The sequence below is a fragment of the Mycobacterium sp. NGS41 genome, from assembly GCF_059812725.1.
In genome coordinates this window covers 113,729-226,045 of the sequence record NZ_JCALDF010000002.1, presented here as the reverse complement: position 1 = coordinate 226,045, position 112,317 = coordinate 113,729, and the positions used below count along the sequence as shown (strand labels likewise).

The window sequence follows — 112,317 nt, the reverse complement described above, 5'->3', positions numbered from 1 at the left end:
ATCCCGCGACCCAAGTTCGACAAGCTATTGCTGGCCGCCCATCAGCGCGTCCAGCACGCTGACAGCCGTGCGCTCCAAAGTCCGTGACAGTTGTTGCAGACCAGTAGATTAGGCGTACGGCCGGGGTCAGGGTTTGCTCAGCGGTTCTCGTTGCCGGGCGGGGCGGGCGGCGACCCCATGGCATGTCCTGACGGCCTCGTCGAAACGTTGCAGGGCTTCGGAAACCGACTCGGCGACCGGTAAGCCGGGGTCTCGGAAGATGCGCATCAGCCGGCGCAGCGCAGCGCCGGTGACCACGCAGAAGTTCAGATGAGCTTGCCGCTGCTCGTGGTCCAGCGACAGCAGCGTTCGGAAGCCTGCGATGCCGAGGAAATCGACGTGACTGAGATCGACGATTAACGGCGCCTTCAGTTGCGCGAAGCGGCGGATCGCTTGACCGACAAGAGTGGCGTTCGCCGCGTCGATTTCACCGTCAACGCATAGCACGATGCCCGAACCGTGCTCACCGGCGAACAGTTGCGCTCCGGCGCAGTCGACCACGTAGCGGCTGCCCGAATGGTCGCAGCGCCGCGGCGGGTCTGGTTCGGGAAGAGCAGTCATGGCTTTGTCCTGGGAAAAGCGTAGCGCCAAGCGTGCCGGCGAGCTCGCTGGAAAACAGCGCGTCATGGCCTACGAAATGGCGGAAAATACTTGGCAGGAGGCTACTTTCGTTCGCAATGATGCGGAAAAGATAGCCACCAGGTCTTCGTTTCCTGGCTCGGCGGCGGGTGCTCGTTTCGCTTATCGGCCTGCGCAAAGACTAGACGCGGCCGTCACGGCCCGATCCGGACCCACTAGGTCATTGTTTGAGCGTGGTGTGCGGGCTCTGACCGTAGGTCTGGCGGTAAAGCACCGCGAACCTGCCGGTGTGGGAAAAGCCCCAGCGCTGTGCGATCTCGGTGACGGTGATCGCATAACGGTTCCCGGCAACCAGATCCTGGTGCGCGCGGTGTAACCGGACGCGACGCAGGTACTCCGTCGGGGTGGTGTCGAGTTGCTGCCGAAAGAGGTACTGCACCGCTCTCGGCGTGAGATGCACCGCAGCCGCAATGTCGGTGACGCCGACGTCACCGGCGGCATGGCCGTGGATGAACGCCACGGCGTCTTTCAAGGTTTCCGGCACAGCCGGGTCGCCGAGCAGATCCTGCTCCGCCGTCACATTCGACGGGTAGCACTCCAGCAAGGCGGTGGCCAGCAACGGGGCCGCTGCGGCCGCCAGCAGCGGTTGCTGGACCGCGTCCGGTGACGCGAAAGTGGCCGTCACGTAATCCAGCGTCCGATGCCACGCGCCCATCGCGGCCGGCGAGCGGGGATGCGCGTCGCCGAACCGGATCTGCTGCGGAAACGGCGTCCGGCTGTCCACCGCAACCTTATGCAGGACATCGGCCGCGATGCTGACGACGTCGAAGCGCGCGCTGTTGACGTGCAGCACGCAGGGCACGCCGGGTGCGATGAGCACCGGAGAGTCCGGTGTCGCCGATCGTTGCGCGCCGAAGGTCAACGATCCCGCACGAGGCTGGATCACGACAACCGACTCACCGGCTGAAATTTCGCAGCTCATCCGTGCCTGCACCAGCACTTCGTCGAGGATCATCGATGCCGTTTCACAGCGCTGGTGCGTGAGGGCCAAGCCTTTGGCAGGTCCCTCGATCCGCCAGCCAGGGGTGTAGGCGCCGGCGAAGAAGCGCCGCACGGCGCCCGGGTCGTTGGTCCGGAATTGCGCGTACTGAACCGCGGCCTCGATGTGCCCATCATCCGGATACCGAGCATCCGCGTACCGAGTAGAAGGACGGTGGGCGGAGCTGATCTCAGCGTCCACCGTGTCGGGCAGTCGGCCGACTGCGCCGACAAGCACGTCGGATGCTGCATTCACGGTTGTGGCCGCCAGGGTTGGTTACAGTCGCATTGCATGACCTACCAAAAGACTACACAGCAGTCAGCGCACTCCGATTGTTGCCGGATCGCACATATGGCGACGTGAGCTGGCGATATATGGTCAGCGATTCCAGCGCCATCCGGTCCCAGGTAAACCGTGACGAGACCCGACAGCGGCCCGCCGCGCCCATGCTACGGCGCTGAAACCCTTGTGCCGAAATGCTTCTCAGCGCTGCCACCAATTCGGCCGGCCGATGCGGCGACAGCACCAGTCCCGTTACGCCGTGTACGACGATGTCGCTGAGCACACCAACGGGCAGCGTGACCACGGCGACTCCACTCGCCATGGCCTGCAATACCGTCGTCGCACGAGGCGGCCGGCGCGGTGTGCACGCAAACACATCGGCGGAGCGCAGCAGCTTCGGTAGCTGGTCCGCGGTGACCGTACCCATGAAGCGGACCCGGTCGGCCACACCCAGATTTGCGGCGAGCTGTTGCAGCTCGGTTCGCGCCTCGTCGTGAATGTGATCGATAGCAGCGGTCTCCGCGACAACGAGCTCAGTGCCCGCCACTCGGGACAAGGCCCGGATCGCGATATCGAAACCATTGCCCGACAGCGGGTTTGGCGCCACACAAACAACTCGATGCAAGTCGCTACGGGCAAGCGCCGGGCCGACCGGGGTGTAGCGGTCGACGTCGACACCACCCGCCAGCACGGACATGCCTGCCCGACTGTGGCGTAATTTGGCCAGCGCGGCGACGTCCGCGTTGCTCTCAGCGGTCACCCATGCTGCGTTACGCGCCAATAGCGGCTCGATGCGCTCGCGTTCGGTGTCGTTGTCCGGGCACTCGTCGGAGTGTGCACCCGACGTCGCGGCCAGACCCCGGAAAGTCTGGACGACTGGAAGCCGTCGCCGCCGTGCGGCCAGTTGAGCGGCCAGTCCGCCCAGCCAACCGTAGGCATGCACGACATCGGGCTGATCTGCCGACCACAGCCGATCGAGGGCGGCCGCCCAGTCGCCGACGAAAGGTAACAGGTCGCGGCCTGGCCGCGCCCCGTCGGGCCCGATGGACAATGGGATGATTCGATATTCGTGGTTGGCACTTCTTCGGGTACGACGCCGGCCTGGCTGCGGGATGTAGGCGGTAACGTCCTGCGCTTGCGCCGCGAGCGCGGCGACGAGTTGCCCGACGCCGTCCTCGCCGACGAGGTCGTCGGCGCTGACGATCGCAATTTTCATCACAAACTCCCTTCGCGCGCTGCTGCAACTTCTCCAGCGCGCGCAACGACGCGAGGGTGCCCGGCCATCGCCTACCCGAACTGGATTTTGGCGAAACCTGGGGTCACCGCGTATTCGTCTGGCGTCCTCGGCGCTTCGTATGGCGGATAGCACCGAGCAGTGACCTGAGGCCCTCAGGCCGGCCCCACAACCTCCATCAGCAGCAGCGCTCCACTGACCGTCCCATCGTTGCCGCGAAACGATGTGCACGTCACCCGTACCCGGGCCGGACGGCCTCGTCGGTTGATCGCGTCCACGACGGTTTCACCGAAGCTCTCCGGATCCACGAAGGCGTTACCGATCAATGGACGCACGCTCTCCAATGGCAATCCGATGTCGAGCGAGGCAAAACTCGCTCCCGCGGTTTCGTCGGCCCGCAGACCCCAGAGTTCTTCGCTGCCCCGGTTCCACAGCGCCACCGTCATCTCCCGATCCACCACCACCATTCCCAGTTGGACCGAGTTGACCAGCGAGTCCAGGAAGGTCCTGGCGTGGTCCAATTCCAGGCTGCGCTCGCGCAATGTCTCGTTGATGGTGTGCAATTCGTCGTTGGTGGACTGCAGCTCCTCGTTCATCGTCTCGAGTTCTTCGTTGGTCGACTGCAGCTCCTCGTTGGTGGTCTCGAGCTCTTCGACCGTGGACTGCAACTCCTCGTTGGTGGTCTCGAGTTCCTCATTGGTGGACTGCAGCTCTTCGTACGCCGCTTCGAGTTGGCGGTTCGTCTGGACGACCTTGTCGAGCAGGGCGCGTGTCGCGGTGACGTCGAAGAACACGATCGAAACCCCAAGCAGACCGTTCTCGGCGTCGGTGATGGGGTTGATGTGGATTTCGAACCAGACCGTCTCAGCGCTTGGCCGCTGCCATTTCACGTCCGGGATCCGCGCCGATCGCCGCTCCGCTTTGGCCTGGGCCAGGTAGCCGCGCAGCTCGATCGGACGGTAGGAAACCTCGAGATCACGCAGCAGCCGGCCGATATCGCGGGCCGACAGACCGAATGTGATCTCTGCTTGCTGGTTGATCATCGCGACAGTGTCTTCGCCGGTGATGACGATCTGGGCCACGGGTCCTGCGGCAAAGGCCAAATCACGCAATGTGGTCGCGCCGGGCAACTCGACATGGCGATCGTAGAATGCGGTGGCCGGGTAATAGCGCTCGACGCCGACGCGGGATCCGACGGCCTTGCGAAATATTCGATTATTCAGGTTGAGCGGAGTGAACCGGTCACTATGGCTCAACAGCATCTCGGCGTGCCCGAGAAACAGCGTGCCCTGCGGTCCGAGCGCAAAATGTAAGCGGCCCAGCACGTTTCGCTGTGTTTCGGCGTTGAGGTACATCAAGGTGTTACGACACACCAGTAGGTCGACGCGGGAGATCGGTGCGTCCTTGACCAAGTCGTTGCGGCCGAAAATAACCCCGCGACGCAAATCCTTATTGAATACGTAGCGGCCGTTGACGTGCTCGAAATAACGCGCCAACAAGTCCGGCGGTACCGACTCGACCGCCCGGGCGTCGTAGGAAGCCATGCGCGCGTCGTTCAGGGCATCCTGGTCGATATCGGTGGCATAGATCTTGATCCGTTGCCGAAACGCGTCAGGCCCCAGCGCCTCGGCCAACAGCATGGCCAGGGTGTAGGCCTCCTGCCCAGCGGCGCAACCCGCGCTCCACACCCGGATCGGATCGCCGGGAGCCCGCTCGGCCAGCAGTCGTGGAATGACCTCGTCCCTGATGAACTCCCAGGCCTCGGGATCCCGAAAAAACGCGGTGACGTTGATGAGAATGGTGTTGAACAGCGACGCGAACTCGTCCGAGCTGGCCTGCAGAACGTCGAGATACCCCTCGAACGATGTGTAGCCGGCCTGCTCCATCCGGTGACGGACACGGCGCATCAGCGACGTGCGCTTATAGCCAGTGAAGTCGAACCCGCGGGAATCCCGCATATAGCGAAGTAAAGCCTCGAAGGACTCGTCGGTAGTGCCGTCCATTGGAGGTCCTCGTCCTCGTCGAATAGCGTTTGCCGAAGGAGTTGAACACTACTCGTGACCCTAGAACCTGTTCTCGCGGCCGACCAGCCCCCACACCGTCTTGCCCGACGGCGTCGGGCTGCTACCCCACGAACGACAAAGTGCCGCAACGATGGCCAGACCGGATACCGTTGTGCTGCCGTAATCGGCATCTTCGTGCAGGCTCGCCGGCAGTGGGCTGCAATCCTCCACCGCGACCGTGACGGTGTCGCGATAGCTCTCGACTATCAATACCGGTGCGCTCTGCGTATGAGCAAGCACATTTTCGACGAAGACCGTCGCACCGTGGCCGCGGCCGGAATCAGCTCGTTCTGCGCCCATGCGGAGAGCCAGTCGCTGACCGACGTGCGAGCCAGGCCGACGCTGACGGGGCTGGCCGGAAGCTGGGTTCGTGCCCGCCGCCGGACGTGCATCGACCGGTCGGCGATGGCGCCGGCCGCGGAATTGTGGGTCGCATGCACCGGCACGTACCGGGCCACCCCACACCGGGAGATCGCCCGGCGACGCGCGGCATCCTCGCACACCAGCAGGATCTGCACGTCCGGCCAGGTGCTGACGTGCCAGCGCGCGCTGGTGAACACCGACCACGCCGATACGGCCGGCACTGACAAGTCGTTGACGTCGACGAGCACCGCGCGCGGTTCGTCCAGCGCGGCCTTGATGATCGCGTCGCGGAGCAGACGATAGGTGGTGCTGTCCAACACCCCGGTGGCCCGCAGGAAGGACACCCCATGTTGGCACTGCGCGTCGACCCAGAGCCTCGGGACGAGGTCAGCCACCGTCATCCCCCGGTCGGACACCGCTGGGCGACAGCCGTTCGCTGAGCACGGCAAGCGCTCGCTCGGCTTCCTCCGCCAACGAGATGTAGCGACGAAACAGCATGCCGTAGCCGACATTTTCGGCCAGTTGCCTGGCCAATTTCGCCTTCTCCTGCAGGCTGCGCAGTGCGATCCACAGCGCGTTTTCGACTTCACCATCCCGGGCGGCCAACAGCGCGTCGCGAGACCAGGCGTGCCCGACGTGGCAGCGAAAACTACCGGCGTCGAGCGAAATCAATGAGCCGTTGCAGTCAGGACAGGTGTATCCCGACGGCGGACCCAATTCCCTGGTGTCGAAGTCTGTGGCGAAACGGGACGTCATGGCGATGCGATTCTCCATCGCCATCGCAGCATCCGGTTCGATGTGCGTCTCCTCAATTTCATTGCGAGACAGCTTCTCGAGCACTCCGCCGATGTCGGCTGCCGCGGCCTGGATGTCGAGCAGGCCCGCGTCCTGCGCGTTGGTCGGCATTGCGGGGAACAACGCGTCATCGGGTAGCTGACCGATTGTGGTACCGCCGCGCGAACGGATCGCGGCCAGCCCCAAGATGCCGTCGTCGAGCACTCCAGACAGCAGCACCCCAACCGCCCGGCAACCGAAAGACACTGCCACCGAACGGAATAAGGCGTTGATTGCGGGCCGATGACCGTTCTCGGTCGGACCCTGTGACAGCACGATGCGATGATCCTCAACCAACAGGTGGCGGTCCGGGGTCGCGACGTAGATGTGTGCCGGTTCCAGACTCGCACCGCTTTCGGCAGTGACGGCCGGCAGCGGCCCACTACGGTTGACGATGCGCGCCAAGATGCTCGGTGCACCGGGCGGCATATGCAGCGCCATCAAGTAGGCGTAGGGAAGGCCGGGTTTGAGCCCCGAAGCAAGACTCGTCAGTGCTTCGACGCCGCCGGCCGAGGCGCCGACCGCTACCACGCCGCGCAGTTCGCTGGATCCGTTGCTCGCGGGAATCACCACACCTTCGGCTACCCCCTAAAAGCCTAGGTAACCGGCGCCGCCATGGATAGGTGCGCAACCGTTGCAGTTGGGTGCCGTTTTGGGCTGGAAGAACGGTGGTACTCCAAGTGACCGGACCGCCGTCACCGTAATCCAGGAGGAGAAGCATGGCCGCCGACCGCACGTCCGATCCGAAGCAACGGGACTTAGACCCCTCCCGGTTTCGCCGCGACACCGGATACCTCACCACCCAGCAGGGGGTGCGGGTCGATCACACCGATGATTCGCTGACGGTGGGCGAACGGGGGCCCACGCTCCTGGAGGACTTTCATGCCCGCGAAAAGATCACCCACTTCGACCACGAGCGCATCCCGGAGCGCGTCGTGCACGCGCGTGGGGCCGGCGCCTACGGCTTCTTCGAACCGTACGACGATTGGCTGGCCGAATACACGGCGGCGAAATTCTTGACCACACCGGGCACGCAAACTCCGGTGTTCGTGCGGTTCTCCACCGTCGCCGGTTCACGCGGTTCGGCCGACACGGTTCGTGACGTCCGCGGCTTCGCCACCAAGTTCTACACCGAGCAAGGCAATTACGACCTGGTGGGCAACAACTTTCCGGTCTTCTTCATCCAGGACGGCATCAAGTTCCCCGACTTCGTGCACGCGGTCAAACCCGAGCCGCACAACGAGATTCCACAGGCGCAATCGGCACACGACACCCTGTGGGACTTCGTCTCGCTGCAGCCCGAGACGTTGCACACCATCATGTGGCTGATGTCGGACCGGGCGTTGCCGCGCAGCTACCGGATGATGCAGGGCTTCGGCGTGCACACGTTCCGGTTGGTCAACGACAGTGGTGAAGGCACCTTCGTGAAGTTCCACTGGAAGCCCCGCCTCGGTGTGCATTCGCTCATCTGGGACGAATGCCAGAAAATTGCCGGCAAGGACCCCGACTACAACCGGCGCGACCTGTGGGAGGCCATCGAGGCGGGCCAGTACCCGGAATGGGAGCTCGGAGTGCAGCTGGTAGCCGAAGCCGACGAGTTCAAGTTTGATTTCGATCTGCTGGACGCGACGAAAATCATTCCCGAAGAACAGGTTCCGGTGCGGCCCGTAGGCAAAATGGTGTTGAACCGCAACCCGGACAACTTCTTCGCCGAGACCGAGCAGGTGGCCTTCCACACGGCCAACGTGGTACCGGGGATCGACTTCACCAATGACCCGCTGCTGCAGTTCCGCAACTTCTCCTACCTCGATACCCAGCTGATCCGACTGGGTGGGCCCAACTTTGCGCAACTGCCGGTCAACCGGCCGCTGGCCGAGGTCCGCCACAACCAGCAGGACGGCTACGGGCAGCACAGAATCCCGCAGGGCCGCTCCAGCTATTTCAAGAACACCCTCGGTAGTGGATGTCCGGCGTTGGCCGACGAGGGCGTGTTCCGCCACTACACGCAGCAGATCGACGGTGCCGCCATGCGAAAGCGCGCCAAATCCTTCGAGAATCACTACAGCCAGGCCCGCATGTTCTGGAAGAGCATGACCGCTGTCGAGGCCGAGCATATCGTCGCCGCCTTCGCTTTCGAACTCGGCAAGGTCGAGGTGCCCGACATCCGTTCGGCGGTGGTGGCACAGCTCGTTCGCGTCGACCATGACCTGGCGAGCCAGGTGGCCGCAAAGCTCGGGCTACCCGAGCCGCCCGAGGAGACGGTCGATGACACGATGGCCGCGTCTCCGGCGTTGTCGCAAATCAGTGTCAGCGACACCATCGAGTCGCGCAAGATCGCCGTGCTGGCTGCCGATGGCGTGGATGTCGTTGGGGTGCAGCGATTTACCGAGCTGATGGAGCAGCGGGGCGCGCTGGTCGAGGTGCTGGCTCCGGTCGCCGGCGGCAACTTGAGCGGTGGTTCGGGCGGTGAGCTGCCGGTGGACCGGGCTTTTACGACGATGGCCTCGGTACTGTACGACGCTGTTGTGGTGGCATGCGGGCCGCAGTCGGTGTCCACCCTGACCGGCGACGGCTATGCAATGCATTTCGTGGTCGAGGCGTACAAGCACTTGAAGCCGATCGGCGCCTTCGGTGTGGGGATCGACCTGCTGCGCGAGGCACACATCGACGCCGAACTCGCCGACGGTTCCGATGTTGTCAGCGACAAGTCCGTCGTCACCACCACCGCGGCGGCCGACACCCTGCCAGACGGGTTCGTCGACGAATTCGCTGCCGCTTTGGCCCAACACCGATGCTGGGAGCGACGCACGGACCCGGTTCCGGCGTAGCGGTGATCGCAAGCGCGGCGGAGCCGGGCGCAGCGGGTCGCCGCCATCCGGCGTAGCGGTGATCGCAAGCGCGGCGGAGCCGGGCGCAGCGGGTCGCCGCCATCCGGCGTAGCGGTGATCGCAAGCGCGGCGGAGCCGGGCGCAGCGGGTCGCCGCCATCCGGCGTAGCGAATCGACGCCCCGCGCGTTTGACCGCACTCGACGGTGGGCACCCTCGCAGCGGTGTCCATCAGACACAGGAGGGTGACGATGCCGAACTCGTCAATCAAGAACGAAAAGATGTATCAGGATCTGCGCAAGCAGGGCGATTCGAAGGAAAAGGCGGCGCGGATCTCCAATGCGGCCGCGTCTCGCGGTAAATCCTCGGTGGGCCGCAAGGGCGGCAAGTCGGGGTCCTACGCCGACTGGACCGTTCCGCAATTGAAGAAGCGAGCCAAAGAGCTTGGCATGTCCGGCTATTCATCGCTGACAAAGGACAAGTTGATCACCAAGCTGCGCAACCATTGAGTCGCGGCGGCGCCGTCAACCGGTCAGGCCCAGGCGCCGCGCCAGCACCAGGAACGCGACGGCGTAGTCGTTGTCGGCGGTATGGGCGCTGACTAGGTCCCAGTCCAGGTGTTCGCGGATCGCGCGCACGGCCGGCAGCAGCGTGCCGAAGTCGCAGTGATGCTCGCCCAGCGAGCGGAGCTTCTGGATCAGCACCGTAGTGGGCGGCAGCACCGGCATCCCGATCGCCAGCACGTCATGCTGTTCAGCGCTGTCCAAGGTGGCCTGGTCGACCGGCACCCCGTTGACCCGGTGCAGCACGTCGACGCACTTGTCGGCGGTGCGGGCCTTGAAAAGCCAGTCTTCTGGCGGATGCTCGATGACGAACCCAGCATTTCTGAGGGTGGTTTCGGCGTTCGCCACATCGGACTCCGCTACTACCAGGTCGACGTCGTGGCTGGGTTCTGGTGCGCCGTAAGCCCACAAAGCGTAGCTGCCGGCCAACGCGAAGCGCGGCCCATTCTCCTTCAATGCCGACGCGGCACCACGCAGCGCCTCGCGCAACGGGGCGCAACAGGAAGGCGAATCCGTGGGCGTCTCAATGGGTGTCATCGTGGATAGGTCATACCCCGGCGCAGGGGTGAGCAACCTACCGCTGTTTAAGTGGTTGTGAAATGGGCAATCCGCAGCTATGTCGGCCCCAGCGTTCAGAATCTACGACCAGGTTGCCGTTGTGATTCCCGCGTGCAACGAACGGTCGAACCTGCCGGGATGCCTGCGCGCGACGCTGACGGCGGCGCTTTGTGTGCCGATCCCGGTCACCATCGTGGTGGTCCTGGACGCCAGCGACGACGGCAGCACCGAGCTGGCCGGCCAGTACGGGCCCGATGTGCACTTTGTAAGCGTCGACGTCCGCAACGTCGGCGCCGCGCGGGCGGTCGGATTCGGTTACGCCCGCTCGCTGTACGGACACGGCACCGAGTGCTGGTACGCCACGACCGATGCCGACAGCCGGGTGGATCCCGGCTGGCTGGTACACCAATTGGAGCTCGGCTCGGACATGGTCTTGGGCGTGGTGCGCGTCACCGACTGGCGCCACCATTCCCCCGAGGTCGCCGACCGCTATGAGCGGGCCTACGAAGCGGAGGAAGAACACATTCACGGCGCCAACATGGGTTTCAGCGCTCGCGCTTACTGGCGGGTGGGCGGGTTTCGGGCCTTGTCCTCGGGCGAGGACGTCGATTTGGTCGCACGTTTCGAAGCCGCCGGCTACAGCATTCACCGGAACACCGACTTGTCGGTGATCACCTCGGCGCGCGCGCAGGCCCGGGCCCCGCGTGGATTTGCCCATCGCCTCAGCCAGCTGGGCCAAGCACCGACGGGAGGTAGCGCGTGACCGCTGGCCTGGTAAAGCACTGGCTGGAGTCGGGACGACTGGAGTTGCCGCTGCCTGCATCGGGACGCACCGCCGAGCGCTGGCAGCGTCTGGCGCTACTGGCCGAGGAGGACATCGTGGCGGCCCGCATCGCCGAGGCCCACGTGGACGCCGTCGCGATCCTCGACGAGTTGGGCGGCAAACCACCGGAGTCGGGGCAGTTGTGGGGGGTGTGGGCGGCCGAGTCCCCCGACGCGATCCTGAACGCTACTGAGATCGGCGGCGGCACGTTCGCGCTCAACGGCACGAAGGTGTGGTGCTCGGGCGCCGGCTTCTGCACCCATGCTCTGGTGACCGCCCGGATCGACCAGGGGCAACGCGGCCTGTTCGCGGTAACGATCACCGATCCTGCCGTCAAACCGTTGCCGAGTACTTGGTGGAATGCCGGAATGGCCGGCAGCGACACTCGACCGGTCCAGTTCAGCAACGCACATGCAGTCGCCGTAGGCGATCCGGGCGACTACCTGAGTCGGCCCGGCTTCTGGCACGGTGCAATTGGCGTCGCCGCGTGCTGGCTGGGCGGTGCGCGCCGAGTCGCTAACCCGTTGTACCGTTGCGCCAGTAGCGAATCGGCCGACGCATACTCGCTCGCTCACCTGGGCGCCGTGGACGCCGCCCTCGCCGCCGGCGAGGCGATCCTGGGCTCGGCCGCAGCCCAGATCGATGCCGACCCGTTCGACCGGGAGGGCGTCGCCCAACTGGTGGCCCGACGGGCCCGCACGGTCGTGGAACACGCGGTCGACGAAGCCATCACCCGCACCGGACGCGCGCTCGGTCCGGGCCCGCTATGTCAGGATGGCCGGCACGCTCAGCGAGTGGCCGACCTGACCATCTATATACGGCAAAGCCACGCCGAGCGAGATTTGGCCGAGCTCGGGCGGCTAGCGGGGCGGCCGTGCTGAGGACGTCTTGAGCACGGTTCCGGCCGGCAACAGCGCCCGGCTTGCGGCCACGCCGCTGTCCGCTGAGGGAACCCCGATGCAGCGGTGGCTCGATGCCCGTCACGAAAGCCCCTTGCCGGAACTGGATCTGGCCGGCTGCCCGGGCCTGGTCGTCGTCGCGCCACATCCCGACGACGAGACGCTCGGCTTAGGCGCGATGGCAGCCCAGCTCGCGGCGTCGGGGGTCGACGTCCACGTGGTGTCGGTCAGTGACGGCGGCGCCGCGCGGCCCGGCGTGACGCCGTTGCGGCGGATTCGGCTGGAGTACACCAGACGGGACGAACTGGCCAGCGCGGCGGAGATTTTGGGAACTCGTTCGGTGGTATCCCTCGGTCTCCCAGACGGCGCATTGGCCGACCATGAAGAGGAGCTCACCGATTCGCTGACCAGGATCCTCGCCGATGTGACACCCGGGACGTGGTGTGCGGCCACCTGGCGGGGCGACGGCCATCCCGATCACGAGGCCGTCGGCCGCGCGGCCGCCGAAGCTTGCGCTCGCACCGGTGTCGATTTGGTGGAGTATCCGATTTGGATGTGGCACTGGGCCAGTCCGGACGATCCCGGGGTGCCCTGGGACCGGGCATTCTCGGTGCCGGTGACCGAGGGGGCGCTCGAGTGCAAACGCCTTGCCGCACAATGCTTTCGCAGCCAGTTCGAGCCGGACACCAAAGGGCTGGCCGCAGTGCTGCCGGCGTTCGTGCTACAGCGACTGCTCGCGGTGGGAGAGGTGGTGTTCCGATGAGTAGCCGGTTGCCCGATGCTTACTTCGAACGGATGTATGCCAGCGACGACGATCCATGGCAGTTGAGGTCGCGCTGGTACGAAAAGCGCAAGTACTCCATCACTTTGGCCATGCTGCCCGATCGCCGGTACCGGCACGCGTTCGAGCCGGGCTGCTCGATCGGCACACTGACCGCACTGCTGACAGTGCGCTGCGACCACGTGACCGCGGTGGATGTGGCTGACAGCGCGATTCGCACAGCCGATGCCCGGCTGCGTGCGGGCAGGTTGCGCGGCCAAGTGACCCTCGCGCGGGCATCGCTGGACGACGAGTGGCCCCCCGGGCCGTTCGATCTGGTAGTGCTCAGCGAAGTCGCCTACTACCTGGACGCCGACGCGCTGGTCGCGGTGTTGCGACGGGAGTGCCCCCGGCTGCTGCCCGGCGCCACCGTCATTGCTGCGCACTGGCGCCACGACGTGGCCGACTATCCGCTCACCGGTGACGAGGCCCACGCCATCATCGCGGCCACGCCCGGGCTGACGTCGCTGGGCTGCTACCGCGACCGCGACGTCGTCATCGAGGTCTTCCAGACCGGTGCCGGGCTATCGGTGGCGGCCCGCGAAGGGGTACCGGGGTCCCTCGGTTAGCCATGCGAGTGGCGACCTTCAACATCCTGCACGGCCGCACTGTCGGCGACGGGGTCGACCTGGCGCGGCTTCGCGACTGTGTGCGCCGCCTTGATCCCGACGTGCTCGCCCTGCAAGAGGTGGACTGTGAGCAACCGCGCTCCGATCACGCCGACCTAACCGCGGTTGCCGCCGAAGCCATGGGCGCCGTCGCGCACCGGTTTGTGGCCGCGATCGCCGGGACCCCCGGGGCCACCTGGATGGCCGCCACCGGCGACGAACAGCCCGGAACGGCGGCCTATGGGATTTCGCTGCTGTCCCGGTTTCCGGTGGACAGTTGGCAGGTGGTGCGATTGCCCCGGATTCCGTTGCGGTTTCCCATGTATCTGCCCGGCCCGAACCGGGTGATGATGGTCGACGAGGAACCGCGGGCGGCGGTCATCGCGCAGCTGCGCACTCCGCTGGGCGCGCTGACGGTGGCCAATACCCACTTGTCTTTCGTACCCGGCTGGAATCGGCGCCAGCTGCGACGACTGATCCACGACCTGCGCGGCTTCCCGGGCCCGCGCCTGCTGACCGGAGATCTCAACCTCGCACTCCCGGCGGTGCGGCGCTGGTCGGGCATGCGGCCGTTGGCGGTAAGCGCGACATTTCCCGCGGCCGATCCCGACCGCCAGCTCGACCACATCCTGACCGACGACCCCAGCCTGCGTGGCGGTCCCGCCGAGGCCGAGCCGATGCCGATCTCCGACCATCGACCGCTGGTGGTGGATATCCAGCGAGTGTGAGCAGGGTCGGTTTCGCGATTCAGCGGCCGGGCGCCAGCTCCGCGATGCGAGTGAACTCCAGGTTGTCCAGGAGATCCTGCGGGTCGGCGAAAATCGGTGACGCGCCGGCGGTTTGCAATTCCGCACCGGAAATCCCGCCGCTCAGCAAGCCGACGCACTCCAGCCCGGCGGCCAGTGCGGCTCGCGCATCCCACACGGCGTCGCCGACGAATACGGCACGGTCGGCAGTCACGCCGGCCCGGTCCAGCGCGACTTCGACTATGCCGGGTTCGGGTTTGGCGGTGTCGACATCGTGGGACGACGTCGTGGCCGAGACCACGTCTTCGCAATTGAGCACCTTGCGCAGCACCGCCAATTCGTCCTCGGGTGCAGAGGTGGCCAGCACCACCTGCAGACCGAGATCGGCTACCGCGCGCAGCAACTCGCGTGCGCCCGGAAGGGGCGCCAAAAGCGGGCTCAGATCACGGTAATAGCGGCTGTGCGCGTCGCTGAGCCGATCCTGCACGTCATCAGGCGCGTCGTGGGACAGGCTGCGAACCAACTTCGAGCCGTCCATGCCGATGCTGCGGTGTATACGCCAGGCCGAAACCGGTATGCCTTCGTCGTCGAAGGCGCGTTGCCACGCATGGACATGCAGGTAGTTGGAATCCACCAACGTTCCGTCCACGTCGAACAGTACGGCGGGAGTGCCGTGGCGGGGATTGTCTGGCGGCGCAGAGTCCGCGGCCGGGTTATTCATCGGATTGTTCGTTTTCTGCCGGGGCATGTCATGGGTGGGAGATACCCACATTGGCGCGGCCGACACCGATAGGTCCGGCCCTTGACCGAGGCAAGGACCGGACCCATCGGTGAATCGAGCTACTGGTTCTTCTTCTGACGCTCCTCGGCGGCTTCCGCGCCACCGCGCGCAGATTCCGCTTCCGCCTCTTTCTTGGCCACATCGCGCTGCGCGTCGGCCTTGTCCTGCTGCGCCTGGCCTTCTCGCTTGAGGTCGTCCCTACCGGTCACGGCTCCGCCGACTTCCTTGACCTTGCCCTTGACGCCCTCGACGACTCCCTCGACGCCTTCGGCCGGTCCGCTCTTTTCACCCATGGCTTTGTCCTTTCGTGGTACTGAGCTTGTGCTCTTCGGCCGCGGACGCGAACAGCTACCGCCGGCAGTAGCCGGCGTCGACGCGTTGGGTGGCGTCCGGCGCTGATTAACTCGTCCGCAGCTACCGACTTCCCGCCGGCGAGTTCGCCAAACAATTTCCCGGCAACTCGGCGATCCTGCCTGGTCAGCGGGCTGCGTCGGGGGTAATGCGAGCTAACTTCGGGTCCGCGGTTTGGACGGCGTTTTCCCGGGTATGCGGCCGTGTCGGCGGCGTCAATAAGCGGTGTGAAAGGGGGGTTCGACACGATCACCATCGCTGTTATCGGGGCTACCGGCACGGCCGGAACTCGCGTCGTTGCCAGGCTGAAGGGCCGCGACGTCGTCGTGGTCGAAGCCTCCCGCGCTTACGGTGTCGACCTGGTCAGCGGCCACGGCTTGATGGAGGCGCTGGAGGGAGTCGACGTCGTGATCGACGTCGCGAACCCGATGCCGGCCGACGATCATTCCAACGTCACCGACGCCATCACCACCGCATCTCGCAACCTGGTCGGGGCATGCGCCGCGCAAGGAGTTCAGCGACTGGTCGTGTTGACGCTCGCCTGCATCGACGATCACGCATTTGACGCGATTCCCTACTACCTGGCCAAACGCGAGGCGAAGGAGATAGCACTGACCAGCCCGGTGCCGGCGACGGTGGTGTCGTCCACCCAGTGGTACGAATTCGCCACCAACCCCACCGCGGTGACCTTCAACGACCGCGCGGTGATGGTCGAGGACTGGCTGATTCAGCCCATTGCCGCCGACACCGTCGCCGATGTATTAGTCGAGACGGCTCTGGGCCAGCGGCACACGCCGCTGACCATCACCGGCCCACGCGACATCCGGTTACCGGAACTGACGGCGAAGCTGCTCACCCACTACGGCGATAGCCGGAAGGTACGCGTCGTGGAACCCGCGCTGCCTGCGCTCGGCTCAGGAGCGCTGCGAGCTCCCGACCACGCGATAGTGCTGGGTCCCACGGTCGACGGCTGGCTGGGCGAGCTGCCACCGGACGGCACCCGCGCTGCGGTCGACGATCGGGCGACAACCGAAATCACCTAATAACGTGATCTCACAACGGCGCTCGTAGAAAATGACCGGTGCGACGTATAACGACGAAAAATTCGGGTATCAGGACCTATGTGAGTGAAGCCTCGCGTGCGGGTCAGACTGTGGTCGTCACGGGTGCCAGCGGCGGAATCGGCCGCGCCACTGCTCGGGCCTTCGGCGCGCGGGGCGCGCAGGTCGGCCTGATCGCCCGGGGCGAGCAGGGACTGGCCGCCGCGGCCCAAGAGATCGAAGCCGCCGGCGGTAAGGCGTGCGTGATACCGGCCGATGTGTCCGACCCCGAACAGTGCGAGGCGGCCGCCGAGGAAGCCGAACGCACTTTCGGACCTGTCGACGTGTGGGTGAATGTCGCTTTCACGTCGGTGTTTTCCCCGTTCAGTGAGATCACGCCGACGGAATTCCGGCGCGTGACCGAGGTGAGCTACCTCGGCTATGTCTACGCCACCATGGCGGCGTTGCGCAGGATGAAGCCCCGAAACGCCGGCACCATCGTGCAGGTTGGCTCCGCGCTTGCCTACCGCGGAATTCCGCTGCAAAGCGCGTATTGCGGTGCCAAGCATGCGATTCAGGGTTTCAACGAGTCGCTGCGATGTGAGTTGCTGCATGAGCGCAGCAAAGTACGCGTCACGATGGTTCAGATGCCGGCGGTCAACACCCCGCAGTTCTCCTGGGTGCTGTCGCGGCTGCCCAACCAGGCTCAGCCGGTTCCTCCGATATACCAGCCCGAGATCGCCGCACGCGCAGTGCTGTACGCCGCGGATCATCCCCGGCGGCGCGAGTACTGGGTGGGCGGCAGCACCGTGGGAACGTTGGCCGCCAATGCAATTGCGCCCGGTCTGCTCGATCGATACCTTGCGCGAACCGGCTTCGATTCACAGCAGACCGACGATCCTCGCCCGCCCGATCAGCCGGCCAACCTGTGGGAACCCGCCGACGGCGCACGCGGTCACGATTACGGCGCGCACGGTATCTTCGACGACCAATCCACCAGCCGCAGCGTTCAGCTATGGGCCTCTCAACACCACGGCCTACTCGGCGGTACCGCGACGGCGGCCCTTGCCGCCGCAGCCGGGATGGCCGCGCGGCAGTTGCGGCGATGGCGCCGATAACTGCGCACACCCCCCGACCCACCATGTCAATTGCTCTGCCTAGGAGGGAAATCAATGTCCAAACAAGAAGTCAGCGACTACCTGCTGGAGCGGTTGCGGGCATGGGATGTTCAGCACGTCTTCGCCTATCCGGGAGACGGAATCAACGGCATACTCGCCGCCTGGGGCCGGGCGGACAACCAGCCGATGTTCGTCCAGTCGCGCCATGAGGAAATGAGCGCGTTCGAAGCGGTCGGCTACGCGAAGTTCACCAACCGTGTCGGGGTATGTATGGCCACGTCGGGGCCCGGCGCGGTGCATCTGCTCAACGGTTTATACGACGCCAAACTCGACCATGTGCCGGTAGTGGCCATCGTCGGACAGACGAACCGCAGCGCCATGGGCGGGTCCTACCAACAAGAGATCGACCTGATGAGCCTGTACAAGGACGTCGCGAGCGATTACGTCCAAATGGTCACGGTCCCAGAGCAATTGCCCAACGTACTGGATCGCGCCATCCGGGTGGCGATGACCCAGCGCGCCCCGACCGCACTGATCATCCCGGCCGATGTCCAGGAACTGCCGTATTCCGCTCCGACGCATGCCTTCAAGATGGTGCCGTCCAGTTTGGGCGTCGAGTGGCCGGCCATCTCCCCCGACGATGCCGCCATTGCCCGCGCGGCACAGGTTCTCAACGAAGGCAAGAAAGTTGCCATGCTGGTGGGCACCGGTGCGCGCGACGCTGCCGCGGAACTCACCCAAGTTGCCGAGCTGCTGGGCGCCGGTGCGGCCAAGGCGCTATTGGGCAAGGACGTGCTGTCCGACGAATTGCCTTGGGTCACTGGGTCGATCGGCCTGCTGGGCACCCGGCCCAGCTATGAGATGATGCGCGACTGCGACACCTTGCTGACGGTGGGATCCAGCTTCCCCTATACCCAGTTCCTGCCCGAGTTCGGGCAGTGCAAAGCGGTGCAGATCGACGTCGACGCGCGGATGATCGGAATGCGCTACCCATACGCGATCAACGTGGTCTCCGACGCGAAGACCGCGCTGCAGGCGCTGATTCCGCATCTGCATCGCAAGGAAGATCGGTCGTGGCGCGAGGGCATCGAGGCGGATGTGGCGCGCTGGTGGGAAACCATGCAAATGGAGGCGATGGTCAACGCCCATCCGGTCAACCCACTGCGGCTGTTCTCCGAGCTGTCGCCGCAGCTGCCCGACAACGCGATCATCACCGCCGATTCCGGATCCGCAGCCAACTGGTACGCGCGAGTCCTACGATTCCGCGGCAACATTCGGGGCTCGCTGTCGGGCAACCTGGCCACCATGGGCCCCGGCGTCCCGTATGCGATCGGCGCGAAATTCGCTCACCCGCAACGGCCGGTCATCGCGTTCGCCGGGGATGGCGCCATGCAGATGAACGGCATGGCCGAACTGATCACGATCAAACGGTACTGGCAGGAATGGGACGACCCGCGCCTCATCGTGGCGATCTTGCACAACAACGACCTCAACCAGGTCACCTGGGAAATGCGCGCCATGGCCGGCGCACCGAAATTCGCAGAATCCCAAGTGCTTCCCGACGTCGACTTCGCGGGATTTGCGGCCGGTCTGGGCCTCAACGCCTTGTCCGTCAAGGATCCCGAAGAACTCGGCAACGCCTGGCGAGAGGCGCTGTCGGCCGACCGGCCCACAGTGCTGGATGTCTACACCGATCCCGATATGCCTCCGATCCCGCCGCACGCCACCTGGGAGCAGTTCAAGGCGGCCACCGCCGCGGTGTTGGCCGGCGACGAGGACCGGATGGGCTTCGTCAAGGTAGGCCTCAAAACCAAAGCGCAGGAGTTCCTGCCCCACAAGAAGAAGTAACCTCAGCGGCGCAGGGTGAGCGCGCTGCGCAGGTCGTCGACGAATGCTTTGTAGGCCTCGTCGTGGCGTTCGCTGCGGTCGCGCAGCACCGCCGACGGGTGAACGGTCGCTACCACGATTGGCTCATCCGGTAGCTGCACATCGATCGCGGTGGGCAGCGGGGTGGCCTCGCCGCGGTGAGCGGACACCCGAAATGCCGTTCCCAGCAGTGATTGCGCGGCGGTGGCTCCCAGGCAGACGATCACCTTCGGTGCCACCGCCTCGATTTCGGCGATGAGCCAGGGCTGGCACGCGACGACTTCGGTACGGCCAGGCTTCTGGTGTATCCGCCGTTTGCCGCCCTTGCGGGTGAACTTGAAGTGCTTGACGGCGTTGGTCTGATACGTCGATGCCGGATCGATTCCGGCGTCATCGAGGGCGCGAGCGAGCAGTCGACCAGCAGGCCCGACGAACGGCGTGCCGGCGCGGTCCTCCTGGTCGCCCGGTTGTTCGCCCACCAACATGATGGCCGCCCCCGACTTCCCGTTACCGAAGACCGTTTGGGTGGCGTTCTCGAACAGCGGACAGCCCCGGCACGACTCGGCCGCGGCCTCCAGCGACTCGAGCGAGCGGTCCTCGGGAAGATAGCGGTCGGCGCCGGTTGCCATGCCGTGGGCATACCCCTGCCGGTGAGCCCGAAAACCGCAGCGGACCAGCCCCGGAAAAGGGTGTAGCGGCCCCCGGACCGGGGTACTGCATCCCAATAGCGGCATCGCGAAAGGACGGTGAGAGCGTGAGCCGTTGGCCGCGGCTGCTGTGCCTGGGCACGTGTGGCGCCGTCATGGTGGCGACCGGTTGTGCTGCGCCGGGGTCGTCGCTGGAGAGCGCGCCCGCCGTCGCCAAGTGGTCTGTCGGCACGGCGCTGCACAATCCCGTGTGGTCGTATCGCGTTGGGGCCCTTGTTGCGCTCACCGATGATCACCAGCTGGCTGAGATCAGTCCGGGCGGCCGGCCGGACCAATCCACGATGCGGCTATCGGGCCCGATGGCGGTGGGACGCAACCTGCAGATCAGCCAGAAGGACGACCGGATCATCTTCGTACCGCAGCCGGAGCGCGGCAAGGTCGCCAGTGTGGACCTCGAAAGCCTGCGCCAGATCGATGATTTCGATGCCGGCCCGGCCCCGGCGTATCTCGCCGAAGATGCCGGAATGCGCGTGTTGCTCGCCCTGTCCGCCGATGGAAAGTCGGTGACACCGGTGGATCAGTACGGCTACCGCAAACTACCGACCGCGAAGGTCGTGGGCGATCCCGCGGACAGCATCGACGGAGCCAACCGGGGCCGCGATATCGACTACCACCTCTTCGGATCATCGGGAATTCGCCACTACAAAGGCCCCTCATCCCCCCCGGAGGAACGGGGTTCGCTGGACGTCGATGTCGCCGTCACCGCGGGTGACGGCACCGCAGCGGGCCGCAGCTACGTCGCCGGACATAACGACAACGTGCTCTATGCCGTCGACGCGCGCCGCGGCGGAGAGGGGATGACGGTGCTGGCCAGTGCCCGGCTACCGGCACCGATTCGCGCGCTGGGAACCGACGACACCCGGATCTATGCCGCCACCGACCGCGAGGTGGTGGTGCTCGAGACCGCGAGCTTCACCGGTTTTCCGCAGCAGACCATTCCCGTCATCCGCGTCATCGACTACCGGGCGGGCCTGCCCGGTGGCGCGGTCAAATCGGCACGGCCCTCCGGTATGGCGATCGGGCCGCACCGGGTGTATCTCACGTTGGCCGAGACCGGCGATGTCGTCAGCGTCGCCAAACCGCACTTATGACAAGACGTAAGACGAGGCGCGAGGAGGACCGATGAGCGTGACACAGGAAAGCAGTGCAGCGACGGTCGATATAGACGCCGACGTCGAATTGCTCACCGAACAGATCACGGCACTCAAGGAGTTGGGCAGCAAGGGCCAGGTCAGCGAAGGGCAGCGCTACGACTTCAGCATCAGATGGGGAACGATACAGGCGGGACGGCTACGACGGCTGGTGCACTACAGCGGGTTGGGCATGCTCAGCGATGCAGACGAAGACAGATTTCAGGCGTTGTCCGACGAGTTGCGCTCACTGTCCGGTTTGATCGATCGATTCCGGCTTGCACAGCCGGTCTTCACTGAAGGCACGCCCGCCAAGGCTAAGCGCTACCGGGCGCCCCGGCAGTCCAGCTCTTGGCGCGGGAACTCCCGTCATCCAGAAAGTCCTTCTCGGACAGTCTGATTGCGGTTCGCGGCTTGGCGCAATCCGGGTTGCGGCAGGAAAGCGCGACCATGTAGGCGTCGAGATCCTCGTCGACGAACAGAAATCCCAGGTATAGCGCGGCTCCGACGTCGAAATCCTTTCCACCACAGCATTCGCAGTGTCCGCCCTTCGCCGCGACCTGGCCGAGCACGCGGTCGCGGGCAGTCTGGTCGAGGGCAACCAGTTCGGGACGGATCATGACATCGTCGGTGGGGTGGGCGTAGGGGCTCATCTCAGATCGCCACGTCCTTGTCGTAGTGGACGTTGTCCTCTCGCCAGCCGCCCAGCCCGTAACCGATGCCGCGGTGGTCGTCGATGAATTCGATCTGGTTGATCCATTTGACCATCTTGAACCCCACCTGAGTCTCCACCCGTAACCGCAGCGGCGCACCGTGCTTGATAGGCAACGGCGTTCCGTTCATCTCGTACGCCAGAATGGTTTGCGGCTTGTAGGCCAGTTCGAGATCCATTACCTCGTAGAACTGCCCCTCGCCCTCTGCGCTGGGTTCGTCACGGCCGCTGTCCTGCATGCTCAAACAACACACATAGCGCGCCTGCGGTAGCGGTCCCACCAGGTCGGCGAGCACGGCCAGGGGAAGCCCCGTCCACTCGCCGATACTCGACCAGCCCTGAACGCAGTTGTGCAGCACCCGTTGGCTTTCCGGTTGGGTCAGCGCGCGCAGCGCGGCCAGATCCAGGGTCACCGGCCGTTCGACCAGGCCGCCGACCCGCAGCCGCCAGTCGACGAAGTTGTGTACCGCCATCACCTTGTATTCGTTCGAACACGGCGGTTTGCCGTTGACCCGATGTTCCTGCGACAGCTGCTCTTTCGGATAGTCCTGTCGCGAATTAAGCGGGCGCAGCAGGATGAGCCGCGCGCGCGTTATCACTGCGCCCAGAATCCGGCGCACCTGGACGGGACGGCGAAGGCTCCACACCGTCGCTGCGACATGGATGGCGACGATCATGCCGATGATCACGAACGACCATGCCGTTGCCCAATTGATGTTGCGGACCGCGCCGAAGATCATGCTGGCGGTGAGTTGACCCCAGCCCCAGAAGAAGACCATCGACAGGTGGATGGCGATGAAGAGCAGGAACGCCACCAGTCCGATGAAGTGCAGACTGCGCGCGGCTTGCCGGCCACCGAATGCCCGTACGAACCAAGGGAATCGGGCCTCGACCGCCGGTGACTGCGCCGCGCCGGTAAGGATCTGGAACGGCGCGAGCACGAAGACGACGCCGGCGTAGGTGAGCTTCTGGATCGCATCCAGCGGTTCGCCGGGCAGCAGCGGCGGCAGATTGAACGACATGTAGGTGACGATGTCGTTGTAAGCCTCGTGGAAGATCGACCACGAGTAGGGCCAGTACCGATGCCACTGGCCGGTGGCGAACAGCAGGATGTAGTAGGACAGCCCCACCAGAATCCAGCCGATCACCGCGATGAAGTGCCAGTGGCGACCCATGCCGAGCTTCTTGTGGCCGGGCAGCGACAGTAGCGGGCTGTAGTCCTCTTCTTCGTCGAGCGTGTCGAAGAGCTTGTCGGCCGGCATTTGTTTGGTGGTGAAGCGTGCCCACTCGGTGCCGGGCTTGCTGTCGTTGCGCCAATACAACTTGGGATGGGTGGACAGAATCTCAATACCGCTGCGCAGCAACAACGTCAGGAACAGCACGTTGAGCCAATGGTCGACGCGCAACCACACCGGGTAGTCGAGCACTGTCATAGTCTGGACAATCCACGACGCAACTTTTGTGGCCACCACTCGGCAAGACGGCCCATTCGTGTTGCTTACCCGGCGCCGTTTAGTTCAAACCGCCGGAGAGTCCCTGGGCAGCTGCCGACTGGCTGCCATTTGCCCCGGATTGGCACCCTTGACACCGGGTACCCATTCCGTCATGGATCAGTCCCAAGCACCCCTGGTCGACGCGCTGGCTGACTACCACCGCAGCAACCGATACGGTTTCACCCCGCCGGGGCACCGCCAAGGCGCCGGCGTCGACGACCGCGTCCTGGCCGTGCTCGGCAAGGAGCCATTTTGCAACGACGTGCTCGCCACCGGCGGACTCGACGATCGACTGTCTCGCGGGAAGTTTCTCGCCCGCGCCGAAGAACTCATGGCAGACGCCGTCGGCGCGGACACGGCGTTCTTCTCCACCTGCGGCAGCTCTCTGTCGGTGAAGGCCGCGATGATGGCCGTGGCGGGCGGCAAAGAAGGCGGCCTGCTCGTCGCCCGCGACAGCCACAAGTCGGTGGTGGCCGGCCTGATCTTCTCCGGGGTGCGGCCCCAATGGATTACTCCCCGGTGGGACAGCGAGCGGCACTTCTCCCATCCGCCCTCGCCGGAGCAAGTGGAGGCAGCGTGGGAGGAGAATCCTGACGCGGCCGGGGCTCTCATCGTCAGCCCCAGCCCGTACGGCACATGCGCGGATATCGAGGGTATCGCCGAGGTCTGCCACGACCGCAACAAACCATTGATCGTCGACGAGGCCTGGGGAGCACATCTTCCGTTCCATGAGGACCTGCCGACCTGGGCCATGGACGCGGGCGCCGACGTCTGCGTCGTAAGCGTCCACAAGATGGGTGCGGGTTTCGAGCAGGGCTCTGTATTTCACCTGCAAGGCGAGCTCGTCGACCCGGTCAGGTTGTCGGCTTGCGCCGATCTGCTGATGACAACCAGCCCCAATGTCATGGTGTACACGGCACTCGACGGTTGGCGACGCCAGATGGTCGAACACGGCCGCGAGCTGCTGAGCGCCGAACTCGAGCTGGCCACCGAGCTGCGGACCCGTCTTGCGGAGATACCCGACCTGCGCGTGCTCGAGGACGAGCTGCTGGGACGGGAGGCGTCCTGCGATCTGGACATAACCCAGGTCCTGATGGATGTCTCTGCGACCGGAACATCCGGATACCAAGCCGCGGACTGGCTACGCGAAAACCGCCAGCTCGATCTCGGCATGAGCGATCACCGCCGCATCCTGGCGACGATGTCGTTCGCCGACGACAAACGCACGGCAGACCGGCTCGTGGCGGCAATGACCGAATGGCGAAGGGCCGCAGACGATTTCGACAAACCGCCGTCGATAGAACTGGTCTCCCCCGAGGAGTTGCGGCTCGAAACCGCGGTTCTCCCGCGCGACGCGTTCTTCGGGCCGACCGAGATGGTGCCCGCGGTGAAAGCCGCCGGCCGTATCGCGGCCGAACAGATCACGCCGTATCCGCCCGGCATCCCGGCGGTGGTGCCCGGCGAGCGGCTGAACGCCGCAGTGATCGAATATCTACGCTCGGGTGTCGAGGCCGGCATGGCCTTGCCCGACCCGGCCGATCAGAGCGCGAAGCACTTCCGCGTGGTCGCCTGACCTGAATCGCCCCGGATCATCCGTGGCCCCCACGCCCGATCAGTCAGTTTCCCCAAGGACCCGAACGCACCCGATTGACGGCCGCTTTGACGCTGTGCGGCACGATACCTAACGACAGGCTAAGGGATTTCGACATCACCGAGGACGTGACCACCTTATGGCCTTCGCGCTTATGGTCCTCGCGCATCAAGGCGTCGAATCCGCGCCGTGCGACGTCTGCGAAATCTTCTTTGGGCGTCCTGCCCTGCGGTATGTCGACTAGCTTCGCGCGCTGAACGTAGTTGGCGTCGGTGGCACCCGGCATGATGGCGGCGACGGTGATAGAGGTGTCACGAAGTTCGTCGCGCATTGCTTCGGCGAAGGATCGTACAAACGACTTGGACGCGTGGTAGACGGGCTGGTACGGGTCCGGCGTCAGGGCTGCGGTCGGCCAGGTGAATAGCAGCTTGCCCTCCCCGAACTTCGTCATTTCGCGCAGTACCAGCTTGGCCAAATGCACTGTGGCGCGGACGTTTAGGTCGACGACACCGAGGTCGTGGGACAACTCCGACTCCAACGACATGTCCCCCTGGCACGCCCCAGTGTTGAGCACCGCCGCCGAAAGCCGGCGCTCCCCGACTGTCGCGCTGCGGTACAGGTGCTCGACACCATAAGGCGTGCGCAGGTCTACCTGCACCGGCTGCACCGCAGCTCCGAGATCTGCCAAGCGTTTCGCGACGTCATGGATGCCGTCGTCCTCGGCCGCAACGACCAGATCGTAGCCGTGCTGTGCGAACTTTCGGGCCAGTTCGAAGCCGATGCCGCTAGCGGCACCGGTGATCAATGCAAGTTGTTCTCCCCCCATGGCCAGAGGCTACCCGCTCCGCGTGGCAAACACACCAAATACGCATAGCTGCCACTAATTCACAGCTGAGCTGGGTATATTCCGACGCTGGCGTCAATTACAGCAAAAGGTATTGGGCACGTGTCCGATATCGTTGAGGACACCCGCACCACGTGTCACGCCGAAGAATTTCAGGAGCCGTAGCCGAGTCCGAGCACCAGACAGACCAGGATCATCCCGACGGCCAAGAAAGCCGCGTAGTCGTTGATGTTGCCGGTGTGAATTCGCCGCAGCCAGCCCACCAGCGTCGCGACCCCAGTGCCTCGCAGCGCCAAGACCAAGACGGACAGGCCGACGATCAGCTCACCGGCAAAGAGGCCCAACGTTTGGGCGTCGACGTAAGCGAAACTCACTCCGGCGTCGGGCAGGTGAACCGGCGTCCCGAGCGCTCCGGCTGCATAGCGAGCCGGGTCGCGCAGACCCGCCGCGGCCGGCCCGGCGACGCGTGCGACGAATGGGCCGGCCAGCGCGCCGAAGGCCACACACCCGGTGCTCAACACGGCCAGGCTGACCTTCATGCCCGCCCGGATGGGCTCGAAACGCTCGTACGCATCGGTGCGGCGCCGATAGAAGCCCAAGTAGGCGGCGCGCCCTAGGGCGGCGACGGTAAGAACCTGTGCGACAAGTGCACAGCCCAGTATCGCGGGCTGACCGGACAATCCCTTGTGGATCAGTCCGAGCGAGGCATAGCCGTTGAACGGCGGCAGGCCCGCGATAGACAGCACACCCACCGTGAAGGCCGCCGTGAGCAGCGGGCGCCGGCGCGCCAGCCCGCCCATGTCGGCGAGTTGGGTCACGCCGGTGGAGTGCACGATCGCGCCGGCGCACAAGAACATCAGCGCCTTGAACAGGCCGTGGTTGACCAGGTGGTACACGCTGCCGGCGACACCGTCGGCGGTGCGAGCAGCGAATCCGATTACCAGGACGCCGGTTTGGGAGACGGTGTCCCAGGCCAGCAGTCGCTTCAGGTCGTCTTGCACCAGCGCCATCGCCGATCCGACTAGCGCCGATGCCACGCCGAGACCGGTCAACAACGCCGGCAGCGACGGCAGCGACGGGAAAACCTGCAACCCGATGCGACCCAGCGCGATCACGCCAAGGTCGACCATCAGGGCGGAGAACAGCGCGGAAACCGCACCCGGCACCGGGGTGTGGGTGTCGGGAAGCCAGGCGTGAAACGGCACCAGTCCGGCTTTGATGGCGAAGCCTGCCACCAGGAAGGCAACTCCCAGCAGCATCGCCCTCGAGACGCCCGAGGCGACCGCGTGATGGAGTTGCCCGAAGTTCAGCGCGCCGGTCGTCGCGTAGAGCATCGCGCTGCCCACGAACATCGCGAACCCGGCGATGCTGGTGAGCACCAGGTTTTTAAATGCCGCTTCCAGCGCGATCGGGCGTTCCAGGAAGAACCCGGTCAATCCGTAGCTGGCCAGTGCGGCCACCTCGAACCACACGAAGAGGTTCACCGTATCCGCGGTGAGAGCGGCCCCGACCAGCGCCGCCAACAGCAGCTGCACCAGACAAGCCAGCCCGCCCAGCTCTTTGGGCCCCAGATGGCCCAGCTCGGACAGCACGCTGACCACCAGAACGATCCCGACCCCGGTGGCCAGCACGGCGAACGTGACCCCGAAGGGATCGGCCACCAACGCGATGCCCAGGGCCGCATGCCCCACCGGATGCTCGTTGGACAAGAAATGAGTCAACAGGTGGCCGCCGCCGGCGAACACCCGCGCGCTCACCACCAGCAGCACCGCCAGCGAACCGGTCAGCACGATCACCGCCACGACGAGCGGCGCGCGGGCAGCCCGCCGAGCGGCCAGCGGCGCCAGCACTCCGCCGACCAGCGGCAGCACCACCGCCAGCGGAAGCAGCTGCGCGGCCGTCATAGCCGGCTCATTGCCGGTTCATGGCCGGTTCAACCCCGCAGCTCGGTCAGATCAGCCGAATCGATGCTGCGGTAGTGCTGGGCGACGCGCACCACCACCGTCAGGAACACCGCGGTCACCGCCACGCCGATGACCACGGCGGTGATGCAGAAGTTCTGCAGCACAGGATCCGCCACGTTCCCTGCGACCAACTCGTCTTGCCGGCGGCCCCCGGGCAGGCCCGCCAGCACCGGCGCAGTCGATCCGTTGCGGTAGGCCAGCGATACCAGCAGCAGATACGTCGACGATTCCATCAGCGATAGACCGAGGACGATTTTGACCAGGTTGCGCTGGGAGAGCACGGCGAACAGTGCCAGGCAGAACAACAGGCCGGCCGCCAGGTAGTTCGCGACGATCATGATTCGTCCTCGTCGGGGGTCCAGTCGTGCCCCATCCCCAGCAGCGCGAACACCGCGATGGTGATGCCGGTGGCCACTTCCACCAGCTCGGCACCCGACACCGCCTGCAAGGTGCCCCCGCCGCGGATCGTCTGCTGCGGTGCCAGCGGCAGCCAATTGTCCAGGAACGAGCCGGTCAGCCACAGCCCGAGCAGTCCGATCGCGATTATGGCTGCGGCACCGAGCATTTCGGCGACTTCCAGAACCTGCGGGCGCACCACCGGACGCATCGCGCGGTGCCCGAGCGCGGTGTAGAGCAGGATCACCACCCCGGCCAGCACCACACCGGCGGGAAAGCCGCCGCCGGGTGTGTATCCCCAGGCGGCCAGATAGATTCCGCCGACGGCCAAGATGACCGCCGCGATTCGCGCGCCGATTTGCACCACCACCGTCATCGCGACGGCGCGCTCGGGCGCGGGGGCACCCAGCGCGTCGTCGTCGGCGTGCACCGGCGCCAGGGCCTGCTCGCTCTCCTGGGCCTCGGCCTGACGCGCCTCGGACTCCTGCGCGTCGGCGCCTTCGCCGGGGTCGGTTTCCGCTTGCTCGACGCGCCCGGCACTCGCCTCGCCTACATACTCGGAACGAGGTTCGCGGCCGCGTGACAGCACGAGCACCGCCACCACGGCGGCCAGCAACAGAAACGTCTCACCGAAGGTGTCGAAAGCCCGGCTGCCGTACACCACCTCGTTGACCACCTCGGTGGTCCCCCAGCGCGGCAGGGCGATCGCCATCGCGTGTCTTGCGATGTCGGGCAACGGATTTGCGCCATCCGGCAGGCCGGTGACGGCGGTCAGGACGATCGCTGCGAGCGCCGCTATCAGCGTGGCGGCCAGCCAGGGGCGATGCCAGCGAGCGGCGCGGGCGGGCCGCGGGTCAGCCATTGGGTCCACCCGCTCCGCCGGGAGTGTTGTCGAGGCTCTCGCCAAGATCACCGACGTCGACTACGTCGGTGCGCAGTTTGCCGATCGCGATCAGATAGAGCACCGGCTGCGCGATCGCGCCGACCACCACTGTGGCCAGCGCGACATCGGGCGCGGCCAGCACGACGAACAAGCTACCCAGCACGGTGCCCATCGCCGACAGCGCCATCACCGCGCCGGTGAGGCTGCGCAAGAACACCACCAGTGCCGCACTGGCCAGCACCAGGCCCAGGCACAGGTAGTCCAGCGCCCAGAACGGGGTCATCGGCGATCTCCCGACGGGCGCTCGAGCCGCCCGGGTTGGTCGGTCACGGCGCCGCGCCACATCGGCACGCCCGTCTTGTAGGCCGCCCGCACCAGGGCATGTGAGGCGATCGGGTTGACCAACAGGAGTAGGACAGCGACGAACAGCGCCCTCGAGCCGAACGCGGTGAAGGGCCCTTTGGCCAACACCAGGCCGGCAAGGAGTGGCAACGCGCCGGCGGTGATCGTCTTCGACGAGCACTGGATGCGGGTGTACACGTCGGGCATCCGCACGATGCCGATCGCACCGCTGAGAGAGAAGAAAACGCCCAGCCCGCACAGCACGGCAACCGCGGCGGTCACAGCAGGCCCCTTTCCAGGTAGCGGGCCCATACCAGGGCCCCGAGGTAGCTGAACGAGGCCAACCACAGGGCAGCGTCGAGGTAGATTGTCCGGTCGACGACGGCCGCGTAGAACAGCACCACCAGCGCGCACTGCGTCGAGATGGTGTTCAGGGCGACCACCCGATCCGACACCGAGGGCCCACGAGCCAGGCGGACCAGCACTATGGCCGCCACCAGCAGCGGCGCGATACACGCGCCGATCAGCACGGCGTTCATGTTCGTTTCCTCCCGCCCGACCGAGACACCATGAGGACGCGCCGTTCCAGCGGCGCGTTGACCGATTCACCTGCGGGACCGGAGGGAACTGCCATCGCGTGATACTGCAGGCGGTGGCGGACGCGGTCCAGATCGACGAGCTGATTGTCAACGACCAGCGAGGTGAGCACGCCGGTCGCGGCCAGCTCACCGTCGGAGCGCGCCTCGGTCGCGACGATGACCATCCCGGAGCGAAGCGGCCGCGACGGTGACAAGATGCGGCGAGTCAGCGACAGATTGGCTGCGACGATGCGTGCCGCGCACTCAACGGCCAGCCTTGCCAGCGCACCGATGCGCCGAGGCCGCAACGCGGTCCACGGCCCGACCACCGCCCCGAGCGGGGCGAATGCGACTCCACACGCCAGTGCGACCGCCGCGCCGACCAGCAGATCCTCGAGAGTCGCGGTCCAGGTGAGCAGGATCCAGACGCCGTATGCCCAGGCGGTCAGCGCCGCCACACGCTGTAGACGCACCGCTATGCCCACTTGATGCCCACGTGTCATCCACTCCCACGTAGTCGCGAGATGCCGCGGCCGAAGCGCCTCGGTGTGCCGTCGGAACTAGCGGAATACCCCGCGGGCGCGAAATCAACCCGGTGGCGTCAAGTGGCCGGTTTCTTCACGCCACGCCTGGTGAGGCGCTCAGCGATGACTTTGACCGGAGTGTTGGATTCTTGAGAAAGCCGTCTCAGCAGTTCGAAGGCCCGTATCGCATCGACGTCGAAACGCTCCATGATGATGCCCTTGGCCTGTCCGATGAGATCACGGCTGGCCAGAGCCGACTCGAATTGGTTCTGACGATCGGCGGCGATGACCGCTAACGCGGCGTGGGTGGCGAGCATGGCGCCCACGGCCTCGAATTCAGCGCTGAACGGTCCGGGCTCGAACCCGAACAGATTCAGCGCGCCGCTGTCCGGCCCGTGCGTGTAGAGCCGAAACGACATCACGCGCAGCACACCGACGTCTCGCGCGGAACGCGCGAATTGCGGCCACCGGCTTTCGTCGCGCAGGTCGCTACAGCTGACGATGACATCGCGCTCGGCAGCATCGATACACGGACCTTCTCCCGTGCGCTCTTGCGCCCGGTCCACCACGGCGGCGATTTCCGACGTCGATCCGACACTGCGGAATTCGCCGCTCTCGATCAACAGCACGTTGGCGCAGTCCACGCCGTCAATCAGTTGTACGGCGGTGGCCGTCAGCTCTTTCAGAGTCGTGCCGATCGGCGTGTACTCATGGTTACTCGCCGCCAGCTCCGTGATTGCGCCCGCGATCACGTCGTCGAAACGATCACTCACGATTTGGCTACCCCGTCCACCACTTCCGCGCAGACTTTGCTCAGTGTGCGGGAGTCGTAAGTCAACACTAGACGCTTAGTTTCGGCCTGAAAGCCGAACGCGGTGAAGGCGCGATCAGTCCTTCCAGTGCTGCCGCTGCGGATAGGCAACATTAATGCCCACCAGCACCGTTCCGTGCACTGCGACGAAGGCCGCCGCGAAGGCGAGGGCAAACGTGACGGGGACGACGTCCCACCGTCCTGTCACCGTCGTCAGACCGGGCAGACTCGCGACCCGGGTAGCCACGGCGACGCCGAGGAAGACGACAGCGAGCAGGTCGCCGAAATACCAACCCGCCTGTGCCACACGGGGATTCCGGCCGAATCCGATGCTCCCGGCGACGGCCAGGCAACCGGCGATCAAGACGATGGCATACACAACGAAGTACGCGGGCAGCGCCTGTTGGCTGGCCAAGATGTACACGTGCGTCAGCGCGATGCCCAGCAGCAGCGCCATGCCCAACCCGGTTACCACCCTCGGCAGGTCGAAAGCCACGTACCCGCCAAGGCTGAGCATCCGAAAGAGGCGACTGCGGTGCCAGGTTTCTGGCCACGTCTCGACGAGAAGCCCCATCGTCGGTAGGTACCCGGCGATGAACGGCTCAAACCGGCCAGCACCCGGTCACAGCCCGACCGTGCCGGGCTACTCCAGCTGGTCGCGTAGGTGTTGCAAAGTGCCGGCCAGGATGCGCGAAATCTGCATCTGCGAGCAGCCGATTCGCTGGGCGATCTGGCTTTGCGTCATGGACTCGAAGAACCGCATCCGCAAGACCTCACGTTCGCGCTGCGGCAATGCGGCAATAAAGGCACGCACCGCCTCCCGATTGGTGATGTGGTCGATCTGCGGGTCGAGATCCCCGACCGACTCGGCGACCATCCGGTCTTTGCCGGAACTGGAGGCCCCGACAGGTGCGTCCAGGGACTCGAGCCGGTAGGCATCCCCGGCGACGAGGCATTCGACAACTTCCTCGCGCGGGACTCCCAGCACCTCTGATAGTTCGCTGGCCGTCGGCGCCCGTCCCAGCTTCTGGATTAAATCCGGGGTGGCCTTGCCGATCTGGACGTGGAGTTCACGCAATCGCCGCGGCACGCGCATGCTCCACGTGTAGTCGCGGAAATGACGCCTGACCTCGCCCATCATGGTCGGGATCGCGAACCCGATGAAGCTGGGACCTTTGGCGGGGTCGAACCGGTTGATGGCGTTCATCAGACCCAGTCGCGCTACCTGGATCAGGTCGTCCAGATTTTCGCCGCGACGGGCGAAGCGACGGGCCACGTGGTCGGCCAACGGCAGGCATCGCACGACGATGCGTTCGCGCTGCCGCGCGTATTCGCGCGACTCCGGCGGCGCAGTGCGGAGCACCAGGAACATGTCGACGACGTCGTCGTAGGAGTCCCCGGATGATGGTGAACCGACCGGCCGAGCCGGCCGGGAGGGGGCGAGTACTTCGCTCATGGGCATGAGCACCAGGTTTGTGTCACCGGCACATCCTGTGAGTCATGCGCAGCAGCCATTGCAATCGTGTGCATGGTCCTCCCACTGCACCCGGATCCGTCGAAACAAATCCGCTTGACGCGACGCACGAACCACCGAGCGCGGGTGACTGGGAACTTGCTGCCGCAGCCACGCAGCCCGGCAACCGTACGGCTACCGACCGCTTTGGACTAAACGGCGAAAAGTCCAGAATGGACCTATTCAGCGATTGTACGCCATGTCACATCGAGCCGGGGCCGAAAACCGCGCAGCTTCAGGCAGGTGAGGAGGACCGCTCCGTGAGCAACCCTCAGGATCCCTTCGGGCACAATCCGTTTGACTACGACCCGTTGGGCGGATTTTCATACGGCGGACCGCCGGCGGAACCGCTGGACTACCCAGACACGCCCGAACCACCATCCGGCCCGCCCGTCAACGCGTTCGCGACCTTGTCGGTGGTGTTCGCATTCGTGTTCGCCCCCGCGGGCGCGGTCCTGGGTCATCTGGGACTCGCACAAACCCGCCGCACCGGCGAACGGGGCCGGGAACGCGCGCTGATCGGAGTGGCGCTGTCGTATGCGTTCATCACCCTGGCCGTGATCGCGCTGATCGGGTGGGCCACGCTCGCCGTCGTCAGCTCAAACCGGACCGCGGCACCGACCGCCCCCACCGCCGCACCGCCGCCGCCCACCGTGGCGCCCGCCGATTTGGCCCAGCTGTTACCCGGCCTGGCGGACGTCAGAAAAATCACCGGCAACCAGAACCTGACGACCGGAAAAACCTGGGACCACATCGCCGGCAACAGCAGAGAGGGAAGCATCGACCGTTCCGAGTGCTGGGATAGCATCGGCCCGGGCAGCCCGGACGCCTACCAGGTCGAAGCCGTATTCGGTTACCGCGCATCGGAATTCACCGACACCAGCAACCCGCGCAGCTCGCTGCAGGTCGTTGCGGGGGTTGCAGCGTTCCGGGAGCCGGCCGCAGCCCAGAAACAGCTGACCCAGCTGCTCTCCGGATGGCGTCAATGCGGCGGCTCCGAAGTGAAGGTGACCCTCCCCTCCGGGCAGACGCTGACTTTCTCGCTGACCCATCCCACCGATGCCGGCAACGGCATCACGACCATCGAAGTGGAGAGCAAGGGACTGCGGCGCTCCGTCCGCGCGATCGCGGCAAAATCGAACGTCGTCGTCGATGTGAGCCTGTCCAACGCCGCCTCCGGCGACGCCGGCACGGATCGCGCCAAGCCGGCGGTGGGCATCGCCAACTACATTCTGGGCAAGATCCCGGGCTGAAAACCGAGCCGACCGCTCACCGAGCAGCGGAATCTTCGCCGGCCTGCAGCACCACCGCGGTGTGGGCGTCGACGGTGAACACCGCCGCCGCGCTGAATTCGTCGGCGTCGGCCGACGCCACCGTATCGTTGCCGCTGTGCACGACGGTCCGCCAATCGGTGCCGAACTCTTTTGGCGGAAGGGTGAACTCGATCGGCTCGTGGTGGGCATTGAAGCAGAGCAGGAACGAGTCGTCGAGCACCCGCTGCCCCCTCGGATCACGGTCGGGGATGCCGTGACCATTGAGGAACACCGCAACCGATTTCGCAAAGCCCGTCCCCCAATCCTCTTCGGTCATCTCCGTCCCGTCGGGGGCAAACCAGGCGATGTCGGGAAGACCGCCCTGGCCGCGGCGGCCCACCGGTTTGCCGCTGAAGAAGCGGCGGCGGCGGAATACGGGATGGCCTGCGCGCAGAGCTGATACCGCGGCGGTGAACTCCAGCAGTCCGGTGTCCGCATTGGCCCAGTCGATCCAGGTCAGTTCGTTGTCTTGGCAGTAGCCGTTGTTGTTGCCGTTCTGGGTGCGGCCGAGCTCGTCGCCGTGACAGATCATGGGCACACCCTGCGACAGCAACAGGGTGGTGATGAGGTTGCGCTGTTGACGTGCGCGCAGCTTGTTGATCTCGCCGTCGTCCGTGGGTCCCTCCGCGCCGCAGTTCCACGAACGGTTGTGGCTTTCGCCGTCGTTGTTGTCCTCGCCGTTGGCATCATTGTGTTTTTCGTTGTACGACACCAGGTCTCGCAGCGTGAATCCGTCGTGGGCGGTGACGAAGTTGATCGAGGCCACCGGCCGGCGCCCGGTGTGCTCATAAAGGTCGGCCGACCCGGACAACCGATAGGCAAACTCGTCGAGCATGGCCGGCTCGCCGCGCCAGAAGTCCCGCACGGCGTCGCGGTACTTTCCGTTCCACTCCGTCCACTGCGGCGGGAAATTGCCCACCTGGTAGCCGCCCGGTCCGACGTCCCACGGCTCGGCGATCAGCTTGACCTGGCTGACCGTCGGATCCTGCTGTATCAGTTCGAAGAACGTCGCCAGCCGGTCGACGTCGTAGAACTCACGGGCCAGCGTGGAGGCCAAGTCGAACCGGAAGCCGTCGACGTGCATCTCGGTCACCCAATAGCGCAGCGAGTCCATGATCAGCTGCAGCGAGTGTGGATGGCCGACGTTGAAGCTGTTGCCGGTGCCGGTGTAATCCATGTAGTAACGCTTGTCGTCGTCGACCAGGCGGTAGTACGCGGCGTTGTCGATACCGCGCATGGACAGTGTGGGGCCCATGTGGTTGCCCTCGGCGGTGTGGTTGTAGACCACGTCCAGGATCACTTCGATGCCCGCCTCGTGGAGGGCGCGCACCATCGCCTTGAACTCCTGCACCTGGCCACCCGGCGAGGTGGCGCTGGAATATTTCGGGTCAGGCGCGAAGAACGAAATCGTGTTGTAACCCCAGTAATTCGACAGTTTCTTTTCGATCAACGTGGAGTCATTGGCGAAGTGGTGCACCGGCATCAGCTCGATCGCGTTGATGCCAATTTTCTTGAGGTGCTCGATAATCACCGGGTGCGCCACGGCGGCGTAGGTGCCGCGTATCTGTTCGGGGATGTCGGGGTGGGTTTCGGTCAGACCCTTGACATGCGCCTCGTAGACCACCGTGTCGGCGTACTCGTGGTTGGGCGGACGGTCGTTGGCCCAGTCGAAGTAGGGGTTCACCACCACCGACTTGGGCATGCTGGCCGCCGAGTCGTCGTCGTTGCGGCTGTCGGGATCGCCGAAGGTGTAGCTGAACAGCGACTGATTCCAGTCGAACGTTCCGTCGATAGCCTTCGAGTACGGGTCGAGCAGCAGCTTGTTCGGATTGCACCTCAGCCCCGCCTCGGGCTCGTATGGACCGTGGACGCGATAGCCGAAACGCTGGCCGGGTTCGATAGCCGGCACAAAGCCGTGCCAGACGAAGCTGTCGACCTCGGGCAGCGCGAGGCGAGTCTCGGTGCCGTCGGCGTCGAACAGGCACAGCTCGACTTGCTCGGCCACTTCGCTGAACAACGCGAAGTTGGTCCCCGCTCCGTCGTACGTCGCGCCCAGTGGATATGCCTTACCCGGCCACACTTCGGTGGTGGGCGTGGGAGCGGGAACTGCTGTGCTGGTCATGGCGCGGTTCATACCCTACCAAGGGGGTTGTCAAACCGCGCGGCAATGTTTGCCTCGGACTGCTTATGCGTGAAATGCCGTGCCGGACATTACTTCTGCCGTGTCGGCGGCGTGACAGATCTCACGGCTTGAGCATGACCTTCACCGCGCCGTCCTGCTTCTTCTGGAAGATCTCGTAGGCGCGGGGAGCTTCGTCGAGCGGCAGCACGTGACTGGCGAACGAGTCAACGCCGAGCGGATCGTCGTCGATGAGCAGCGGCATGATGTCGTCGACCCATCGCTTGACGTTGGCCTGCCCCATCCGCAGCGTGATTTGTTTGTCGAACAGGGTGAGCATCGGGAGCGGGTCGGCCATGCCGCCGTAGACGCCGATCAGCGAGATCGTGCCACCGCGGCGCACGATGTCGATGGCGGAATACAGCGCACTGAGCCGGTCCACGCCGGCGGTTTGCATCAATCGTTTGGCCAGCGCATCCGGCAGCACCCCGGTGGCCTGCTGCGCCAGCCGAGCCGCGGGGGAACCATGCGCCTCCATCCCGACCGCGTCGATCACCGAGTCCGTGCCCCGCCCGTCGGTCAGGTCCCGGATCGCGTCGCCCAGAGAAACGTCGAGCCGGCTGAGATCGATGGTGTGTATGCCACGCGCTGCGGGGCGGGCCAATCGTTCGGGCACCAGGTCGACGGCGAAGACCCGGTAGCCGAGATGATCGGCGATGCGGGCGGCCATGTCACCGATCGGACCCAGACCGAGCACCGCCACCGTGCCACCATCCGGAATGTCGGCATAGGCTACTGCCTGCCAAGCCGTCGGCAGCACGTCGGACAGATAAACAAACCGCGAATCAGGCTGTCCCACAGGAACTTTGATGTGGGTGAACTGAGCCTGCGGCACACGGAGCAATTGGGCTTGCCCACCGGGGACTTCGCCGTAGAGTTCCGAATAACCGAACAGCGCCGCTCCCATGCCCTGGTCGCGGACCTGGGTGGTTTCACATTGGGTGTAGAGCTGCTTTCCGCACATGTGGCAGCTGCCGCACGAGATCTGGAAGGGGATGACGACCCGGTCTCCGACACGGAGGTCACCCACGTCTTTGCCCACTTCGCGGACAACTCCCATGGCCTCGTGACCGAGGATGTCCCCCGGGTTCATGAAGGCACCCAGGATTTCATACAGATGCAAGTCGGACCCACAGATATTCGTCGACGTGACTTCGACCACGGCATCGTTGGGCTGCTCGATCTTCGGGTCGGGTACCGTCTCCACGCGCACGTCACGCTTGCCGTGCCAGGTAACAGCTTTCATGGAAATTCCTGCGACTCCTGGTTGGACGGTCCTTGACTCTTCGGCGCATACCCGTCTGGCGCCCGTCGAAACGCCTGAGAACGTCCGCTGACACGGGTAATGCAGGGGTTGATCCCGTCGATCGCGGGTACCACACGGTTGTGACCGAGCCCGGAGTGATCATCGTGGGCAGCGGGCCGGCCGGAGTCGCCGCGGCAGAGTCGTTCCGCGACCACAACCCGAACAGCCCGGTGCGGATACTGAGCGCGGACATCGATTTGCCGTACGCCCGGCCGCCGCTGAGCAAGGAGTACCTGCGCGGCCAGACCGACGATGTCGCCCTGCATCCAGCGCAGTGGTTCGACGATCGGGCGATCGAGCTCATCCTCGATGCGGCGGTCGACCGGCTGGACCTCGACGCGCACGCCGTGTACGCCGGCGGTCAGCGCCACTTGTTCGACACGCTGATTCTGGCGTGCGGCGCTGCGCCGTCCGCCCCGCCCGTCCCCGGTGGGCAACGAGCGCTGCTGTTGCGCTCACTGGCCGACGCCTCAGCGCTGCGCGACGCCGCGGAAAGCGCAAAGTCCGCTGTCGTCATCGGCTCTGGCTTCATCGGCTGCGAGGCGGCCGCATCGCTGGCCCTGCGCGGTGTGGCAGTGACTCTGGTTGCCCCCGAAGCACTTCCCCAAGAGAAGCGGTTGGGCAGCGAGGCCGCCGGACGGCTGCTCGACCTGGTGACCGAAACAGGCGTACGCCACGTCGGCGGGGCCGAAGTCGAGGAAATCACCGACACCAGTGTGCGACTGGACAACGGCGCGGCCATCGACTGCGATCTGGTTCTCGCCGCGACCGGAGTCACGCCGCAGAGCCGCGTCGCCGACGAAGCCGGGTTGCAAATCCGTGACTCCCGTGTGGTCGTCGGCTCCGACATGCGCACGTCGGTGCCCGCCGTGTATGCCGTGGGTGATGTGGCGCTGGCGCGGCACGAGGTCGCCGGACGCCATTTGGCCATCGAACACTGGCAGGACGCGACCGACCAGGGCAGAATCGCCGGGACCTGTGCGGCCGGTGGCGCTGCGAAATGGGCTGAGGTACCCGGCTTTTGGACTTCAATCGGCGACGCGACGGTGAAGTACCATGCCTGGGGCGACGGCTTCGAACGTAGCCGCATGCTCGACCATTCCGATGGCTTCACCGTCTGGTACGAGTCCGGGGACGCAGTGGTCGGCGTCCTTACCTATAACGCCGACGACGATTACGACCTCGGCGAGCAGTTGATCGCCGAGCACCGGCCCTCACCAGCCTGAAACGACGAGTTCGCCCGCCGCCTGTTTAGTGTGGCGCCATGCCGGGCAATCGGGCGTCGTGGAAACGGACAACAGCGATAACACCGATAACACCGACATGCTGGAGCAGTCAGAGGGGCTGGACTCCGACGAGGTGCGCAACGACGACGGCGACGAGGTGGTCGATCCGCCCGATGAGTGGATCGAAGCCGAGGTCAGCGATTCGCTCGACGACAAGTTGGCGGCGGAGACGCCGGACGACACGCCGGTCGGCGCGCCGTCACGAGATGCCCACGACTCGGATGCAGGCGGCGCGCTCAACATAGCCGGCGATGACGACCTGGACCATATCGATCCGGCTCAGCACGGCCGCGACAGCGGGCAGATCGACGGAACGCCGGAGGATGGCGAATCCTTTTTCAACGTCGAGAGATAGCATCGTTGCCACTCGAATCCCGCTCCATCGCAATCCCACTCAAACGTCGTCCTCAAACTCGTCAAGCCCACGTCAACCGCTATTTTTGGGGCGGAGCCGGAAGTTGCGCCAGCCCTGACGTTTACGGCCTAATCGGCCGGGTATGCAACGCTACAACGTCAGAAGGTTGACCAAATGCATAGTGATCTCGCAGACCCGGTTTCGCGGCGAATTCATCGCCGCCGCAGCGTACAATCCGTTGCGCTGGCCGCCTCCTGCCGTGCATTTGTGAAAAACGCCATCCGGATCTGGGCGCTACGCCCCGACCTCTATTGGCCATTCGCCGCAATAGATTTCCTGGCCGGGCTGGTGCCTTGGCGCGGGCAGGCGACGATACAACCGGTGACACTTCCGCACTGCAAAGCTGAGTTGGTCTCTGCGGATGGTGTCTCCGCGTCGCGCGCGGTGCTATACCTGCATGGCGGAGCGTTTTTGGCCTGTGGACTGAACACACACCGCTCAATGGTGTCGCGCTTGTCTCGGGCTGCTGACGCTGTCGTCCTCAATGTCGGGTATCGAATGCTGCCCAGGCACGCGGTCACCGATGCCCTCGCCGATTGTGTCGACGCGTTGCAATGGCTACGGCGCCAAGGCTATCCGCCCAGCAGCGTGGTGATTGCGGGCGACTCCGCCGGAGGCATGTTGGCTTTCCTGCTCACGCTCAACATGATCGAGAGCGGCGATGCCCGGCCCGCGGGTGTCGCGACCGTCTCGCCGCTGACCGACCTGGGTTCTACGCGTCGGCTGGCCCATCCCAACGCTCGCCGATGCGCGATGTTCGGCAACCGGGTACTGCCGGCTTTCGCCAAATACGTTGAACGGTGCCACAAGCGACTCACCGCGGGCGGCACACCCTGCGTGGTGGCGCCACCCGTTGATGCCGACTTGTCTGCGATGCCCCCGGTGGCGATTCACGTCGGCGGCGACGAATTGTTGTTGCACGATGCGGAGTTGATGGCAGAGCGCCTGTCGGAAGCCGGAGCGCGGTGCGACTTGCACGTATGGCAGGGACAGATCCATGACTTCCCATTGGCCGCAGACGTTTTGCCGGAAGGCCGCCGGGCGATAACCTACCTCGGCGACTTCATCGACGAAGTGACCGTTCCCCGCAGGACCCGCGACACCGCCACCAGCCCTCCGGCGGCTTGAGCGGTCACTCGCACTCAGTCATGCGCTCTTCGCTAGCGCCGACAGGCCAGACATGCTGCCGCCCTTGGCGATTCGACAAATCATCATGCGGGTGGCCTTTTCCAAGATCTCCTGTGCGGCGTCGGGCCGACGGTTGCGCGCCGCGCGTTGTGTCGCCGCGGCGATGGTAACGCCCTGCTCGTAGCCCGTGACGACCCGCGGATCTACGTACGAGCCGCGCACCACCGCCGGGGTGTTACCCAGCTCCTCGGAGACTTCCTTCATCACCGCGGCCTCGACCCGCTTGGCCACCCGCCGGGAAACGGCCGGGTCGGCGTCGGCGAACGCCGCTGCGGCCAGCACGGTTCCGTGCCAGGTCCGAAGATCTTTCACGCTGTATTCGTCGCCGACGAGTTCCTTGAACCGCGCATTGAGGTCTTCGGCCCGCACTTCCGTCCAGCCGGATGCCGCTCGGCACACCAGGAGTCGTCGGGAGCGCTCGCCGCTGCGCTGTAGCGACCGCACCGCGCGGACCACCTGAACGTCCTCGATCTCGAGTGTGCGCCGCACCCCGCTTTTCGCGGGATAGTCGAATTTCACAGTGTCACCGCTTATGACGACGTGCTGACATTGCAGCGTGGCGATGCCGTAAGACTCGTTTTCCTCTGCGTATCGGTCACCGCCCGCGCGGAAGTAGCCTCTGTCGAGCAGGTACAGTGCCAACGCCAGCACCCGGTCACGCGTCAGGCCGCGGCCTGCCAGGTCGCGCGAAATCTGTTGTCGCCACGCGGGCAACTCCTTGGACAGCTCCAGCACGCGGTCGAATTTCTCTTCGGAACGCTCCTGCTGCCAAGCCTCGTGGTAAAGGTATTGGCGGCGCCCGGCCGCATCGGTGCCAACGGCCTGGATGTGTCCGTTTGGGTATGGGCTGATCCACACTTTCTTCCACGCCGGCGGGATAACCAGATCCTTGATCCGCTGCAGAGTGTCGGCATCGGAGATCCGCTCCCCCTCCGAGTCGAAGTAGGCGAAACCCTTCCCGCGGCGCTTCCGGGCGATCCCCGGCTTGCTCACCGCGCTACGACGCAGGCGCATGACCGTACTCCACTTCCGTTGGCTTACCACAAGTTACCCGCACAAGCGACGGTTCATACCTGCGCGCCGCATCGACGCGCAGGCATGAACCATTGTCCGGTCAGCGAATCAGCCGGCCATGAACTCGTGGTAGGCCGACTCCAGATTCGGTGACAGCGCCGTCACGTTGCACTGACGTTCGGTGTCGCCGATCGGAGCCAGGATGCCACGGAGGTCGTTGTACTCCTGCGGGTGCGCGGTGAAGTAGCTGCGCAAACCCGCCGCCGCCTGAGGACGCGGCTGACCGTAGGCGGCCATCACCGCCTGGTTGGCCCCTGGGTGGGTGTCCAGGTACTGCTGCGCGGCGCCGGTCACCGACGAAACGGTGCCGTTGACGCCCTCCGGGCTGCAGTCGGGTGCCGCGGCCGCCGATGGGGCCCCGACGATACCGATGGCCAGTCCCCCGAGCAGACACCCAGCGCTGATGCCGGCCACTCGCCGGCGTGCGGGCAAACTGCTGAATTTCATGATCACTTGTCCTTCGAGATGTTGCGAATCGATCGTTGGGGCTCCCGATTCCCCGGAATTCAAAGTAGCCGAAGCGAAACCGTGCCGATCCGGCGTTCGCCCTCGACGAACGCGCCACAACCGGTGTTAGCTGGCGACTGGATGACACCGGCCACAAAAACGGGGCGTTTTCGCTAAGGAGACGACCAGATCGGCGCTCCAAAGTTGAGAATTCTCAGAAACATGGCCTTGTTCTTAAGCAATCGTGACGTCGTATTGTGACCGAACCGTTATTCGCAAGGTGGCCCTGAGCTGCCCTCAGCCTCCGTGAGCCACGCCACATGTTTCAGATCCCGGCCATCCGGAAACACTGCCCCAAGCGGGAAATCCTGAGACGGTTGACGTGGTTGGATCGCGCTCTGCTCAGGGGCCCGCTGGATGTGCGTAGTCCAAGGTTGGGCACGCGCAACCGCCGAAAAAAGCGATGACAGGGAGGAATTCATGGGCGAGAAGAGTGGGCCCCAGGAAGCCGTCGAAGGCGTTGTCGAAGGCGTCAAGGGTAAAGCCAAGGAAGTCATCGGCGCCGTGACGGGCCGCGACGACGTCAAGCGAGAGGGCGAAGCGCAGCAGGACAAGGGCGAAGCCCAGCGCAACGCAGCCAAGAAGGAAGCCGAGGCGGAATCCGCCCGCGGGGCGGCCAGCGCCGCAGAAGAGCGGGAGCGGGCCAACCAGTAGCTTGCAGCGAGAATGGCCCCAGTCCTAGATCGGACTGGGGCCATTTGCTGTGCGACGCGAATGCTATGTCCTGACCGCTATGTCCTGAACAGGGTAACCATGACGGCGATATCGCAAAGCAGAAGAGCCAACGCGCAGCCGGGAACGACGATGCCCCATCGACGTTTCGCGGTGAAAAACGAGATTGCAAGTGTCAATACGGCCACGGCGGGGGCGCCGTAAAGCAGCACACCGTAGAGCAGACCACTAGGTCCGAGGTTGGGGCATTGCGACCCACTGCACGCCGCCACGCTCATCGCCGCGCCGATGCCGAAAATCATCACCGCCGCCGCTAAGGGAACGGTGAGCAAGGCCAGCGCCCAGTTCACCCAGGCGCGACGGCGCCGACTGCGATCGTCATTGTCGGGCGGGCCGGCGGGCGTATCCGACGGCAACTGACCGGCGTTGCTCTCCTGCAGGCTCATTAGCGTCGGCTACCCACGCCGAGTGGAGTGAAAACCTGAGGTGGAGCCCCCCTCAACCTTCGGCCGACTGTTGCGCCATCGCGTAGCCGAGCTGAAGGAAGTCCGCCCCGGCCAACGCGGTGAAACTGCCGGCGACCAGGCGAGTGAATCTGGGCGCAAAGACCAAGCCGATGACGAATCCGGTCGCAACCCACATGTCGAGACAGAACGGACAGGTCAACAGCTCACCCAAGCTGTGCCGTAACTGACCCGCCTGCCTGGCTTCTTCATTCACCTCTGCCGGGCCGCCGGTGCCCGCATATTGCGTGAACGGCGCTCGCAATGGACTCGTCACCGCGTCCTTGGTCAACGTTCGCGAAAGCTTGTGGGTGCCCAGGGTCACCATGACCAGGTCCTGCATACGCCAGCGGTCGGGCAGCCTGCGCCCGGTTAGCGCCGCAATCAGCGTTGCGCCGATTACCAAGAGGCCATAGACCCCCATCACCACGAGATACCCACCCAGTGGGCGGGGATTGTCGCCGCGGTACACCTGTGCTTCGTGCCGCGCACCGTCGACCGCCTCGGCGCCGGCGTTTGTCACTTCTCCCATCGCAACTCCTTCATGGACGGTGTCTACAATCGGCGAGATCTCCGCTGTCCGCCGGAATCGGTTCGGGCACAGTGGGTTACGTGTCGTATGGGGGGTATCGTCGTTGCTTCAGGGTCCGCGCCAGATGCGCGGCGTTGCGGGCAGCCGCGGCGGTGGCGGACGCGATCTGCTCCGGCACTTCGTCGAGATCGTTGTAGTCGGTGGTCTCCATCGCCGCACCGTTCCAATACGTGCAGCCCTGCGCCGGAATGCTGTATCCGATGTCGTTGAGGGCTTGGAACAGGTCGGCGACCACCTTGTGCGCCCCATCCTCGTTGCCCACCACACTGACAATCGCGACCTTGCCAACCATCGCCGGTGTTCCATCGTCGTCGGTGTTGGACAGTTCGGCGTCGAGGCGCTCCAGCACGCGTTGGGTGACGCTCGACGGATGGCCCAGCCATACCGGTGTGCTGATCAGCAGGATGTCGGCACTCAACACCTTGCGCCGGATCTCCGGCCACGCATCGCCGGGCCCCATGTCGTTTTCGACGCCTGGTGCGATCGCGTGGTCGACGCAGCGAATCAGCTCACATTCGGCGCCTGCGGCCTTGAATTCCCCGGCCACATGCTCGGCTATCAACGCGCTGCTGGAAGGCGCGGGACTGGGTTTCAGACTGCATACCAGTCCCAGCGCGCGCAAGGGCAGCTTCGTCTCATCGGCCATCCCGCTCTCATACCCGCCGATCGCGCGACGAAAACCACAGCTCAGGCCCGATTTCGAGACAGCCCCAGACCCGTTGACCGCCAGGATGATTCGTGGCAGGCGCAGAGGCTAGCGGGTACGACGCGCCTTGGTCGGTCGTCGAACCGAACTCGGTTGGTCGGTGGATAGGATGCGCCGCACGGCAGTGTCAAGTTGCTCGGCGACCTCGCGGTATGACAGCGTGCCACTGGCCGCGCGGACCATCACGCCGATATAGATCAGCTCGAGTAGCACCACGGATTCCGGATCCGCGTCCCCGCCCGCGGCCGCGGTGAGCAGATCGTGGACGAAGCCGCCCATCTGCATTCGAAGCAGTTCGACATCCGGGTCGCCGCTGTTCATCGTGACGGCGACCGCGTGAGCCAATGCCGGCTCATCGCCGACGATGAAAGCCAGATCGCGCAGCACACCAGCCACCCGCTCGACGACGTCGGATTCGTCGCCGGCCGGCTCGATGCTCGACATCCGCCGCCAGAACACCTCGGCGATCAGATGTTCTTTGGAGGAGAAATACGTGTAGGCGGTCGCGCGGGCCAGTCCGGCCCGGGCGGCCACCGCCTGCAGCGTGAGCTCTTGGTAGCCGACGTCGCGCAATACCTCGAGCGTGGCACGACCGAGTTTCAAGACGGTGTCGGCGCGTTTACCGGTGAACCGGCGACGCGCCGACTCGACCGACATCCCGTTGGACATGTGTCTAGACGCTACTACATCCACGCCCGTCACCTCCTCCCGGAGGACGTCATTTTTACGGTGTCAGCCCAGTACCGGGAATCGCCGGGCGGCGGCGAGTTCGTCGATTCCGGCCTGCATCACCGCGCGCACGTGGGCGTCGACTTCGGCGATGTCGGGGTTCTTGCCGAACTTCTTGCGGATGTTGATCGGCTCGAGCACCCGGGTCACGATCTTTGCCGGCAGTGGGAGGTTCGGGGGCAATACGAACAGGCTGATGCCGAACGGGAAGCCAAACGTGATCGGCGCGATTTTGGTCCGCGCCAAGCGAGCGAGCGGACCAAGGCGCTGCGCCAAAGAGGTGCCGCGGGTGAGGAACAACTGGGTCTCCTGCCCGCCGATGGACACCATCGGGACGATGGGTACTCCGGCTTCGATCGCCGCCCGCACATATCCGGTGCGGCCGTCGAAGTCGATGACGTTCTGTGCCGATGTGGGCCGGTAGGCGTCGTAATCGCCCCCGGGAAACACCACCACAATCCCGTCGCTGCGCAACGCGCTGGCGGCGTTGTCGTGATTGGCCGGGATGAAGCCGATCCGTCTCAAGAAGTCTCCGGTGGGGCCAACCATGATCATGTCGTGGCTCAGGGTGTAGATCGGACGGTCATAGCCGTGCTCTGCGTACCAGTCGATGGCGAAGATCGGCACATCGAATGCCAGCTGACCCCCGGAGTGGTTGGAGACCACCAGCGCGCCGCCGGCCGGCACGTTCTCGAGGCCGTGCACCTCGGATCGGAAGTATCGCTTGAGCACGGGCCGGATGATGCCGATGACGCGCTCGGTGAGACTCGGGTCCCATTTCGCGATCTCGGGTGCGGAGATTTCGGTGCTGGTCATGATGTCCTTTCGGTGGCTTAGGCCACGACGGCCTGGTAGTCGTACTGGCCGGCTTCACTCGAGCTCATGAACCCTCCTGCCGCAGAACGGATCTCACCGAATTCTCGGATCATCGCCGCGGTGACCTGGTGGGCATCGGTGAGGGTCGCGGCGTCGGCCAGCACGGAGACGTTCAGCTGATCCGCATAGCTCCACACGGTGATGTTCAGGCCGCTGCCTGCCACAAGTGGGCCCACGGAGTAGAACTCGGCGACCGTGGTTCCCGCGACTGTCACGAATTCGCGCGGGCCGGGCACGTTGGAAACGACCAGATTCTGCATTTTGTTGTGGCTGTCCGTGCGTGCCATCCAGCCGCTGAGCATCCGCGCCAACCCGGGTGGCATGTAGGCGAACCACCGTGTCCAAAGCTCCGGCCCTTGGAGCGTATGCAATTGCTTGGCCGCAATGGCTGCATCGTGGCTGTGTTTGACCCGGTCTATCGGGTCGGCAACGTCGGCCGGAAGCGCGACCGCTATCTGGGTGAAGTTGTTGCCGGACGACCTTCCCGGCGACGAGTCGAGGCATACCGGCACCATCGCCACCAGCCGCGTGTCCGAGCTGCCGTCGTAACGCAGTCGCAGTTCCCGGACGGCGCCGGCACTCATGGCCAGAATCAAATCATTGATCGTGCAACCCAATTGACGGGCGACCCGTTTGGCGTCGGCGAACGGCATACTGGTCGTTGCGAATCGGCGTTCGGTGGTGAGCCGATGATTCATGAAGGACTTCGGGGCTTTGGGGCGTTCGACGCGGTCTGACTGGTTGCGTCTGGTCCGTCGGACGCGGCGGACGCCGGACGCGGTATAGCGCAAAAGGCTTGGGAACTCGGCTATTTGCCGCAGGTGAGCGCGAGTGGCGGCCCATAGGAGTCCAGTCCTGGTCGGCAACGGGTCGAACTCGGCGGTATCAACGGTTTCCGGTCTGTCCAGCGCACCGGCGAGCAGATTTGCCGACGCGACACCGTCGGCGAGTGCGTGATGAATCTTGGTGATAACGGCGACCCGCCCGTCCGCCAGGCCGTCGACGACATAGATCTCCCACAACGGCCGGGTGCGGTCCAACGGCTCCTCGATCAATTTGGCGATCGCGTCGTCGAGTTCGCGCCGTCGGCCTGGGGCCGGTAGATGCAGTGGTCGCACATGATATGCGAGGTCGACGGGACAGTTCTGCCGCCACATCGGACGGTGAAACGCGTAGGGAGTGTCGACGAGTACGCGCCGCATCGGTTCGAATCGATGCAGACGCCGCTGCAGAACCTTGCGAACTGTTTCCACCGAGAAGCTGCCGGTGTTCGGCGAGTCGACGATCGCGATTTTGACCGTGTGCATCGGCACGTTGGCGGCCTCGCTGTAGAGCATCATCGCGTCCGAACCGCTAAGTCGTTTCACTGCTTGACCCTTCGCACAAGAATTTTCGATTTCCGCAATTGCTGCTGCACATCCGTCGATGCCGACGCACCAGTACGTCTTGAGTCACCGCGCTGCACAGCTGATTTTTTGGATTGCCCGACACGCTCAGTCGGTGAGAGGAACGTTACCGGGGAAAATAGACTACTGTCTAGACGTAGCAACAGACAGACGTGTGGAATATGTCACAGCCCAACAGTCCGCCCCGACCGATGTGCCTTTGTGTCAGCTGACCGAATTACTAAGTCCGGCAACTAGATTGATCGTTACGGCGAGGATCACCGCCCCGAAGAGGTAGGACAGTAGCGCCTGGCACAGTACGACGGCACGGAACTGCCCGGTCTCCAGACTGGTGTCGGACACCTGGTAGGTCATGCCGACGGTGAACGCGAGATAGAAGAAGTCCACGAAGCGTGGGTTCTCTTTGCCGTTGAAGTTGATCCCACTGCCCTCGTTCGAGTAGTAGACGTCGGCATATCGGACGCTGAAGACGGTGTGGACCACGCACCAGGCGGCGACGATGCTGATCACTCCGACCGCCGCGGCGATCTGCTTCTCGACCCCGCTCTTCGATCCGGCGGCAAGCAGATGCGCCACACCCGCCAGACTGGCCACGCTGGCGGCCAGGATGATGCCGTCGGTGACCCACCCTCGCGGCGGGTCCTCGGGACGTACGTGGGCACGTGTCTGTTCGGCGTCCATCGGCAAGACGACGATCCAGGTCCATGCGAGGTAGACGCCGGCTGCGGCGATCCACCCGACGGCGGGCGCATACCTCCATCCCGTGGTGAATCCGAGTACCAGCGCAACGACCAGGCCGACCAGCAGTGCCACGATCAGCCGGATTACCACACGCTTCTGCAAGTGCGCCCGAGCTTGGAACTCCATAGTTCAAGCTAAACACCGTTCTGGGCAGTCCTGGCTCCGACGCGGCCTAGTCACCCATCAGAGTGCTCGCAGGCCACGCAGGGTCCTGCTTATCAGTTCGCGTCGTTCGTCGATTGTCATCGAGTCACCGACGGGTGCGGACACTCGCAAATAACCTTGTGCCACCAGGTCTTCGACCAGGAACCGCGTCGCACCGAGCGGCAAGGACAGACGAGCGGCGATCTCGGCGATCGAGGGGCTGTGCACGCAACACGTCAGGACCTGGCTCCGCACATCATTTCTCGGCCAGCGCGGCGGCTTCGCTGTGGTGTTGAGCACTTCGACCGGAGCCTCGGGTGCCAGGTTGACCGTCAGCGTGTACGGCCGGACCAGGCTCGGCTCGTCAGCGGTTTCCGGTTCTGTGAACAAGTCGTCGATCGGTTCGGTCCTGGCCTCCGGGTACTGATGCGCGTCGGCGTGCTTGTGGCGGACATGTGGCGAACCATCGAACAGATGGTTTTCCAAGTACCACAACGCCTGGTCGGCATGCACAGATGCGCGAAGCTCGCTGGAGACGACCTTGAGTATGGTGCGGTCGGGGCCGATGACGAATGTGGTCCGTCTGACCGGAAGCAGTCGGGCCAGCAGGCCACGGCGCCGACTGTGCCGGGTACGCCGGGCCGCCTCACGCGTCACGACGGATCTACGCAGCTTGGCGAGCCTGCCTCGCCGCACCCCGAACAGCTCGGACACCACGCCGTCCGCGTCAGAGAGCAGCGGATAGTCGAACGAGCGCTGTTGGGCGAAGTGGGCCTGCTTGTCGACGGTGTCGGTGCTGATGCCCACCCGCTGGGCGCCCACCGTGGCGAATTCATAGCTCAGGTCCCGAAAATGACAGGCCTGAGCTGTACAGATCGGTGAGGATGCTAATGGGAAGAAGAACAGCACAACGGGTCCTTCGGCCAGGAACGCCGAAAGTGTCCGAGGCCGACCGGCGTGATCGTACAGAGTGAAGTCAGGCGCCTTCTCGCCCGCGATCATCGGCAAAGACTAACGCGGGAAGCTGAGCGCGACACGGCACTCTAATTAATTAGGTATTGAAAGCCACGCTGGAAATTGTGGACACTTTTGCTGCCCTGCGGCCGCGCGACCTCTACCTCGAGTTCTGTGATACGGCGTTCGAGTGCTGCCCAATGCATTTAGGGACAGCCGGAGCCGGTTTGGGGTGCGATTGTGTATGCGTTGTCGCACAACATTATTCGCAACCTCGGTACCAGTCGGGCCGGGGCCCCTAGTGGCCGAGACCGCACGCGCGGCGATGCGTGTCAGTCGACCAGAGATAACCGCAATCCGAACATTGCAAGTGCACCAACGTCCCCTTATTGCTCAGCAAGTACTGCCAGTGGGTAGCGCAGTTTCGGCTGCCCCGACAATCAGCACATTTCGCGACGCGATTGCAGCACGGGCAGGGCAGCCATGCGCGGCGGCTGCGGTCGGCGGTCGGATCAATCGGGAACATGATCGGTCGTCCGCTCGGGCAGGACGCCGGCGCGGACCAACTCCTCGTAGACCCTCTGCTGCTCTTCGTCCAGGTCCGAGTACAGCATGTCGTAGGCCTTCTGTTCCTCGGCGAGCACGACAACCGGATCCCAGTCGCCATCTATCGCTTCGAGCACTGCGCTGCGTCGACGCGCCTCGTCGAGGGTCAGATCAAAGAACAAGTCAAGGTTGGCCATCGCGCTCCCAGCCATTAGATAGATACGCAAACAAAGGATCAGGATGACCCAATCGAGGCTGGGGAGGTTATGAACTGCGTCACTGTTCGCGGTTGAAGTCCGTCACACTCGTTGCACGCCGGGCCGGAGTACCACTGCCGACGATTCTGGATCACAACAGGAGAAATCTGCTCCCACTGACCCTGAAAAGCAATGTTCCGAAGAAGTGTTCCCAAACGGCATGAAAACGGCCCCCAGGCTTGCGCCTGAGGGCCATTTTCACTGGTAGCGGGGACAGGATTCGAACCTGCGACCTCTGGGTTATGAGCCCAGCGAGCTACCGAGCTGCTCCACCCCGCGTCGGTAAACGCAAGGTTACCCAACGCGCGGGAACCTCACCAAATCGCGGGTTCAGCGACCGCGGCAGCCTCGATGCCAGCGCGGTCAGTGTGTGGGCGGTTTCAGCCCGTATCGCTTTCTGATGTCGTCCATCCAGTCGGGGTCACCATACGTCAGGCCGTACTTGTCGGCCAGTTCGCCGAATTCGGGCAGCTCATGCAGCGCCTGACCGGCCGGATCGCCGGCGTGCGCGACCAGCAACTCACCCAGCTCCCGGAAGTAATTCTCGAAGCCGCCCGGAGTGATGATCTCGATGATGCGGCCGGGCTCGTTGCCGGCGTTCCACATCGCGTGCATTTGCCCGCGAGGTTTGGTGATGTAGCCACCGGGCCCCAGGACCACCTCGCTGTCGTCGGAGCGGAAACCAATCTCACCCGCCAGCACAATCGAGTATTCGTCTTCGCGGGTGTGCCGGTGCGCGGCGGTGAGCGCGCCAACCGCGAAGGGATGCTCGACGATCGACACCTCGCCGTTGTTGTTGCGGCTGGACAACTTGAACACCGCCCCGAAACCGGGCAACGCCACGCTGTCCCCCTCTCCGGGCTGCACCACCGTGACCCCGATCGGACTTACCTCGGCCATGTGACCAAACCTCCTCGTGCCTACCAGTTTTGTTGAACTGTGCTGTTTTTCAGCTATTCGGGCCAGCCGCTGTTGAGGATTACGTCGACGAAGTCGTCGCGCTTGAATGTGGGGTCGAAGCGCTGCAATACGTCGGCGTTCATGGTGCCGTAGGTGCTTTGCGGGCGATGCCTCATACCTTGGTCGAAGGCCGCGAGGATGCGATTCTTGAAGTCCGGACGCGGATGGGCGGCGGTGACCGCGGCAAGATCGTCGGGCGAAAGCTCGTCGCGGCCGATGCCTACCACGTCGGTCTGGACACCGGCTGAAAGCAACGCGATTTCGGGTTCGAGGTAAGCCGGTACCTCGGGTGTCGTGTGTAGGGCGATGCCCAGCCACACCTTGTCGGCGTCGGCTTTGTCGAAGCCGCGTTCCAGCAGGAAGTTCCGGGCCGCGTCGGCGCCGTCGACCTCGAAGCGCCGCGTGGACGTGCGGTAGCGGGGCGTGAGACCGATGTCGTGAAACATCGCTGCCACGTAAAGCAGCTCCGGATCTGTGTGCAACCCGAGGCGGCGGCCCTGCAGGGCGCCGAACAGAAACACCCGCCGGGAGTGGTGGAAGAGCAATTCGTCTTCGGCTTCGCGAATGAAGTCGGTGACCCCACGAACGAGCGGGGTGTCGGGTATGACGATGCCGGCGATGGTTTCGATGGTCTCACTCGTTTCAATCGGCGCAGTGGTCATGATCATCTCCTTTGCGGGTACGACTTAAAGTCTGCGGGCCTACCGGCCCGGCGCCGCTGTCCGTTTGAGCCGTCATTCCCACAAATTGCGACACGGTCCGCACAATGAGCATGTGCCGGACGCTCGGGTGGTGGTGATCATCGTCTTCGACGACGTGACGATGCTGGATGTCGCAGGAGCGGGTGAGGTCTTCGCCGAAGCCAACCGCTTCGGCGCCGACTACCGGCTCAAGATCGCATCAGTGGACGGGCGCGACGTCACAACCTCACTCGGCACCCGGTTGGGTGTCACGGACTCGATTTCGTCAATCGAGCGCGCCGACACCGTCATGGTCGCCGGAAGCGACAACCTGCCCCGACGAGCGATTGATCCTGATCTCGTCGAGGCGATCAAGTCAGTCGCGGGGCGGACCCGGCGGCTGGCCTCGATATGCACGGGGTCGTTCATCCTGGCGCAGGCCGGCCTGCTCAACGGCCGGCGTGCCACCACGCACTGGCATGATCCCCGGAGGTTCGCCCGGGCTTTTCCCGACATCGCTGTCGAGCCGGACGCGATTTTCGTCCGCGACGGCGATATTTTCACCTCGGCCGGGATTTCGTCAGGCATCGACCTGGCGCTGGCATTGGTCGAAATGGACTACGGCACCGACCTGGTTCGCAATGTGGCCCGGTGGTTGGTGGTCTATCTCAAACGCGCGGGTGGTCAATCGCAATTCTCGGTGCTGGTCGAGGCCGACCCGCCGCCGCAGTCTGCCCTGCGAAAAGCCACGGACGCAATCTCGGCCGACCCGGCGGCTAACCACAGCGTCAAAAGCCTTGCCGCGCGGGCATCGTTGAGCACGCGCCAGCTGACCCGGCTATTCCAGTCCGAACTCGGGACGACACCGGCCCGCTATGTCGAAATGGTGCGCATCGATGCCGCCCGCGCTGCGCTCGACGCGGGCCGCACCGTCGCCGAGACCGCGCGCGTGGCCGGGTTCGGCAGTCCCGAAAGTCTGCGACGGGTATTCGTCGACCACCTCGGCGTCTCGCCGAAGGCCTACCGGGAAAGATTCCGCACCGCATCTCGCGGCTGATGCACGCACTGCGCCGGCACGTGGACTCCAAGCGTACTGTTGCGCCGTGCACATCGACGTGATGGCGGTTCCACAGCCGCTGAGCAAGATTGGCGATCTGGCCCGTCAAACCCAGGACGCAGGTTTTGCCGGCCTGCTGTTCACCGAAACCGGCCGCACGGCCTATCTGAACGCCGCCGTGGCCTCGCAGGCCGCACCGGGCCTCGAGCTCTCCACCGGGGTCGCGGTGGCATTTCCGCGCAGCCCCTTCGTCACCGCGGCTGCGGCGTGGGAGCTGCAGGAAGCAAGCGGCGGGAAATTCCGGCTCGGCCTCGGCACGCAGGTGCGCACCCACGTGGTGCGGAGATACGGCGTGGCATTCGAGCGCCCGGGTCCGAGGCTGCGCGACTATGTCCGTGCCGTAAAGGCGTGTTTCGCCGCTTTCCGAACCGGCAAGCTTGATCACCACGGCGAGTTCTACAACCTCGACTTCATTACCCCGCAATGGAGCGCGGGGCCCATCGACGCGCCCGACCCCAAAGTCGATATCGCAGCGGTGAATCCGTGGATGTTGCGGATGGCGGGCGAAGTGGCCGACGGCGTGCATGTCCACCCGCTCGGCGAGCCCGGCTATCTCACCCGTCACGTCGGGCCGAACATTGCCGAGGGTGCGGCGAAAACAGGACGCTCCGCGTCGGACATCGCCGTGATCGTTCCGGTGATGACGATCGTCGGTGACAGCGACGAAGAGCGTGCCAAGGAACGAGAGTTGGTGCGGGCCAGCCTGAGCTTCTACGGCAGCACACCCAACTATGCGTTCATCTTCGATGACGCCGGTTTCGAGGGGACCACCGCGCGGCTTCGGGAGAAGCAGAAGGCCGGGGACTTCGCGGGCATGGCGGCGCAGATCACCGACGAACACATCTCCGTGTTCGTCACCGAGTCGACCTGGGACGGCTTGGCCGACGCGCTGACCGACAAGTACGCCGGCGTCGCAACGCGTCTCGTGCTCTACAACGCCCTGGGCGATCACGAGCGCTTTGAAAGGTACGGCGAGGTCGCCCGTCAACTGCAGGCTTAGCACGCAACGAGCGTGCGCAGATTGTCACGACTTACGGCGTGTCGGCGTGCAACCACGCACGCTCGCGACACGACTACTTCGTCTCGTTGAACTTGGTGATCGCCTCGTCGAGCCGCTGCAGTGCCGCCCCGTAAGCACCGAAGTCGCCCTTCTTCTGCGCGTCCCGCGCCGCACCGATGGCAGCCTGAATCTCTTGCAGCGCAGCGGCTTTGGCCGCAGACAAGGTAGTCGTCCCGTCGGGAGCCGGCGGCACCGCCGACGGCGCGGCGGGCGGTCCCGGTCCAGCAGCCGGCACTGGGGCATTCGCCGGCGGCTTTGGCGGCGCGCCCTCGGTAGGTTCGATTCCAGTCGCCGCGGCGCCTGCTCCTGACCCGAACAATCTGTCGAGGGCCTCCCCGACGGTGGGCCCGTACCCGATCTTGTCGTTGTACATCATCGCGACCCGGATCAGGCGCGGATACGACGAGGCGACGTCGCTGCTGCCCGGGGAGGCATACACGGGTTCGACGTACAACAACCCGCCCTGGGCCACCGGCAGTGTGAGCAGGTTGCCCCACTTGATTCGATTCTGGTTGTCGCGCCCGATCACACCGAGGTCCTGCGACACCGCGGTGTCGGTGGTGATGGCGTTGTTGGCCAGCTTCGGACCGTTGACATTGCCCGGGATCGTCAGCACCGTGAGCTTCCCGTATGTCGCCGGATCGCAGCTGGCGCTGATGTAGGCGGCCAGGAAGTCTTGCTTGAACCTGTTCATCGCACTGGTCAGCTGATAAGACGGCGAATTGTCGTTCTTCAGAATGTTTTTCGCGACGATGTAATAGGGAGGCTGATAGCTGCTGGCGGTCGGATTCGGATCCAACGGCACGTCCCAGAAATCCGACGAGTTGAAGAACGTCCCCGGGCGGTCGGGTGGTACGTGATACTTGCCCAGCAGCATCCGCTGCACCTTGAACATATCTTCGGGATAGCGCAAATGCGCGGCGAGCTCAGGCGTGATGTCGCTCTTCGGTTTGACCGTTCCGGGGAAGACGCTCATCCAGGCTTTGAGCACCGGGTCTTGTTCGTCTTGCTGGTAGAGCGTGACCGTCCCGTCGTAGGCGTCGACCGTGGCCTTCACCGAGTTGCGGATGTAGGAGACCTGCTTGTCGGGGGCCAGCCGGTTGAACTGCACCTCGGTGGAATCCGCGGTCGCCGACGACAGCGAGGTGAGTTCGGAGTAGGGATAGTTGTCCAGCGTGGTGTACCCGTCGATGATCCAGACAAGTCGCTTGTTGACGATCGCCGGGTAGACGGCACTGTCAGCGGTCAGCCACGGCGCCACCGCCTCCACCCGCTGCGCGGGGTCGCGGTTGAACAAGATCCTGCTGTTAGAGCCAATTACGCTGGAGAACAAGAAGTTTCGCTCCGCGAACTTCGCGGCGAAAACGCTGCGGGATATCCAACTGCCGATCGGGACGCCACCGGCCCCGCCGTAGGTGTACCTCTTGGTGTCGGTGTTGGTTTCGTAGTCGTATTCGCGGTCATCGCCGTTCTTGCCGACGATCGCGTAGTCGGCGGCGGTATTGGAGATCACCGGACCGAAGTAGATGCGCGGCTGGTCCAGCGGCGCCGGTCCGTCGGACACCACACCGCCGTTGGCCCCGACGACGTTGACGAGGAACTGGGGGTAACCGCCATTCTGATTCGGGTCGTTAGCGATACCGCGCACCGTGTTGGCCGGTGACGCCACGAATCCGTTGCCGTGCGTGTACACGGTGTGCCGGTTGATCCAGTCCCGCTGGTTGTCGATCAACCGGTCCGGGTTGAGTTCCCGGGCCGCCACGACATAGTCGCGCAATGCCCCTTTCGGATCGAGGTAGCGGTCGATGGACAGCTGCTCGGGGAAGTAATAGAAGTTCTTGCCCCGCTGGAATTGGGTGAACGCCTGACTGACGATCGTCGGGTCGAGCAGCCGGATGTTCGAGGTGGTGGCGCGGTCGGCGGCGACCTGCTGAGGCGTTGCCGGTGCGTCGCCGCTGTAATTGCGGTAGCTCACCACGTCGTCGGTCAGGCCGTAGGCCTGTCGCGTCGCGGTGATGCTTCTGCTGATGTATTCGCTTTCCTTGCGCACAGCATCGGGCTTGGCGATGAGCTGCTCGACCACCAATGGCCAGCCGGCACCCACGATCAGCGACGAGAGCAGCAACAGCACCAGGCCGATCGCGGGAATCCGCAAGTCCCGCAGAGTAATCGCAGAGAATACCGCCGCAGCGCAAATCAGCGCGATTGCCATCAGGATCAGCTTGGCCGGCAGTACGGCATTGATGTCGGTGTACCCAGCACCGGTGAAGGGCTTGCCGCCACGGGTGTGCGACAGCAGCTCATAGCGGTCCAGCCAATACGCGACGGCCTTGAGCAGCACCAGCACACCGACCAGGGCGACCAACTGGATACGCGCAGAGCGGCTCAGCGCGCCGGTCCGCCCCGACAACCGGATGCCGCCGAAGATGTAGTGCGCCAACAGGTTCGCCACGAACGCCAGGAACACCGCCACGAATATGTAGCTGAGCACCAGCCGGTAGAACGGCAGCTCGAACGCGTAGAAACCGAGGTCCTTGCCGAACTGCGGATCTCTGATGCCGAAGTTGCCGCCGTGCAGGAACAGCTGGATCCGAACCCAGTAGCTCTGCGCGATGATGCCGGCGAGCAGGCCGATCGCCGCCGGGGTTCCGATGCCCACCAGGCGCAGCCGGGACAGCACCACGGTGCGGTACCGCGCCACCGGATCGTTCTCGTTGCTCGGGACGAAAACCGGCCGGGTGCGGTAGGCCACCGCGAGCCCGGCGAAGACGATGCCGCCCACCAGCAGACCGGCCACCAGGAACACCACCAGCCGAGTCACCAGCACGGTGGTGAACACCGAGCGGTAGCCAAGTTCACCGAACCACAGCCAGTCCACGTACGCGTCGATCAGTCGCGGACCGGCCAGCAGCAACACGATCACGCCGAGCGCCATCACGATCAGAATCCGGCTACGCCGAGTCAGTTTCGGCATCCGTGCGGCAGGCCGCATTCCCACTAGCTACGCTCCCTGCTCTTTCCGTGGCCGGTTGCCCGAGATTTTCCAGACGGTCACAACTCTACGCATCGCCGCACGGTCTGCGTCGTGGCCGAGTTAGCAACTAGGGGGCTGGCCGCCGGACGTGATCGCGTGCAGCGCGTCCACCGCCTGGCTGAGGGTTTCCACCTTCACCAGGCGCAGACCGGTCCGGTTGTCCGAAGCGGCCTCGTTGCAATTCTTTGCGGGCACGAGAAACACCGTGGCACCGGCGGCGCGGGCGGCGACCATCTTGTGCGTGATGCCGCCGATCTGGCCGACCTTGCCGTCGGCCGTTATGGTGCCGGTCCCCGCGACGAACATGGATCCGGCCAGCTCACCGGTGGTGAGCTTGTCGACGACGGCCAGGCTGAACATCAGTCCGGCCGAGGGCCCGCCGATGTTTGCGAGGTTGAAGTCGACCACGAACGGCGCCCACGGCGCATCGAGCACCGAGACACCCATGAAGCCGTAGTCGCGGTCCTTGTTGGTGCCCAGGGTGATCTGTGCGACCCCGGCCGGCTCGTTCTTGCGTCGGTAGTCGATCGTCACCACCTGGCCGGGCTTGGTCTTCTTCAGCAACGCGGTGAACTGCTCGACGTTGGAGACCGGGGTGCCGTCGACCATGTCTATGGCGTCTCCGGTTTTCAACTTGCCCGCGGATGGACTGGGGTCGGTGATCTTGGCGACGGTTACCGCGGACGGATACTTCAGATACCCCAGAGCGGCGTAGGCGGCGCTGTCCTCGGACTGCTTGAAATCGGCGTTGTTGGCCTTGTCGACTTCCTCACGCGATTTGCCCGGCGGGTAGACGATGTCGCGGGGAACAAGCTGTTCATCTCCCGAGAGCCATAAGGTCAGGGCTTCGCCGAGTCTCAGGTCGTCGCGCTGAGACACCGTCGTCATGTTCAGGTGGCCGGAGGTCGGGTGGGTTTGGGTGCCTTCGATGTGGACTACCTGCTTGCCGTCGACCTCGCCGAGTGTGTCGAAGGTGGGGCCCGGACCCAGCGACACAAACGGCACCGTCACCACCGCGAGCAAGGCGCCGAAGACGACAATCGGCACCAGCGCGACGATCAAGGTCAGAATCCGCCTGTTCACGCCGCTAACACTAGACGGAGCCCGCGAGCGGCCGTTCAGCTACGAGCATGACCCGAGATCGCGCTTTCCGAGCAGCCCTTGAGTACCGTTGACGTTATGGCTGACCCGCCTTTCGGCTTCTCCTCCGGGGACGACTCGTCAAAAGACGAATCGGGGCGCGAAGAACACCGGCAGAAAAACCCGGATTCCGGTTCAGGTGCGCAAGACCCACTGGCCGCGTTCGGCATCAGTGGCGACTTCGGCATGGGCGACCTGGGGCAGATCTTCACCCAGCTGGGACAGATGTTCAGCAACGCCGGCACCGTGATGGCCGGGGGGCAGGCCTCGGGACCGGTCAACTACGACTTGGCGCGACGAGTCGCCACCAGCTCGATCGGGTTCGTCGCACCCATTTCCGCCACCACCAAGTCGGCGGTCGACGACGCGGTCCGCCTCGCCGAGACCTGGCTGGACGGGGCCACCGCACTGCCGGCGGGCACCACGACGGCGGCGGGGTGGAGCCCCAGCGATTGGGTCGACAACACCCTGGATACCTGGAAACGGCTGTGCGATCCGATGGCCGAACAGATTTCCACCGTGTGGGCGTCGTCGTTGCCCGACGAGGCCAAGAGCATGGCCGGGCCGCTGCTGTCGATGATGTCGCAAATGGGCGGGATGGCTTTCGGCTCGCAGCTGGGCCAGGCGCTGGCCCGGCTGTCCCGCGAGGTGTTGACCTCGACTGAAATCGGTCTGCCGCTGGGCCCCAAGGGTATTGCGGCGGTACTGCCGGAGGCCGTCGAGTCGTTCGCCTCGGGACTCGAACGACCGCGTAGCGAGGTCCTGACGTTCCTGGCCGCCCGCGAGGCCGCGCATCACCGGCTGTTCAGCCATGTGCCCTGGCTGGCCAGTCAGTTGCTGGGCGCCGTTGAGGCTTACGCCAAAGGCATGAAGATCGACATGAGCGGGATCGAAGAGCTGGCACGCGACTTCGATCCAGCGTCACTGACCGATCCCGCCGCGATAGAGCAACTGCTGGGTCAGGGGGTTTTCGAGCCCAAAGCAACGCCTGCGCAGACGCAGGCTCTGGAACGGCTCGAGACGCTGCTTGCGCTGATCGAGGGATGGGTGCAGGTGGTGGTGACTGCGGCACTGGGCGACCGGATCCCGGGCGCGGCCGCACTCAGCGAGACGCTGCGTCGGCGCCGCGCCAGTGGCGGCCCGGCCGAGCAGACGTTCGCGACGCTGGTCGGGCTGGAGCTGCGGCCGCGCAAGCTGCGCGAAGCCGCCGAGCTGTGGGATCGGCTGACGCAGGCCGCCGGCCCGGACGCCCGCGACGCGGTCTGGCAACACCCGGATCTGCTGCCCACCGCGGAAGACCTCGACGATCCGGCGGCGTTCATCGACCGGATCATCGGCGGCGACACCAGCGGTATCGACGAGGCGATCGCCGAACTCGAGCGCGACAGCGACCGCAACAATCCCGACGCCGGCGGCGCTGTGGATAGCTGAGCGGGGTGAATGCGCCTGGCGTGGCACAGTCTCAAGTCATGCCGCGGTCGGTGCCCTCGCTGTACGCGCTGAACCCGGCGATGCCGGTACTGCTGCGACCCGACGGCGCTGTGCAGGTGGGCTGGGATCCACGCCGCGCGGTGCTGGTCCGTCCACCGCGCGGCTTGACAGCGCCGGAGTTGGCCACGCTGCTGCGGTCCATGCGGTCACCGATAGCGATAGCCGAGCTGCAGCGGCGGGCCGGCAACCGCGGCGCAGTGCACACCGACGGTCTGACCAGCCTGGTCGCGCAGCTGGTCGGCGCGGGCGTCGCCAGCCAGGGAACCCCGAGTGGCCGGCAGGCCCGCGGCAGGTCGGCCTCGATCCGGGTACATGGCCGCGGGCCGCTGTCGGATCTGCTGGTGGAGACGCTGCGCTGCTCCGGGGCCCGAATTACGCACACCAGCCAACCGCACGCCGCGGTGACGGGTGCCGCGGCGGATTTGGTGGTGTTGGCCGACTACCTCGTCACCGACCCGCGCATGGTCCGCGACCTGCACGGCCAAGGCGTTCCGCATCTTCCCGTGCGAGTGCGTGACGGCACCGGCCTGGTAGGGCCGCTGGTCATACCGGGCCAGACCAGCTGCCTGGGGTGCGCGGATTTGCATCGCAGCGATCGCGACGCCGCCTGGCCGGCCATCGCCGCGCAATTGCGCGACACCGTGGGGGTGGCCGACCGCGCGACCCTGCTGGCGACCGCGGCGCTGGCGCTCAGCCAGGTGAATCGGGTGATCGCCGCGGTGCGGGGACAGCAAGCGGTGCCCGATCCCGGACCGCCGCCGGCGCTGAACGCCACATTGGAGTTCGACCTCAACGCCGGCTCCATCGTTGCGCGGCGGTGGACCAGACACCCGTTGTGCTCATGCTGACGCGGACGCGGAACCGCGGGTCAACCCACGCGTCCCTGCTCGGGGACGTTCGACGAGATCGACGAATACGCTCTGGCCAGGTCGTCCAGCACGATCTCGGTCAAAGTGCCCTCGTTGCGATGCCGGTCCAGCGTTTCGATGATCGCCCTGAAGAGGGCGTCGGCGGCCTCGTGCTGCGTTTGCTTGGCTGACATGGTTGACAACCTATTGGCTGCGCGCACCGCTGTCCTGCCCCGTGCGGCGAAGATGCGGCGAGGTTGCGGCGAGCAGACGCGAACGCACCCGACACGCCGAGTGTGCGGGGGCTTTCGCGTCTGCTCGCCGCACTAGCGGGCATTCCGCACTGGTCGTCATGGATGATGGGTGTGTGTCAGAGATCAAACGCGGCCGTGCTGCCCGCAACGCGAAGCTGGCCAGCATTCCGGTCGGCATAGCCGGCCGGGCCGCTCTCGGGTTCGGAAAGCGCCTGACCGGCAAGTCAAAAGACGAGGTCAACGCCGAACTGATCGAGAAGGCGGCCAACCAGTTGTTCACCGTCCTGGGTGAGCTCAAGGGCGGGGCGATGAAGGTCGGCCAGGCGCTGTCGGTGATGGAAGCCGCGATTCCCGAGCAGTTCGGCGAGCCCTACCGCGAAGCGCTGACCAAACTGCAGAAGGACGCCCCGCCGATGCCAGCCCACAAGGTGCACCGGGTGCTCGACGGACAGCTGGGCACCAAATGGCGGGACCGGTTCAGTTCATTCGACGACACGCCGGTGGCCTCGGCCAGCATCGGGCAGGTGCACAAAGCGGTGTGGGCCGATGGCCGCGAAGTGGCCGTCAAGATCCAGTACCCGGGCGCCGACGAAGCGCTGCGGGCCGACCTGAAGACCATGCAGCGGCTGGTCGGGGTGTTCAAGCAGCTCGCCCCCGGTGCCGACATTCAGGGTGTTGTCGACGAGCTGATCGAGCGCACCGAGATGGAACTCGACTACCGGCTGGAGGCCGACAACCAGCGCGCTTTCGCCAAGGCCTACGAGGGCCACCCCCACTTCGCGGTGCCACACGTGGTCGCCAGCGCGCCGAAGGTGGTGATCCAGGAGTGGATCGACGGCATACACATGGCCGAGATCATCCGTGACGGGACCACCGAACAGCGTGACTTGATCGGTTTTCGGCTGCTCGAGCTCACTTTCGACGCGCCGCGCAGGCTGGAGATGCTGCACGGCGACGCCCACCCAGGGAACTTCATGCTGCTGCCCGACGGCCGTATGGCCGTCATCGACTTCGGTGCCGTGGCGCCGCTGCCCGGGGGCTATCCCATCGAGCTCGGGATGACCATTCGTCTGGCCCGGGAGAAGAACTACGACCTGCTGTTGCCGACGATGGAAAAGGTCGGGTTCATCCAGCAGGGCCAGCAGGTGTCGGTTCGCGATATCGACGAAATGCTGCGCCAATATGTGGAACCCGTCGAGGTCGAGGTGTTCCACTACACCCGCAAGTGGCTGCAGAGGATGACGGTCAGTCAGATCGACCGGTCGGTGACGCAGATCAAGACGGCGCGACAAATGGACCTGCCGCCCAAGCTCGCAATCCCGATGCGGGTGATCGCGTCGGTGGCCGCGATCCTGTGCCAGCTGGATGCGCACGTGCCGATCAAGCAGCTGTCGGAGGAGCTGATTCCCGGTTTCGCCGAGCCCGATTCCGCTGTCGTCTAGCGCTGGGCCCTTCAGCGCCGCGGTCTAGGCGGCGACGTCCTCTTTACGCGGCCGGCCGCGCGGACGTTTGCGGCTCACGACCGAGCCTCTTTCGAGGATCTCGCCGCCCCACACGCCCCAGGGTTCGGCCCGATCCAGCGCCGCGGCTAGGCACTGGCGACGGATCGGGCAGCTGGCGCACAGCGTCTTGGCACGCTCCAGGTCGGATGGGGTTTCGGCGAACCACAGGTCGGGATCGCCGACATGACACGGCAACTCTGGCAGCGTCCGTCTGGGGACTGTCAGTGCCGACATGTCCTCTTCACCTGCTTCCTGGTCTGGTGGCCGTCCTTCTTGAGGTGATCCGGACCAGGTTGGGTGGGTGCTAACCCAAAACTGTGGCCACGGATCCTTGTGACTTCGGGTCCGTGGCCATTTGGCGAGAGATCGGGCTGGTTACGTAGCGCCTACGTATTACCCCGATTCACGGACTCGTCGGTCGCGGCGGCGACACGGTGCTTACCCGCGGCCGCCACCACGGCGGCGGTGCGGGCGGCATGGGCGGTTTTCGCGGCCCACGAAGTAGATACCGGGGCAGCCACGCCTACACCGAACGCATTCGTGTTGATCGTGGAATTGATCATCGTGGCCACCTCCTCTCATGCTCCAGGCCAGCTTCAGACCAGCAGACGCCGTTTTCGAGGGTAGACGGTAGCGGCGGCCAGTGACAACCGATTTTCTGACCTGCGTGTTTATCGTCACTGGGCTTGGCGAACCAGCTCCAGCACGTCGGGGCCGTACTGCTCGAGCTTGCGTGCGCCGATGCCGGGGATCGCGATCAGCGCCGCATCGTCGTCCGGCAGCGTTTCGGCGATCGCGATCAGGGTGTTGTCGGTGAAGACGACATACGGCGGCACCTTCTGCTCCTTGGCGATGTCCAGCCGCCAGGCTTTGAGCTGTAACAGCAAGTCCTCGTTGACGTCGCCGGCGCAAGTTTCGCACCGTCGCAGCATGACGGCGGCCGGCGTGCTCAGAACGCTGTTGCAGACACGGCAGCGCGACGGGGCGCCCCGAGCGCGCCGGGGTTTGGCCGGCGCCAGATCGGACCGCGTCTGCGGCGCAATACCGTTGAGGAACCGCGACGGCTTCCGGCTCTGCCGCCCGCCCGAGGTCCGCGCCAGCGCCCAGCTGAGGGCCAAATGCACTCGCGCCCTGGTGATTCCGACGTAGAGTAGGCGACGCTCCTCTTCGACGGGTTCGCTGTCGGCACCGTGCGCCAAGGCGTGCGAAATCGGTAGCGTGCCGTCGGCCAGCCCGACCAGGAACACCGCATCCCACTCGAGTCCCTTGGCGGCATGCAGGGACGCCAACGTGACGCCCTGCACCACCGGAGGATGCCGCGCGTCGGCCCGCATCCGCAGCTCGGCCAGCAGTCCGGCGAGTTCCAGCTGTGGACGCTGCGCCACCTCGTCGTCGACCAACTCGGCCAGGGCACTCAGCGCCTCCCAGCGATCCCTGGCGCGGGTGCCGACCGGCTGCTCGGCTGTCAGCCCCAGCGGTTCCAGGACCGCACGCACCACCTCCGGCAGCGGGCCGGACAGGCCACGTTCAGCGCCGCGTTCGGCGGCGCGCTGCAGGGCCAACAGTGCCTGTTTGATCTCCTGACGGTTGAAAAACCCCTCGCCGCCGCGGACTTGATAGGCGATACCCGCGTCGGTCAGGGCCTCCTCGTACACCTCGGATTGCGCGTTGACCCGGTACAGGACGGCGATCTCGGATGGCGGAGTACCGGATTCGATCAGCCGGGCGATCGACTTAGCGACTGCGGCGGCCTCAGCCGGCTCGTCGGAATACTCCTGAAACGACGGGGGCGGGCCTGGTTCCCGCTGACCGGACAGCTGAAGTTTGCTGCCCGCGACCCTGCCACGCGCGGCGGCGATCACCTGGTTAGCCAGCGACACCACCTGCGGTGTGGAGCGATAGTCGCGCTCCAGCCGTACCACCGTGGCGTCCGGGAACCGCCGCGAGAAGTCGAGCAGGAACCGGGGCGAGGCACCGGTAAACGAATAGATGGTCTGGTTGGCGTCGCCGACAACGGTCAGGTCGTCCCGGTCCCCGAGCCAGGCCGAAAGCACGCGTTGCTGCAGTGGAGTGACGTCCTGGTACTCGTCGACGACGAAGCAGCGGTAGCGGTCCCGGAACTCCTCGGCAACGGCGGCGTCGTTCTCGATGGCTGCCGCGGTGTGCAGCAGCAGGTCGTCGAAATCGAGCAGGGTGACCGTTTCGTCGCGGACTTTGAGAGCCTCGTAGGCGGAGTAGACCGCGGCGACTTTTTCGGCGTCCATCGGTGTGTCGCGGCCGGCGGAGGCCACGACCGTGGCGTACTGCTCGGGGCCGATCAGCGATGCCTTGGCCCACTCGATCTCGCCGGCCAGGTCCCGGACGTCATCGGTGCTGGTATTCAGCCTGGTGCGGCTGGCCGCCCGGGCGACGACGGCGAACTTGGTGTCCAGCAGCTCCCACCGGGTGTCGCCGATCACCCGCGGCCAGAAGTAGCGCAGCTGGCGGCGGGCCGCGGCGTGAAACGTCAGTGCCTGTACCGGGCCGATACCCGAACCGGTCTGGGCCGCCGCGTCGAGCAGCCGCAGCCGTGAGCGCATCTCCCCCGCCGCACGCTGGGTGAACGTCACCGCAAGCACCTGCCCGGCGGCGACGTGACCACTCGCGACGAGCTGGGCGATGCGGTGGGTGATCGTGCGGGTCTTGCCCGTTCCGGCGCCGGCAAGCACACAGACCGGTCCGCGCGGAGCCAGCACTGCTTCGCGCTGCTCGTCGTCCAGTCCGGCGGTCAAGCGCTCTGCGACCATCGGCATGGCGTCCATCTTGGCAGTGGCGGCCGACAAACCATGTGCATCGACACGTCCTAGCCACACTGAGTGCAGGAATGCATTGTGGCCGCGGTACGTTTGACGGGCTATGACCAATGCTGCGCTCACTATCTACACGACATCGTGGTGTGGCTTCTGCCATCGGCTCAAGACGGTTCTCAAGGCCAACGGGATCGCTTACGACGAGATCGACATCGAAGACGACGCGGCGGCGGCGGAGTTCGTCGGATCGGTCAACGGTGGAAACCGGACGGTCCCCACGGTGAAGTTCGCCGACGGGTCCACGCTCACCAACCCGAGCGCCGGCGAGGTCAAAGCGAAGCTGGCCGAGGTCGGGTAGCGCCTCGTCTCAGTCCAGCGCCGCCCAGGATTCGATGATCACGCGGGCAATCGAAATCGACCCGGGCAGAAGGAGTTTCGACTCCGACGCGCTGGTCCAATCGCCGGCGTCCAGAGCGGCGCGCACCTCGTCGCGGGTGAACCACGCCGCCTCGACGATCTCGCCGTCGTTGAACGAAAATTCCTGATCCGGGTCAGCCAGCGCATGGAAGCCAACCATCAGCGACCGCGGAAAGGGCCACGGCTGACTGCCCAGATAACGCACATCGCGAACGATCAAGCCGATTTCCTCGCGGATCTCCCGGGCGACGCAGACTTCGAATGACTCGCCTGCTTCGACGAACCCGGCCAGCAGCGAGAACATCCGCTCCGGCCACATCGCCTGGCGGGCCAGCACCGCGCGATCGGCGCCGTCGTGGACGAGGCAGATGACCGCCGGATCGATCCGCGGGAACTCCTCATGCCCGGTGATCGGGTTGACTCGTGACCAGCCGCCCCTGGTGGATTTCGTGGGAGAACCGTCCACCGAGCTGAACCGCGCGCTGTCATGCCAATTCAGCAGCGCGGTTGCCGACGACACCAGTTGGCTGCTGGTGTCGTCGAAGATCTTGCCGAGGCTGCGAAGGTTCACCACCTCGGCTTGAACTTCGGGGTCCTGTGGCGCTTCGAGCGCGCCCCGGATGGCCCAGACGTGCCGGCCGCCCTCGATGCGGCCGAGAAACACCGCATCCGGTGGAGGTTTGTCAGCCAGCGCAACGGCGTCGCCGAGAACTACCCTGCCGTTGGCGACCAGCACTTGACTGCGCGAATCCACCCGCAACAGCGCAGCATCCGCCCATCCGGCGGTCGCGGCCTCGACATCGGTGCGCAGTTGATCGGCACGATCGGCGCCGACGCGCGAGAGCAACGGAACACTCCGCAGCTGAAAATCCCCGATCGCCACTAGTGCCTCAATTCGTGGCGACCCGCCGCGCCCGGCTCCGCCGCCCTTGCGATCGCCACTAGTGCCCCACTTTTCGCACTAGTGCCCGACGTTTCTGATGTAGAGCAGGCGGTCGCTGGCCTCGATGGCATCGACCTCCGGTGCACCGATGCGGAGCAGATGGCCGTCGCGCACCACACCGAGCACGATGTCGCTCAGATGCCGCGGGGATCCACCGACCTCACTCTGCTCCACCTCGCGCTCGGCGATGGCCAGCCCCTCATCCGGTGTCAGCAGATCCTCGATCATCTCCACCACGCTGGGCGTGGTGGTGGCCAGACCGAGCAGCCGGCCGGCCGTCTCCGAGGAAACGACGACCGAGTCCGCACCGGATTGCCCCAACAGGTGCTGGTTTTCGGCCTCGCGGATCGCCGCCACGATCTTGGCCTTGGGCGCAATCTCCCGTGCCGTCAACGTAACCAGCACCGCGGTGTCGTCACGACTGGTGGCGACGATGATCGAGGCCGCATGTTGGACGCTGGCCAGCCTTAGCACGTCGGATTTGGTGGCATCGCCGTGCACGGTTACCAGACCTGCGGCCGCGGCGCGGTCCAGAGCAGCCCGGTCGGTGTCGACGACGACAATCTCACCCGGGACCGTCTCGTCGCCGAGCATCGCGCCGATCGCCGTTTTGCCTTTGGTCCCGTAACCGATGACCACGGTGTGGTTGCGCACTCTGCTCCTCCAACGCTGAATCTTCAATGCCTGACGGGACGTTTCGGTGACGACTTCAAGTGTCGTCCCGACCAACAAGATCAGGAACGCGATCCGCAGCGGCGTGATGATCAAGACGTTCGTCAAGCGCGCGAACTCGGAAACGGGCGTGATGTCGCCATAGCCGGTCGTCGACAGGGTCACCGCCGAGTAGTACAGGCAATCCAGAAACGTCAGTGGATCGCCCTGCGCGTCGTGATACCCGGCACGATCGAGGTAGACAGTGATGGCGCCGACCAACAACGCACCAAGGGCGATGGCTATCCGGCGGGAGATGATGCGCGCGGGACCGGCCTGCCCCTGGGGAATGCGCAGCACGCCGACAAGCGCGTAACTGGGCTGGACGGTCAAGCTCTCATCAAGACGCCTCAGCCGCCGCCAGCTACCTTTCGCCACGGAAATCCGTCATTGCCTCGACTCCAGCGCGCGACACCCAAACATGTAACCACGATCACGCGTGGGAAGGGCTATCGGAGTCGGCCAGCAGCCTGGCCAGCTCATCGGCATCGGGCAACTCGTCGGGGAGGACAGTCGTTCCGCTGCGCACGTAGTAAAACGCGGTACGCACCGTCGATTCCGGGCATCCCTGCAAGGCAGCCCATGCCAACCGGTAGACACCCAGTTGGACAGCGGCGTGCCCCATGGCCTCGCGGCCACGTGGCGGCTCGCCGGTCTTCCAGTCCACCACGGTGGTTCCGCCGTCGGGGTCGGCGAATACCGCGTCGATGCGGCCCCGCACCACGGTATCGCCGATAGGCATCTCGAACGGCACCTCGACGGCCACCGGCGTGCGGGCCGCCCACTGCGATGCGGCGAAAGCCGCCTGCAACGCAGCCAGTTCCTCGGTGTCGCCGACGTCGGAATCCGCCGCACCAGGCAGGTCGCCCAGATCGAACAGTAACTCGCCGCCGTAGAACTGTTGGACCCAGGAATGAAAGGTGTTGCCCAGCAACGCATGCGGGTCTGGGCGGGTGGGCAGCCGATGCATCAGCCGCTGCACCGCGCCCGCCGGGTCGCGGGCCAGGTCCACCAGACCGCTGACCGACACCTGGCTGGGCAGCATGCGGGTGGGCGGCCGTGCGGCGCAGGCGCGCTCGGCCAGTAACGCGTCGACGTCGGCGGCCCACCCTTCGGTGTCGGCACCTGCTGCGTCGCCCACATGGGCCGACTGGCCCGCCATGGCCTGAGTCACCAGCGCCGCGCCGCGTTCGACGTCGCCGCGCCGCCCGGCCAACGGATCAACCGGCCAAAGCGCCTCGACAACCTTGTCGCGCAGTGGGTTTCGTTCTCCATCAGCGGGATCCGGTGCCCACTGCTCGACCACGCCGCAGGGCTCGCCGGCCGCAGCCGATCGGTCGATGATGTCCTTGACTTCGCACAGGAAATCCGATGGACCACGCGGTTTGATGCCGGTAGCACCCCAGTGGTGACCTGACAGCAGCAAGGTGTCTTCAGCTCGGGTTATGGCGACGTACAGGAGTCGGCGTTCCTCGTCGACGCGTCGTCGCTCGAGCTGATGACGATGCGTGGATATCTTGTCCGACAGCTGTTTTCGGTTGGTGACGTCCGAGGTGTCCAGCACCGGAATGCCGAGCGCGCCGTGCTGGGCGCGGTCACCGCGCAGTAGTGGCGGCAACTGTGCGGCGTCGGTAAGCCAGGTGCTCCTCGACGCGGTCGACGGGAACGTTCCACCCGACAGGTGCGCCACGGCCACCACCTGCCATTCCAAACCCTTTGCAGCGTGCACGGTGAGTACCTGGACCCGGTCTGTGGCGACCACCGGCTGGGCGGGCGGCAACCCGTTCTCCACCGCCTCGGCCACATCTAGATAAGCCAGCAGCCCCGACACCGACGCCGTTCCCACCCGGTCACCGTAAGCGGCGACGACGTCGGCGAACGCGTCCAGATGTTCTGTGCCAGAACAGTTTCCTGCAGGCACCAGCGCTCGGACTTCGCAGTCGACGCCCAGCACACGGCGAACCTCGGCAACCAAATCGGGCAGGGAGCGACCGAGGTGGCCGCGCAGGGCGCTCAATTCGGCCGCCAGCGCGCTGATGCGCTGATACCCCGCAGCCGAATAGCCGGCGGCCGGCCCCGGGTCGCTGATGGCGTCGGCTAAACACGGGGTGTCGGCGTCGGAACCGGCCGCCGCCGCGATCGACTCGGGCGAGGACGCTTCGCCGACAGGTCGGCCGCCGAGTTCCCGGGCACGACGCCACAGCGCGGCGATGTCGCGCGCAGCCAGCCGCCAGCGTGGACCGGCCAGCACCCGCATCGTCGCCGCGCCGGCGGTGGGATCGGCAACCAACCGCAGCATGGCCACCACGTCGGCGACCTCGCGGACGGCCAGCAAGCCGGCCAGACCGACCACCTCGACCGGAATCCCGCGGGCGCGAAGGGCGTCGGCGATCGGTGCGGCATCCGCGTTTCGGCGCACCAGCACCGCGGCGGTCGGCGGGCTGACGCCGTCAGCCCGGGCCCGCTGGTAATGCCCGTCCAGGTGGTCGGCGATCCATTCGCGTTCAGCTTGCACGTCGGCAAGCAACGCACAGCGGACGGTGCCCAATGGAGCGTCGGGGCGCGAGCGCAACGCCCGCACCGCCACCGATCGACGCCGCGCCTCCGCCGATATGGCATTGGCTATATGCAATGCTCGCGGCGGATTTCGCCAGCTGGTCCGTAGTTCCAGGACCGGTGCGGGGGTGCCGTCGGACAGGGGGAAGTCGGTGGTGAAACGCGGCAGGTTGGTAGCCGAAGCGCCCCGCCACCCGTAGATCGACTGAATCGGGTCGCCGACTGCCGTCAGGGCCAACCCCTCGTCTTGAACGTTCGAGCCACCTCCGAACAGCGACGACAACGCCACGCGCTGGGCGTGCCCGGTGTCCTGGTACTCGTCGAGCAATACCACCCGGTAGCGGTTCCGCAGGTCGGCACCGACCTGCGGAAAGGCCGCCGCCAGGCGTGCGGCGGATGCCATCTGCGCGCCGAAATCCATCACCTTCGTAGCTCGCATCCGCTCCTGCAGCGCGTCCAGCAGCGGCACCAGCTCGGCGCGCTCGGTCTGGGTGGACAGCAGCCGCAACAGCCATTGGCTGGGTCCACGGTCGCGTTGGTAGGGACCCGCCGGCAGACCATGCACCAGCCGTTCCAGCTCCAGGTGGGTGTCGCGCAGCTGGCGGGTGTCCACCAGGTGCTCGGCGAGCTGATTCCACAGCCGCAGCACGATCGAGGTGACCGCGGCCGGGGTTTTGTCGGTGTGCAACTCGCCGGGGTATCCGGTGACCACGTCGAACGCCAGCTGCCACAGCTCGGTCTCGCCCAGCAACCGGGTGTCGGGCTCGACCGGCAACAGCAGCCCGTACTCACGCAACAACGAGCCAGCGAAGGCGTGATAGGTGCTGACCGCCGGGGACCCGCTGAGATCGTGGGCTTCGGCGCATGCCGCGCCAAGGCCGATGCCAGCCAGGCGGTCCAGCCGGGAGCGGACCCTGCGCAGCAGCTGTCCGGCGGCCTTGCGGGTGAACGTCAACCCCAGCACTTGACCGGGTTCGGCGTAGCCGTTGGCGACGAGCCACACCACCCGCGCCGCCATCGTCTCGGTTTTGCCGGCCCCGGCGCCAGCGATGACGACCAACGGCCCGGGCGGCGCTGCGATGACTGCGGCCTGCTCGGCTGTGGGTGGGAAAAGCCCTAGCGCGCAGGCTAATTCATTGGGGCTGTAACGTGCGAGTGTCGTGGTCACCGCGCCGACCCGTCCGCGTGGGCCGGACACGAAGGCCGTATCGGGCAATTGGCGCAACCGTCGTTGCGCCGCGCGACGAAATGCGGCCCGGCCGTCGCGGCGGCCGCCTGCTCGACGAGGTCACGCCATTGGTCGCGCACGGCCGGGGTGAGCGGATCCTGTTCACGTTCGGTGACGCCGTTGGCGCCGGTCTTGCCGAGATAGACCAGACGGGCGCCGCCGGGCTCGTCTCCGTCCGGCAACATGCCCTCGGCCACCGCAAGCTGATACATCGCCAGCTGGGCGTGTTGCTGGGCGTCGTCTTTGCTGACCGGCGTCTTTCCGGTCTTGACGTCGACGACGACCAGTCGGTCCGCCGCGTCGCGTTCCAGCCGGTCGACCCGGCCGCGCAGCCTCACGTTCCCGACCGTTCCGTCGACGCCGACCTCGACACCGACCTCGCTCAACTCGCCGCGGGTTCGGTTTCGCCACTCGATGAATGCCTGAATCATGGCGCGGTGCCGGTCGAGCTCGTTGGCCGAATACCACTGCGCGTCAAAGGGCAGCTGCTCCCATACCCGGTCCAGCTCGCCCAGCAGTTGTGCTTTCGTCTTGCCCGGCTCGGCGATCAGCGCATGCACCAGCGAGCCGACCGTGGACCGCAGTTCACGCGCGTTCGTGCCGCCGTGCCGTTCGGCAAGCCAGCGCAGCGGGCAGTCGTTGAGCGTCTGCAATGTCGATGGCGTCAGGGTCACGGGGCCGTCGTCGTCGCGCAACGGTTCACCGGTGCTGAGCGGGATCAGGCCGTGCCAACCCGCCGGGTCGGCGCCTGGCACACCCGCTTCGGCTAACCGGGCCAATTGCGTTGCAGCACAACGCCGTGTCGCGTCGTCCACGGATCCGTCCGGAGCGCACACCACACCACGCAACCGGCCCACCAGCGCCGCCTGCGACAATATGCGCGGTGCCGAAATCGGTTGCGCTGCAACAGGATCATCATCGCCATCGACAAGTTGCGCGATCTCGGAGAAGAACGCCGACGGCAGGGTAGATTCCAGTCCCGGTCCGTCGGTGTCACTATCCACGGCAGTCACCAACAATCGGCGCCGTGCCCGGCCCATCGCCGCTACCAGCAGCCGGCGCTCCTCGGCCAGCAGTGGCGCGCGAACCGAGGCCTCCTCGGCAACACCGTCGAGCTCGTCGAGCAGTCGCTGGGTGCCCAGCACGCCGCCACGCGGAACGGTGTTGGGCCACAGGCCATCCTGCAATCCGGCGATCACCACCAGATCCCATTCATGACCCAGCGCCGCGTGCGCGCTGAGTACCCGGACCTCTTCACTCTGCGATACCGGGTCGGGGTTGACGGCGGGCAGCTGCAGCGCAGCGAAGTGTTCGACCAGCCCGGACAATGTCGCACCAGACGTGCGCGACACGTAGTGATCGGTGATGTCGAACAATGCGGTCACGGCGTCGAGGTCCCGGATCGCCTGCGCGCCGGCCGGACCGCCGCGCTCGCTGGTCGCAAGCCAGCGTCGCTGCAGACCGGACCGGTGCCACGCCGCCCACAGCGTGTAGCGCGGATCCTGGCCGTCGCGGTGGCAGCGGGCAGCCGCCTCGAGCACCGCGCGCACCCTACGCAATGGGGCCGGCAGCGGTTCGTCACCGATCAGCGCGTCGACCAGCAGATCGCCGAACTTCTCAGCCGGCCGACCGGCCCTGCGCTGAAGTGTGCGGCGCAGTCGGCGAAGTGAGACCGGATCGACGCGACCGATGGGTCCAGTCAGCAGCGTCAGCGCGCGGTCACCATCGAGGCCACCAGCGGTCGCCGCCAAGACCGTGAGCAGCGCGTGGGCCGCGGGTTGCTCGGACACCGGTCCGCCGCTGTCCGGGATGGCCACCGGCACCCCGGCCGCAGCCAAGGCGCGCGGTAACCGCGCGGCGGCCCGCGGTACCGACCTGACGATCACGGCCATCTGCGACCAGGGCACCCCGTCGATCAGGTGCGCTCGGCGCAGCGCATCGGCGATCGTCGCCGCCTCGGCATGCGCCGAAGCCGCCAGCCGCACGGTCACCGATCCGTCGCTGCCAGTCCCGTCGATGTGCCTGCCGGCACTGGCTCCCGGCAACCGGCGCGCGATACCGCTGACAGCCCGCGCCACCGCCGGAGCGCAGCGGTGCGACACGGTCAGCGTCACCGACGGGCTGTCGACATCCAGCAACCCTGCGGGTTCGCCGCCCCGGAAGCCGAACACCGCCTGATTGGGATCGCCTGCCACCAGCGCTAATTCGGCACCCGACATCAGCACGCGAACCAGCCGTGCGGCCTGCGGGTCGAGTTGCTGGGCGTCGTCGACCAACAGCACGCGTAGCCTGGCGCGTTCGGCGGCCAGCAGTTCGGAGTCGAGCGCGAAAGCCTCCAGCGCGGCACCCACGAGTTCGGCGGCTCCCAGCGCCGGCGTTGTGGCCTGCGGCGCCGCCGCCCCGACCGCCGCCCGCAGCAACATCACCTGCTCGTACTGACACGCGAACTGGCCGGCAGCAGCCCATTCCGGACGACCGCATCGACGGCCCAGCCGCTCCAGTTCCAGCGGGTCCACTCCGCGTTCGGCGCAGCGCGCCAGCAGGTTTCGCAGTTCGGTGGCAAAGCCGGCGGTGCTCAGAGCGGGCCGCAGCTGCTCCGGCCAGCTAACCGCGGATTTCGATCCGTCTGCGATGTCTCCGGCCAGCAGTTCCCGGATGATGGCGTCCTGTTCGGCGCTGGTGACCAGCCGCGGGGGCGCGTCGCCGGCTCGCTCGGCGGCCCGCCGCAAAACGGCGTAGGCGTAGCTGTGCACGGAACGGACCAACGGCTCGCGGACCGCGGCCCGACAAGGGGTCGCGTCGCGTGCGCCCAGTAGGGCCGTCGTCAGGGTGCTGCGGGCCCGTGTCCCGAGCCGGCCCGAACCGGTAAGCAGCAGAACCGATTCCGGGTCCGCGCCGGCGTTGATTTGAGCTATCGCGACGTCAACCAGCAGGCTGCTCTTGCCCGTCCCAGGGCCGCCAAGGACACGGACCAGGCCGCGCGCGCCCGCATCCAGAACGACACGCGCCTCGGCGTCCCAGGTGTACGACATAGCCGCATGCAATCACGAGGGTCCGACAGATTCTGTTTCGGCGAGGGCGAAGGCCGCGAACGCTTCTGCGGAGGGCCGATTCGCCTATCGCTGCGCGAACGCGGACTGCAGCAGCTGGCGATCGAAGCCGCCCGGCGCGGCGCCGGTGACCGCGTACTGGTAGACGGCGACGCGGAATATCTGGCTCAGCGCACTGGATACGAACGACACAACGATGACGGCCGCGACAGTGACCACCAGGACGGCCACCCCGAGTGGCCACAGGTGTATTTCGACAAGCACGAGACCAACACCGCCGCCGGCAAGCACGATCACGAGGGTGACCAGAAATGTCACTACACCTATCGTCGCCGCTCCCGTCGCACCCTCACCCCATCGCGCCTTCACGGCGGCAGCCGAGCGCTTAAGAGAGTCGATCGGCCCAGTGCCTTCCAACGCGAGCACCGGGATCACGAAGAATGTCGCGATCGCCCACGCGGCGCCGGCGATCCAGGCCACGATCTTGCCCACGAAGTCCAAGCGCTCTTCGAGCGCGCGCAGGATCAGCCCGACCGTCGTCGCCACGACACTCCAGCCCAGGATCGGGCCGATGCGTTGCCAAGCGGCGCTGAGGCCTTCGCTGACCTTGGTGTCCTCGCCGCACATTGAGCGCGCCGCGCAGGCTGCGAGCGCCACGTTGAAGAAGACGGCGATAAACGTCGACACGTATGCCGTCGCCAACCCGGCCGCGTAGAGGACTGGATCGTTCCGATCCACCTGATTGCCCTGGAACACACCCCGCGCGAGCAGCGCCGACGCCCAGATCGCGGCCATCGCGAGGAGAGCGAAGATGGTCGACAGGATGGGAAAGATCACCAGCGAGCGGTCATGTTTCAGAACTTCCCAGCTCTGTCTCGTCAGCGCCCAGCCGCGCCCGATGCTGCCCATGCTGTTCCCCGTCCGTCGTCGGCCGCCGCGAAGTTTGCCAGCTCCCACATTGTGAGCGGATATCCTAGCTCGCGGGCGATCGCCACAGACAGTGTTCGGAATTGTCCGGATACTGGAATCTCAAGTGTCGAAACGGCCAATCGGAGGTACCCAACGCCCAGTTGCAAACCGACAACACCTGGCCCGAGGAAATAAGGGAGGGACTCCGAACGTGAAGGACGTGGAGGGCTTCATGCCGCCTGACGAAGTGCCCGAAGCCGATGCAGTCGAACAGCACCAGGCCGCCGATTTCGCTGACGATACGGATATCGACACCCCCTACCCGAGCACGAATGCCGAAGCCAACGAAGCCGATCTGATCGAACAGGCTTTGGACGTCCCTGTTCCTGACGATGAAAGAGACGCCGGCTACTGAGTCTGGCACCATCGACGCGTGACCGCCGACCTTCACGTGCACCGCTTCGGCCCGCCCGGCCCGGTGCGGGTGCTGGCGCTGCACGGGCTGACCGGCCACGGACGACGCTGGCAGCATTTGGCCGACTACGTACCCGAAATCGCCGTCGCCGCACCCGATCTGCTCGGCCACGGCAGGTCGTCGTGGAACGCGCCGTGGAGCATCGACGCCAACGTCGCGGCACTGGCCGCGTTGCTCGACGAGCAGGCCGAAACACCGGTGCTATTGGTGGGGCACTCCTTCGGCGGGGCACTGGCGTTGCAGCTGGCCGCGGTTCGTCCGGAACGCGTGGCCGCGCTGCTGCTGCTTGACCCGGCCGTCGGTCTGGACGGCAAGTGGATGAGTGAAATCGCCGAAGCGATGTTCTCCTCCCCCTACTACTCCGACCGCGCGGAAGCCCGCCAGGAGAAGGCCGCCGGCTCCTGGGCGGACGTGGACCCCGCGGTGCTCGACGCCGACCTCGACGAACACCTGGCCGAACTGCCGGACGGACGGTTCGGGTGGCGCATCAGCCTGCCGGCGATGATGTCCTACTGGAGTGAGTTGGCCCGAGACGTCATGCTGCCTCCCGCAGGCACGCCGACGCTTGTGGTCCGGGCGAAGTGGACTTCGCCACCGTATGTCAGCAGCCAACTCGTCGCGAGTCTGCAGGACCAGTTGGGGGCGGACTTCGAGCTGCTGAATTTCGAGTGCGACCACATGGTGCCGCACGCCAAACCCGCTGAGGTCGCCGCGCTGATCCGCAAGCAGTTGGAAGCGCGCTAGCCATGGCGCCGGTAACCGACGAGCAGGTCGAGCGCGTGCGCTTCCTGGTCGCGGCCATTCCGTCCGGCCGGGTCGTCACCTACGGTGACATCGCCGCTGTCGCAAAGCTTTCCAGCCCGCGCATTGTGGGCTGGATCATGCGGACCGACTCCTCGGATCTGCCTTGGCACCGGGTGATCACTGCTTCCGGCCGCCCAGCCAGGCACCTGACGTCGCGGCAGCTGGAGCTGCTGCGCGCTGAGGGAGTGCTCAGCGTCGACGGCAAGGTCGCGCTGAGCGAGGTCCGCTACGACTTCCCGCCCGGGATTTAGAGCACCAGCCGGACCAGTGCGGCGGTGCGGGCCAGACCGGGAAACGCCCCGGCGGTGGACCGCGGGTGCAACGCGTGCACAGCCAACCGAAACATCAACGCCCGCAACAACATCTGCGGCCACTCGGGTAACGCGTTCCAGCGTTCGATAAGTCCGTCGTCGGCTTCGCCCCAGGACAGCGCGTCGATGACGACGACAGCCGCGGCCCATGATGCGGGTCGCCAGTAAGGCGTGATGTCGGTGATGCCCGGCGCCGCGGTACCGATGAAAAGCACTGTGCCGTAAAGATCTCCGTGCACCAGCTGGTGCGGGCTCTTGGTCGGTTTGCGCAGCCCCGCGAGCTGGTTGATCATGTCGATCGACTGCTCGGCGTCCGCGGTCGGGGACGCAGTCCGCGCCCCGGGAGGAACCGAATGCAACGGCCGCTCTTCCCACGCGGCGCGGTCGGCGGCGATGAAAACGTCGACCTCGCCGAAGTTCGCCGCGGGTCCTTGGGTCAGGAATCGAGGGCGTTCCAGCTTGCCGGTGGCTTCGTGAAGTCGCACCGCCGCCGAGACGACTTCATCGTGTCTGGGCTCCGGTTTGCCGGCGACGAAGGTGTCTGCTCGCCAGCCCGCAACCACATACCGCCCGTCGGTCGAGCGGACCGGGCGGGCCAGGCGCACCCCGTCGACGAACAACGTCTCCCGCACCCGGGCCGACCAGGCCGCTCGGGCGTTGTCAGCCACCAGCGACAGGACGACCTCGCCGCATCGCCAGCCGTCTTCCCATCCGGAACCCAAGCGGACGGGCTTGACACCAGTCAAACCGAACGCCACCAGCACGTGTTCCGGTGGCGGCTCGACATTCACAGGGGTCAGCCTAGTGGAGCACGCCCGTGGCGATCGCAAGCGCGGCGGAGCCGGGCGCGGCGGGTCGCCACCATTGAACACCGTGGCTATCGGGTCAGTACATCACCATGTCGGGCTGCATCTGTTTGGCCCATGCCACGATCCCACCCTGCAAATGAACCGCGTCGGAGAAACCGGCCTCCTTCACCGCAGCCAACACCTCGGCGGAGCGCACTCCCGTCTTGCAGTAGAGCACCGGCATGCGGTCCTGGGGCAGTTTGGCCAGGCCCTCGCCCGAATTGAGCGACGACTTGGGGATCAGTTGGGCTCCGTCGATGTGCACGATGTCCCACTCGGCGGGCTCGCGAACGTCGATCAGGGCCAGTTTCTTGCCGGAGTCCAGCAAATCGCGCAACTCCCGCGGGGTGATGCTGGAGCCGCTGGCCGCCGCAGCGTCGTCATCGGACACCACGCCGCAGAAGTCGTCGTAGTCGATCAGCTCGGTGATCCGCGGCCTCGACGTCTCTGACGGATCCCTGCGGATCCTGATTGTGCGGTAGCTCATCTGCAGCGCGTCGTAAATCATCAACCGGCCGAGCAGTGTTTCGCCGATGCCGGTGATCAGCTTGATCGCCTCGGTACCCATCACCGACGCGATGGAGGCGCAGATGATGCCCAGCACGCCGCCTTCCGCACAGGACGGCACCATGCCCGGTGGTGGCGGCTCGGGGTACAGGTCGCGGTAGTTGAGGCCCCGCCCGTCGGGAGCGTCCTCCCAGAAGACCGACACCTGGCCTTCGAAGCGGTAGATCGATCCCCACACGTACGGCTTTCCGGCCAGCACCGCGGCGTCGTTGACCAGATAGCGGGTGGCGAAGTTGTCGGTGCCGTCCATCACCAGGTCGTACTGCTTGAACAAACCCACGGCGTTGCTGCGTTCCAGCCGCACCTCGTGCAAGCGCACGTCGATCAGCGGGTTGATCGCCAGGATCGAGTCGCGCGCCGACTGGGCCTTGGACCGTCCAACATCGGCGACACCGTGGATGATCTGGCGCTGCAGGTTCGATTCGTCCACCACGTCGAAATCGACGATGCCCATCGTGCCGACGCCGGCCGCGGCCAGGTAGAGCAACGCCGGCGCGCCGAGCCCGCCGGCCCCGATCACCAATACCCGCGCGTTCTTAAGCCGCTTCTGCCCGTCGACGCCCAGGTCAGGGATGATCAGATGCCGGCTGTAGCGGGCCACCTCGTCGCGAGTCAACTCGGCTGCGGGCTCGACCAGCGGCGGGAGGGATGTATGGGATGTCGACAACGAACATCTCCTCGGTTTGCTTCGCGCTTCAACTTCTGCACGCGTCGTCACATCCATCACAGCAGTTGCGCGGGTCGACGGCAACGACGGTCACTAGAGATCAACACCGCCGAGCAGACGCAAAATCCCCTTTTTCGGCATGCAAATGGGCGATTTTGCGTCTGCTCGCGAGGGGGAGGTGGCCCCAGCTCGCCACGGGAGGAGGTGCGACCGGCTCCGCCAGCTCTAGGCGATCGGGTACGGCCAGGGGTTGAATCGGCAGGTCTTGCCGTCCGCCTTGACGAATTCGGGGTCGAACTTGGCCCCGTCGTCGTTGGACGTGGAGAACGTCTGCTGCATCATCACCGGGGCCAGACCGCCCTGCTTGTCGCACGGCTCGTGGCGCACGTACCCGATCGCGTGGCCCACCTCGTGGTTGACCACGTATTGCCGGTACGAACCGATATCCCCTTCGAACGGAAGCGCTCCGCGCACCCAGCGCGCCTCGTTGATGAACACCCGCGCCTGGCGGTCCGCTCCGTAGACCGGGTTGTAGCACGAGGTCTCCAACCGGAATTCGTAGCCGCAACCCTCACGCACGGTTACCGGGGAGGCCAGCGAGATCCGGAAGTCGGGTTTTCCGTTATCGATCCGGACGAACGCGAATTGCGGGTTGTGTGTCCAGCCCTTCGGATTGGCCAGCGTCTGGTCGACCATCTGGGCGAACGCGTTGTCCCCGCCGTACATCGTCGGGTCCAGGCCGTTCTCGATCTCGACCGTGTATCTGAACACCTTCGCGGTGCCCTGACCGAATTGCGGCGACGCGCCCGGAACGACATGCCAGGCCTTTTCGCCCGCCTCCGTGAAGGGACCGCCGTCCGGCAGCGTCCCGGCAGGCAGACTGTCGTCGAATGCGGCCAGGCCGCGCGGGGGCGCGTCCAGAATCGCCGTACCGACCGCACCGATGGCCGGCGGTCCCTGGATGGACTCGCTGGCCGCAGGCTTGGGCGCGCTGGTTCCGGTAACCGTCTGGTACACCACCAGCCCGGTGAGCGCCGCCAGCACAGGCAGCGCGTACGCACGCCAGCCATAGGTCGACACGAATCGCCCCAGCCAGGTTTGTTTGCGCCATTGACGCGGCCGATCGCGTTCTGCGCGAGCGCGTCCGGCCTCGGCGAGGGGGTCACGCTGCGCCCGCAGCGGTTCTCGCCACTCGTCGCGCAGCACCGGTACCCGACCGGTGCTGCGCACAGGTCGCGGTGAAGTCATTTCCCCAGGATGGCACAGTCAGCGCGGACTACGACGGCTGGCGCGCCCGAGTGCGCCCCAACGCTCCCATCTGCGAGCACCGACACCACCGATGCCGGTCGATAGGCCGTCCCGAAGCAATCATGGGTAGTAATGTCTTTTCGACGAGCCAGGAGGCTGGGCCGCGTCGCGCGACACCCGCAATAATCAAGCGGCCAACGAATCAGATGAGGACCCGATGAGCGATCTCGCCAAGACAGCGCAGCATCGTGCCGTCAAGGCGGCCGACCGCGGTCGATCCGCCGATAGCGTTGCCGCTTCCAGCCGGCGCGGCAACCGGCTGCCTCGCGACGAGCGTCGCGGCCAACTGCTCGTCGTCGCCAGCGACGTCTTTGTCGACCATGGTTTTCACGCGACCGGGATGGACGAGATCGCCGATCGGGCAGGAGTCAGTAAGCCTGTTCTGTATCAACACTTTTCGAGCAAGCTCGAGCTGTATCTGGCGGTGCTCCATCGGCACGTCGAGAACCTGGTCTCCGGTGTGCAGCAGGCCCTGAGGACCACTACCGACAACCGGCGGCGGCTATACGCGGCGGTTCAGGCGTTCTTCGACTTCATCGAGCACGACAGCCAGGGTTACCGGCTGATCTTCGAAAACGACTATGTCACCGAGCCCGAGGTGGCCACCCAGGTGCGAGCAGCCACCGAATCGTGCATCGACGCGGTGTTCGCCCTGATCGCCGAGGACTCCGGACTAGAGCCGCACCGCGCCCGGATGATCGCGGTGTGCCTGGTTGGCATGAGCGTCGACGCGGCCCGTTATTGGCTGGACGCAGACCGGCCGATTTCCAAGGCAGACGCCGTCGAGGGCACCGTGCAGTTCGCTTGGGGCGGACTGTCGCACGTGCCGCTTACGCGCTCTTAGTGCGCTTTCCCCGCGGAGCCGGCGGGATCAGCGCCAATTCCGAAGCCGACCCGGCGGGCGTCGGCAACACCGATCTCGACGTAGGCGATCTTGGCGGTGTGAATCAGGAATCGGCGGCCCTTCTCGTCGCTCAGGCTCAGCAGACCCGAGCCCTCGCGCAGCGCGGTATTGACCAGTCCTTCGACTTCGTCGGGCGTCTGCGCACTGGAAAAGACCAACTCGCGTGGACTGTCCGTGATACCGATCTTGACCTCCACGGTGGGCCCCTTTCCCAATTTCTCCGGCTGTTCCCTCGCAAAACGTGTCAGCAGCAGGCTAGTTGACGCCTCCGGCGGACAGCGCCCCCTGGCCCCGAGAGCGTGGTTCGCGGTAAGCGAAACGACCCGTGGAGCAGATAACGATTCGCTTGCAACTGGTCATCAACCCAGCGGCGTGACGCCCCGCTCGTACTTTCACATCTATAACATCGGCACCATCAGTACCACACTGCACCCGCTCGACGACGAGGTAGAGGACTACCCGTACGACGAGGACTACGAGACCGGAGCCGGAGACGACGGCTACGGCGAGTCGCTCTGGCCGGGCAATTACCGGTGGCGCCCCGCCACTGCGATCATCGGCGCGGTGCTGGCCATTGGAGCCATCGCGACCGCCGTCATCATCAACAGCGGTGACAGCGCGTCGACGAAGGCGACTATCGGGCCAACGGCATCTCGGACACCAGTGATTTCCACCACACCGCGGATAACCACCCCGCCCAGCCTGTCGCCGAGCGCGCCGTCATCCAGCCCGTCTCCCAGGTCGCCACTTCCCCGCGAGACGGTCACCACCGTGCCGCCCTCCAGCACACTGCCCAGCAAACCGTCGTTGCGGACCCCCACTGCGGCGCCGGCCCCCACTGCCGTTCCGCCGTCAGTCACGCTGAACCCGCGGACGGTGGTCTACAGCGTGACTGGCAACAAGCAGCTGCTCGACGTGGTGAGCATCGTGTACACCGATGCCAAGGGCTATCCGCACACCGAGTTCAACGTGGCGCTGCCGTGGTCGAAGATGGTGGTTCTGAACCCAGGCGTGCAGACCGAATCGGTCATCGCGACCAGCCTCTACAGCCAGCTCAACTGCGTCGTCGTCAACGCCGCGGGTCAGCCGGTGCTGGCGTCGGCCAAAAACGGGAACATCGCGACCTGCACGCGTTAAACGCAAGCGTTAGCTAAGACCGAGATCACGCATGCGTTGGTCGTGCGTTTCCTGCAGGCGGTCGAAGAAAGCGCCGAGCTGACTGAGACCCCTGGTCCCCGATACCACCAGGTCGACCAGCTCATCGTGGTCGGCAAGCAGGTACTGAGCCTGGGTGATCGTCTCGCCGAATAGCCGACGAGCCCACAGTGCCAGCCGGCTGCGCTGTTTGCTGCTGGCGGTAACCGCGCTACGCACCTCGGCGACCACGAATTGAGAGTGCCCAGTCTCCGCCAAGGCCTCTCGCACGACGTCGGCAACCTCATCGGGCAAACCGCCGGCGATCTCCAGATACAACGTGGACGCCAAAGCATCCGCGACATACGTCTTCACCAGGGCTTCCAACCACGTGCTCGGCGTGGTCAGCCGGTGGTAGTTATCCAGCGCCGAGACGTATTTCGACATGGCCGACACCACGTCGACACCACGGCTCTCCAGAGCGTCGCGCAGCCGCTCATAGTGCCCCATCTCGGCGGCTGCGATGCTGGCCATCGAGATCCGGCCACGCAGGTCCGGCGCCATCCGCGCCTCTTCCGTCAGCCGATAAAACGCCGCTACCTCCGCATATGCCAGCAACGCGAAAAATTCGTTGACCGCAGGATGATCCGCCGGAATCCGTGGTACGGCTAAATCTGCGACCTGGTCCGCGGACGAGGGCGAAGTCATGGCAACACTGTAGTCGGCGGACTTAAGCGCAACTGGGTGCCCGCTGTGCCACCGGCTATCATGCTCATAGGTAGTGGCTGTGTCCGTATCTGTTGGGTACTGCCGTTACCGGCGAAATGTGCGTGCACAGCTGCGCCGATCGGATCGAGCCTCCCTCGGCCGAGGATCGGCCGGCGACCCGGAGACGTTTTCGGAGTCGGAATTCGTGCGCGCGTGACCGCGAGAGAACAACCGACCACACCGAATATCGTCACCGGAAGGCTTATTCACCACGTATGACCGCCCTTAAAAGCACGACTGAACCGACCCAGAAACCCACATTTGCCAAACTCGGAGTCCGCGACGAAATTGTGCGCGCACTGTCCGAAAAGGGCATTGACCATCCCTTTGCTATTCAAGAACTCACCATGCCGCTCGCGCTGGCCGGCGAGGATGTGATCGGCCAGGCCCGCACCGGCATGGGTAAAACCTTCGCGTTCGGCGTACCGCTGCTGCAGCGCATCACGGCCGGTAACGCGCAACGGCCCCTCAACGGCGCGCCGCGCGCCCTGATCGTGGTGCCCACCCGGGAGCTGTGCCTGCAGGTGACCGGCGACCTGGCCACCGCCGCCAAATATCTGACCGCCGGAGACGAACCGCAGCGACAGCTGTCCGTCGTGGCCATCTACGGCGGACGGGCCTACGAACCGCAGATCGAGGCGCTGCAGAACGGCGCCGACGTCGTGGTGGGCACGCCCGGCCGGCTGCTCGACCTCTGCCAGCAGGGTCACCTGCAGCTGGGCGGACTGTCGGTGCTGGTGCTCGACGAGGCCGACGAGATGCTCGACCTGGGCTTTTTGCCCGACATCGAACGCATCCTGCGTCAGATCCCCGCCGACCGGCAGTCGATGCTGTTCTCGGCGACCATGCCGGACCCGATCATCACGCTGGCCCGCACCTTCATGGACCAGCCCACCCACATCCGGGCCGAGGCGCCGCACTCCCTGGCCGTGCACGACACCACCGAGCAGTTCGTCTACCGCGCCCACGCGCTGGACAAGGCGGAGCTGGTCAGCCGGATACTGCAGGCTCACGAGCGGGGCGCGACGATGATCTTCACCCGCACCAAGCGCACCGCGCAGAAGGTGGCCGACGATCTGGCCGAACGCGGTTTCGCGGTCGGCGCCGTCCATGGTGACCTCGGGCAGATCGCACGTGAGAAGGCGCTCAAGGCGTTTCGCACCGGCGACATCAACGTGCTGGTCGCCACCGACGTGGCCGCGCGCGGTATCGACATCGACGACGTCACCCACGTCATCAACTACCAGTGCCCCGAGGACGAGAAGATGTACGTCCACCGCATCGGCCGCACCGGCCGCGCCGGCCGCACCGGAGTCGCGGTCACCCTGGTCGACTGGGACGAGCTGCCCCGCTGGACGATGATCGACAAGGCACTGGGACTGGGCTCCCCTGACCCGGCCGAGACCTACTCCAACTCACCACACCTGTACACCGAACTGGCCATCCCAACGGAGGCCGGTGGCACGGTCGGCACGCCACGCAAGTCGCCGGTCAAGCGCCGCGACACCCAACGCGACGCCAAGCCGGCCTCGGATAAGTCGGCCGCCAAGCCACGGACGCGCAACGGCACAAAACGACGCCGCACACGCGCTGGCCAACCCGTCACCGGGCACCCCGCCCCCGCCAACAACGGTGCCGACGTGGAAGCCCCCGCGCAGACGCCGTCCAGCGCCACCTCGGCCAACGGGGAACCTGCCCGGCGCCGTCGTCGTCGGCGGCGCAACGGCGGCCAAGACGCCGGACCAAAACTCGCCGCGCACGCGAACTGACCCGCGGCCGCCTGATGGTGCGACCCGAACGCCGGACCAAGGGCGACATCGTGGCCGCCGCGGCGATCGTGCTCGCGGTCGCAGTGGTCGCGGCCCTCATCTGGTGGACCAGCGACGCCCGGGCAACCGTCAGCCGGCCGGCCGCTGCGCCGGCGCCCAATCCAACTCCGGCCAAACACGTGCCGATCGCGCTGACGGAGTTGTGGAAGGCGGCCAGCCCCGCCACCACGACACCGATCGTGGTCGGCGGGTCGGTGAGCACCGGTGACGGGCGCCGAGTGGAAGGACACGATCCCGCGACTGGTGAGACCCGCTGGAGCTATGCCCGCGACACCGACCTGTGCGGGCTGACCTGGGTCTACCACTTCGCCGTCGCGGTCTATCGAGACGACCGCGGTTGCGGCCAGGTCAGCACCATCGACGGGTCTACCGGTCGCCGCGGGCCCGCCCGCAGCAGTTACGCCGATCCACGCGTACACCTGTCCGCCGACGGCACGACCGTGTTGTCGGCCGGCGAGACTCGCCTGGAGCTGTGGCGGTCGGACATGGTCCGGATGCTGGTCTACGGCGAGACCGATGCCCGGGTGAAGCCATCGGCGCGGGGCCTGCACTCCGGATGCAGGCTGGCGTCCGCAGCGGCCAGCTCGTCTGCGGTGTCGGTGCTGGAAGCCTGCGCGAATCAGCCGGACTTGCGGCTGGTCCTGTTGCGCCCGGGCAAAGACGACGACGAACCCCAACAACACCTTGTGGCCGAACCTGGACTACGCCCCGGCTCGGGTGCTCGCGTGCTGGCCGTCTCGGACACCAGCACGGCCGTGTATCTGCCTGGAAATTCCGGCGCGCAGCCGAAAGTCGACGTCGTCGACGACACCGGCGCGACGGTGGCGAGCACGCTACTGCCCAAGCCGCCATCGGGTTCGGCCGTCACGTCACAAGCGGGCAACTTGGTGACCTGGTGGACCGGCGACTCATTGATGGTCTTCGATACGGGCAGGCTGACCCTGCGCTACACGATCGCCGCCGGCGAGACGGCGGTGCCGCTGGGGCCGGGGGCGATGATGGCCGGTCAGCTGCTCGTGCCGATCACCGGCGGCATCGGGGTGTACGACCCGCTCAGCGGCGAGAGCAACGCTTTCATCCCGGTGAACCGGTCGCCGAGCAGCTCAGCGGTGGTTCCGGCCGTTTCGGGCTCCAGGGTGTTCGAGCAGCGCGGCGACACCGTGGTAGCCCTCGGCTAATTGTGGCGAGCAGACGCAAAAGCCCCCTAAACCAGTGGTTTTCGGGGGCTTTCGCGTCTTTTCGCGCTACACCTCGACGCTGAAACTGGGCAGCGGTTTGCCGGACTTCCAGTGCTTGACCAACGCCTCGGCCAGCTCGCGGTAGGCCACCGCTCCTTTGTTCTTACGCCCCGCCATCACCGACGAGCCCGACGCGCTGGCCTCGGCGAAGCGCACCGTGCGTGGAATCGGCGGAGCCAGCACCGGCAGGTCGTAGCGGTCTGCGACGTCGAGCAGCACATCGCGAGTGTGCGTGGTTCGCGAGTCGTACAGCGTCGGCAACGCGCCCAGCATCCGCAGGTCCGGGTTGGTGATCTGCTGAACGTCGGCAACCGTGCGCAAAAACTGGCCGACGCCGCGGTGTGCCAGCGTCTCGCACTGCAGCGGCACGATGACCTCGTCGGCGGCCGTCAAACCGTTGAGCGTGAGCACACCCAGCGAGGGCGGACAGTCGAGGATGACGACGTCGAAATCGGAAAGCTTGGCCAGCGCACGCTTGAGCGCGTACTCGCGGCCGGCTCGCATCAGCAGCATTGCCTCCGCGCCGGCCAGGTCGATGTTGGCCGGCAGCAGCGTCATCTCCTCGTTGGTGGTGACCAGCGCGGCGTTCGGTTCGACCTCACCGAGCAGTACCTCGTGCACGGACACCGGTAGTTTGTCCGGGTCTTGGCCAAGCGAGAAGGTCAAACAGCCCTGCGGGTCCAGATCGACGAGCAGCACTCGTTTTCCGATGTCCGCCATCGCCGCACCGAGCGAAGCAACCGTCGTCGTCTTGGCCACGCCGCCCTTCTGGTTGGCCACCGCCAGTACCCGGGTCTTAGTCAAAGCGCCGCTCCTCTCCCCCGCAAGCGGGAGGTACCCCCACATCGCTCGCGGTAACAGTGCCCATCCTGGCATGTCCCCCGGCGGCTGCTTCGCACGGTGGCTCCCGCAGGGCTCCGGCATGTCGTTGGGGCAGAATCGGTCGGCATGAGCGTGCACAACCACCGGCTGGTGCTATTGCGCCACGGCGAGACCGAATGGTCGAAAACCGGCCAGCACACCGGCCGTAGCGAGATCGACCTGACCGATATCGGCCGGGCGCAGGCGATGCTGGCCGGGTGGGTTGTCAATGAGCTCAAACTCGATGACCTGCTGGTAGTGAGCAGCCCGCGCGAACGGACGTTGGACACCGCGCGCCTGGCTGACATCGCCGTCGACGAGGTCTCGCCCCTGATCGCCGAGTGGGACTACGGCAAATACGAGGGCCTGACCACCCCGCAGATCCGGGAAACCGAACCCGACTGGCTGGTGTGGACACACGGATGTCCCGACGGCGAAAGTGTCGCCCAGGTCAGCGACCGCGCGGACCGGGCCGTCGCGATGGCCTTGGAGCACATGGAGTCACGCGACGTGCTGTTCGTCGGCCATGGTCACTTCTCCCGCGCGGTGATCACCCGCTGGCTCGAACTGCCGCTGACCGAGGGGAGCCGCTTCGGTATGACGACGGCATCGATCGCGATCTGCGGGTTCGAGCACGGATTGCGGCAGCTCACTGCGCTTGGGTTGACCATTCAGTGAACACCGCTGAACCGCCGTTCGTGTTATGCGGGCCGGGGGGAACTCTGGTTGCCCACGGGGTGCGGGCAGGCTACCCCGACGTGCCTGCAGCGCAAGCGGCACTGCGCTCGGGAGCTACGCCAATAGTATTGGGCGCGTTGCCTTTCGACCTCAGTAAGCCCGCGGCGTTGCTGGCGCCGGAGGCCCTGCGGCGTCCCGACGCGCCGCCCGACTGGCCGACGGGACCGCTGCCGTCGGTTCGCGTCACCGCCGCCGTCCCGGCGCTTGCCGACCATCGGGACCGGATCAGCCGGGCCCGGGATCAGCTCGCGGCAGCCGACAACGCGCTGCGCAAGGTGGTGCTGGCCCGCGCCCTGCGGTTGGCTGCGGAGGAGTCGTTGGATGCCCGCGTCATCCTGCGCCGCCTCGTCGACGCCGATCCGGCCGCATACGGCTATCTCGTCGATCTGACCCCCGCAGGCGACAACTATGCAGGTGCCGCTCTGGTGGGCGCCAGCCCGGAACTGTTGGTCGCACGCGCCGGGGATCGCGTTGTGTGCCAACCGTTTGCCGGTTCGGCGCCTCGAGCCGCCGACCCCGACGACGACGCCGCCAACGGCGCGGCGCTGGCCGCATCGGCCAAGGACCGCCACGAGCACCAACTTGTCATCGAAACGATGCGCGCCGCCTTGGAGCCGCTGTGCGATGACCTGACCATCGCGTCTGAGCCACAACTGAGTCGCACCGCGGCCGTCTGGCACCTGTGCACACCGATCAGCGGCCGCCTGCGCGACACCTCAACCACTGCAATCGATCTGGCGTTGGCGCTGCACCCTACCCCCGCGGTCGGAGGAGTCCCGACCAAGGCCGCAGCCGAGCTCATCCGCGACCTGGAAGGTGACCGCGGTTTCTACGCCGGCGCCATCGGATGGTGCGACGCCCGCGGCGACGGTCGCTGGGTGGTGTCCCTCCGGTGCGCGCAACTGTCGCCCGACCGGCGCACCGCCCTCGCGCACGCCGGTGGTGGCATTGTCGCCGAATCCGATCCTGATGACGAGGTCGGCGAAACCACAACGAAATTCGCAACCATACTGAACGCGCTGGGAGTTGCGCATGACTGAGATCATCCGCCGCGTCATACCGGATGACGCCGCCGACATCGCTGACATGATCCACGGCCTGGCCGAATTCGAGCGCGCTCCCGATGAATGTACTGTCACCGAATCACAAGTTGCCACAGCCTTATTCGGCGATTCGCCGACGGTACACGGCCACGTCGCGGTGGTGGACGGCGAAATCGCCGCGATGGCGCTGTGGTTTCTCAGCTTCTCCACCTGGGACGGTGTCGCGGGGATCTATCTGGAAGATCTGTTCGTGCGGGCCAAGTTTCGCCGTCGCGGCCTGGCCCGTGCACTGCTGTCGGAGCTGGCCCGCGAATGCCACGACAACGGCTACACGCGGTTGTCGTGGGCGGTGCTGAACTGGAACTTCGATGCCATCGCGCTGTACGACCAGATCGGTGCGCGGCCGCAGCGCGAATGGACCACCTATCGGCTTTCCGGCTCGGGTTTGGCCGAACTGGCGGGATCACGCTGATAGGCGCCCGCCGCCCAGCGCACCGCTGCGGGACTGAACAGCAATATCAGCGCGCTTAGCGCCACCAACGCCAGCGGGATCCCGAAGGCGGGCCGATGCGAGCCCACCGCGAGGTACCACGCGACCGGCAGCAGCAGCAATTGGGTGAACACCCCCAGCCCGCGGCCCCAGCGCTTGCCGGCCAGCAGGGCCCATCCGGCGGCGAGCACGCCGCCGCCGACCACCGTGAACCAGATCGCGGTTCCCAGGCCGTTGACCACGTGCTGATCGGCTCCGGCGAGCCCGCGGATCACCAGCACCGCGGCCATCACCAATGCGGCCGCACCCTGCAGCGCGACGATTGCACCGGCGCCGCGCACAGCGCCCGGGGCTGAAGTCGTCACAACGTCAGCGTAGTCAGGCCGCCTGCTCCTCGGCGGGGCGCGCAGCGTCCCGCATCGTCGCCAAGCCTGTGCTCAACTCGCCCGGCTCCTCAGCGGGGCGCGCAGCGCCCCGCATCGTCGCCAAGCCTGTGCTCAACTCGCCCGGCTCCTCAGCGGGGCGCGCAGCGCCCCGCATCGTCGCCAAGCCTAAGCTCGTGCTTCATGCGCGCCGTGCTGATCGTCAACCCGACCGCCACTTCCACCACACCGGCCGCTCGCGACCTACTGGCGAACGCGCTCAAAAGCCGCCTCGAGCTCACCGTCGAGCACACCACCCATGCAGGTCACGGGGGTGAACTCGCTCACAACGCCGCGGAGAACGGGGTGGACCTGGTGGTCGTCCACGGCGGCGACGGAACGATTAGCAATGTGGTGAACGGTTTGCTCGGTCGCCCGGGTACCGCACCAACCGGACCCTCGAGGACCCTGCCTGCGGTTGCGGTGGTGCCGGGAGGCTCGGCGAATGTGCTGACACGGTCGCTGGGCCTCTCGCGGGACCCGGTAGCCGCCACTAACCAGATGATCCAGCTGCTCGATGACTACCGCCGTCACCGAACGTGGCGCCGCATCGGACTCATCGACTGCGGCGAGACGTGGGCCATGATCAACGCCGGGATGGGCGTCGACGCCGAGGTGGTTGGTGCCGTGGACGCTCAACGCAAGAAGGGCGCCAAGGTCACCCCGTCGCGCTATTGGCGCGTGGCAGTGCCGGTCGCGGTCGCCTTCAGCCGCCGCGAACCCACCCTCACGCTGGAACTGCCGGACCGCGACGCCATTCCGGGCACACACTTCGCGTGGGTGTCCAACACGACGCCCTGGACCTATAGCAACGAGCGGTCCTTGGTGACCAACCCGGGCTGCAGCTTCGAGACAGGCCTCGGGGTGTTCGCAGTTACCAGCATGAAGTTTTTTCCCACTCTGGGATTGGTGCGCCAGATGCTGTCGAAACGGGCGAACCCGCAGGCCAAGCAACTCGTCCGGGATGACGACGCGGCTTGGCTGCGGGTGACCACCAACGGCGAACCGGCTGCCACTCAGTTCGACGGTGAGTACCTGGGCCTGCGCGAAAGCATGACGTTTCGAGCGGTTCCCGACGCGCTGGCGGTCGTCGCCCCGCCCGCTAAAGGCCGTTCTGACCAGCGGCGACAGCCCCCGCACGCAAATTGAGACGAAAATCTCTGGGGAAGTGGCGGGCAGTGTAGTACAACGGTCTAAGGGCTTTGATAAGAGTTCGTCAAAGTGAGATAGCCCACGAGCTAACTGACGCTATTGACATCTGTTGAGCCTGTGAAACGATCAAAAGGTTGCATGCAGAAATTTTGTAGGGGTACGGATACCTTTCTTGTGCACGCGCTAACTGCGGAAGAAAAATGGCCGTGCGCCTTGCTGCGCACTCAGTGAGGAGTAAGTACTTATGGATTGGCGCCACAAGGCGGTCTGTCGCGACGAGGATCCCGAGCTGTTTTTCCCGGTAGGAAACAGCGGCCCGGCGCTCGCGCAGATCGCTGACGCGAAACTGGTCTGCAATCGATGCTCGGTGACCACGGAATGCCTCGCCTGGGCTCTCAACACAGGCCAGGACTCGGGCGTATGGGGCGGCATGAGCGAAGACGAGCGACGCGCACTCAAGCGTCGCAGCGCCCGGACGAAGGCACGTAGCGGAGTCTGACGCAGGTTCCAGATAGTGCGGCCTCGACGATCGTCGGGGCCGCACTCTTGCGTGCCGGCATCACAGCAGCAGCCGGGCCCTACGGCCGATCGGTACCCGCAGCACCACATCGGTGCCCTGCCCGGCGCCTTCGCGCATGCTCAGCGTGCCGTCGAGCTCGGCGGACACCAGCGTGCGCACGATCTGCAGGCCAAGGCTGTCCGACTTCTCCAAGGTGAATCCCGCCGGCAGGCCGCGCCCGTCGTCATGAACCACGACATCCAGCCAGCGCGCCGAGCGCTCGGCGCGGATCGTCACCGACCCCTCGGGGGCTATCGGGTCGAATGCATGCTCGATGGCGTTCTGCACGAGTTCGGTGATCACCATGATCAGCGCCGTGGCGCGGTCGGAGTCCAGCACGCCGAGATCGCCGTCGCGGTTGATCCGGATCGGCCGGTCCACCGACGCCACATCGTTCATGATCGGCAGAATCCGGTCTATGACCTCGTCGAGGTTGACCTGCTCGTCCACCGACATCGACAACGCATCGTGCACGAGGGCGATCGACGACACCCGGCGTACCGATTCGATCAGCGCCTCGCGTCCTTCGGCGTTGGACGTCCGCCGCGCCTGCAGGCGCAGCAGCGCCGCGACCGTTTGCAGGTTGTTTTTCACCCGATGGTGAATTTCGCGAATGGTGGCATCCTTCGAGATGAGGGCCCGGTCTCGGCGTTTCACCTCGGTGACGTCGCGGATCAGGATCGCGGCGCCGGCGCTGGCGCGGTTGACCACCAGCGGCAGGGTGCGCAGCAGGACCGTGGCACCCCCGGCGTCGACCTCCATCCGCATGCTCGTCCCACCGGCCAGCAAGTCGAGCACGTGCTCGGCCACCTCTTGCGCCTCGAACGGGTCCGAGATGAGCGGGCGCGTCACCTCGATGAAGTTGTGCCCCTCCAACTCGCTGACCAGCCCCATCCGGTGATAGGCCGATAGCGCATTGGGGCTGGCGTAGGCGACCACACCGTTGACGTCCAGCCGGATGAAGCCGTCGCCCGCCCGCGGGGTGGAACGCGACATGGCCACGTCCCCCACGTCGGGAAAGGTGCCTTCGGCCAGCATGTGCAGCAGGTCGGTGGCGCACTCCTGGTAGGCGCTCTCCAGGTGGCCGGAAGAGCGCTGGGCCGCCACTTCGGTCTGGTGCCGGGTCAGGACCGCCACCACCTGGTCGCCATATCGCACCGGGGACGCTTCGACGTTAGGGCCGGGCAGTTGCCACGAACGCTGTTGGCCCGCCCCGCTTTCCCGCTCGGCAGTACCAGAAGCAAAGGTCGCTGCGACGAGCGGCAATCGTTCGGCCGCGACGACGCTGCCCACCGCATCGGTCTGCAGCACCGTGGGCGCGGTATTGGGCCGGCATTGCGCCACACACACCAGCACGCCGTCATCGCGACGCACCCACATCAGGTAGTCGGCGAACGACAGGTCGGCCAGCAGCTGCCACTCGCCCACCACCGCATGCAGGTGGTCGACGGCGTTGCCCGGCAGCACGGTGTGTTCGGCAAGCAGATCACCGAGAGTGGACATGACGCACCCCCCAGTGCTCCCGGATAAGCCCGGATTGCCTATGTGTTGGGTCCAACGGCTAGCTGATCACAGCGATTAGATCGCCGGCCTGGATGACGTCACCGACCGACACACTCACCTTGCTGACGGTGCCGTCGACTTCGGCCAGCACCGGGATCTCCATCTTCATCGACTCCAGCAGCACAACGGTGTCGCCTTTGCCGATCTGGTCGCCCTCGCGGACAACAACTTCGAGCACGCTGGCCACAATCTCGGCACGAACATCCTCGGCCATCTTCACCCCTCTTGTTTCGGCCATTCCGCATGCTGACTGTTGTCTCGCAGGCTCATGTATATCGAACTATAAGACCGGCCGGAACTCCGGCGCGCGGGCTAGCGACGCGGCGTCACGGGCCGCATGGGACACTATTGGACAACCGGGTGGACTTGAGATATCTAAGCCGCCCCGCATTCCACGAAACGACGGAGGTTAACCATGGCCAAGCGTGGCCGTAAGAAGCGCGACCGCAAGTACAGCAAAGCCAACCACGGCAAGCGCCCAAACTCGTAGCGCGAGCAGACGCAAAAGCCCCCGTTTCGCGCCGAATACGGGGGCTTTTACGTCTGCTCGCTAGGGTCCACCACGGATGATGGTGGTTCGGCGGATCTCCAGTCGCAGGCGTTCCCGCAAACCCTCGGGAGCCTTCTCACCTCTACATTTGGTCGCGATCAACGCCTTGATCCGCTCCTCGAGCCCGTAATGCTTGAAGCATCCTGGGCATGCCTCGAGGTGCTGTCGCAGCTTCTCTCGAGATTCCGGGGTGCATTCCCCGTCAAGCAGGGTCCATACCTCGGCGATCACTTCCGCGCAGCCTAGGTAGCCGTGGGATTCGTCGGCATCGCTGGCGGCGGCGCGAGGCTCGACCGGGCCGGGAAACTCGGTCATGACGGCACCTCCTCGTGCGTCTGCTGACCCCGGATGAAGCCCCGCTCCCTCGCCACATCGGACAAGAGGGCGCGCAGCTGGCGTCTGCCTCGATGAAGCCGCGACATCACGGTGCCGATCGGCGTATCCATGATCTCGGCGATCTCCTTGTACGGGAAACCCTCGACATCGGCGTAGTAGACCGCCATCCGGAATTCCTCCGGAAGTGCCTGCAACGCTTCTTTGATCTCAGTGTCCGGCAGTGCCTCGAGCGCTTCGACCTCGGCCGAACGCAGGCCGGTGGAGGTATGTTCGGCATTGGCCGCCAACTGCCAGTCCGTGATTGCCTCGGTGGGATATTCCGCTGGCTGCCGCTGCTTCTTGCGGTAGCTGTTGATGTAAGTGTTGGTCAGGATCCGATACAGCCAGGCTTTGAGGTTGGTGCCTGCCCGAAACGACCGGAAACCCGCATAAGCCTTCACCATCGTCTCCTGGAGAAGGTCTTCAGCGTCGGCTGGATTTCGCGTCATGCGCAGTGCACCGCCGTAGAGCTGATCCAGGAGTGGAATCGCGTCACGCTCGAAGCGCGCGGTGAGTTCCTCGTCCGTCTCCTCGGGTGGTGCAGGCTCTGGAACGTCCAACTCGGTGCCGCCGTCCCCCACGATGTCCAGGTCGGCCATGTCGTTTAGCACGGTCCCTTCTGCAAACAGATGAGCCAACTGCTCAGTGTTCAACGGATTGCACAACAGGATCGTCGCCGTTGACACCTGACTTACCCTCCCAATCTAAAGGCTGCGACCGACAGTAGAAACCGCCCCAATCAACAGCGGTGGACGGCGCGCTATTTCCAGGCGCTGTCCGGTGTGCCGATCCCCCGGTCCCGACGGGCAGGGCAGGACGTTAGTGTGACGCCATGTCCCACGCCACGTCTTTGCAAGGCAAGACCATGTTCATTTCGGGCGCTAGTCGCGGTATCGGCCTCGCGATCGCCAAACGGGCCGCCCAAGACGGCGCCAACATCGCCCTGATCGCCAAGACCGCCGAGCCGCACCCCAAGCTGCCCGGCACGGTGTACACCGCCGCCAAGGAGCTCGAGGAAGCCGGCGGCCAAGCGCTGCCGATCGTCGGGGACGTGCGCGACCCGGATTCCGTCGCCGACGCGGTGGCTAAGACCGTCGAGCAGTTCGGCGGCATCGACATCTGCGTCAACAACGCCTCGGCGATCAACCTCGGGTCCATCACCGACGTCCCGATGAAGCGCTTCGACCTGATGAACGGCATCCAGGTGCGCGGCACGTATGCGGTGTCGCAAGCGTGTATCCCCCATCTGAAGGGCCGGGAGAACCCGCACATTCTGACGCTGTCGCCGCCGGTGCTGCTGGACAAGAAGTGGCTGAAGCCGACGGCCTACATGATGGCCAAGTTCGGTATGACGTTGTGCGCGCTGGGAATCGCCGAGGAACTGCGCGACGAGGGCATCGCGTCGAACACGCTGTGGCCGCGCACGCTGGTGGCCACCGCCGCGGTGCAGAACCTGCTGGGCGGTGACGAAGCGATGGAGCGGGCCCGTAAGCCCGAGGTATACGCGGACGCGGCCTACGTCATCCTGAACAAGAACTCCCGCGAATACACCGGCAACACCTTGTTGTGCGAGGACGTGCTGGTCGAATCCGGCGTCACCGACTTGTCGGTGTATGACTGCGTGCCCGGTGGGAACCTCGGCGTCGACTTCTGGGTAGACGGCGTCAACCCGCCGGGGTACAACCAGTCCTGACGCCGGCCTCTAGCCGTGATCGCAAGCGCGGCGGAGCCGGGCGCAGCGGGTCACGGCCATCGGACCTAATATGGCCGGCGCAGCAACACCTGGAATCGCCGCGCTGGTCAAAGCCAATGTGCCGCATGAGGTCTTGCACTTCGAGGTCATCAGCGACCTGTCGGACTCCGGCGAATTCGCTCCCGAACAGGTTTTCAAAACCCTGATTATCGCGCTGCCCCACGGGCTGGCTGTCGCGATCGTGCCCGTGCCGTCGAAGCTGTCGCTCAAAGCGGCTGCCGCGGCGCTTGGCGTGACTAAAGCCAGCATGGCCGAACCCGCCGCAGCCGAGCGATCCACCGGCTACGTCGTCGGCGGCATCTCGCCCTTCGGTCAACGCAAGCGGTTGCGGACTGTGGTGGACAGCTCGGCGCTGAACTGGGACCGGGTGCTGTGCAGCGCGGGCAAGCGGCATTGGGACGTCGCGGTGGCTCCGCAGGACCTGATCCGGTTGACCGACGCGATCACCTGGGACATCCGGGCCTGAGGGCGAGCAGACGCAAAAGCTCCCGACACGCCGTGGTTTTTGGGGCTTTTGCGTCTGCTCGCGCTCACACCTGAATCATGGCCTTTCTCCGGCCTCAAGCAGGAACTTCTCGATGACGGGAGCGAGTTCGGCCGCGTTGTGCACCAGGTCGATATGCCCGCCGTCATGCAAGTGCAGGCGAGAATGCGGCAGCAAGGTGTTCAGGATGTGGGCGTTGACCACCGGGATGATCGGATCGTCGGTGCCCGCCACGATCAACGTCTGCTGTCGTACCGCGGGCAGCGCGAACAGACTGGTCCACACCGCGCCCGCCAGCAGTTGATGCAGGTAGCCGACCCTCGATCCGGCATGCAGCTGTCGGACGAACAGTTGCGCCACGTCGTCACCATGAGCACGGACGGTGCCGCCGTAGAGCTCACCGGCAATGGACGCGGCGTACTCGGGGTCCGAGAACCGGCGTGGGGTAACCATTTTCGCCAGAATGCGCGGGTGAGCGGGCACCATCACCGCACCGGTACCCGTCGCCACCAGCACCAGGCGCCGGCATCGGCGCGGATTCTGGAAGGCGAACTGCTGCGCAAGGGCCCCGCCCCAGGACAGCCCGAGCAAATCCACCACGCCGAAACCCAACTTGGACAGCACCCGGCCGAGGACCCAGGCCAGGTAGGGAAACCCATAGGGGGCAATGGAAGTGGGCGATCCGCCGGTGCCCGGCACGTCGAACCTGACTACCGTGCAATCCAACTGCTCGACGAGCGGATCGAGCACCTCAAGGCTGGCGCCGATACCGTTGCACAACACCAGCGGCACGCCGGTTCCACGGTGCACGTTCACCCGGATGCGCTGTCCGCCGGCGTTGACGTAGCTCTCCTCGCCGATGGTGCTGGACGGCACCGCCCTGATGTGGGTGCTGCGCATGGCTCTCATTTCTCCATCACGTAGCTGCCCGGCGCTGGGCCCAGCGGCGGGAAGCCTTCCCCACCAAGTGCTTTCGGAGCATCGATCTCCGAGCCGCTGCGTTCGGCCATCCACGCCACATAGTCCGGCCACCACGAGTCGGGGAACTTCTGAGCGGATTCCAGCCACTGTTCGGGAGCTTCCGCATCGACGGGGCCCGTTCGGAACGATGCCTTCGGGTTACCCGGCGGGTTGACCAACGCCGCGATGTGCCCGCTGGTGGACAGCACGTAGCGATTGTCTTTGCTGCCGAGCAGGCGCGCACTGCGATAGGTCGCCTGCCACGGGGAAATGTGGTCGGCCACCCCGCCTATAACGTATGAGTCGGACGCGACCTTGCTCAGGTCGACGGGGGTGCCGAGCATGCTGACCGCGCCAGGGGTGACGAGCGCATTGTGCAGCCCCATCAGCACCATGTCGCGATGCAACGCGGCGGCCATCCGGGTGGTGTCGGCATTCCAGAACAACACGTCGAACGCGGCGGGCTTGCGGCCCTGCACATAGTTGTTCACCACATAACGCCACACCAGGTCGGTGGGCCGCAGCCAGGCGAACATCTCCGCCATGTCGCGCCCGTCGAGGTAACCCTTCTTGGCCGACACTCGAATCGCTGCCTGCGCTGCGCGGTCGCTCATTGCCGCGACTGCGAAGCCGGCCCGCGTCTCATCCAGCACGGTGACCGCCAGGTTCAGACCCGCGACCCGGTCGCCCTCGCCGATCTCAGCGAGATGGGCCGCGACCATCGCCGCCAGGATGCCGCCCGAGCAGGTGGCCAGCAGGTGAGTACTGTCGGTGCCGGCGATCTTCTGCACCGCGTCCATCGCCTCCACGATCGCCGCGCCGTAGGCATCGAAACCCCAATCCCGATGACGCGCTTGCGGATTGCGCCATGACATCACGAAGACCTGCTGACCCTGCTGGACGAAGTGCTCGATCATGCTGCGCCCAGGCGCAATGTCCATGACGTAGTACTTGTTGATCACCGGCGGCACCATCAGCAACGGAATGGAGCGGACCTTGGGGGTCTGCGGGGCGTACTGGATCAATTCGAACATCGAGGTTTGCAGCACCACAGCGCCTTTGGTGACGGCCACGGTCTCCCCCACCGCAAAGGCGTCGGGCTCGACCATCGCGGGCACCCGCGGCTTCGACAGCATGTCGCGGGCCAAGGCTTTCGCGCCCCGGACGGCGCTCAGTCCGCCCGTGTCGATCAGTGCCTTCCAGCCCAGCGGGCTGATCAGCGGATTGTTGCTGGGCGCCAGGCCCTCGACAAAGTTGTCCACGACGAACTGCATTCTCTCGTTGTCGCGCCAGTCGAGCTCGGCGTCGGCGAGCAGCCCCTGCGCAGTCTCGGCACCGACCAGATAGGCCTGCATGATTCGCTGCAGCAGAGGATTCTGTTGCCACGCAGGGTCGGCGAACCGCTTGTCGGTGCGCGCCGGAGCGCGGTGCGACTTGCCCGCGACGATGCCGCCGAGTTCGCGGGTAAGCGTGGCGGTGCGGCCCGCAACGGCCCCGGGTTTTTGCACGAGGTTGGCGGCGACGCGGGACCAGGTGGCGTTGGGCATCATCCGGCTGACGAACGGGCGGGTGGCGCTGGTGAGCAGCAAGTCGAGCGGTGCAGCCAGCTCGTCCGGCTTTGTGGTTTGATTCGAGGTTCCAGCCATGGCTATCAGGTACTTTCGGTTGTCGGAACGGGTCCCTCTTTGGGAAAAACGATGTCGCGCTTCTGGACCTTTCCGGTGGGTCCCTTGGGCAGCTCATCGACGAGCCAGACCTGGCGCGGGTACTTGTATGCGGCTACCCGCTCCTTGACGTAATCGCGCAACTCGTCAGGTGTGGCGGCGGCGTCTTGTTTGAGAGCGACTGCGGCGCCGACGTCCTCGCCGAGGGAGTCGTGCGGGATGCCGACGACGGCGGCCTCGGCCACCGCCGGATGCTCGTAGAGCACTTCCTCGATCTCGCGGGGATACACGTTGTAGCCGCCTCGGATGATCATGTCTTTGGTGCGGTCGACGATGTAGAAGTAGCCGTCCTCGTCGACACGCCCGACGTCGCCGGTATTGAGCCAGCCGTCGGACGTGATCGTGGCTTTGGTCGCCTCGGGCAGGTTCCAGTAGCCCTTCATGATGTTGTGCCCACGTATCTGGATCTCGCCGGTCTCGCCTTGTGGTACCTCGGCTCCGTCCAGGTCCACCACCCGCATCTCGACGCCCTCAACGGGGGTGCCGATCGAGCCCGCCTTCCGCGGCCGGTCCGGATGATTGAACGAGGCGACCGGCGAGCTCTCGGACAAGCCATAGCCCTCGAGAACGGTGCAGCCGAAGGCGTTTTCGAAGTCGTTGAGGACCTGCACAGGTAGCGAAGCACCACCAGACATGCAGGCCCGCAGACTCCGCGTGGCCTCCGCCGCGGTCTCGTCGGCGATGCTCAGCAACGCCGAATACATGGTGGGCACGCCCTCGAACACCGTTACGCCGTCGCGCTCGATCAGCTCGATCGCCTTACGCGGGTCGAATCTCGGCAGCAGGGTCAGCGTCGCTCCGGCCAGCACTGAGGCGTTCAGCCCGCCGGTCAGGCCGAACACGTGGAACAGCGGGAGGCAGCCCATGACCACGTCGTCGGGACTGATTTGCACCAGCGTACGGACGCAGACGTCGGCGTTGCGGCTCATATTGCCGTGGGTGAGCATGGCGCCCTTGGGTTTTCCCGTGGTGCCCGACGTGTGCAGGATGACGGCGACCTCGTCGTCGTCACGCTCCGCCGGAGCCACCTGGGCGGGCAGATCGGCGGTCAACTCGCCCAGCCCGGCGTCGTCGACGAGCCAGCACTGAGCGCCAACCTCGGCGGCGCCGGCGGTGGCCTCGTCGGCGAAGGCGGGTGTCGCGAACAATGCCTTGGCGCCGCTGTTGGAGAGGTAAAAGGAAACCTCGCGGGATTTGAGAAGCGGATTCATCGGGACCGCTATCGCGCCGCGATACATGATTCCGTAAAACGCGATCGCGAATGCCAGTGTGTTGGGCAACATCAGGCCAACGCGGTCGCCTGGTTCGACCCCGGCCTGCTCCAGCAGCGTCGCGACGCGGGCGGCGGCAGAGTCGAATTCGGTGAAAGTGAGCTGCAGATCGTCACAGCGCAGAGCGGTGCGGTCGGGGTGGCGATCTTTCGATGCAACAAGATTGGCGCTCAGTGCGGTCATAGTTGCCTCCGGGAGAGTTCTTTTCGTGCGTATTTCAATGGTGGTTCGAGCACCGGCACGGCACAATGTGCTGGCAAACAACAACGCGGGTGTCTCGGTGTAGCCGCTCACACCCACAGGTTCAGCGGATTAAGGCTCGGGTTTGCCGCCCGCACCACAAAGTCATCGAGAATGCAACGGCCAGAACCATTTTCGGCTCATCGTCTCATCGCGGGCAGTAGCGACCGGTTAACCGGGAACGGCCGCGCCAGATCGGACGCTGGCGGCGGCGATGGCGCCGGCCGTCCGGTGCGCCAGCGCCATGATCGAGATCATCGGGTTGGCGCCGGCTGGGGTGGGGAAGGCGCTGCCGTCTCCGATCCACACGCCAGGCGTGTCGTGCAACTCCCCGAACGGACCGGCCACGCTGGTGGCCGGGTCGGTGCCCATCCGGCAGGTGCCCATCAAGTGAGCCGAAAACAGCCGGAAGCCGCCGAACCGCAACGGGATGCTTCTCAGGGCGGCTATGAAAGCGTCTAGGTCCTCGCCGCGCCGCCAGCGCGGCGCCCCGGCGGCGATCGGGTGGATTTCGCGCGCCCCGGCCGCATGGTGTAGCCGGACCATGCTCTCGATCGCCAGGTAGGTGTTGCGCACATCCATCTCGTCGGTCACCGCATAGTCCACGAGGGCCTGGCCTGATGCGTCCAGGGTTACCTGGCCGCTGCCGTGGTCACGCAGCAGACCAATGAAGATCGAGCCGTATCGGAGCTGTTCGGCCGTTGCCCGGTGTTGAGTGGCGTTGACGAAGGGCAGCGCCGCGCCGAAAAGCCCCGGCGCATACTGCACTCCCTCGATGAGGAAGCCGTAACCGTCCTCGACATCGGCGAACTGATCGACCAGAGCGGTCATCGGAGCCCCCCACCAGGCTCGCTGGTCTTCGTCGTAGAGGCCCAGGCAGAACGTCACGGGGTGCACGCGCAGGTAGCGACCCACCGCCGGGCCGCCCAGGCCCGAGCGCAGCAATAGCGCCGGGGACTCCAGCGCGCCGGCTGCCACGACGACTTGCTCAGCCCGCACCACCACCCTCGCGCGGCGGCCGGTGTGCGGCTCGGTCCAGATTGCCTCGACCCCGGCGGCACCACCGTTTTCGACCAGTACCCGTTCGGCGAAACAGTTGGTCACAATCTTGGCGCCCGCCGCGAACGCGTCCACCAAGTAGGTGGCGGCGGTGTCCTGCTTCGCCCCGCACTGCTCGCCGAAGCCCATGTATCCGGCGTGTGCCGGGTCGTAGCATGCGGGGTCGGCGTTGCGCAGCAGCGCCGGAAGGAACGACCACCCCAACGACTCGGAGCCCTCCTGCATCCGCTGGTGCGGGCCGTTGAGGTCGCTGCAGCCGTCGTTGGCGGAAATCCGTTGCAGCACCGCGTCGAGATGGGCGTCGAACTCTGGGCCATCCACGTCGCTCAGGCCGTATTCGCGGGCCCACTGCCGGCGCACCCAGGCCGGCGTGCGCAGGCAGTTGGTCCAGTTGACTCGAGTGCCGCCGCCGAGTGTGGCGCCGGCGAGCAGGGTCATGTCGAAGTTGGCCGTCTGCTGGGGGCCGCCGCGCCAATACATGCGCTGATACGCCGACAGTTCAAGCTGGTCGAAGTCGGCCTCGTTGAAGTAGCCGCCGGCTTCCAGCACCACCGTGCGCAATCCCTGTTTGGCCAGCACACCGGCGATCACCCCGCCCCCGGCGCCCGAACCCACGATCACCACATCGGTTTCCAGCTCCAGGTCCTCGGCGCCGTCGGGTGCCAGCGGAACGATCGGCTTCGGTGTGACGGGCGGGACGGACAGCGGACCCGGATAGCCGAAGGTACGCCAGTTGGGGTTCTGGCCGGTCGCATCCGGCATCCCGTAGTACAGCAACAGCGTCATCTGCCGCAACGCGGCCACACCCATGGCGGCCAGCGGACCACCATCGTTGGCCATGCTGTGCAGCATGTGCTCGCGTTCGGGTTGGGCTGCGTCGGCGAAGCCCTGCGCGGCCAGGCCGTCGAGCAGGCCGAACAGCCCCGCCCGATTATCCGCGGGCAGTGTTGCGATCAGCAGTTCCATTGCCTGTGGCACACCGAGGTCAGCCGCCGAGCGGGCCCAAAAGCCATCGGGATCCGGCTGGTGGTCGATGCTGGGCACTAATGCGTCCGCGACAGCCTGCAGGACAGCGCGCCGCGTCTGATCGAATCCGGTCATTTGCGCCTCATTTCGTACTCGGATGCCCAGGCGGAATCTCCGGACAATCGCTCGGCTGGCTTCCATGGTGATCCGCCACCCACCCAAAAGCGATGGTGGCGGGAACAATGGGACCCTGTCCGCACTGTGAACGCTCACATTCGGACCGGCCACCGGCCTATGGTTTGAGGGTGACCGCCGCACCCCACACCGACGGCATCCGCCGTGCCGGCGCAGCCGATCCGCACGTCGTCGAGCTCGGCAGACTCATGCTGGCCCGAGCGCCGAAACTGGGAATGACGATGGCGGATCTGCTTTGCCGGGAGATCGACGCGTACCGCGACGGCACCGTCGTCACTAAGCAGCGGGTTGCCGAAAGTTGTGTTGCGAACGTGACATTCATCTTCGACTCGCTCACCGGGAACGCCGATCCCGATGTCACACCTGCCGAGCAGACCGGCACCGAGCGTGCGCTCGCCGGTGTGCCGCTGCCGGCGGTGATGACCGCCTACCGGATGGGTTTCCGCTACATGTGGGAGGAGACCCTCGCCACCGCGCGGGCCGCGGCTACGCCCACCGAATCGATCTTGGACGCCACCGCACAGATTTTCACTGCGCAGGACACCTTCACTCAGGCGATGGCCAGCGCCTACCGTCAACAACTGACGACGCAGATCGTAGAGCGCGAGGAAGAGCGATCGGCATTGGTGGAAGCGCTGCTGTCCCGACGGATGACCGACCGGCAGAGCCTATGGGAGGCGGCAGATCTGTTGCGGCTGCCTACTTCTGGGCCATATGTGGTCGTTGCGGCCGAGGTGCCCGCGATCGGAAAGCTGGGATTGCCCACCATCGAGAACAAGCTGTCCGCCCGCGATATCCAGTCGGCGTGGCGCCTCCTGCCCGACCTACAGGTGGGAATCGTCCACCTGCGCGGCTCGGCACCGTCCGAGATCCTCGGCACGCTTGTCGAGGTGCTCCGGCAAGCCGCTACCGCCCGCGTCGGCATAAGTCCGTTGTTCTGCGAGTTGGCCGAGACCACTGACGCGCTGCGATATGCGCGCCTGGCGGTCAGCGGGAAGTCGTCCGCGGACTCGCTCGTCACCGTCTTCGACGACACCCCGCTCGCCGTCGCGGCGGTCAGCGCGCCCGAGGTCATGACGAAGATCAAGGCCTCGTTACTGAAGCGAGTGGACGAACTGCCTGCCGAGGAACGCACGGTGCTGCTCGACACCTTCCAGGCGTGGCTGCAGGCGGGCGGCTCTGCCAACGAGACCGCTGCGATGATCTATTGCCATCCGAATACGGTGCGCCACCGGCTGCGCCGCATCGAGCAGTTGACCGACCGATCCCTTTCGCGGCCAAGGGATCTCGCCGAACTGTGTCTGGCGTTCGAGGTCGAGCGGCGACTGCCGTAGGTACGCCTCGCGGCGACGGCCGCTTTGTCGCCTGAAAACAAAACCACGGCGGAACTTGGTTGGTTCGGGACATCACACCGGTGAGCTGGTGCCGATAACTTTCCGTGTCGAGCGCAACGCGGCGCTTCCGATTTAGAAGGTTTCACAACCACCCCCACGTGCCGCTACGCGGAGAAATGTGAGCAAATCATGTCCACCGTCATCATGTCCTACCTGACCATCCTCGGCATGCTCGTCCTGACCACGTTCCCGGTGCTCATCCCGGCGGTCATCACCGGTGTCCACGCCGTCGTCCGGCGGACCCGGCAACCGGCTTAAATCCGCGAGAGCCGTTATTTCGGTTGTAGAACCGCGGCGCCGTACCAATGACAGGCGAGCAACGCGAGCTCAACGTCGAGGCGGTCGCTGCCGATATCGCGGCCGCGCCGGGCAACGGCGCGGCCCACTCGGTACTTCACCGAGTTGAAGTGCATGTTGAGTTCTTCGGCCGCCACCTTGTAGCTGGAGCCGCATCCCAGATACACCCGCAAGGTCTCGCGCAGCCGGGCGTCGTTGTCGGTATCGCCGGCGAGATCGCCGAGCACTCCGACCACCCACTCGCGGGTGCCGGCGACTGAGCCTGAGAAGCCGCCGAGTCGCGCAACCACGGACAAGCCGGGGTCACTCGCGGCGATCACCGTCGGCGGGCTCCGATCACTGGCGATCGCGACGTCGCGGGCCTCGGCTGCCTGGCGGTGTGAGCGGCGAAAGCCTTCGACCCCGTCGGCAGTGGTCCCGATCGCCACGCTGGGTGAGTCCGGTCGGGTCTGCGCGAACCGGCGAATCGTCTCCACGGCATCGTCAGCCGTTGTCCGATAGGGCAGCCAGCCCCAGCCCGAGCTGCGATCGGTGGCGACGAAAAGCGGGTTGGCGTCGACACCGGCGGCTTCGCCCAGTTCCCGGAGAAATCGCTGCAACCGGGGAAGTTGGTCAACCTCGGCGCCCTGGTCCGGGTACCACAACACCAAGCCCAGGTGGTGCCACTGCAGCGGATAGCGGATCGAGGTGGTGGCCGCGTCAACGTCGATGCCCTTGGTTGCGGCCAGGATCTCGCGCACCCGCACGCCGCGAAGAGTGTTCTGGTTTTCCAGCCATCGTTCGCGTTCGTCCTCGTAGATGGCGACGACTTGCTGCGACATCCAGTCGATGTAGCTGAAGATCGCGGCACTCATGGCCTCGATCACCGCCACCCGCATCGATTCGGGGATGTCGGTCCCACGCAATTCGGCGAAAATCAGCTCGTTCATCCGGCGCTGACCAAGCCGATAGGCGCGCACCAGGGCGTTCACCGGCACCCCGTGCTGAGCCAAGCGGCGTGCGTACTCCAGTGCCGCGGTGGGCGCCTCGACACGCTCGACGGCGATGTCGTAGCGCAGCGCATGCAACATCGTGTCCACGTTGCCCTCGATGCTGGACACGAGCAGCTCCATGATCAGCGGGTCGCGCCGGCGCAAATCAGGAATCTGGTCCGCGAGCACACGATGAATCTCCGACGTCACGTCAACCAGCCGACCGTGCAATTGGGCGGCGATCTCGGCGACGTAGCGGTTCACCTCGACCTGGACATTCGGGTCATCGAGGCGTTGCTTGCTCACCCTTCTGACGGTAGCCGCTACGGCTGTCTTCAAGCGATAACAGCGCTGGCCGGTTTTGTCGATCGGCGACTGTATGGCGCCGCATCCAATTCCTAACGTTGCCGGCATCTTCTTTTCGACCGAGGGGTCAGCACAACCATAGGAGCGAAGACCATGGCACTCACCCAACCCCATCTCCCCGCCGTCGATCCGGATGCGTTTCTGCGCAAGCCGCTGATGGAGCGGATGCGGATCCTGGCCGCCGATTGGGCCGAAAACGGCTTCGGCTCACCGCGGCTGGTCCACCTGATCTACATCGTGAAGCTGGTCGTGTTCTTCGCGATCGGCGGCACCACCGTGGCTACCGCGACGTCGGGGCTACCGGCGTTCTGGCACGTGACGGAATGGTGGAACCAGCCCATCGTCTACCAGAAAGTCGTCTTGTGGACCGTGCTGCTCGAGGCCATCGGTGTCGCCGGATCGTGGGGTCCGCTGGCCGGCAAGGTCAAGCCGATGACCGGCGGCATCCTGTTCTGGGCTCGGCCGGGCACCATTCGGCTGCGGCCGTGGAAGTGGGTGCCGTTCACCAACGGTGACCGGCGCACCTGGTTCGACATCGGGCTGTATCTGGCCCTGCTGACCAGCCTGGCCGCCGCACTGCTGCGACCCGGGGTGCACAGTGACTCATTGTCAAAGATGTTGCCGGAAAACGTGTCCGGGCTGGTGAATCCGGTGCTGCTGGTGGCGCCGATCGCGCTACTGGTTCTGATCGGACTGCGAGACAAGACCATCTTCCTGGCCGCCCGCGGCGAGCAATACTTCCCGGCGCTGGTCTTCTTCGCCGTGCTGCCCTTCACCGACATGATCGTTGCGCTGAAGATGCTGATCGTGGTGGTGTGGGTCGGAGCCGGCTTCTCGAAGTTCGGCAAGCACTTCTCCAACGTCATTCCGCCGATGGTCAGCAACAGCCCGTTCATCCCGTCCAAGTGGCTCAAGCGGGCGCAGTACCGCGACTTCCCGCGCGACATGCGGCCGTCGCGGGTGGCCGACTTCATGGCGCACATCAACGGCACCTTCGTCGAGATCGTCGCACCGCTGATCCTGTTCTTCTCCACGAACAAGTGGCTGACGCTGGCCGCGGCGTTACTCATGGTGGGGTTCCACCTGTTCATAATCTCGACCTTCCCGCTGGCCGTGCCGCTGGAGTGGAACGTCGTATTCGCTTACACCACAGTGTTTTTGTTCCTCGGCTTTCCCGCATGGCAGGGCTACTACATCACCGACATGTCCTCGCCGTGGATTACGGCAGCGCTACTGGCGGCTCTGCTGTTCTTCCCGGTGCTGGGTAACGTGCGGCCGGACAAGGTCTCCTTCCTGCCGTCGCTGCGGCAGTACGCCGGCAACTGGGCATCTGCCGTGTGGGCGTTCGCGCCGGGCGCCGAGGCAAAGCTGAACCGGCTCACCCGCTCGGCCGGCAATCAGGTCGACCAGTTCGTCGCATTCGGTTACGAAAAGCAGTGGGCGGAGATCACCTGCCAGAAGACCATCGCCTGGCGCACCATGCACAGCCAGGGCCGCGGTCTGTTCTCGCTGCTGATCAGCCGCCTGCCCGACATCGACACCCGGACCGTGCGGGAAGGCGAGTTCTTATGCAACTCTACGATCGGGTTCAACTTCGGTGACGGTCACCTGCACAATGAAGACTTGATCCAAGCCGTGCAGAGTCAAGCCGAATTCGAGCCGGGCGAGTGTGTCATCGCCTGGGTGGAGTCGGAGGCCGTGGGCAGCGGCGTTCAGCACTACCGGCTGATCGACGCCGCCCTGGGAGTCATCGAGCGCGGGACCTGGAAGGTGGCCGACGCGGTCTCCGAACAGCCCTGGCTGCCCAATGGCCCCATCCCGACGCAGGTGAGTTGGTCGCTGCGCGACGGGGTGAATGTGGCGCCGCGCGGCGGCAGGCAGGAAGCATTGACATGAGCACAGCAGTGGTGGTGGGCGGCGGGCCGAATGGGCTCGCCGCCGCCATTTCCCTGGCCTCCGAAGGCGTACAGGTCACCGTGTTGGAGGCCGCCGACACGGTCGGCGGGGGTGTCCGCAGCAGCGAAGCGATCGTTCCCGGCCTGCTGCACGACCACTGCTCGGCCATCCACCCGATGGCTGTCGGCTCGCGGTTCCTCGCCGAGTCCGGGCTGCAGCGGTACGGCCTGTCATGGCGCTGGCCGGAGATCGATTGCGTACACCCCCTCGACGACGGCAGCGCGGGCGTGTTGTACCGCTCGGTGGAGCAGACCGCCGCCGATCTCGGCCGTGACGGATCTCGATGGCGATTAGCGTTCGGCTACCCGGCGGCGCGGTTCGACACGTTGAGCGACGACATCATGGGGCCGCTGCTCCGGTTGCCGCACCACCCGCTTGCGTTGGCCCGCTTCGGGGCACCCACCGTGTTGCCCGCGTCGACGTTCGCGCGGCTGTTCCGTACCCGCGAGGGACGGGCATTGTTCGGAGGTGTTGCGGCCCATGCCTTCCGGCCGCTGCACTACCCGATGACCACGGCCATCGGGATGGGCATCATCGCGGCGGGTCATCGGCACGGCTGGGCGGTGGCCGAAGGTGGATCGCAGTCGATCACCAACGCGATGGTGGCGCTGCTGGGCGAACTGGGCGGCAAGATCGAGACGGGCGTCCGGGTCGAGACGTTGTCGCAGTTGCCGCCGGCGGACATCACGATGTTCGATCTGGCGCCCAGCGCGGTCGCCGGCATTCTGGGCGACCGCCTACCACGCCGGATTTCGCGCGCGTTCACCAGATTCCGGCGGGCTCCGGGTGCGTTCAAAGTCGACTTCGCTGTCGAGGGCGGCGTGCCATGGACAAATCCGGACGCCCACCGGGCCGGCACGGTGCATCTGGCCGGGACCTACGCCGAACTTGCCGCGACCGAACGGGAGATACATGCCGGGCGGATGCCCGAGCGGCCGTTCGTGCTGATCGGGCAGCAGTATCTGGCCGACCCGCAACGCTCGGTGGGCAACATCCACCCCGTGTGGAGCTACGCGCATGTGCCCAACGGTTACACCGGCGACGCGACCGAGGCCATCATCGCCCAAATCGAACGGTTCGCACCCGGTTTCCGGGACCGTATCGTCGGCAAGGCTGTTCGCTCGACCACGGAGATGGCCGACTACAACCTCAACTATGTCGGCGGCGACATCATGACCGGCGCCAAAGACATTCGTCAGCTGACATTCGGTCCGCGAATCACGCTGTCGCCCTACATTCTTGGCGTGCCGGGCATGTACATCTGCTCGGCGGCCACCCCGCCGGGGCCCGGCGCGCACGGCATGTGTGGCGTTAACGCCGCCAAGCTCGCCCTGAAGTATCTCGCGAAGTAGCTCTCCCCCGCGCGCCCTAAAAAACCACGACCACTTTGTCGGCAGCACCCGGCGTGCTGGCCAGCTCCAGCGCCTCGCCGACGTTGCCGAAAGGAACGGTATGGCTGACGATCAGCGCATACTTCTCCCAGTTTGCGACGAGATCTTTTGTAACCTCGAAGATCTCGTCAGGGTAGCCCATCGATCCGATGATGGTGATCTCGTTGCTCATCACGTTGACGAACTCGACCGGCACCGGCTCCTTATGAACGCCGACGATGCCCAGGGTGGCGCCCCGCTGCGCGGCCGCCAACGCCGTGGTGACGGCCCCGGCAGCGCCGGCACAGTCGAGATAGATATCGGTGCCGGCCTTGCCTGGGAATATCGAGTTACCCTCGCCGTGTAGTTCGGCGAGGCGCTGCACGACGTTCTGGTCGGCGGAGTTGATGACGGCGTCGGCACCGAGCTGCAGCGCCTTGTCCAGCCGAGCCGGAATCAGATCCGCAACTACAACATGGGCCACACCAACGGATTTGAAGGCCAGCGTCGCGCCTAGCCCGATCGGCCCGGCCCCAAACACCACGACCTTGTCCGACGGTTTGGGATTACAGCGATTGACGCCGTGGCGCGCGACGGCCATCGGCTCGTTGAGCGCGGCGACCTGCCACGGGACGTGGCTGGGAATGACCTCCAAACTGGTTCCGCGAACGGCGTTTTCGATGAGCAGATAGTCGGCGAGCGCTCCGGTGGCCCCGCCGTTGCCGATGATGCCGCTGGGCGCGACCATCGGGTTGACAACGACGTGATCGCCGACCCTGACACCGGATACGCCCGACCCGACCTCGACGACCTCGCCCGCGGGTTCGTGTCCCAGCGGGGTGTGCCCGTGGCGGGGCGGAAGGCCGCCGACGGTGATGTAAAACGCGTCGGAGCCGCAAATCCCACAGGCGCGCATTCGCACAAGTACGTCGTTGGGGCCAGCCTGGGGACGGTCGACCTCGACAACCTCGGTCCTGCCCGGACCGGTAACCATCGACACTTTCATTTTGGTCAAGGCGCTAATTCCAGTTCGATGTCGAAAGTGTCGAGATACTCGGTGAAGATCGGCTCGAGCTGTTCCACCGTCAGGCCGTATTCGTCGAGGCGGTAGGCGTTGAGCGCGAACCGGTCCTGCGGGTGTTCGGCGAGCCAATTGCGCATGCGTGCTTCGGTTTCGGCGGTGAGCGGATCGCCCGCCCAGTCGTAGATGCGGCGTATGACGTCCATCGGGTCGCGCATCATCTCGTGGTAGTACATGTCGAAGAAGCGGTCGGCACCGATGCGCTCCCGGGCCCGTAGCGGCCGCTCCACGTGATACCGCATCTGCCACATGGCATCCCGCCCCATGGCTTGTAGGTCGATGGCGTCCGGATGCAGCGTCATTCCCTTGGGCAGCCTCCACAAGTTGGCCAACGACCCCGTCGCCTTGTACGGGTCGCGGTGCGCCCACACCAGCCGCGCATCGGGAAACACCTTCAGCAGCGCTTCGATGTGCACCGAATGCGACGGCATCTTCAGACTCCACGCGCCCGGCGCGGTGGACTGCAGCACCTGCAGGTAGCGCTTCTGGTACTCGTAGGTGCTGCTCATGTCGGCCTCGTCGAACAGCCATTCGGCGTAGCGCGAGGTCGACAGGAACGAGTCCCAGGACAGTCCCTTGAAGTCCTGATTGTGGATGAACATGTCTTCGGTGGGGCCGTCGGCGTCTTCCCAGTGCGGCAGCGGAATATTCGCCTTCTTGACCAGCTCCAAGATCTGCCGCTGTTCTTCCAGCAGGGCCAGACACCGCGGATCGGTGCGCAGCATTTCGGTGGTGGCCGGCGGGATCGGGTCCACGCACTGCCAGTGAATCAGCGATCGGCGTGCCGGGTCCTGGTCGAGCAGGTAGCTGATGACTGTGGTGCCGGTGCGCGGCATGCCGAGCACTATCAGCGGCCGCTCGACAGGCGCGTCCAGCACCTCGGGGTGAGTCTGAATGTAGTCGTGCATCTGCAGGCGGCGCCCGAGCGCGTCGGTGGCATCTTTGAGGATGCGTTCTCGACCGAACGGGGTGAACGCCGACGAGCCGTTGACTTCGTCGACGATGATCGTCAGGCCGTCCCGCCAAGAGTCCGAGTCGATCTCGGTGAGGCCGGTGCGATGGGCGGCCAGCTTGAGGACGTCATCCGCGGTTGCGACTTCGTCGTATTCGCCCATGGCTCAGACCGTCAAATATCCGCCGTCGACCGCGACGGTGGTGCCGGTGATGTAACGAGCCGCGTCGGTGCACAGGAACAGCACCGCGGGTGCGACTTCGTCCGGCAGGCCCATCCTGCCCAGCGGCGTATGGCGCATTTCGGGCTCGAGTAGCTCCGGAATGGACAGCACAGGGTGCGTCATCCGGGTGTCGATCAATCCGGGAGCCACGGCGTTGACGCGGATCCCGTCGTCGACCCAGCGCCGCGCCAGGTTCTTGGTGAAGGCCACCATCCCGGCTTTCGAGGAGCTATAGGCCGGCACATTGACCGCGGACACGAAGGCGGACATCGACGCGATGGTGACCACACTGGCGCCCCCGGCGGCGGTGCTCGCCTTGAGCCGCTCGTGACACGCCATGGTCAGGCGCATGTGCGCGAACATGTTGACCGCCACCGACCCGGCGTAGCCGTCGGGATCCCATTCGTCCTTGTGCGCCGCATAGGGTCCGCCGGCGTTGTTGACCAGAACGTCGAGCTCGCCCAGGGATGCCGCCAATGCATCGATGGCGGCGGTGTCCGACATCTGGCACTGCCGGAATTGCAGTGCGCTCAGGTCGGTTTCGGGATAGTCCGCGGCCGACGCCCGGGTACCGGTGACCGTGACGGCAGCACCGGCCTTGGCGAAATCGCCGGCGATCGCGTACCCGATGCCGCTGGTGCCACCCGTGACGAGCACGTTGGTGCCGGTGAAGTCGAAGGTGACGCTGTTGTTTTGGACGGTCATTCGGTGTCTCTCAATTCGTTGATCGATTTCCTGAGCCACGCCTTTTCCCAGAAGTTATCCGTGCCGTCCAGCAGCGCCTCGTGGGCGTCGGCGGCCACCGCACGCGCCGCGGGGTGGGTGGGGTCGGCCTCAAGGACGAGGTCGGTGAGATGCAGGGCTTCCACTGGACGTCCACCGGCGACATGTGTGCGCGCCGCGTCGACGAGCGCGTCGGCTCCGGCGGCGTTGACCACCTCCCCCGCAATGGAATTCGGCGCCACACCATAGAGTTCGGTAGTCGAGCAGTGATGGAACCAGCCGGTGTACATCTCCCAGATCGCGCGCACGTTCCACGAAGTCTTGCCGTAGCCTTCGCCGATGTCGAGCTGGTCGGGCACGCTGACCTCGCGCATCGCGGTGTACAGGTCGGCGCCGGAGTTCATCAGTTCGACGGTGCGATCGTGCACGGCCTGCATCGCGTCGCGCATCGCGGTGACCTCCTCGGCGATGCGATCGGCCCCCTCGATCGGGGCGAAGTGGCCGGTGATGATCTTCTCGGGTCCGTAGGCCAGCACTGTGTTCAACGACTCGATGTAGAGAATCGGATCGCGGTAGCGGTCGCCGCGGATGGTCATCAGATTCGGCACATGGCCGAACAACGGCCCGAACATGTTGCCGCTGAATAGTATTCGGTCTTCTGGCAGCCATACTACGATCGCGTCGGTGGTTTCACCGCCGGGCGTCCACGAAAGTTCGAAATGG

At 65.6% G+C, this 112,317-nt stretch carries 112 protein-coding genes, 1 tRNA gene and 1 pseudogene (2 of these 114 only partly in view); 43 read left to right on the top strand and 71 right to left on the bottom strand.

Going from position 1 to position 112,317, the window contains the following annotated elements; genetic code table 11:
• Window positions 1–87, top strand: the 3' portion of a protein-coding gene (locus tag AC5Y21_RS03275) for a PAS and ANTAR domain-containing protein (RefSeq protein WP_499909362.1). Its footprint begins 609 nt before the window's first position; the window shows 87 of its 696 coding nt (coding positions 610–696); the start codon falls outside the window, past its left edge; it ends in the stop codon at window positions 85–87.
• A 39-nt stretch (window positions 88–126) separates the two neighbouring features.
• Here AC5Y21_RS03275 and AC5Y21_RS03270 read toward each other — a convergent pair whose 3' ends face one another.
• The 6 genes and pseudogenes from AC5Y21_RS03270 to AC5Y21_RS03245 all read right to left on the bottom strand — a co-directional run bounded on the left by AC5Y21_RS03270 (window position 127) and on the right by AC5Y21_RS03245 (window position 7,006).
• Window positions 127–600, bottom strand: a complete 474-nt coding sequence (locus tag AC5Y21_RS03270; protein WP_499909360.1) for an STAS domain-containing protein — start codon at window positions 598–600, stop codon at window positions 127–129.
• 238 nt (window positions 601–838) lie between these two features.
• Entirely contained in the window at window positions 839–1,912 is a 1,074-nt protein-coding gene (locus AC5Y21_RS03265) for a helix-turn-helix transcriptional regulator (protein ID WP_499909358.1), read from the bottom strand.
• Window positions 1,913–1,964: 52 nt separating this feature from the next.
• Window positions 1,965–3,155 carry a glycosyltransferase gene (locus AC5Y21_RS03260; RefSeq protein WP_499909356.1) on the bottom strand — a complete coding sequence of 397 codons (1,191 nt, stop codon included), beginning with the start codon at window positions 3,153–3,155 and terminating at the stop codon, window positions 1,965–1,967.
• A gap of 173 nt (window positions 3,156–3,328) precedes the next feature.
• Entirely contained in the window at window positions 3,329–5,176 is a 1,848-nt protein-coding gene (locus tag AC5Y21_RS03255; protein WP_499909355.1) for a CheR family methyltransferase, read from the bottom strand.
• 60 nt (window positions 5,177–5,236) lie between these two features.
• Window positions 5,237–6,000: pseudogene (locus AC5Y21_RS03250) on the bottom strand (STAS domain-containing protein).
• On the bottom strand, window positions 5,987–7,006 hold the full coding sequence (locus tag AC5Y21_RS03245) for a chemotaxis protein CheB (RefSeq protein WP_499909353.1): 1,020 nt from the start codon (window positions 7,004–7,006) through the stop codon (window positions 5,987–5,989). Before AC5Y21_RS03245 ends, AC5Y21_RS03250 begins: the two are co-directional and overlap by 14 nt.
• 146 nt (window positions 7,007–7,152) lie before the next feature.
• On the opposite strand from AC5Y21_RS03245, the gene AC5Y21_RS03240 reads away from it, so the two are divergent.
• Together AC5Y21_RS03240 and AC5Y21_RS03235 are read left to right on the top strand one after the other, a co-directional pair.
• Window positions 7,153–9,261, top strand: a complete 2,109-nt coding sequence (locus tag AC5Y21_RS03240; RefSeq protein WP_499909351.1) for a catalase — start codon at window positions 7,153–7,155, stop codon at window positions 9,259–9,261.
• A 249-nt stretch (window positions 9,262–9,510) separates the two neighbouring features.
• Window positions 9,511–9,768 (top strand): DUF7218 family protein, encoded by a 258-nt coding sequence (locus AC5Y21_RS03235; protein ID WP_499909349.1) that lies wholly within the window; start codon window positions 9,511–9,513, stop codon window positions 9,766–9,768.
• 15 nt (window positions 9,769–9,783) lie between these two features.
• Here the strand turns inward: AC5Y21_RS03235 and AC5Y21_RS03230 are convergent, their stop codons facing one another.
• Window positions 9,784–10,359, bottom strand: coding sequence for a nucleotidyltransferase (locus AC5Y21_RS03230; RefSeq protein WP_499909347.1), 576 nt, complete (start codon window positions 10,357–10,359; stop codon window positions 9,784–9,786).
• 79 nt (window positions 10,360–10,438) lie between these two features.
• Between AC5Y21_RS03230 and AC5Y21_RS03225 the strand changes: the two genes are divergently transcribed.
• From AC5Y21_RS03225 to AC5Y21_RS03205, 5 genes are read left to right on the top strand one after another with little or no spacing between them, the layout of a single operon-like run.
• Window positions 10,439–11,143, top strand: a complete 705-nt coding sequence (locus AC5Y21_RS03225; protein WP_499909346.1) for a glycosyltransferase family 2 protein — start codon at window positions 10,439–10,441, stop codon at window positions 11,141–11,143.
• The gene (locus AC5Y21_RS03220; protein WP_499909345.1) at window positions 11,140–12,084 is read left to right on the top strand and encodes an acyl-CoA dehydrogenase family protein; all 945 of its coding nucleotides are present in this window, start codon (window positions 11,140–11,142) and stop codon (window positions 12,082–12,084) included. Before AC5Y21_RS03225 ends, AC5Y21_RS03220 begins: the two co-directional genes overlap by 4 nt.
• A 7-nt stretch (window positions 12,085–12,091) precedes the next feature.
• Window positions 12,092–12,865 (top strand): PIG-L deacetylase family protein, encoded by a 774-nt coding sequence (locus AC5Y21_RS03215; protein WP_499909344.1) that lies wholly within the window; start codon window positions 12,092–12,094, stop codon window positions 12,863–12,865.
• The gene (locus AC5Y21_RS03210) at window positions 12,862–13,491 is read left to right on the top strand and encodes an SAM-dependent methyltransferase (protein WP_499909343.1); all 630 of its coding nucleotides are present in this window, start codon (window positions 12,862–12,864) and stop codon (window positions 13,489–13,491) included. Before AC5Y21_RS03215 ends, AC5Y21_RS03210 begins: the two co-directional genes overlap by 4 nt.
• Window positions 13,492–13,493: 2 nt before the next feature.
• Window positions 13,494–14,258: an endonuclease/exonuclease/phosphatase family protein gene (locus tag AC5Y21_RS03205; RefSeq protein ID WP_499909341.1), complete on the top strand. Its 765-nt coding sequence runs from the start codon at window positions 13,494–13,496 to the stop codon at window positions 14,256–14,258.
• 19 nt (window positions 14,259–14,277) lie between these two features.
• Here AC5Y21_RS03205 and AC5Y21_RS03200 read toward each other — a convergent pair whose 3' ends face one another.
• Together AC5Y21_RS03200 and mbp1 (AC5Y21_RS03195) are read right to left on the bottom strand one after the other, a co-directional pair.
• Window positions 14,278–14,997: an HAD family hydrolase gene (locus AC5Y21_RS03200; RefSeq protein ID WP_499909339.1), complete on the bottom strand. Its 720-nt coding sequence runs from the start codon at window positions 14,995–14,997 to the stop codon at window positions 14,278–14,280.
• Window positions 14,998–15,116: 119 nt separating this feature from the next.
• Window positions 15,117–15,350: a microaggregate-binding protein 1 gene (gene mbp1, locus AC5Y21_RS03195; RefSeq protein WP_499909337.1), complete on the bottom strand. Its 234-nt coding sequence runs from the start codon at window positions 15,348–15,350 to the stop codon at window positions 15,117–15,119.
• 285 nt (window positions 15,351–15,635) lie between these two features.
• Between mbp1 (AC5Y21_RS03195) and AC5Y21_RS03190 the strand changes: the two genes are divergently transcribed.
• From AC5Y21_RS03190 to AC5Y21_RS03180, 3 genes are all read left to right on the top strand, one after another.
• Window positions 15,636–16,451, top strand: coding sequence for an SDR family oxidoreductase (locus AC5Y21_RS03190; protein WP_499909335.1), 816 nt, complete (start codon window positions 15,636–15,638; stop codon window positions 16,449–16,451).
• Between the two features lie 80 nt (window positions 16,452–16,531).
• Window positions 16,532–17,566 carry an SDR family oxidoreductase gene (locus AC5Y21_RS03185; RefSeq protein ID WP_499909333.1) on the top strand — a complete coding sequence of 345 codons (1,035 nt, stop codon included), beginning with the start codon at window positions 16,532–16,534 and terminating at the stop codon, window positions 17,564–17,566.
• Between the two features lie 54 nt (window positions 17,567–17,620).
• Window positions 17,621–19,414 carry a thiamine pyrophosphate-requiring protein gene (locus tag AC5Y21_RS03180; RefSeq protein WP_499909331.1) on the top strand — a complete coding sequence of 598 codons (1,794 nt, stop codon included), beginning with the start codon at window positions 17,621–17,623 and terminating at the stop codon, window positions 19,412–19,414.
• Between the two features lie 2 nt (window positions 19,415–19,416).
• On the opposite strand, the gene AC5Y21_RS03175 is transcribed toward AC5Y21_RS03180, so the two are convergent.
• Entirely contained in the window at window positions 19,417–20,061 is a 645-nt protein-coding gene (locus AC5Y21_RS03175) for a UdgX family uracil-DNA binding protein (RefSeq protein ID WP_499909329.1), read from the bottom strand.
• Between the two features lie 173 nt (window positions 20,062–20,234).
• On the opposite strand from AC5Y21_RS03175, the gene AC5Y21_RS03170 reads away from it, so the two are divergent.
• Window positions 20,235–21,230, top strand: coding sequence for a hypothetical protein (locus AC5Y21_RS03170; RefSeq protein WP_499909575.1), 996 nt, complete (start codon window positions 20,235–20,237; stop codon window positions 21,228–21,230).
• A gap of 356 nt (window positions 21,231–21,586) precedes the next feature.
• On the opposite strand, the gene AC5Y21_RS03165 is transcribed toward AC5Y21_RS03170, so the two are convergent.
• Complete coding sequence (locus tag AC5Y21_RS03165) at window positions 21,587–21,922, bottom strand: hypothetical protein (RefSeq protein ID WP_499909327.1); 336 nt, start codon at window positions 21,920–21,922, stop codon at window positions 21,587–21,589.
• A 1-nt stretch (window position 21,923) separates the two neighbouring features.
• Complete coding sequence (locus AC5Y21_RS03160) at window positions 21,924–23,414, bottom strand: molybdopterin-dependent oxidoreductase (RefSeq protein ID WP_499909325.1); 1,491 nt, start codon at window positions 23,412–23,414, stop codon at window positions 21,924–21,926.
• 172 nt (window positions 23,415–23,586) lie between these two features.
• Here AC5Y21_RS03160 and AC5Y21_RS03155 point away from each other — a divergent pair, with 172 nt between their 5' ends.
• Window positions 23,587–25,047: an aminotransferase class I/II-fold pyridoxal phosphate-dependent enzyme gene (locus AC5Y21_RS03155; RefSeq protein ID WP_499909323.1), complete on the top strand. Its 1,461-nt coding sequence runs from the start codon at window positions 23,587–23,589 to the stop codon at window positions 25,045–25,047.
• 43 nt (window positions 25,048–25,090) lie between these two features.
• On the opposite strand, the gene AC5Y21_RS03150 is transcribed toward AC5Y21_RS03155, so the two are convergent.
• The 11 genes from AC5Y21_RS03150 to AC5Y21_RS03100 all read right to left on the bottom strand — a co-directional run bounded on the left by AC5Y21_RS03150 (window position 25,091) and on the right by AC5Y21_RS03100 (window position 32,863).
• Entirely contained in the window at window positions 25,091–25,891 is an 801-nt protein-coding gene (locus tag AC5Y21_RS03150) for an SDR family NAD(P)-dependent oxidoreductase (RefSeq protein WP_499909321.1), read from the bottom strand.
• Between the two features lie 170 nt (window positions 25,892–26,061).
• Window positions 26,062–27,813 carry a complex I subunit 5 family protein gene (locus AC5Y21_RS03145; protein WP_499909319.1) on the bottom strand — a complete coding sequence of 584 codons (1,752 nt, stop codon included), beginning with the start codon at window positions 27,811–27,813 and terminating at the stop codon, window positions 26,062–26,064.
• Window positions 27,814–27,842: 29 nt separating this feature from the next.
• Window positions 27,843–28,211: a sodium:proton antiporter gene (locus tag AC5Y21_RS03140; RefSeq protein WP_499909317.1), complete on the bottom strand. Its 369-nt coding sequence runs from the start codon at window positions 28,209–28,211 to the stop codon at window positions 27,843–27,845.
• On the bottom strand, window positions 28,208–29,131 hold the full coding sequence (locus AC5Y21_RS03135; RefSeq protein WP_499909315.1) for an MnhB domain-containing protein: 924 nt from the start codon (window positions 29,129–29,131) through the stop codon (window positions 28,208–28,210). Before AC5Y21_RS03135 ends, AC5Y21_RS03140 begins: the two co-directional genes overlap by 4 nt.
• On the bottom strand, window positions 29,124–29,435 hold the full coding sequence (locus AC5Y21_RS03130) for a Na(+)/H(+) antiporter subunit B (RefSeq protein ID WP_499909313.1): 312 nt from the start codon (window positions 29,433–29,435) through the stop codon (window positions 29,124–29,126). Before AC5Y21_RS03130 ends, AC5Y21_RS03135 begins: the two co-directional genes overlap by 8 nt.
• A complete protein-coding gene (gene mnhG, locus AC5Y21_RS03125) occupies window positions 29,432–29,776 on the bottom strand; it encodes a monovalent cation/H(+) antiporter subunit G (RefSeq protein WP_499909311.1) in 345 nt (114 codons plus the stop codon). Before mnhG ends, AC5Y21_RS03130 begins: the two co-directional genes overlap by 4 nt.
• Window positions 29,773–30,033 (bottom strand): MrpF/PhaF family protein, encoded by a 261-nt coding sequence (locus AC5Y21_RS03120; RefSeq protein ID WP_499909309.1) that lies wholly within the window; start codon window positions 30,031–30,033, stop codon window positions 29,773–29,775. Before AC5Y21_RS03120 ends, mnhG begins: the two co-directional genes overlap by 4 nt.
• Window positions 30,030–30,575: a Na+/H+ antiporter subunit E gene (locus AC5Y21_RS03115; RefSeq protein ID WP_499909307.1), complete on the bottom strand. Its 546-nt coding sequence runs from the start codon at window positions 30,573–30,575 to the stop codon at window positions 30,030–30,032. The genes AC5Y21_RS03120 and AC5Y21_RS03115 overlap by 4 nt, the downstream gene beginning before the upstream one ends.
• 98 nt (window positions 30,576–30,673) lie before the next feature.
• On the bottom strand, window positions 30,674–31,369 hold the full coding sequence (locus AC5Y21_RS03110) for a GAF and ANTAR domain-containing protein (protein ID WP_499909306.1): 696 nt from the start codon (window positions 31,367–31,369) through the stop codon (window positions 30,674–30,676).
• A 114-nt stretch (window positions 31,370–31,483) separates the two neighbouring features.
• Window positions 31,484–31,981 carry an oxidoreductase gene (locus tag AC5Y21_RS03105; RefSeq protein WP_499909304.1) on the bottom strand — a complete coding sequence of 166 codons (498 nt, stop codon included), beginning with the start codon at window positions 31,979–31,981 and terminating at the stop codon, window positions 31,484–31,486.
• A gap of 69 nt (window positions 31,982–32,050) precedes the next feature.
• Window positions 32,051–32,863, bottom strand: a complete 813-nt coding sequence (locus AC5Y21_RS03100) for a SigB/SigF/SigG family RNA polymerase sigma factor (RefSeq protein ID WP_499909302.1) — start codon at window positions 32,861–32,863, stop codon at window positions 32,051–32,053.
• A gap of 317 nt (window positions 32,864–33,180) precedes the next feature.
• Between AC5Y21_RS03100 and AC5Y21_RS03095 the strand changes: the two genes are divergently transcribed.
• Window positions 33,181–34,173 (top strand): sensor domain-containing protein, encoded by a 993-nt coding sequence (locus AC5Y21_RS03095; protein WP_499909300.1) that lies wholly within the window; start codon window positions 33,181–33,183, stop codon window positions 34,171–34,173.
• Between the two features lie 16 nt (window positions 34,174–34,189).
• On the opposite strand, the gene glgX is transcribed toward AC5Y21_RS03095, so the two are convergent.
• Together glgX and AC5Y21_RS03085 are read right to left on the bottom strand one after the other, a co-directional pair.
• Window positions 34,190–36,355 (bottom strand): glycogen debranching protein GlgX, encoded by a 2,166-nt coding sequence (glgX, locus tag AC5Y21_RS03090; RefSeq protein ID WP_499909299.1) that lies wholly within the window; start codon window positions 36,353–36,355, stop codon window positions 34,190–34,192.
• A 121-nt stretch (window positions 36,356–36,476) separates the two neighbouring features.
• Window positions 36,477–37,658: a zinc-dependent alcohol dehydrogenase gene (locus AC5Y21_RS03085; protein WP_499909297.1), complete on the bottom strand. Its 1,182-nt coding sequence runs from the start codon at window positions 37,656–37,658 to the stop codon at window positions 36,477–36,479.
• 140 nt (window positions 37,659–37,798) lie between these two features.
• Between AC5Y21_RS03085 and AC5Y21_RS03080 the strand changes: the two genes are divergently transcribed.
• From AC5Y21_RS03080 to AC5Y21_RS03070, 3 genes are all read left to right on the top strand, one after another.
• Window positions 37,799–38,944, top strand: coding sequence for an NAD(P)/FAD-dependent oxidoreductase (locus tag AC5Y21_RS03080; protein WP_499909295.1), 1,146 nt, complete (start codon window positions 37,799–37,801; stop codon window positions 38,942–38,944).
• Between the two features lie 97 nt (window positions 38,945–39,041).
• Window positions 39,042–39,359, top strand: coding sequence for a hypothetical protein (locus AC5Y21_RS03075; protein ID WP_499909573.1), 318 nt, complete (start codon window positions 39,042–39,044; stop codon window positions 39,357–39,359).
• 174 nt (window positions 39,360–39,533) lie between these two features.
• Window positions 39,534–40,547, top strand: coding sequence for an alpha/beta hydrolase (locus AC5Y21_RS03070; RefSeq protein WP_499909293.1), 1,014 nt, complete (start codon window positions 39,534–39,536; stop codon window positions 40,545–40,547).
• Window positions 40,548–40,565: 18 nt separating this feature from the next.
• On the opposite strand, the gene AC5Y21_RS03065 is transcribed toward AC5Y21_RS03070, so the two are convergent.
• The gene (locus tag AC5Y21_RS03065; RefSeq protein WP_499909291.1) at window positions 40,566–41,621 is read right to left on the bottom strand and encodes a DNA topoisomerase IB; all 1,056 of its coding nucleotides are present in this window, start codon (window positions 41,619–41,621) and stop codon (window positions 40,566–40,568) included.
• A 108-nt stretch (window positions 41,622–41,729) separates the two neighbouring features.
• Window positions 41,730–42,128: a heme-binding protein gene (locus AC5Y21_RS03060; protein WP_499909289.1), complete on the bottom strand. Its 399-nt coding sequence runs from the start codon at window positions 42,126–42,128 to the stop codon at window positions 41,730–41,732.
• A 480-nt stretch (window positions 42,129–42,608) separates the two neighbouring features.
• Here AC5Y21_RS03060 and mbp1 (AC5Y21_RS03055) point away from each other — a divergent pair, with 480 nt between their 5' ends.
• Window positions 42,609–42,842, top strand: a complete 234-nt coding sequence (gene mbp1 / locus AC5Y21_RS03055) for a microaggregate-binding protein 1 (RefSeq protein WP_499909287.1) — start codon at window positions 42,609–42,611, stop codon at window positions 42,840–42,842.
• A gap of 77 nt (window positions 42,843–42,919) precedes the next feature.
• Here the strand turns inward: mbp1 (AC5Y21_RS03055) and AC5Y21_RS03050 are convergent, their stop codons facing one another.
• From AC5Y21_RS03050 to AC5Y21_RS02995, 12 genes are all read right to left on the bottom strand, one after another.
• Window positions 42,920–43,306, bottom strand: coding sequence for a hypothetical protein (locus AC5Y21_RS03050; protein WP_499909285.1), 387 nt, complete (start codon window positions 43,304–43,306; stop codon window positions 42,920–42,922).
• 52 nt (window positions 43,307–43,358) lie between these two features.
• Window positions 43,359–43,895: a DUF1360 domain-containing protein gene (locus AC5Y21_RS03045; protein WP_499909284.1), complete on the bottom strand. Its 537-nt coding sequence runs from the start codon at window positions 43,893–43,895 to the stop codon at window positions 43,359–43,361.
• Window positions 43,896–43,971: 76 nt separating this feature from the next.
• Window positions 43,972–44,601 (bottom strand): flavodoxin family protein, encoded by a 630-nt coding sequence (locus AC5Y21_RS03040; protein WP_499909282.1) that lies wholly within the window; start codon window positions 44,599–44,601, stop codon window positions 43,972–43,974.
• A gap of 108 nt (window positions 44,602–44,709) precedes the next feature.
• A complete protein-coding gene (locus AC5Y21_RS03035; RefSeq protein WP_499909280.1) occupies window positions 44,710–45,330 on the bottom strand; it encodes a TetR/AcrR family transcriptional regulator in 621 nt (206 codons plus the stop codon).
• 63 nt (window positions 45,331–45,393) lie between these two features.
• On the bottom strand, window positions 45,394–46,206 hold the full coding sequence (locus AC5Y21_RS03030) for a lysophospholipid acyltransferase family protein (RefSeq protein ID WP_499909278.1): 813 nt from the start codon (window positions 46,204–46,206) through the stop codon (window positions 45,394–45,396).
• A gap of 17 nt (window positions 46,207–46,223) precedes the next feature.
• A complete protein-coding gene (locus tag AC5Y21_RS03025) occupies window positions 46,224–47,633 on the bottom strand; it encodes a WS/DGAT/MGAT family O-acyltransferase (RefSeq protein WP_499909276.1) in 1,410 nt (469 codons plus the stop codon).
• 243 nt (window positions 47,634–47,876) lie between these two features.
• A complete protein-coding gene (locus AC5Y21_RS03020) occupies window positions 47,877–48,539 on the bottom strand; it encodes a DUF1345 domain-containing protein (RefSeq protein ID WP_499909274.1) in 663 nt (220 codons plus the stop codon).
• Window positions 48,540–48,596: 57 nt separating this feature from the next.
• The gene (locus AC5Y21_RS03015) at window positions 48,597–49,559 is read right to left on the bottom strand and encodes a redoxin domain-containing protein (protein WP_499909273.1); all 963 of its coding nucleotides are present in this window, start codon (window positions 49,557–49,559) and stop codon (window positions 48,597–48,599) included.
• Window positions 49,560–50,023: 464 nt separating this feature from the next.
• Window positions 50,024–50,254, bottom strand: a complete 231-nt coding sequence (locus tag AC5Y21_RS03010) for a DUF6400 family protein (RefSeq protein ID WP_499909271.1) — start codon at window positions 50,252–50,254, stop codon at window positions 50,024–50,026.
• Window positions 50,255–50,516: 262 nt separating this feature from the next.
• Window positions 50,517–50,593: transfer RNA gene (locus tag AC5Y21_RS03005), tRNA-Met, on the bottom strand.
• Between the two features lie 84 nt (window positions 50,594–50,677).
• Window positions 50,678–51,214 carry a cupin domain-containing protein gene (locus AC5Y21_RS03000; protein ID WP_499909269.1) on the bottom strand — a complete coding sequence of 179 codons (537 nt, stop codon included), beginning with the start codon at window positions 51,212–51,214 and terminating at the stop codon, window positions 50,678–50,680.
• Window positions 51,215–51,267: 53 nt separating this feature from the next.
• Window positions 51,268–51,936, bottom strand: coding sequence for an HD domain-containing protein (locus AC5Y21_RS02995; protein ID WP_499909267.1), 669 nt, complete (start codon window positions 51,934–51,936; stop codon window positions 51,268–51,270).
• A gap of 112 nt (window positions 51,937–52,048) precedes the next feature.
• Here AC5Y21_RS02995 and AC5Y21_RS02990 point away from each other — a divergent pair, with 112 nt between their 5' ends.
• The gene (locus tag AC5Y21_RS02990; protein ID WP_499909266.1) at window positions 52,049–53,011 is read left to right on the top strand and encodes a GlxA family transcriptional regulator; all 963 of its coding nucleotides are present in this window, start codon (window positions 52,049–52,051) and stop codon (window positions 53,009–53,011) included.
• Window positions 53,012–53,057: 46 nt separating this feature from the next.
• Window positions 53,058–54,071 carry a TIGR03617 family F420-dependent LLM class oxidoreductase gene (locus AC5Y21_RS02985; RefSeq protein WP_499909264.1) on the top strand — a complete coding sequence of 338 codons (1,014 nt, stop codon included), beginning with the start codon at window positions 53,058–53,060 and terminating at the stop codon, window positions 54,069–54,071.
• 73 nt (window positions 54,072–54,144) lie between these two features.
• On the opposite strand, the gene AC5Y21_RS02980 is transcribed toward AC5Y21_RS02985, so the two are convergent.
• Both AC5Y21_RS02980 and AC5Y21_RS02975 read right to left on the bottom strand, forming a co-directional pair.
• The gene (locus AC5Y21_RS02980; RefSeq protein WP_499909262.1) at window positions 54,145–57,129 is read right to left on the bottom strand and encodes a UPF0182 family protein; all 2,985 of its coding nucleotides are present in this window, start codon (window positions 57,127–57,129) and stop codon (window positions 54,145–54,147) included.
• A 96-nt stretch (window positions 57,130–57,225) separates the two neighbouring features.
• Window positions 57,226–58,248, bottom strand: a complete 1,023-nt coding sequence (locus tag AC5Y21_RS02975) for a YlbL family protein (RefSeq protein WP_499909260.1) — start codon at window positions 58,246–58,248, stop codon at window positions 57,226–57,228.
• Window positions 58,249–58,326: 78 nt separating this feature from the next.
• Here AC5Y21_RS02975 and AC5Y21_RS02970 point away from each other — a divergent pair, with 78 nt between their 5' ends.
• On the top strand, window positions 58,327–59,736 hold the full coding sequence (locus AC5Y21_RS02970; RefSeq protein ID WP_499909258.1) for a zinc-dependent metalloprotease: 1,410 nt from the start codon (window positions 58,327–58,329) through the stop codon (window positions 59,734–59,736).
• 38 nt (window positions 59,737–59,774) lie between these two features.
• A complete protein-coding gene (locus AC5Y21_RS02965; RefSeq protein ID WP_499909256.1) occupies window positions 59,775–60,644 on the top strand; it encodes a cyclodehydratase in 870 nt (289 codons plus the stop codon).
• Window positions 60,645–60,664: 20 nt separating this feature from the next.
• Here the strand turns inward: AC5Y21_RS02965 and AC5Y21_RS02960 are convergent, their stop codons facing one another.
• Entirely contained in the window at window positions 60,665–60,838 is a 174-nt protein-coding gene (locus AC5Y21_RS02960) for a hypothetical protein (protein ID WP_499909254.1), read from the bottom strand.
• 158 nt (window positions 60,839–60,996) lie between these two features.
• Between AC5Y21_RS02960 and AC5Y21_RS02955 the strand changes: the two genes are divergently transcribed.
• Window positions 60,997–62,340, top strand: a complete 1,344-nt coding sequence (locus tag AC5Y21_RS02955; protein ID WP_499909252.1) for a macrolide-binding ATPase MABP-1 — start codon at window positions 60,997–60,999, stop codon at window positions 62,338–62,340.
• A 24-nt stretch (window positions 62,341–62,364) separates the two neighbouring features.
• Here AC5Y21_RS02955 and AC5Y21_RS02950 read toward each other — a convergent pair whose 3' ends face one another.
• The 3 genes from AC5Y21_RS02950 to AC5Y21_RS02940 form a co-directional block, all read right to left on the bottom strand.
• Entirely contained in the window at window positions 62,365–62,634 is a 270-nt protein-coding gene (locus tag AC5Y21_RS02950; protein ID WP_499909250.1) for a WhiB family transcriptional regulator, read from the bottom strand.
• Between the two features lie 152 nt (window positions 62,635–62,786).
• The gene (locus tag AC5Y21_RS02945) at window positions 62,787–62,963 is read right to left on the bottom strand and encodes a hypothetical protein (RefSeq protein ID WP_499909248.1); all 177 of its coding nucleotides are present in this window, start codon (window positions 62,961–62,963) and stop codon (window positions 62,787–62,789) included.
• A 114-nt stretch (window positions 62,964–63,077) separates the two neighbouring features.
• Window positions 63,078–65,192: an ATP-dependent DNA helicase UvrD2 gene (locus AC5Y21_RS02940; RefSeq protein ID WP_499909246.1), complete on the bottom strand. Its 2,115-nt coding sequence runs from the start codon at window positions 65,190–65,192 to the stop codon at window positions 63,078–63,080.
• A 103-nt stretch (window positions 65,193–65,295) separates the two neighbouring features.
• On the opposite strand from AC5Y21_RS02940, the gene mrx1 reads away from it, so the two are divergent.
• Window positions 65,296–65,547 (top strand): mycoredoxin Mrx1, encoded by a 252-nt coding sequence (mrx1, locus tag AC5Y21_RS02935; RefSeq protein ID WP_499909244.1) that lies wholly within the window; start codon window positions 65,296–65,298, stop codon window positions 65,545–65,547.
• A gap of 9 nt (window positions 65,548–65,556) precedes the next feature.
• Here mrx1 and nudC read toward each other — a convergent pair whose 3' ends face one another.
• The 5 genes from nudC to AC5Y21_RS02910 all read right to left on the bottom strand — a co-directional run bounded on the left by nudC (window position 65,557) and on the right by AC5Y21_RS02910 (window position 75,003).
• Window positions 65,557–66,489, bottom strand: coding sequence for an NAD(+) diphosphatase (gene nudC, locus AC5Y21_RS02930; protein ID WP_499909242.1), 933 nt, complete (start codon window positions 66,487–66,489; stop codon window positions 65,557–65,559).
• Between the two features lie 78 nt (window positions 66,490–66,567).
• Window positions 66,568–67,638, bottom strand: a complete 1,071-nt coding sequence (locus tag AC5Y21_RS02925; protein ID WP_499909240.1) for a potassium channel family protein — start codon at window positions 67,636–67,638, stop codon at window positions 66,568–66,570.
• A 55-nt stretch (window positions 67,639–67,693) separates the two neighbouring features.
• Entirely contained in the window at window positions 67,694–70,984 is a 3,291-nt protein-coding gene (locus tag AC5Y21_RS02920) for an ATP-dependent helicase (protein ID WP_499909238.1), read from the bottom strand.
• Window positions 70,981–74,076 (bottom strand): PD-(D/E)XK nuclease family protein, encoded by a 3,096-nt coding sequence (locus AC5Y21_RS02915; RefSeq protein ID WP_499909236.1) that lies wholly within the window; start codon window positions 74,074–74,076, stop codon window positions 70,981–70,983. The genes AC5Y21_RS02920 and AC5Y21_RS02915 overlap by 4 nt, the downstream gene beginning before the upstream one ends.
• 84 nt (window positions 74,077–74,160) lie before the next feature.
• On the bottom strand, window positions 74,161–75,003 hold the full coding sequence (locus AC5Y21_RS02910; RefSeq protein ID WP_499909234.1) for a DUF6159 family protein: 843 nt from the start codon (window positions 75,001–75,003) through the stop codon (window positions 74,161–74,163).
• A gap of 211 nt (window positions 75,004–75,214) precedes the next feature.
• On the opposite strand from AC5Y21_RS02910, the gene AC5Y21_RS02905 reads away from it, so the two are divergent.
• The 3 genes from AC5Y21_RS02905 to AC5Y21_RS02895 are packed head-to-tail and all read left to right on the top strand — an operon-like array spanning window position 75,215 to window position 76,533.
• Window positions 75,215–75,418, top strand: coding sequence for an Rv3202a family protein (locus AC5Y21_RS02905; RefSeq protein WP_499909232.1), 204 nt, complete (start codon window positions 75,215–75,217; stop codon window positions 75,416–75,418).
• 18 nt (window positions 75,419–75,436) lie between these two features.
• Window positions 75,437–76,222, top strand: a complete 786-nt coding sequence (locus AC5Y21_RS02900) for an alpha/beta fold hydrolase (RefSeq protein WP_499909230.1) — start codon at window positions 75,437–75,439, stop codon at window positions 76,220–76,222.
• Window positions 76,223–76,224: 2 nt separating this feature from the next.
• Window positions 76,225–76,533: an MGMT family protein gene (locus tag AC5Y21_RS02895; RefSeq protein ID WP_499909228.1), complete on the top strand. Its 309-nt coding sequence runs from the start codon at window positions 76,225–76,227 to the stop codon at window positions 76,531–76,533.
• Here the strand turns inward: AC5Y21_RS02895 and AC5Y21_RS02890 are convergent.
• The 3 genes from AC5Y21_RS02890 to AC5Y21_RS02880 all read right to left on the bottom strand — a co-directional run bounded on the left by AC5Y21_RS02890 (window position 76,530) and on the right by AC5Y21_RS02880 (window position 79,923).
• Window positions 76,530–77,384, bottom strand: a complete 855-nt coding sequence (locus tag AC5Y21_RS02890; RefSeq protein ID WP_499909226.1) for a TIGR02569 family protein — start codon at window positions 77,382–77,384, stop codon at window positions 76,530–76,532. The genes AC5Y21_RS02895 and AC5Y21_RS02890 overlap by 4 nt on opposite strands.
• A gap of 94 nt (window positions 77,385–77,478) precedes the next feature.
• The gene (gene moeZ / locus AC5Y21_RS02885) at window positions 77,479–78,675 is read right to left on the bottom strand and encodes an adenylyltransferase/sulfurtransferase MoeZ (protein WP_499909224.1); all 1,197 of its coding nucleotides are present in this window, start codon (window positions 78,673–78,675) and stop codon (window positions 77,479–77,481) included.
• Window positions 78,676–78,900: 225 nt separating this feature from the next.
• The gene (locus tag AC5Y21_RS02880) at window positions 78,901–79,923 is read right to left on the bottom strand and encodes a DUF3152 domain-containing protein (RefSeq protein WP_499909222.1); all 1,023 of its coding nucleotides are present in this window, start codon (window positions 79,921–79,923) and stop codon (window positions 78,901–78,903) included.
• 217 nt (window positions 79,924–80,140) lie between these two features.
• Between AC5Y21_RS02880 and fasR the strand changes: the two genes are divergently transcribed.
• Complete coding sequence (fasR, locus tag AC5Y21_RS02875; protein WP_499909220.1) at window positions 80,141–80,827, top strand: HTH-type transcriptional activator FasR; 687 nt, start codon at window positions 80,141–80,143, stop codon at window positions 80,825–80,827.
• Here fasR and AC5Y21_RS02870 read toward each other — a convergent pair.
• Window positions 80,824–81,084 (bottom strand): DUF3107 domain-containing protein, encoded by a 261-nt coding sequence (locus tag AC5Y21_RS02870; protein ID WP_499909218.1) that lies wholly within the window; start codon window positions 81,082–81,084, stop codon window positions 80,824–80,826. The genes fasR and AC5Y21_RS02870 overlap by 4 nt on opposite strands.
• Before the next feature lie 217 nt (window positions 81,085–81,301).
• Here AC5Y21_RS02870 and AC5Y21_RS02865 point away from each other — a divergent pair, with 217 nt between their 5' ends.
• Window positions 81,302–82,024 (top strand): MmpS family transport accessory protein, encoded by a 723-nt coding sequence (locus AC5Y21_RS02865; RefSeq protein WP_499909571.1) that lies wholly within the window; start codon window positions 81,302–81,304, stop codon window positions 82,022–82,024.
• Between the two features lie 9 nt (window positions 82,025–82,033).
• On the opposite strand, the gene AC5Y21_RS02860 is transcribed toward AC5Y21_RS02865, so the two are convergent.
• The gene (locus tag AC5Y21_RS02860) at window positions 82,034–82,729 is read right to left on the bottom strand and encodes a ferritin-like fold-containing protein (RefSeq protein ID WP_499909216.1); all 696 of its coding nucleotides are present in this window, start codon (window positions 82,727–82,729) and stop codon (window positions 82,034–82,036) included.
• A 275-nt stretch (window positions 82,730–83,004) separates the two neighbouring features.
• On the opposite strand from AC5Y21_RS02860, the gene AC5Y21_RS02855 reads away from it, so the two are divergent.
• A complete protein-coding gene (locus AC5Y21_RS02855; protein ID WP_499909214.1) occupies window positions 83,005–84,558 on the top strand; it encodes a DEAD/DEAH box helicase in 1,554 nt (517 codons plus the stop codon).
• Window positions 84,559–84,572: 14 nt separating this feature from the next.
• A complete protein-coding gene (locus tag AC5Y21_RS02850; RefSeq protein ID WP_499909212.1) occupies window positions 84,573–85,796 on the top strand; it encodes an Rv3212 family protein in 1,224 nt (407 codons plus the stop codon).
• Between the two features lie 66 nt (window positions 85,797–85,862).
• Here AC5Y21_RS02850 and AC5Y21_RS02845 read toward each other — a convergent pair whose 3' ends face one another.
• A complete protein-coding gene (locus tag AC5Y21_RS02845) occupies window positions 85,863–86,660 on the bottom strand; it encodes a ParA family protein (protein WP_499909210.1) in 798 nt (265 codons plus the stop codon).
• A 144-nt stretch (window positions 86,661–86,804) separates the two neighbouring features.
• Between AC5Y21_RS02845 and AC5Y21_RS02840 the strand changes: the two genes are divergently transcribed.
• Genes AC5Y21_RS02840 through AC5Y21_RS02830 form a run of 3 tightly spaced genes read left to right on the top strand, consistent with a single transcriptional unit; the run spans window position 86,805 to window position 88,970 of the window.
• Window positions 86,805–87,395: an acid phosphatase gene (locus tag AC5Y21_RS02840; RefSeq protein WP_499909208.1), complete on the top strand. Its 591-nt coding sequence runs from the start codon at window positions 86,805–86,807 to the stop codon at window positions 87,393–87,395.
• The gene (locus tag AC5Y21_RS02835) at window positions 87,392–88,495 is read left to right on the top strand and encodes an isochorismate synthase (protein ID WP_499909206.1); all 1,104 of its coding nucleotides are present in this window, start codon (window positions 87,392–87,394) and stop codon (window positions 88,493–88,495) included. The genes AC5Y21_RS02840 and AC5Y21_RS02835 overlap by 4 nt, the downstream gene beginning before the upstream one ends.
• On the top strand, window positions 88,488–88,970 hold the full coding sequence (locus tag AC5Y21_RS02830; protein ID WP_499909204.1) for a GNAT family N-acetyltransferase: 483 nt from the start codon (window positions 88,488–88,490) through the stop codon (window positions 88,968–88,970). The genes AC5Y21_RS02835 and AC5Y21_RS02830 overlap by 8 nt, the downstream gene beginning before the upstream one ends.
• Here AC5Y21_RS02830 and AC5Y21_RS02825 read toward each other — a convergent pair.
• Together AC5Y21_RS02825 and AC5Y21_RS02820 are read right to left on the bottom strand one after the other, a co-directional pair.
• On the bottom strand, window positions 88,922–89,353 hold the full coding sequence (locus AC5Y21_RS02825; protein WP_499909202.1) for a hypothetical protein: 432 nt from the start codon (window positions 89,351–89,353) through the stop codon (window positions 88,922–88,924). The two genes, AC5Y21_RS02830 and AC5Y21_RS02825, sit on opposite strands and share 49 nt — an antisense overlap.
• A gap of 13 nt (window positions 89,354–89,366) precedes the next feature.
• Window positions 89,367–89,528, bottom strand: a complete 162-nt coding sequence (locus AC5Y21_RS02820) for a hypothetical protein (protein ID WP_499909200.1) — start codon at window positions 89,526–89,528, stop codon at window positions 89,367–89,369.
• A gap of 26 nt (window positions 89,529–89,554) precedes the next feature.
• Between AC5Y21_RS02820 and AC5Y21_RS02815 the strand changes: the two genes are divergently transcribed.
• Window positions 89,555–90,559 carry a diacylglycerol/lipid kinase family protein gene (locus AC5Y21_RS02815; RefSeq protein ID WP_499909198.1) on the top strand — a complete coding sequence of 335 codons (1,005 nt, stop codon included), beginning with the start codon at window positions 89,555–89,557 and terminating at the stop codon, window positions 90,557–90,559.
• 247 nt (window positions 90,560–90,806) lie between these two features.
• Entirely contained in the window at window positions 90,807–91,061 is a 255-nt protein-coding gene (gene whiB1 / locus AC5Y21_RS02810) for a transcriptional regulator WhiB1 (protein WP_499909196.1), read from the top strand.
• Between the two features lie 60 nt (window positions 91,062–91,121).
• Here the strand turns inward: whiB1 and AC5Y21_RS02805 are convergent, their stop codons facing one another.
• Entirely contained in the window at window positions 91,122–92,624 is a 1,503-nt protein-coding gene (locus AC5Y21_RS02805) for a sensor histidine kinase (protein ID WP_499909194.1), read from the bottom strand.
• Window positions 92,625–92,682: 58 nt separating this feature from the next.
• Window positions 92,683–92,898: a biotin/lipoyl-binding carrier protein gene (locus AC5Y21_RS02800; protein ID WP_499909569.1), complete on the bottom strand. Its 216-nt coding sequence runs from the start codon at window positions 92,896–92,898 to the stop codon at window positions 92,683–92,685.
• A gap of 201 nt (window positions 92,899–93,099) precedes the next feature.
• Here AC5Y21_RS02800 and AC5Y21_RS02795 point away from each other — a divergent pair, with 201 nt between their 5' ends.
• Window positions 93,100–93,174, top strand: a complete 75-nt coding sequence (locus tag AC5Y21_RS02795) for a 50S ribosomal protein bL37 (RefSeq protein ID WP_003416889.1) — start codon at window positions 93,100–93,102, stop codon at window positions 93,172–93,174.
• 60 nt (window positions 93,175–93,234) lie between these two features.
• Here AC5Y21_RS02795 and rsrA read toward each other — a convergent pair whose 3' ends face one another.
• The gene (gene rsrA, locus AC5Y21_RS02790; protein WP_499909192.1) at window positions 93,235–93,549 is read right to left on the bottom strand and encodes a mycothiol system anti-sigma-R factor; all 315 of its coding nucleotides are present in this window, start codon (window positions 93,547–93,549) and stop codon (window positions 93,235–93,237) included.
• Window positions 93,546–94,208: a sigma-70 family RNA polymerase sigma factor gene (locus tag AC5Y21_RS02785; protein WP_499909567.1), complete on the bottom strand. Its 663-nt coding sequence runs from the start codon at window positions 94,206–94,208 to the stop codon at window positions 93,546–93,548. The genes rsrA and AC5Y21_RS02785 overlap by 4 nt, the downstream gene beginning before the upstream one ends.
• A gap of 233 nt (window positions 94,209–94,441) precedes the next feature.
• Here AC5Y21_RS02785 and AC5Y21_RS02780 point away from each other — a divergent pair, with 233 nt between their 5' ends.
• Window positions 94,442–95,302 carry an SDR family oxidoreductase gene (locus tag AC5Y21_RS02780; RefSeq protein WP_499909190.1) on the top strand — a complete coding sequence of 287 codons (861 nt, stop codon included), beginning with the start codon at window positions 94,442–94,444 and terminating at the stop codon, window positions 95,300–95,302.
• A 70-nt stretch (window positions 95,303–95,372) separates the two neighbouring features.
• Entirely contained in the window at window positions 95,373–95,828 is a 456-nt protein-coding gene (locus tag AC5Y21_RS02775) for an aminoacyl-tRNA deacylase (RefSeq protein WP_499909188.1), read from the top strand.
• A gap of 75 nt (window positions 95,829–95,903) precedes the next feature.
• Here the strand turns inward: AC5Y21_RS02775 and AC5Y21_RS02770 are convergent, their stop codons facing one another.
• The 4 genes from AC5Y21_RS02770 to AC5Y21_RS02755 form a co-directional block, all read right to left on the bottom strand.
• Window positions 95,904–96,746 carry an alpha/beta fold hydrolase gene (locus AC5Y21_RS02770; RefSeq protein WP_499909186.1) on the bottom strand — a complete coding sequence of 281 codons (843 nt, stop codon included), beginning with the start codon at window positions 96,744–96,746 and terminating at the stop codon, window positions 95,904–95,906.
• 5 nt (window positions 96,747–96,751) lie between these two features.
• Window positions 96,752–98,452, bottom strand: a complete 1,701-nt coding sequence (locus AC5Y21_RS02765; RefSeq protein WP_499909184.1) for a PHA/PHB synthase family protein — start codon at window positions 98,450–98,452, stop codon at window positions 96,752–96,754.
• Window positions 98,453–98,457: 5 nt separating this feature from the next.
• Window positions 98,458–99,984: a long-chain-fatty-acid--CoA ligase gene (locus tag AC5Y21_RS02760; protein ID WP_499909182.1), complete on the bottom strand. Its 1,527-nt coding sequence runs from the start codon at window positions 99,982–99,984 to the stop codon at window positions 98,458–98,460.
• A 228-nt stretch (window positions 99,985–100,212) separates the two neighbouring features.
• The gene (locus tag AC5Y21_RS02755; protein WP_499909180.1) at window positions 100,213–102,201 is read right to left on the bottom strand and encodes a GMC family oxidoreductase N-terminal domain-containing protein; all 1,989 of its coding nucleotides are present in this window, start codon (window positions 102,199–102,201) and stop codon (window positions 100,213–100,215) included.
• Window positions 102,202–102,371: 170 nt separating this feature from the next.
• Here AC5Y21_RS02755 and AC5Y21_RS02750 point away from each other — a divergent pair, with 170 nt between their 5' ends.
• Together AC5Y21_RS02750 and AC5Y21_RS02745 are read left to right on the top strand one after the other, a co-directional pair.
• On the top strand, window positions 102,372–103,595 hold the full coding sequence (locus AC5Y21_RS02750) for a PucR family transcriptional regulator (RefSeq protein ID WP_499909178.1): 1,224 nt from the start codon (window positions 102,372–102,374) through the stop codon (window positions 103,593–103,595).
• A gap of 189 nt (window positions 103,596–103,784) precedes the next feature.
• A complete protein-coding gene (locus AC5Y21_RS02745) occupies window positions 103,785–103,913 on the top strand; it encodes a hypothetical protein (RefSeq protein WP_499909176.1) in 129 nt (42 codons plus the stop codon).
• A 14-nt stretch (window positions 103,914–103,927) separates the two neighbouring features.
• Here AC5Y21_RS02745 and AC5Y21_RS02740 read toward each other — a convergent pair whose 3' ends face one another.
• Window positions 103,928–105,229: a PucR family transcriptional regulator gene (locus AC5Y21_RS02740; protein WP_499909174.1), complete on the bottom strand. Its 1,302-nt coding sequence runs from the start codon at window positions 105,227–105,229 to the stop codon at window positions 103,928–103,930.
• Between the two features lie 153 nt (window positions 105,230–105,382).
• Here AC5Y21_RS02740 and AC5Y21_RS02735 point away from each other — a divergent pair, with 153 nt between their 5' ends.
• Window positions 105,383–107,185 (top strand): DUF3556 domain-containing protein, encoded by a 1,803-nt coding sequence (locus AC5Y21_RS02735; RefSeq protein WP_499909172.1) that lies wholly within the window; start codon window positions 105,383–105,385, stop codon window positions 107,183–107,185.
• Window positions 107,182–108,597, top strand: coding sequence for a phytoene desaturase family protein (locus tag AC5Y21_RS02730; protein WP_499909170.1), 1,416 nt, complete (start codon window positions 107,182–107,184; stop codon window positions 108,595–108,597). Before AC5Y21_RS02735 ends, AC5Y21_RS02730 begins: the two co-directional genes overlap by 4 nt.
• A 16-nt stretch (window positions 108,598–108,613) precedes the next feature.
• On the opposite strand, the gene AC5Y21_RS02725 is transcribed toward AC5Y21_RS02730, so the two are convergent.
• The 4 genes in view from AC5Y21_RS02725 to AC5Y21_RS02710 are tightly spaced (at most 5 nt apart) and all read right to left on the bottom strand, a layout consistent with a single transcriptional unit that may run on beyond the window.
• Window positions 108,614–109,621: a zinc-dependent alcohol dehydrogenase gene (locus tag AC5Y21_RS02725; RefSeq protein WP_499909565.1), complete on the bottom strand. Its 1,008-nt coding sequence runs from the start codon at window positions 109,619–109,621 to the stop codon at window positions 108,614–108,616.
• Window positions 109,622–109,626: 5 nt separating this feature from the next.
• Window positions 109,627–110,811: a sulfotransferase family protein gene (locus tag AC5Y21_RS02720; protein WP_499909168.1), complete on the bottom strand. Its 1,185-nt coding sequence runs from the start codon at window positions 110,809–110,811 to the stop codon at window positions 109,627–109,629.
• 3 nt (window positions 110,812–110,814) lie between these two features.
• Complete coding sequence (locus tag AC5Y21_RS02715; protein ID WP_499909166.1) at window positions 110,815–111,576, bottom strand: SDR family NAD(P)-dependent oxidoreductase; 762 nt, start codon at window positions 111,574–111,576, stop codon at window positions 110,815–110,817.
• A protein-coding gene (locus tag AC5Y21_RS02710) for an alkyl sulfatase dimerization domain-containing protein (protein ID WP_499909164.1) crosses the window boundary here: on the bottom strand, window positions 111,573–112,317 show its 3' portion. Its footprint extends 521 nt past the window's final position; 745 of the gene's 1,266 nt are visible here — the last part of the coding sequence; the start codon falls outside the window, past its right edge — the gene reads right to left on this strand; the stop codon is at window positions 111,573–111,575. The genes AC5Y21_RS02715 and AC5Y21_RS02710 overlap by 4 nt, the downstream gene beginning before the upstream one ends.

Excerpts from the sequence above, each read along its gene's own strand:
- AC5Y21_RS03270 (WP_499909360.1), bottom strand. The coding sequence starts at position 600 with ATGACTGCTCTTCCCGAACCAGACCCGCCGCGGCGCTGCGACCATTCG.
- AC5Y21_RS03260 (WP_499909356.1), bottom strand. The coding sequence starts at position 3,155 with ATGAAAATTGCGATCGTCAGCGCCGACGACCTCGTCGGCGAGGACGGC.
- AC5Y21_RS03255 (WP_499909355.1), bottom strand. The coding sequence starts at position 5,176 with ATGGACGGCACTACCGACGAGTCCTTCGAGGCTTTACTTCGCTATATG.
- AC5Y21_RS03240 (WP_499909351.1), top strand. The coding sequence starts at position 7,153 with ATGGCCGCCGACCGCACGTCCGATCCGAAGCAACGGGACTTAGACCCC.
- AC5Y21_RS03235 (WP_499909349.1), top strand. The coding sequence starts at position 9,511 with ATGCCGAACTCGTCAATCAAGAACGAAAAGATGTATCAGGATCTGCGC.
- AC5Y21_RS03230 (WP_499909347.1), bottom strand. The coding sequence starts at position 10,359 with ATGACACCCATTGAGACGCCCACGGATTCGCCTTCCTGTTGCGCCCCG.
- AC5Y21_RS03225 (WP_499909346.1), top strand. The coding sequence starts at position 10,439 with ATGTCGGCCCCAGCGTTCAGAATCTACGACCAGGTTGCCGTTGTGATT.
- AC5Y21_RS03210 (WP_499909343.1), top strand. The coding sequence starts at position 12,862 with ATGAGTAGCCGGTTGCCCGATGCTTACTTCGAACGGATGTATGCCAGC.
- AC5Y21_RS03205 (WP_499909341.1), top strand. The coding sequence starts at position 13,494 with ATGCGAGTGGCGACCTTCAACATCCTGCACGGCCGCACTGTCGGCGAC.
- AC5Y21_RS03200 (WP_499909339.1), bottom strand. The coding sequence starts at position 14,997 with ATGAATAACCCGGCCGCGGACTCTGCGCCGCCAGACAATCCCCGCCAC.
- mbp1 (WP_499909337.1), bottom strand. The coding sequence starts at position 15,350 with ATGGGTGAAAAGAGCGGACCGGCCGAAGGCGTCGAGGGAGTCGTCGAG.
- AC5Y21_RS03180 (WP_499909331.1), top strand. The coding sequence starts at position 17,621 with ATGTCCAAACAAGAAGTCAGCGACTACCTGCTGGAGCGGTTGCGGGCA.
- AC5Y21_RS03175 (WP_499909329.1), bottom strand. The coding sequence starts at position 20,061 with ATGGCAACCGGCGCCGACCGCTATCTTCCCGAGGACCGCTCGCTCGAG.
- AC5Y21_RS03170 (WP_499909575.1), top strand. The coding sequence starts at position 20,235 with ATGGTGGCGACCGGTTGTGCTGCGCCGGGGTCGTCGCTGGAGAGCGCG.
- AC5Y21_RS03165 (WP_499909327.1), bottom strand. The coding sequence starts at position 21,922 with ATGAGCCCCTACGCCCACCCCACCGACGATGTCATGATCCGTCCCGAA.
- AC5Y21_RS03160 (WP_499909325.1), bottom strand. The coding sequence starts at position 23,414 with ATGACAGTGCTCGACTACCCGGTGTGGTTGCGCGTCGACCATTGGCTC.
- AC5Y21_RS03155 (WP_499909323.1), top strand. The coding sequence starts at position 23,587 with ATGGATCAGTCCCAAGCACCCCTGGTCGACGCGCTGGCTGACTACCAC.
- AC5Y21_RS03150 (WP_499909321.1), bottom strand. The coding sequence starts at position 25,891 with ATGGGGGGAGAACAACTTGCATTGATCACCGGTGCCGCTAGCGGCATC.
- AC5Y21_RS03145 (WP_499909319.1), bottom strand. The coding sequence starts at position 27,813 with ATGACGGCCGCGCAGCTGCTTCCGCTGGCGGTGGTGCTGCCGCTGGTC.
- AC5Y21_RS03140 (WP_499909317.1), bottom strand. The coding sequence starts at position 28,211 with ATGATCGTCGCGAACTACCTGGCGGCCGGCCTGTTGTTCTGCCTGGCA.
- AC5Y21_RS03135 (WP_499909315.1), bottom strand. The coding sequence starts at position 29,131 with ATGGCTGACCCGCGGCCCGCCCGCGCCGCTCGCTGGCATCGCCCCTGG.
- AC5Y21_RS03130 (WP_499909313.1), bottom strand. The coding sequence starts at position 29,435 with ATGACCCCGTTCTGGGCGCTGGACTACCTGTGCCTGGGCCTGGTGCTG.
- AC5Y21_RS03120 (WP_499909309.1), bottom strand. The coding sequence starts at position 30,033 with ATGAACGCCGTGCTGATCGGCGCGTGTATCGCGCCGCTGCTGGTGGCG.
- AC5Y21_RS03115 (WP_499909307.1), bottom strand. The coding sequence starts at position 30,575 with ATGACACGTGGGCATCAAGTGGGCATAGCGGTGCGTCTACAGCGTGTG.
- AC5Y21_RS03105 (WP_499909304.1), bottom strand. The coding sequence starts at position 31,981 with ATGGGGCTTCTCGTCGAGACGTGGCCAGAAACCTGGCACCGCAGTCGC.
- AC5Y21_RS03100 (WP_499909302.1), bottom strand. The coding sequence starts at position 32,863 with ATGAGCGAAGTACTCGCCCCCTCCCGGCCGGCTCGGCCGGTCGGTTCA.
- glgX (WP_499909299.1), bottom strand. The coding sequence starts at position 36,355 with ATGACCAGCACAGCAGTTCCCGCTCCCACGCCCACCACCGAAGTGTGG.
- AC5Y21_RS03085 (WP_499909297.1), bottom strand. The coding sequence starts at position 37,658 with ATGAAAGCTGTTACCTGGCACGGCAAGCGTGACGTGCGCGTGGAGACG.
- AC5Y21_RS03075 (WP_499909573.1), top strand. The coding sequence starts at position 39,042 with ATGCTGGAGCAGTCAGAGGGGCTGGACTCCGACGAGGTGCGCAACGAC.
- AC5Y21_RS03070 (WP_499909293.1), top strand. The coding sequence starts at position 39,534 with ATGCATAGTGATCTCGCAGACCCGGTTTCGCGGCGAATTCATCGCCGC.
- AC5Y21_RS03065 (WP_499909291.1), bottom strand. The coding sequence starts at position 41,621 with ATGCGCCTGCGTCGTAGCGCGGTGAGCAAGCCGGGGATCGCCCGGAAG.
- AC5Y21_RS03060 (WP_499909289.1), bottom strand. The coding sequence starts at position 42,128 with ATGAAATTCAGCAGTTTGCCCGCACGCCGGCGAGTGGCCGGCATCAGC.
- mbp1 (WP_499909287.1), top strand. The coding sequence starts at position 42,609 with ATGGGCGAGAAGAGTGGGCCCCAGGAAGCCGTCGAAGGCGTTGTCGAA.
- AC5Y21_RS03050 (WP_499909285.1), bottom strand. The coding sequence starts at position 43,306 with ATGAGCCTGCAGGAGAGCAACGCCGGTCAGTTGCCGTCGGATACGCCC.
- AC5Y21_RS03045 (WP_499909284.1), bottom strand. The coding sequence starts at position 43,895 with ATGGGAGAAGTGACAAACGCCGGCGCCGAGGCGGTCGACGGTGCGCGG.
- AC5Y21_RS03040 (WP_499909282.1), bottom strand. The coding sequence starts at position 44,601 with ATGGCCGATGAGACGAAGCTGCCCTTGCGCGCGCTGGGACTGGTATGC.
- AC5Y21_RS03035 (WP_499909280.1), bottom strand. The coding sequence starts at position 45,330 with ATGTCCAACGGGATGTCGGTCGAGTCGGCGCGTCGCCGGTTCACCGGT.
- AC5Y21_RS03030 (WP_499909278.1), bottom strand. The coding sequence starts at position 46,206 with ATGACCAGCACCGAAATCTCCGCACCCGAGATCGCGAAATGGGACCCG.
- AC5Y21_RS03020 (WP_499909274.1), bottom strand. The coding sequence starts at position 48,539 with ATGGAGTTCCAAGCTCGGGCGCACTTGCAGAAGCGTGTGGTAATCCGG.
- AC5Y21_RS03015 (WP_499909273.1), bottom strand. The coding sequence starts at position 49,559 with ATGATCGCGGGCGAGAAGGCGCCTGACTTCACTCTGTACGATCACGCC.
- AC5Y21_RS03010 (WP_499909271.1), bottom strand. The coding sequence starts at position 50,254 with ATGGCCAACCTTGACTTGTTCTTTGATCTGACCCTCGACGAGGCGCGT.
- AC5Y21_RS03000 (WP_499909269.1), bottom strand. The coding sequence starts at position 51,214 with ATGGCCGAGGTAAGTCCGATCGGGGTCACGGTGGTGCAGCCCGGAGAG.
- AC5Y21_RS02995 (WP_499909267.1), bottom strand. The coding sequence starts at position 51,936 with ATGACCACTGCGCCGATTGAAACGAGTGAGACCATCGAAACCATCGCC.
- AC5Y21_RS02965 (WP_499909256.1), top strand. The coding sequence starts at position 59,775 with ATGCCGCGGTCGGTGCCCTCGCTGTACGCGCTGAACCCGGCGATGCCG.
- AC5Y21_RS02960 (WP_499909254.1), bottom strand. The coding sequence starts at position 60,838 with ATGTCAGCCAAGCAAACGCAGCACGAGGCCGCCGACGCCCTCTTCAGG.
- AC5Y21_RS02955 (WP_499909252.1), top strand. The coding sequence starts at position 60,997 with ATGGATGATGGGTGTGTGTCAGAGATCAAACGCGGCCGTGCTGCCCGC.
- AC5Y21_RS02950 (WP_499909250.1), bottom strand. The coding sequence starts at position 62,634 with ATGTCGGCACTGACAGTCCCCAGACGGACGCTGCCAGAGTTGCCGTGT.
- AC5Y21_RS02945 (WP_499909248.1), bottom strand. The coding sequence starts at position 62,963 with ATGATCAATTCCACGATCAACACGAATGCGTTCGGTGTAGGCGTGGCT.
- AC5Y21_RS02940 (WP_499909246.1), bottom strand. The coding sequence starts at position 65,192 with ATGCCGATGGTCGCAGAGCGCTTGACCGCCGGACTGGACGACGAGCAG.
- mrx1 (WP_499909244.1), top strand. The coding sequence starts at position 65,296 with ATGACCAATGCTGCGCTCACTATCTACACGACATCGTGGTGTGGCTTC.
- AC5Y21_RS02915 (WP_499909236.1), bottom strand. The coding sequence starts at position 74,076 with ATGTCGTACACCTGGGACGCCGAGGCGCGTGTCGTTCTGGATGCGGGC.
- AC5Y21_RS02910 (WP_499909234.1), bottom strand. The coding sequence starts at position 75,003 with ATGGGCAGCATCGGGCGCGGCTGGGCGCTGACGAGACAGAGCTGGGAA.
- AC5Y21_RS02895 (WP_499909228.1), top strand. The coding sequence starts at position 76,225 with ATGGCGCCGGTAACCGACGAGCAGGTCGAGCGCGTGCGCTTCCTGGTC.
- AC5Y21_RS02880 (WP_499909222.1), bottom strand. The coding sequence starts at position 79,923 with ATGACTTCACCGCGACCTGTGCGCAGCACCGGTCGGGTACCGGTGCTG.
- fasR (WP_499909220.1), top strand. The coding sequence starts at position 80,141 with ATGAGCGATCTCGCCAAGACAGCGCAGCATCGTGCCGTCAAGGCGGCC.
- AC5Y21_RS02860 (WP_499909216.1), bottom strand. The coding sequence starts at position 82,729 with ATGACTTCGCCCTCGTCCGCGGACCAGGTCGCAGATTTAGCCGTACCA.
- AC5Y21_RS02855 (WP_499909214.1), top strand. The coding sequence starts at position 83,005 with ATGACCGCCCTTAAAAGCACGACTGAACCGACCCAGAAACCCACATTT.
- AC5Y21_RS02850 (WP_499909212.1), top strand. The coding sequence starts at position 84,573 with ATGGTGCGACCCGAACGCCGGACCAAGGGCGACATCGTGGCCGCCGCG.
- AC5Y21_RS02840 (WP_499909208.1), top strand. The coding sequence starts at position 86,805 with ATGAGCGTGCACAACCACCGGCTGGTGCTATTGCGCCACGGCGAGACC.
- AC5Y21_RS02830 (WP_499909204.1), top strand. The coding sequence starts at position 88,488 with ATGACTGAGATCATCCGCCGCGTCATACCGGATGACGCCGCCGACATC.
- AC5Y21_RS02820 (WP_499909200.1), bottom strand. The coding sequence starts at position 89,528 with ATGCGGGGCGCTGCGCGCCCCGCTGAGGAGCCGGGCGAGTTGAGCACA.
- AC5Y21_RS02815 (WP_499909198.1), top strand. The coding sequence starts at position 89,555 with ATGCGCGCCGTGCTGATCGTCAACCCGACCGCCACTTCCACCACACCG.
- whiB1 (WP_499909196.1), top strand. The coding sequence starts at position 90,807 with ATGGATTGGCGCCACAAGGCGGTCTGTCGCGACGAGGATCCCGAGCTG.
- AC5Y21_RS02805 (WP_499909194.1), bottom strand. The coding sequence starts at position 92,624 with ATGTCCACTCTCGGTGATCTGCTTGCCGAACACACCGTGCTGCCGGGC.
- AC5Y21_RS02800 (WP_499909569.1), bottom strand. The coding sequence starts at position 92,898 with ATGGCCGAGGATGTTCGTGCCGAGATTGTGGCCAGCGTGCTCGAAGTT.
- rsrA (WP_499909192.1), bottom strand. The coding sequence starts at position 93,549 with ATGACCGAGTTTCCCGGCCCGGTCGAGCCTCGCGCCGCCGCCAGCGAT.
- AC5Y21_RS02785 (WP_499909567.1), bottom strand. The coding sequence starts at position 94,208 with ATGGCCGACCTGGACATCGTGGGGGACGGCGGCACCGAGTTGGACGTT.
- AC5Y21_RS02780 (WP_499909190.1), top strand. The coding sequence starts at position 94,442 with ATGTCCCACGCCACGTCTTTGCAAGGCAAGACCATGTTCATTTCGGGC.
- AC5Y21_RS02775 (WP_499909188.1), top strand. The coding sequence starts at position 95,373 with ATGGCCGGCGCAGCAACACCTGGAATCGCCGCGCTGGTCAAAGCCAAT.
- AC5Y21_RS02770 (WP_499909186.1), bottom strand. The coding sequence starts at position 96,746 with ATGCGCAGCACCCACATCAGGGCGGTGCCGTCCAGCACCATCGGCGAG.
- AC5Y21_RS02765 (WP_499909184.1), bottom strand. The coding sequence starts at position 98,452 with ATGGCTGGAACCTCGAATCAAACCACAAAGCCGGACGAGCTGGCTGCA.
- AC5Y21_RS02760 (WP_499909182.1), bottom strand. The coding sequence starts at position 99,984 with ATGACCGCACTGAGCGCCAATCTTGTTGCATCGAAAGATCGCCACCCC.
- AC5Y21_RS02755 (WP_499909180.1), bottom strand. The coding sequence starts at position 102,201 with ATGACCGGATTCGATCAGACGCGGCGCGCTGTCCTGCAGGCTGTCGCG.
- AC5Y21_RS02745 (WP_499909176.1), top strand. The coding sequence starts at position 103,785 with ATGTCCACCGTCATCATGTCCTACCTGACCATCCTCGGCATGCTCGTC.
- AC5Y21_RS02735 (WP_499909172.1), top strand. The coding sequence starts at position 105,383 with ATGGCACTCACCCAACCCCATCTCCCCGCCGTCGATCCGGATGCGTTT.
- AC5Y21_RS02730 (WP_499909170.1), top strand. The coding sequence starts at position 107,182 with ATGAGCACAGCAGTGGTGGTGGGCGGCGGGCCGAATGGGCTCGCCGCC.
- AC5Y21_RS02725 (WP_499909565.1), bottom strand. The coding sequence starts at position 109,621 with ATGAAAGTGTCGATGGTTACCGGTCCGGGCAGGACCGAGGTTGTCGAG.
- AC5Y21_RS02720 (WP_499909168.1), bottom strand. The coding sequence starts at position 110,811 with ATGGGCGAATACGACGAAGTCGCAACCGCGGATGACGTCCTCAAGCTG.
- AC5Y21_RS02715 (WP_499909166.1), bottom strand. The coding sequence starts at position 111,576 with ATGACCGTCCAAAACAACAGCGTCACCTTCGACTTCACCGGCACCAAC.